Source organism: Kitasatospora sp. NPDC003701, from assembly GCF_053587085.1.
This window is the reverse complement of the sequence record NZ_JBSFNM010000001.1, coordinates 254,857-370,199: the sequence shown is the minus strand read 5'-3', so window position 1 is coordinate 370,199 and position 115,343 is coordinate 254,857. Positions and strand designations below refer to the sequence as shown.

The 115,343-nt window shown below is 73.6% G+C and carries 78 protein-coding genes (1 of these 78 running past the window's edge); 42 read left to right on the top strand and 36 right to left on the bottom strand.

From position 1 onward, the window contains the following. Window positions 1-541, bottom strand: part of the annotated coding region (locus tag ACWDRR_RS01425) for a putative T7SS-secreted protein (RefSeq protein ID WP_449770116.1) (this coding region is incomplete at its 3' end). The annotated region extends 3,312 nt beyond the left edge of the window; 541 of its 3,853 annotated nt are in view. Window positions 542-804: 263 nt separating this feature from the next. On the opposite strand from ACWDRR_RS01425, the gene ACWDRR_RS01420 reads away from it, so the two are divergent. Together ACWDRR_RS01420 and ACWDRR_RS01415 are read left to right on the top strand one after the other, a co-directional pair. Continuing rightward, window positions 805-1,614, top strand: a complete 810-nt coding sequence (locus ACWDRR_RS01420; RefSeq protein ID WP_449770115.1) for a hypothetical protein — start codon at window positions 805-807, stop codon at window positions 1,612-1,614. Window positions 1,615-1,660: 46 nt separating this feature from the next. Then, window positions 1,661-1,963: a WXG100 family type VII secretion target gene (locus ACWDRR_RS01415; RefSeq protein ID WP_360634883.1), complete on the top strand. Its 303-nt coding sequence runs from the start codon at window positions 1,661-1,663 to the stop codon at window positions 1,961-1,963. 51 nt (window positions 1,964-2,014) lie between these two features. On the opposite strand, the gene ACWDRR_RS01410 is transcribed toward ACWDRR_RS01415, so the two are convergent. From ACWDRR_RS01410 to ACWDRR_RS01400, 3 genes are all read right to left on the bottom strand, one after another. After that, window positions 2,015-6,577: an FtsK/SpoIIIE domain-containing protein gene (locus ACWDRR_RS01410; protein ID WP_449770114.1), complete on the bottom strand. Its 4,563-nt coding sequence runs from the start codon at window positions 6,575-6,577 to the stop codon at window positions 2,015-2,017. A 191-nt stretch (window positions 6,578-6,768) separates the two neighbouring features. Further along, entirely contained in the window at window positions 6,769-8,361 is a 1,593-nt protein-coding gene (locus ACWDRR_RS01405; protein ID WP_449770113.1) for a hypothetical protein, read from the bottom strand. Then, complete coding sequence (locus tag ACWDRR_RS01400) at window positions 8,358-8,966, bottom strand: sigma-70 family RNA polymerase sigma factor (RefSeq protein WP_449770112.1); 609 nt, start codon at window positions 8,964-8,966, stop codon at window positions 8,358-8,360. Before ACWDRR_RS01400 ends, ACWDRR_RS01405 begins: the two co-directional genes overlap by 4 nt. A 278-nt stretch (window positions 8,967-9,244) precedes the next feature. Between ACWDRR_RS01400 and ACWDRR_RS01395 the strand changes: the two genes are divergently transcribed. The 3 genes from ACWDRR_RS01395 to ACWDRR_RS01385 all read left to right on the top strand — a co-directional run bounded on the left by ACWDRR_RS01395 (window position 9,245) and on the right by ACWDRR_RS01385 (window position 11,730). Continuing rightward, window positions 9,245-10,243: a ricin-type beta-trefoil lectin domain protein gene (locus ACWDRR_RS01395; RefSeq protein ID WP_449770111.1), complete on the top strand. Its 999-nt coding sequence runs from the start codon at window positions 9,245-9,247 to the stop codon at window positions 10,241-10,243. A 200-nt stretch (window positions 10,244-10,443) separates the two neighbouring features. Beyond that, window positions 10,444-10,878 carry a VOC family protein gene (locus ACWDRR_RS01390; RefSeq protein ID WP_449770110.1) on the top strand — a complete coding sequence of 145 codons (435 nt, stop codon included), beginning with the start codon at window positions 10,444-10,446 and terminating at the stop codon, window positions 10,876-10,878. A gap of 210 nt (window positions 10,879-11,088) precedes the next feature. Beyond that, window positions 11,089-11,730: a hypothetical protein gene (locus tag ACWDRR_RS01385; RefSeq protein ID WP_449770109.1), complete on the top strand. Its 642-nt coding sequence runs from the start codon at window positions 11,089-11,091 to the stop codon at window positions 11,728-11,730. Window positions 11,731-11,883: 153 nt separating this feature from the next. Here the strand turns inward: ACWDRR_RS01385 and ACWDRR_RS01380 are convergent, their stop codons facing one another. Beyond that, window positions 11,884-12,846, bottom strand: a complete 963-nt coding sequence (locus tag ACWDRR_RS01380) for an SDR family NAD(P)-dependent oxidoreductase (RefSeq protein ID WP_449770108.1) — start codon at window positions 12,844-12,846, stop codon at window positions 11,884-11,886. A 132-nt stretch (window positions 12,847-12,978) separates the two neighbouring features. On the opposite strand from ACWDRR_RS01380, the gene ACWDRR_RS01375 reads away from it, so the two are divergent. Then, window positions 12,979-14,172, top strand: coding sequence for a sensor histidine kinase (locus ACWDRR_RS01375; protein WP_449770107.1), 1,194 nt, complete (start codon window positions 12,979-12,981; stop codon window positions 14,170-14,172). After that, complete coding sequence (locus ACWDRR_RS01370; RefSeq protein ID WP_449770106.1) at window positions 14,169-14,822, top strand: response regulator; 654 nt, start codon at window positions 14,169-14,171, stop codon at window positions 14,820-14,822. The genes ACWDRR_RS01375 and ACWDRR_RS01370 overlap by 4 nt, the downstream gene beginning before the upstream one ends. A gap of 31 nt (window positions 14,823-14,853) precedes the next feature. Here the strand turns inward: ACWDRR_RS01370 and ACWDRR_RS01365 are convergent, their stop codons facing one another. Further along, window positions 14,854-15,801 (bottom strand): helix-turn-helix domain-containing protein, encoded by a 948-nt coding sequence (locus tag ACWDRR_RS01365; protein ID WP_449770105.1) that lies wholly within the window; start codon window positions 15,799-15,801, stop codon window positions 14,854-14,856. Between the two features lie 101 nt (window positions 15,802-15,902). Between ACWDRR_RS01365 and ACWDRR_RS01360 the strand changes: the two genes are divergently transcribed. Beyond that, window positions 15,903-16,934 carry a saccharopine dehydrogenase NADP-binding domain-containing protein gene (locus tag ACWDRR_RS01360; protein ID WP_449770104.1) on the top strand — a complete coding sequence of 344 codons (1,032 nt, stop codon included), beginning with the start codon at window positions 15,903-15,905 and terminating at the stop codon, window positions 16,932-16,934. Between the two features lie 109 nt (window positions 16,935-17,043). Here ACWDRR_RS01360 and ACWDRR_RS01355 read toward each other — a convergent pair whose 3' ends face one another. Next, a complete protein-coding gene (locus tag ACWDRR_RS01355; protein WP_449770103.1) occupies window positions 17,044-17,808 on the bottom strand; it encodes a hypothetical protein in 765 nt (254 codons plus the stop codon). A 373-nt stretch (window positions 17,809-18,181) separates the two neighbouring features. Between ACWDRR_RS01355 and ACWDRR_RS01350 the strand changes: the two genes are divergently transcribed. Beyond that, window positions 18,182-18,604 (top strand): hypothetical protein, encoded by a 423-nt coding sequence (locus tag ACWDRR_RS01350; protein ID WP_449770102.1) that lies wholly within the window; start codon window positions 18,182-18,184, stop codon window positions 18,602-18,604. Window positions 18,605-18,684: 80 nt separating this feature from the next. On the opposite strand, the gene ACWDRR_RS01345 is transcribed toward ACWDRR_RS01350, so the two are convergent. After that, a complete protein-coding gene (locus ACWDRR_RS01345; RefSeq protein ID WP_449770101.1) occupies window positions 18,685-19,392 on the bottom strand; it encodes a hypothetical protein in 708 nt (235 codons plus the stop codon). Window positions 19,393-20,062: 670 nt separating this feature from the next. On the opposite strand from ACWDRR_RS01345, the gene ACWDRR_RS01340 reads away from it, so the two are divergent. Beyond that, window positions 20,063-20,257 carry a hypothetical protein gene (locus ACWDRR_RS01340; RefSeq protein WP_449770100.1) on the top strand — a complete coding sequence of 65 codons (195 nt, stop codon included), beginning with the start codon at window positions 20,063-20,065 and terminating at the stop codon, window positions 20,255-20,257. Between the two features lie 123 nt (window positions 20,258-20,380). Here the strand turns inward: ACWDRR_RS01340 and ACWDRR_RS01335 are convergent, their stop codons facing one another. The 3 genes from ACWDRR_RS01335 to ACWDRR_RS01325 all read right to left on the bottom strand — a co-directional run bounded on the left by ACWDRR_RS01335 (window position 20,381) and on the right by ACWDRR_RS01325 (window position 23,431). Next, window positions 20,381-20,788 carry a nuclear transport factor 2 family protein gene (locus ACWDRR_RS01335; RefSeq protein WP_449770099.1) on the bottom strand — a complete coding sequence of 136 codons (408 nt, stop codon included), beginning with the start codon at window positions 20,786-20,788 and terminating at the stop codon, window positions 20,381-20,383. A gap of 655 nt (window positions 20,789-21,443) precedes the next feature. After that, the gene (locus tag ACWDRR_RS01330) at window positions 21,444-21,908 is read right to left on the bottom strand and encodes a rhodanese-like domain-containing protein (RefSeq protein WP_449770098.1); all 465 of its coding nucleotides are present in this window, start codon (window positions 21,906-21,908) and stop codon (window positions 21,444-21,446) included. Window positions 21,909-22,012: 104 nt separating this feature from the next. After that, window positions 22,013-23,431, bottom strand: coding sequence for a helix-turn-helix domain-containing protein (locus tag ACWDRR_RS01325; RefSeq protein WP_449770097.1), 1,419 nt, complete (start codon window positions 23,429-23,431; stop codon window positions 22,013-22,015). A gap of 419 nt (window positions 23,432-23,850) precedes the next feature. Between ACWDRR_RS01325 and ACWDRR_RS01320 the strand changes: the two genes are divergently transcribed. Then, window positions 23,851-27,063 carry a M28 family peptidase gene (locus ACWDRR_RS01320; protein WP_449770096.1) on the top strand — a complete coding sequence of 1,071 codons (3,213 nt, stop codon included), beginning with the start codon at window positions 23,851-23,853 and terminating at the stop codon, window positions 27,061-27,063. A gap of 360 nt (window positions 27,064-27,423) precedes the next feature. After that, the gene (locus tag ACWDRR_RS01315; protein WP_449770095.1) at window positions 27,424-28,743 is read left to right on the top strand and encodes a cytochrome P450; all 1,320 of its coding nucleotides are present in this window, start codon (window positions 27,424-27,426) and stop codon (window positions 28,741-28,743) included. 56 nt (window positions 28,744-28,799) lie between these two features. Here ACWDRR_RS01315 and ACWDRR_RS01310 read toward each other — a convergent pair whose 3' ends face one another. Together ACWDRR_RS01310 and ACWDRR_RS01305 are read right to left on the bottom strand one after the other, a co-directional pair. Next, window positions 28,800-31,367: a discoidin domain-containing protein gene (locus tag ACWDRR_RS01310; RefSeq protein ID WP_449770094.1), complete on the bottom strand. Its 2,568-nt coding sequence runs from the start codon at window positions 31,365-31,367 to the stop codon at window positions 28,800-28,802. A gap of 296 nt (window positions 31,368-31,663) precedes the next feature. Beyond that, window positions 31,664-32,920, bottom strand: a complete 1,257-nt coding sequence (locus ACWDRR_RS01305) for an ROK family protein (protein ID WP_449770093.1) — start codon at window positions 32,918-32,920, stop codon at window positions 31,664-31,666. A gap of 147 nt (window positions 32,921-33,067) precedes the next feature. On the opposite strand from ACWDRR_RS01305, the gene ACWDRR_RS01300 reads away from it, so the two are divergent. Genes ACWDRR_RS01300 through ACWDRR_RS01285 form a run of 4 tightly spaced genes read left to right on the top strand, consistent with a single transcriptional unit; the run spans window position 33,068 to window position 37,527 of the window. Continuing rightward, entirely contained in the window at window positions 33,068-34,381 is a 1,314-nt protein-coding gene (locus ACWDRR_RS01300) for an extracellular solute-binding protein (RefSeq protein ID WP_449770092.1), read from the top strand. Between the two features lies 1 nt (window position 34,382). After that, complete coding sequence (locus ACWDRR_RS01295; RefSeq protein WP_449770091.1) at window positions 34,383-35,303, top strand: carbohydrate ABC transporter permease; 921 nt, start codon at window positions 34,383-34,385, stop codon at window positions 35,301-35,303. Next, on the top strand, window positions 35,300-36,142 hold the full coding sequence (locus ACWDRR_RS01290) for a carbohydrate ABC transporter permease (protein ID WP_449770090.1): 843 nt from the start codon (window positions 35,300-35,302) through the stop codon (window positions 36,140-36,142). The genes ACWDRR_RS01295 and ACWDRR_RS01290 overlap by 4 nt, the downstream gene beginning before the upstream one ends. Before the next feature lie 44 nt (window positions 36,143-36,186). Then, a complete protein-coding gene (locus ACWDRR_RS01285) occupies window positions 36,187-37,527 on the top strand; it encodes a GH1 family beta-glucosidase (RefSeq protein WP_449770089.1) in 1,341 nt (446 codons plus the stop codon). 118 nt (window positions 37,528-37,645) lie between these two features. Here ACWDRR_RS01285 and ACWDRR_RS01280 read toward each other — a convergent pair whose 3' ends face one another. Both ACWDRR_RS01280 and ACWDRR_RS01275 read right to left on the bottom strand, forming a co-directional pair. Next, window positions 37,646-37,906 carry a GlsB/YeaQ/YmgE family stress response membrane protein gene (locus ACWDRR_RS01280; RefSeq protein WP_449770088.1) on the bottom strand — a complete coding sequence of 87 codons (261 nt, stop codon included), beginning with the start codon at window positions 37,904-37,906 and terminating at the stop codon, window positions 37,646-37,648. 160 nt (window positions 37,907-38,066) lie between these two features. Beyond that, window positions 38,067-38,570 (bottom strand): MarR family winged helix-turn-helix transcriptional regulator, encoded by a 504-nt coding sequence (locus ACWDRR_RS01275; RefSeq protein ID WP_449770087.1) that lies wholly within the window; start codon window positions 38,568-38,570, stop codon window positions 38,067-38,069. A 90-nt stretch (window positions 38,571-38,660) separates the two neighbouring features. Between ACWDRR_RS01275 and ACWDRR_RS01270 the strand changes: the two genes are divergently transcribed. After that, on the top strand, window positions 38,661-39,509 hold the full coding sequence (locus tag ACWDRR_RS01270; protein ID WP_449770086.1) for an NAD(P)H-binding protein: 849 nt from the start codon (window positions 38,661-38,663) through the stop codon (window positions 39,507-39,509). Window positions 39,510-39,580: 71 nt separating this feature from the next. Here the strand turns inward: ACWDRR_RS01270 and ACWDRR_RS01265 are convergent, their stop codons facing one another. Beyond that, on the bottom strand, window positions 39,581-41,149 hold the full coding sequence (locus ACWDRR_RS01265; RefSeq protein ID WP_449770085.1) for an APC family permease: 1,569 nt from the start codon (window positions 41,147-41,149) through the stop codon (window positions 39,581-39,583). A 377-nt stretch (window positions 41,150-41,526) separates the two neighbouring features. Beyond that, window positions 41,527-45,090 (bottom strand): ricin-type beta-trefoil lectin domain protein, encoded by a 3,564-nt coding sequence (locus ACWDRR_RS01260; RefSeq protein ID WP_449770084.1) that lies wholly within the window; start codon window positions 45,088-45,090, stop codon window positions 41,527-41,529. Window positions 45,091-45,677: 587 nt separating this feature from the next. Here ACWDRR_RS01260 and ACWDRR_RS01255 point away from each other — a divergent pair. Both ACWDRR_RS01255 and ACWDRR_RS01250 read left to right on the top strand, forming a co-directional pair. Further along, window positions 45,678-52,838, top strand: coding sequence for a polymorphic toxin-type HINT domain-containing protein (locus ACWDRR_RS01255; RefSeq protein ID WP_449770083.1), 7,161 nt, complete (start codon window positions 45,678-45,680; stop codon window positions 52,836-52,838). A gap of 48 nt (window positions 52,839-52,886) precedes the next feature. Next, window positions 52,887-53,174: a hypothetical protein gene (locus tag ACWDRR_RS01250; protein ID WP_449770082.1), complete on the top strand. Its 288-nt coding sequence runs from the start codon at window positions 52,887-52,889 to the stop codon at window positions 53,172-53,174. Between the two features lie 1,747 nt (window positions 53,175-54,921). On the opposite strand, the gene ACWDRR_RS01245 is transcribed toward ACWDRR_RS01250, so the two are convergent. The 4 genes from ACWDRR_RS01245 to ACWDRR_RS01230 all read right to left on the bottom strand — a co-directional run bounded on the left by ACWDRR_RS01245 (window position 54,922) and on the right by ACWDRR_RS01230 (window position 63,845). Then, complete coding sequence (locus ACWDRR_RS01245) at window positions 54,922-55,635, bottom strand: DUF7158 domain-containing protein (protein ID WP_449770081.1); 714 nt, start codon at window positions 55,633-55,635, stop codon at window positions 54,922-54,924. Beyond that, window positions 55,632-59,870, bottom strand: a complete 4,239-nt coding sequence (locus ACWDRR_RS01240; RefSeq protein ID WP_449770080.1) for a glycoside hydrolase family 38 N-terminal domain-containing protein — start codon at window positions 59,868-59,870, stop codon at window positions 55,632-55,634. Before ACWDRR_RS01240 ends, ACWDRR_RS01245 begins: the two co-directional genes overlap by 4 nt. Window positions 59,871-59,902: 32 nt before the next feature. Continuing rightward, on the bottom strand, window positions 59,903-62,344 hold the full coding sequence (locus ACWDRR_RS01235; RefSeq protein WP_449770079.1) for an endo-beta-N-acetylglucosaminidase: 2,442 nt from the start codon (window positions 62,342-62,344) through the stop codon (window positions 59,903-59,905). 424 nt (window positions 62,345-62,768) lie between these two features. Then, window positions 62,769-63,845 (bottom strand): LacI family DNA-binding transcriptional regulator, encoded by a 1,077-nt coding sequence (locus ACWDRR_RS01230; protein WP_449770078.1) that lies wholly within the window; start codon window positions 63,843-63,845, stop codon window positions 62,769-62,771. A gap of 132 nt (window positions 63,846-63,977) precedes the next feature. Here ACWDRR_RS01230 and ACWDRR_RS01225 point away from each other — a divergent pair, with 132 nt between their 5' ends. The 7 genes from ACWDRR_RS01225 to manA all read left to right on the top strand — a co-directional run bounded on the left by ACWDRR_RS01225 (window position 63,978) and on the right by manA (window position 74,193). Then, window positions 63,978-65,264: an ABC transporter substrate-binding protein gene (locus ACWDRR_RS01225; protein ID WP_449770077.1), complete on the top strand. Its 1,287-nt coding sequence runs from the start codon at window positions 63,978-63,980 to the stop codon at window positions 65,262-65,264. Window positions 65,265-65,515: 251 nt separating this feature from the next. Further along, window positions 65,516-66,388: a carbohydrate ABC transporter permease gene (locus ACWDRR_RS01220; protein ID WP_449770076.1), complete on the top strand. Its 873-nt coding sequence runs from the start codon at window positions 65,516-65,518 to the stop codon at window positions 66,386-66,388. Between the two features lie 4 nt (window positions 66,389-66,392). Beyond that, on the top strand, window positions 66,393-67,295 hold the full coding sequence (locus tag ACWDRR_RS01215) for a carbohydrate ABC transporter permease (protein WP_449770075.1): 903 nt from the start codon (window positions 66,393-66,395) through the stop codon (window positions 67,293-67,295). Between the two features lie 67 nt (window positions 67,296-67,362). Next, complete coding sequence (locus tag ACWDRR_RS01210; RefSeq protein WP_449770074.1) at window positions 67,363-68,676, top strand: glycoside hydrolase 5 family protein; 1,314 nt, start codon at window positions 67,363-67,365, stop codon at window positions 68,674-68,676. Window positions 68,677-68,755: 79 nt separating this feature from the next. Continuing rightward, window positions 68,756-71,806, top strand: a complete 3,051-nt coding sequence (locus ACWDRR_RS01205) for an alpha-mannosidase (RefSeq protein ID WP_449770073.1) — start codon at window positions 68,756-68,758, stop codon at window positions 71,804-71,806. A gap of 70 nt (window positions 71,807-71,876) precedes the next feature. Continuing rightward, a complete protein-coding gene (locus ACWDRR_RS01200; RefSeq protein ID WP_449770072.1) occupies window positions 71,877-72,845 on the top strand; it encodes an ROK family protein in 969 nt (322 codons plus the stop codon). Window positions 72,846-72,924: 79 nt separating this feature from the next. Next, window positions 72,925-74,193: a mannose-6-phosphate isomerase, class I gene (gene manA / locus ACWDRR_RS01195; RefSeq protein WP_449770071.1), complete on the top strand. Its 1,269-nt coding sequence runs from the start codon at window positions 72,925-72,927 to the stop codon at window positions 74,191-74,193. Window positions 74,194-74,663: 470 nt separating this feature from the next. Here manA and ACWDRR_RS01190 read toward each other — a convergent pair whose 3' ends face one another. The 4 genes from ACWDRR_RS01190 to ACWDRR_RS01175 form a co-directional block, all read right to left on the bottom strand. Continuing rightward, window positions 74,664-75,206, bottom strand: coding sequence for an acyl-CoA thioesterase (locus tag ACWDRR_RS01190; protein ID WP_449770070.1), 543 nt, complete (start codon window positions 75,204-75,206; stop codon window positions 74,664-74,666). After that, on the bottom strand, window positions 75,203-75,526 hold the full coding sequence (locus tag ACWDRR_RS01185) for a hypothetical protein (protein WP_449770069.1): 324 nt from the start codon (window positions 75,524-75,526) through the stop codon (window positions 75,203-75,205). Before ACWDRR_RS01185 ends, ACWDRR_RS01190 begins: the two co-directional genes overlap by 4 nt. Before the next feature lie 229 nt (window positions 75,527-75,755). Next, the gene (locus ACWDRR_RS01180; protein ID WP_449770068.1) at window positions 75,756-76,727 is read right to left on the bottom strand and encodes a DUF6528 family protein; all 972 of its coding nucleotides are present in this window, start codon (window positions 76,725-76,727) and stop codon (window positions 75,756-75,758) included. A 117-nt stretch (window positions 76,728-76,844) separates the two neighbouring features. Next, window positions 76,845-78,257, bottom strand: coding sequence for an NAD(P)/FAD-dependent oxidoreductase (locus ACWDRR_RS01175; RefSeq protein ID WP_449770067.1), 1,413 nt, complete (start codon window positions 78,255-78,257; stop codon window positions 76,845-76,847). 212 nt (window positions 78,258-78,469) lie between these two features. Here ACWDRR_RS01175 and ACWDRR_RS01170 point away from each other — a divergent pair, with 212 nt between their 5' ends. Next, window positions 78,470-79,063, top strand: a complete 594-nt coding sequence (locus ACWDRR_RS01170) for a hypothetical protein (protein WP_449770066.1) — start codon at window positions 78,470-78,472, stop codon at window positions 79,061-79,063. Between the two features lie 60 nt (window positions 79,064-79,123). Here ACWDRR_RS01170 and ACWDRR_RS01165 read toward each other — a convergent pair whose 3' ends face one another. After that, on the bottom strand, window positions 79,124-79,621 hold the full coding sequence (locus tag ACWDRR_RS01165; protein ID WP_449770065.1) for a cysteine/serine endopeptidase inhibitor: 498 nt from the start codon (window positions 79,619-79,621) through the stop codon (window positions 79,124-79,126). A 293-nt stretch (window positions 79,622-79,914) separates the two neighbouring features. On the opposite strand from ACWDRR_RS01165, the gene ACWDRR_RS01160 reads away from it, so the two are divergent. Beyond that, a complete protein-coding gene (locus ACWDRR_RS01160) occupies window positions 79,915-80,172 on the top strand; it encodes a hypothetical protein (RefSeq protein WP_449770064.1) in 258 nt (85 codons plus the stop codon). Between the two features lie 59 nt (window positions 80,173-80,231). Here ACWDRR_RS01160 and ACWDRR_RS01155 read toward each other — a convergent pair whose 3' ends face one another. Beyond that, a complete protein-coding gene (locus ACWDRR_RS01155) occupies window positions 80,232-81,062 on the bottom strand; it encodes an SMP-30/gluconolactonase/LRE family protein (RefSeq protein WP_449770063.1) in 831 nt (276 codons plus the stop codon). Window positions 81,063-81,423: 361 nt separating this feature from the next. Beyond that, on the bottom strand, window positions 81,424-82,566 hold the full coding sequence (locus ACWDRR_RS01150) for a winged helix DNA-binding domain-containing protein (protein WP_449770062.1): 1,143 nt from the start codon (window positions 82,564-82,566) through the stop codon (window positions 81,424-81,426). 574 nt (window positions 82,567-83,140) lie between these two features. Between ACWDRR_RS01150 and ACWDRR_RS01145 the strand changes: the two genes are divergently transcribed. From ACWDRR_RS01145 to ACWDRR_RS01110, 8 genes are all read left to right on the top strand, one after another. Next, window positions 83,141-84,100: a TauD/TfdA dioxygenase family protein gene (locus tag ACWDRR_RS01145; protein ID WP_449770061.1), complete on the top strand. Its 960-nt coding sequence runs from the start codon at window positions 83,141-83,143 to the stop codon at window positions 84,098-84,100. 75 nt (window positions 84,101-84,175) lie between these two features. Beyond that, window positions 84,176-85,414 (top strand): ROK family protein, encoded by a 1,239-nt coding sequence (locus ACWDRR_RS01140; RefSeq protein WP_449770060.1) that lies wholly within the window; start codon window positions 84,176-84,178, stop codon window positions 85,412-85,414. Between the two features lie 76 nt (window positions 85,415-85,490). Then, window positions 85,491-87,077, top strand: a complete 1,587-nt coding sequence (locus ACWDRR_RS01135; RefSeq protein WP_449770059.1) for an ABC transporter substrate-binding protein — start codon at window positions 85,491-85,493, stop codon at window positions 87,075-87,077. 3 nt (window positions 87,078-87,080) lie between these two features. After that, window positions 87,081-88,025 (top strand): ABC transporter permease, encoded by a 945-nt coding sequence (locus ACWDRR_RS01130; protein ID WP_449770058.1) that lies wholly within the window; start codon window positions 87,081-87,083, stop codon window positions 88,023-88,025. A gap of 3 nt (window positions 88,026-88,028) precedes the next feature. Next, window positions 88,029-88,895 carry an ABC transporter permease gene (locus ACWDRR_RS01125; RefSeq protein WP_449770057.1) on the top strand — a complete coding sequence of 289 codons (867 nt, stop codon included), beginning with the start codon at window positions 88,029-88,031 and terminating at the stop codon, window positions 88,893-88,895. Beyond that, window positions 88,892-90,493 (top strand): dipeptide ABC transporter ATP-binding protein, encoded by a 1,602-nt coding sequence (locus tag ACWDRR_RS01120; protein WP_449770056.1) that lies wholly within the window; start codon window positions 88,892-88,894, stop codon window positions 90,491-90,493. Before ACWDRR_RS01125 ends, ACWDRR_RS01120 begins: the two co-directional genes overlap by 4 nt. Continuing rightward, window positions 90,490-92,859: an arylsulfatase gene (locus ACWDRR_RS01115; RefSeq protein WP_449770055.1), complete on the top strand. Its 2,370-nt coding sequence runs from the start codon at window positions 90,490-90,492 to the stop codon at window positions 92,857-92,859. Before ACWDRR_RS01120 ends, ACWDRR_RS01115 begins: the two co-directional genes overlap by 4 nt. 143 nt (window positions 92,860-93,002) lie before the next feature. Next, entirely contained in the window at window positions 93,003-93,668 is a 666-nt protein-coding gene (locus ACWDRR_RS01110) for a 4'-phosphopantetheinyl transferase family protein (RefSeq protein WP_449770254.1), read from the top strand. A 193-nt stretch (window positions 93,669-93,861) separates the two neighbouring features. Here the strand turns inward: ACWDRR_RS01110 and ACWDRR_RS01105 are convergent, their stop codons facing one another. After that, window positions 93,862-94,089, bottom strand: coding sequence for a hypothetical protein (locus ACWDRR_RS01105; protein WP_387879548.1), 228 nt, complete (start codon window positions 94,087-94,089; stop codon window positions 93,862-93,864). 356 nt (window positions 94,090-94,445) lie between these two features. Then, on the bottom strand, window positions 94,446-95,417 hold the full coding sequence (locus ACWDRR_RS01100; RefSeq protein WP_449770054.1) for a polysaccharide deacetylase family protein: 972 nt from the start codon (window positions 95,415-95,417) through the stop codon (window positions 94,446-94,448). 223 nt (window positions 95,418-95,640) lie between these two features. On the opposite strand from ACWDRR_RS01100, the gene ACWDRR_RS01095 reads away from it, so the two are divergent. From ACWDRR_RS01095 to ACWDRR_RS01085, 3 genes are all read left to right on the top strand, one after another. After that, window positions 95,641-96,543, top strand: a complete 903-nt coding sequence (locus ACWDRR_RS01095; protein WP_449770053.1) for an SMP-30/gluconolactonase/LRE family protein — start codon at window positions 95,641-95,643, stop codon at window positions 96,541-96,543. Between the two features lie 237 nt (window positions 96,544-96,780). Further along, a complete protein-coding gene (locus ACWDRR_RS01090; RefSeq protein WP_449770253.1) occupies window positions 96,781-98,373 on the top strand; it encodes a CehA/McbA family metallohydrolase in 1,593 nt (530 codons plus the stop codon). Window positions 98,374-98,628: 255 nt separating this feature from the next. Continuing rightward, window positions 98,629-99,132, top strand: a complete 504-nt coding sequence (locus ACWDRR_RS01085; RefSeq protein WP_449770052.1) for an ATP-binding protein — start codon at window positions 98,629-98,631, stop codon at window positions 99,130-99,132. Window positions 99,133-99,226: 94 nt separating this feature from the next. On the opposite strand, the gene ACWDRR_RS01080 is transcribed toward ACWDRR_RS01085, so the two are convergent. After that, on the bottom strand, window positions 99,227-100,801 hold the full coding sequence (locus tag ACWDRR_RS01080) for a chitinase (RefSeq protein WP_449770051.1): 1,575 nt from the start codon (window positions 100,799-100,801) through the stop codon (window positions 99,227-99,229). Window positions 100,802-101,291: 490 nt separating this feature from the next. On the opposite strand from ACWDRR_RS01080, the gene ACWDRR_RS01075 reads away from it, so the two are divergent. Together ACWDRR_RS01075 and ACWDRR_RS01070 are read left to right on the top strand one after the other, a co-directional pair. After that, window positions 101,292-101,678, top strand: a complete 387-nt coding sequence (locus tag ACWDRR_RS01075; protein WP_449770050.1) for a barstar family protein — start codon at window positions 101,292-101,294, stop codon at window positions 101,676-101,678. Window positions 101,679-101,774: 96 nt separating this feature from the next. Continuing rightward, a complete protein-coding gene (locus ACWDRR_RS01070) occupies window positions 101,775-102,044 on the top strand; it encodes a hypothetical protein (protein ID WP_449770049.1) in 270 nt (89 codons plus the stop codon). A gap of 68 nt (window positions 102,045-102,112) precedes the next feature. Here ACWDRR_RS01070 and ACWDRR_RS01065 read toward each other — a convergent pair whose 3' ends face one another. The 5 genes from ACWDRR_RS01065 to ACWDRR_RS01045 all read right to left on the bottom strand — a co-directional run bounded on the left by ACWDRR_RS01065 (window position 102,113) and on the right by ACWDRR_RS01045 (window position 115,042). Next, window positions 102,113-102,745 (bottom strand): sigma-70 family RNA polymerase sigma factor, encoded by a 633-nt coding sequence (locus ACWDRR_RS01065; RefSeq protein ID WP_449770048.1) that lies wholly within the window; start codon window positions 102,743-102,745, stop codon window positions 102,113-102,115. A gap of 159 nt (window positions 102,746-102,904) precedes the next feature. Next, window positions 102,905-104,227, bottom strand: a complete 1,323-nt coding sequence (locus ACWDRR_RS01060; protein WP_449770047.1) for a S8 family serine peptidase — start codon at window positions 104,225-104,227, stop codon at window positions 102,905-102,907. After that, a complete protein-coding gene (locus tag ACWDRR_RS01055; protein WP_449770046.1) occupies window positions 104,224-107,598 on the bottom strand; it encodes a right-handed parallel beta-helix repeat-containing protein in 3,375 nt (1,124 codons plus the stop codon). Before ACWDRR_RS01055 ends, ACWDRR_RS01060 begins: the two co-directional genes overlap by 4 nt. Window positions 107,599-107,770: 172 nt before the next feature. Continuing rightward, window positions 107,771-109,297, bottom strand: a complete 1,527-nt coding sequence (locus ACWDRR_RS01050; RefSeq protein ID WP_449770045.1) for a hypothetical protein — start codon at window positions 109,295-109,297, stop codon at window positions 107,771-107,773. 105 nt (window positions 109,298-109,402) lie between these two features. Beyond that, window positions 109,403-115,042 (bottom strand): hypothetical protein, encoded by a 5,640-nt coding sequence (locus ACWDRR_RS01045; protein ID WP_449770044.1) that lies wholly within the window; start codon window positions 115,040-115,042, stop codon window positions 109,403-109,405. Between ACWDRR_RS01045 and ACWDRR_RS01040 the strand changes: the two genes are divergently transcribed. Next, window positions 115,043-115,343: hypothetical protein (locus tag ACWDRR_RS01040; RefSeq protein ID WP_449770043.1), on the top strand; the 301-nt coding region annotated here is incomplete at its 3' end. It abuts the gene before it with no gap.

The following is a 115,343-nucleotide window of genomic DNA, read 5'->3' as shown; positions in this document are numbered from 1 at the left end:
GTGCGGGCAGGATCAGCGCGATGGCCAGCCACTGGAAGGCCTCCCAGAACAGATCGCAGTCCGAGACCGGCTGCTTGATCCCCCGGGCGGCGCTGCTGAGCGCGCTGCCGGCCGTGCGGCCGGCCTCGTCCTGGGCGGTGCCGGCCTGCCGGGCCGTGCTCGTCAGCTCGGCCATCCGGGAGTCGTCCTTGGCCAGGCCGCGGCCCTGGGAGAGCGCGTTGTCCGCGCGCCACTGCTGGTCGCGCACCACGCCCGCGTAGGTGGTCAGCGCCCGGGCGGAGTTCTCGAAGGCGTCGGCCACCGACTGGACGAAGCCGCGCAGCGGTCCGCTGATCTTGTCGCGGAGCGCCTCGGCGGTCTGCCCGACGAACGCGCCGTCACCGGTCTTGTTGAGCACCGCGTCCAGCGCGTCGTCGATCTCCCGGGCGACCCGGCCGAGGTCGGCCAGCGAGCGCTGCACCTCGTCCATCCGGTCCGGGTCCCCCGGCGTGGGGTCGCCGCTCAGGCCGATCGCGGTCCAGTCGGTCGGACGCTGAGCCATCTCGGGTCCTCTCCGTACGCGGCCTCGCGGGCGGGACGCCCCCCGCCGTGTGCGGAGCACTCCCGCCTGACCACGGGCGGACGGCCCCGGCGGTTCACCGCGGTCGACGACGGCTCACGGCGGCCCACGGCGGCTCGGCGACGGCCCGGCGACGGCTCGGCGGAGGCGCGTGCCGGGCCGGCGGGGCGCGGTGAACCGGGACCGGGGTTCGGACGTGGTCCGGGCGCAGCAGCATGGTGCGCCGACCCGACCGGAGGGATCTCTTGCCCGACTTCTCGATGGACTACGGAATCCTCCACGAGGCCCGCAAGGACCTGCACAACCTCGCCGACCGGATCTCGCCGACGCTGCACGACAGCCTCTTCTCCCAGTACGGCTCGGGCAAGCTCGGCGACGCCCAGGCCGTGTTCGGGGACCCGAACGTCACCAACGGCTTCCGCAGCCTCTACCGGCTCTCCAAGGACCCGATGAACCGGGCCGTGGACCACCTCAAGCAGCTGGGCGACGTCTTCGGCGCGGTCGCCGACGGCTACTTCGACGTGGACGCGCAGGTCGCCGACGGCCTGGGGGTGATGGGTGCCAACATGGGCCTGGACGCCTGGCGCAACGACAAGGCGGCCTGGGACTACCGCAACGCCCACGCCGACCAGTGCACCCCCGGCCCGGACGGGACGGTCCCGGAGTTCTGCAAGGCCACCGACCCCGGCGCGCCGCCCCTGGACCAGACCATCGACACCGCCAACGGCTCGGTGCACACCCACCTGACGCTGGACGGCGACAACAACGTGATCAAGGAGGAGACGACCGTCACCCACGACGGCCAGTCCTACACCTCGACCACCAGCTACACCGACCACGGCCGCTCCTTCACCACCGACACGGTGTACGCGGACGGCACCAAGAACCACGCCGAGACGCACCTCCAGGAGGACGGCAGCGGCGACATGACCGTCACCGACAACGACGGTGTGAAGACCGAGTACCACCGCGGCGGACCGGGCCAGGAGTGGCAGAAGACCGGCGGCGGCCCGCCCGAGCCGGACCCGGACTACGACCCCCCGACGATGTACTGACCCGGCCTCCGGCCACGGTCACCCACCACCCTTCGAGAGGACGACCATGCCCAACATCTCCCTTGACTTCGAGAAGATCGAGGCCACCTCGGGCCGGCTGGACTCGGCCAGCGACAACATCGTGCCGATGCTGAACGACCTGAAGAACGACGTGAACGGCCTGCTCGGCGACGGCATGGTGTTCCAGCAGTCCAGCCCCGCGATGCAGGAGGCGTACGACAAGTTCAACACCAGCCTGCTGGCCGCCATGGACGGCATCAAGGGCTTCGCCAAGCAGTTCCGGCAGATCAAGGACCAGATGCACCAGATGGACCAGGACATGGCCGCGAGCCTGCGCGAGAGCAAGTGACACCAGCACCCCGCAGGGGCCGGGACACCCGTCCCGGCCCCTGCCGCGTGCTCACTGCTCGGCGCGCAGCACCGTGAGCGGTACCTGGACCGCCATCGCCTCCCCGGCCCGGCCGGTGGTCCAGCCGCGGCCGAGCGACGGGGTGGTGCGGATGAGGTGCACCGGCAGCCGGACGCCGATCATGTCGCCCTCCTGCAGGCTCTTGGGCGCCAGCAGCAGCCCCCGGCGGGCCCGCTTGGCGGCCGTCACCCAGCTGCCCATCGCCACCTGGAGGGCGTCGGCCGGTCCGGCGTAGAGCAGACCGAGGCCGCGGTCGCGGCCGAACGCGGCGATCTCCTTGAGGATCCGGTCGCAGGCCGGCATCGCCAGCAGGTCGGCGTCGTCGACCACCACCACCCGGGGGCCGTCGAACCCGTCGAGGGCGGCCTGGACGTCCTGCGGCGAAGGGTCCGGCTCGGTGAGCACCCGTGCCCGGGCGTGCCGGGCCAGCGCCCGCAGCGGCGAGTGCCGCGGGGTCAGCACCACCAGCGAGGTGCCGCCGGCCAGCAGGGAGACCGCCAGTGAGGCGAGGACGGTGCTGCGGCCCGATCCGGGCGGGCCGAGCACCCCGAACGCCGCCGAGGCGCCGGCGAAGTCCACCCCGACCGGGCCCGCGTCGTCGCCGCCCAGCCCGAGCAGGCCCCACATCGGGCGGCGCAGCTCGGCCCCGACCGTCTCGTAGGCCTCGGCGAAGTCGACCGCCCGGGGCAGCGCGGCGACCGGGAACGGCCGCCGGGCGGCGGGCACCTTGGCGTCCCGACGGGCGGTCTCGACGCCGATCTCGGCCAGTGCGCGGGCCTGCTCCTGGCCGCCGGCGCCGGGGGCGAGCAGCGCGACCTGGGTCTCGGTGCCGCTGAGCACGTGCCAGCCGCGCCCGGCCGGCACCGCGCCGGGCACCTTGCTCGGCGAGAGGCCGACCAGCTGGTAGTCGTTGCGGTCGCCCTGGCGCAGCAGCAGCTTGTGGTCGTTGTGCGCGGCCAGCCGGCCGCCGAGCAGGGAGCGCTCCGAGCTGGCGACCACGTGGATCCCCACCGCCGCGCCCTCGCGCAGCAGCCGGGTGACGACGTCCGCGAGCCGTCCGTTGTCGTGGTCGTCGAGCAGACCGGCCAGCGCGTCCCAGCCATCGATGAGCAGCAGGATGTGCGCGGGACGCTCGGCCTTGGGCAGCACCGCCCGCAGCTCGTTCAGACCGGCCGCGTTCCGTTCGCTGCACAGTTCCTGACGCTTGGTCAGCTCGACGGTGAGCCGGTGCAGCAGGCGCTCCAGCCGCTCCAGGTCGTGCCGCGAGACGACCGCCCCGCAGTGCGGCAGCGCGGTGAGCGCGGCCAGGCCCCCGCCGGCGGCGTCGATGCCGTAGAGGTGCACGTCGGCCGAGGAGGCGGTGCGGGCGGCCGAACCGGCCAGGGTGCGCAGCACCTGCGTCCGGCCGGAGCGGGGGGCGCCGATCACGTAGAGGTGCCCGAAGGTGGCCAGGTCGGCGGTGGCGACCCGGCGCTCCTGGAGCTGCGGCACGTCCTCCAGGGCGTAGGGGATCGGCGGGATGCCGCCGCCCTCGTACGCGGGCAGCAGCGCCGCCACCTCGTCGAGCCGGACCTCCTCCGCCAGCGCGGGCAGCCACGGGCTGGGCTGCGGCACGAAGTCGTCCAGCCCGGCCGCGGCCTCGCGCAGGGCGGCCACCAGGGCCTGCAGGTCGGTGGGGGCCGGTGCGGCGGGCGCGCCCGGGTCGACGTCCACCGCCGGCAGCGAGACCGGGCGGCCGAGTCCGGACCAGGAGAGCTCGACGGCGCGCACCGCCCCGCCCGCGCGGCGCGGCGGGGCGGCGGGCCCCCGGGCGTCCGCCCCGGGCCGGGCGGCGCCGGCCCAGGCGGCCTGGAACGGCACGGTGGAGCGGTGTCCGAGGCGCACCAGCGCCCGCCCGGGGGCGGAGGCGGGGATGTGCACGGCCTCGGAGGTGTCGATGATGTCCTGGCTCTCGGTCGAGTCGGTGACCCGCAGGGCGATCCGCAGATTGGTGTTGGCGCGGATGTCGCTGGTGACGGCGCCGGAGGGGCGCTGGGTGGCGAGCACCAGGTGGATGCCGAGCGAGCGGCCGCGCTGGGCGATCCCGATCAGCCCGGGCACGAAGTCCGGCACCTCCCGGACGAGGGTGGCGAACTCGTCGATGACCAGCAGCAGTCGGGGCAGCGGCGGCAGCGCCGGATCGGCGAGCCGCTTGGAGCGGTACTCGGGGTGGTCCTTGGCCGCGACATCGGCCAGCAGCCGCTCCCGGCGGCGCAGTTCGGCCCCGAGCGAGGCCAGCGCGCGCTCCACCAGGTGCGCGTCGAGGTCGGTCACCATGCCCAGGGTGTGCGGGAGTTCGGCGCACTCGCGGAACGCCGAGCCGCCCTTGTAGTCGACCAGGACGAAGGTCAGTTCGTCCGGCCGGTTGGCGGCGGCCAGCGAGGCGACGAAGGACTGGAGCAGCTCGGACTTGCCGGAGCCGGTGGTGCCGGCGACCAGCGCGTGCGGGCCGTCGCGGACCAGGTCCAGGGTGAGCGGCCCGTCGTAGCCGGTGCCGAGCAGGAAGGCGGTGGACGCGGGCCGGCGGCGCCAGCGGGCCAGCAGCTGGTCCGGGTCCGGCGGTTCGAGCCGCAGCAGGTCCAGCAGCTTGACCTGCTGCGGCAGCCCGGCGTCGTGCTCCGGGCTGACGTCGCGCACCGGCGCCAGGGCCCGGGCGACCTGCTCGCACCAGTCGGCGTCGACCAGGTCGGCGCGGACGTCGGTGAGGTCGGGCGCGCCGGTGCGGCGGACGGTGAGCCGGTGGCCGGCGGCCAGGACGACGGTGCTGCACTCCTCCGGCAGCAGCCGCTCCTGGGTGTCCAGGCAGATGCTGAACACCCGCACCCGGGGGCCGTCGGTGAGCACCTGCACCATCCCGGGCACCTCGCGCAGCTGCCGGGCACCGTCCGCGATCACCAGCACGTCCGGCTCGTTGAACATCGCCTTGCCCATGGACGAGCCGAGCACCCGCTGCCGGGCCTGGATCTGGGCGACCAGCTCGGAGATCCGGTTCGCGGTCGACTCGGGGTCGTTGCCGACGGACACCAGCGGGCCGCCCGGGGCCGCCGGGCGCAGGTGCGGCAGCCAGCGAACCCAGGCCCAGCCGTCCGCGCGGGCCCGGTCGGAGAGGACCACCACGCGCAGGTCGCGCGGGCTGTGCAGGACGGCGGCCTGGGCGACCAGCCAGCGCGCGAGCGCCTGGACGGGCTCCTCCGTGCCCGCCACGCCGACCACGCCGTGCTCGGCGACCTCGACGCCGATCGGCACGTCGGGGATGTTCCAGCGCACCGCCCGGTGGTTCTCGTCGCGGGCGGGGTCGTCCAGCTCCTTCACGGACGGCTGGTCCACCGTGCCGAGCCGCAGCACCAGGTGGTCGGGGTCGCGGCGGCGCCGCTCCCAGAGCCGGCTGCCGGGGCCGACGGCGGTGAGCCCGACCGTCGCCGGGTCGGGCCCGGCCAGGCCGCGCACCTCGCGCTCGCGGTCGGCCGCGGCGCGGATCTCCTGCTCCAGCGTCCGGCGGCGGGCCCGGTAGCGGGCCTCGTCCTGCTCGTGCTGCTTGCGGTTGCTGCGCCTGCCGCCGATCCAGTTGGCGAGCGCCATCACCGGGCTGAACAGGATGAACACCAGGTAGAAGTACGAGTGGAAGACCGCGACCATCACCATGCCCAGCACCACCGGCGCCAGCATCAGCAGCAGCGGGAACGGGCGCCGCGCGGGCGCCGTGGGGGGCAGCGGCAGCCGGAGCCGCTCGGCGTCCAGGTGCGGGGCGATCCGCGGCGGGCGGTTGTAGTCCACGCCGACGCCGTCCGCGGAGGGCACCACGGCGGCGTCCGGCTCGACGGGTTCGACGAGGCGCAGCAGCGCCGCGCCGACGGTGATGTCACCGCCGAGCGGCCAGGCGGTGACGGCCCCGGGCCGCGGGGCGGGTGCGGCGGCGGGTTCGGCGCCGTGCGCCGGGGGCGGGCCGGGGGTGCAGGTGCGGACCTCGCCCGGGGCGCCGGCCGTCCGGTGCCAGGTGGCGGAGCCGTCCTGGCCGACGGTCAGCCAGAGGCCGCCGGCCGGGACGTCGGCGCCGCGCAGCCGGACGGCGCAGGCCGGGTCCGAGCCGATCTCGTGGCTGCCGGGCCCCAGCCGCCAGGTCCGCCCGGCCCCGGGGCCGGACACCAGGTGCAGCTCCAGGTGCGCCGGACCGTCGGACGGCCCGTCCGGCGGGGGGACCCTGATCCGGTCCGGGGCCTCCACGGGCGCGCCGAGCCCGAGGACGCTGCCCTCGACCACCCCGGACTCCGCGACCAGGGCCTCCGGGTCCAGCGGTGCGGCCCCGAGGTGGAGTCCGCGCGGCGGGGCCGAGCCCTCCTCCGCCAGGAACGCCTCCACCCCACCGGCCCGGCCGGCCTCCTCACGGGGGAGCAGCCCCCCGGGCGGGTCGCGGTCCACCGCGGCGGCCAGCTCGCCGACGGTCGCGTACGGTGCCAGGTCCAGTACGTGGTCGCGGCGGCGCTCGGCGGCGTCGACGAGGGTGACGGTGAGCTTCACCGGGTGTTCTCCAGGGGGTCGGGCTCGACGGGGTCGGGGCGGCGGCGGGCGCTGCGACGAGGACTCGGCGACGGGGTCGGGGCTCGGGCGGGGTGCGGGCGGGCTCGGGCGGGGTGCGGGCGGGCTCGGGCGGGGTGCGGGCGGGGTGCGGGTCGGTGGACACCGGGGCGGCCGGGAGACGCCCCGGTCGGTCAGTCCGCGACGGCGGCGGAGACCCCGGGGCCGCGCGGGGCGCGGTCGGGCTCGGCCAGGTCGTCGTCCTGCTCCTCCGGCAGCTCGCCCGGGGGCGGGGCGGCCGGGGCCCGGACCGGGCCGAAGGCCCCTTCGTCCGGGCCGCTCACCGGGCTCAGCCGGCCCAGCCGGCTCCGGACGCCCGAGGCCACCGGGTCGACGGCGCCCGGCCGGTCCGGGTCCGAAGTGGCGGGTGCGGCGGCCGCGGCCTCGTCCGCGCCGGGTGTGCGCGGGGCGAACCGCTGCCAGGCGGCCGGCGGCGGGCTGCTCCAGTCCGGGTCGGGGGCCACCGGACCGACCCGGAACGGGACCGGGTCCTCGGCCGGCGGGGGCGCCGACGGTACCGGGGGCGCCGGGGGTACCCGTAGTGCCGGTGGCACCGGATCGACGGACGCCGGGACGACGGGGGCGGGCGCGGCGGGTGCGGGCGCCGGGGCGGGCGGCAGGGGCGCCGGCCCGAGCGCCGGAGGCGCGGCCGCGGCCGGGTCGGGCTCCTCCACCAGGTCCGGCTCGTCCGGGGCGGGCTCGGCCGCCTCCGGCCCGGCCAGGTCCGGCTCGACCAGGTCGGCGTCGTCCGCCGGGGCGGCGTCGAACGCGGGGTGGGGCGGCAGGCTCGGCAGGATCCGTGCGGTCGCCCTGGCCAGCGCCACGGCGTCGACCCGCAGCCCGCTGCCCCGCAGCCGCAGCCCGTCCCGGTCGGCGGTCAGCAGCCTGGCGGTGCCGCGGGCCCCGCCGAGCGTCAGGACGCGGACCCCGGCCGCCGGACGGTCCTCGTCCACGACCGTGGCCGTGGCGCAGACCGCGAAGGCCGGGTGACCGCCGGCGGCCGCCCGCTCGGCCGCCACCAGGGCCGCGGCCGGTTCGGGGCCCTGGTGCTGGGGGTGGACGCCGGCCGCGACGGTGACCGCGCCGACCGGCAGCCGGGTGTCCAGCTGGGCCGCCACCGACTGGAGCACCGCCCGGGCCAGGCCCCGCTCGCCGCCGAACTCCACGACGACGGGCCCGTCGGCCAGGTCGAGCAGGACGGCGTGCCGCCCGTCGGTGCCCAGGACGGCCAGCAGCGGCGCGGGCCGCCCCGCCCCGGTCGGGGCCGCGGTCACCTCCTCCCGGGCGATCCACCAGAGCCGCGGGTCGGCGTCGTCCACCACCCAGGGCTCCGGCGGCCGCGGCGGCGTGCCGGGCCCGCAGGCCACCAGCACCCCCACCAGGGCCGGGCCGAGCAGCGCCGCGTACGGTCGGACGCCCGGGACCAGCCCGGCGTGCAGCACCGCCCGCTCCGCGTCGGCCCAGCCCGGCCGGCCGCCCAGCAGCCGGAGGATCAGCCGCACGTCACGGCGGAAGCGCAGGTGCGCCCGGACGGGCGCGGCGAACGCGGCCGCCGTGGCGGCGGCCTCGCGGCGCGCCCGGCGCCGCGCCGCCCGCCACCCGCCACCGCGCCGCACGGCGAGGTGGGCGAGGACGGCGAGCAGGAGCAGCAGCCCGCCCAGGCCGATCAGCCCGGGCACGCCCCGGGGCACCGCGAAGGCGAGGGTCGCGGCGGGTGCGGCGGTCACGAGGCGACTCCCCGGGCGAGGACGCCCCGGTCGGCGAGGTGCCGGCGCAGCGCCTGCACCCCGTAGTGCGTACGGGACTTCAGCGTCCCGCCCGGTATGCCCAGGGCGCGGGCCGCGTCGGCCCCGGCCTGGCCGAAGAGATGGACGTGCACGACGGCCTCCTGATGGATCCGGTCGAGGGAGCGGAGCGACTCGACCAGCACCTGACGGTCCAGCACCTGCGCCGTCTGGTCGGCGGCCGCGTCGACGGCGGGGAAGCCCTCGGCCGCGATGCCGACCGGGACGGTGCGGTCCTTGCGCCAGTCGTCGATGACCAGGCGGCGGGCGACCCGGAACAACCAGAGCCGGATCGGCCGGTCGTCCCAGTCGAGACCGTCGGCCGCCTGCCAGGCGCGCAGCAGCGTCTCCTGGACGATGTCCTCCACGTGGTACGGGTCCTGACGGATCAGGCCCGCGATGAACCGCTGGAGGCTCTCGCGTTCGGCCAGCAGAAGTTCGGCCCGGCGGTCGGGGCCGGGCGGGTCGGGCACCGACCGTCCTTCGGCGGACAGGCGTTCGGGCCCACCCTCGGGCCGCCGGTGGGCCGTCGGGTCGCTGTACTCCATGACACTGCTCTTCTCTTCCCTGATCGCGCGACGAGCGGCAGCGGCGGAGCCCCCTGTCATGCGCGTGACGCGCAGCCCCGACCGGTGGTCACGGTAGTGGTGCCACTCGGCCACCAACCCATCACAGAGTGAACAGAAGTTCACGCAATTGTGCCCAACCGAATAAGTTGGTCGCCGAGTTGACCAATCGTCACCTCTCGCGCAGGGGGAGTTCACATCACCGTGGTGTTGCCGGGGGACCCTTCCGTCCGCCGTCGCACACTCCCTGGAGGCCCCCGGTGTCCCCGTCCGACCCGATATCGACGCGACCGCAGTCCGCCGACCGCCTCGAATCCGCCGACCGCTTCGCCGACACCTTCACCCGGCGCACCCCCTCACCACCCCGGGGGCTGGTACCGGGTGCCCGGGTCTGGGGCGCGACCGCCGTGGCCGCCGCACTGGTGGGGGCCGTCGCGCTCGGCACGGCGCAACTGCCGGGCCACGACCCGCACCGGGCACCCGCGGCCGCCGGTCCCGCGCTGGTCGCCGACACCGCCTCGGGCACCCCCTCCGGGCCGGCCACGACCGCCCCGGAGACCACCGCCCCGGCCCCGGCGGACCCGGCGGCCACCGCTCCCCCGCCGGCGGAGCCCGCGCCCGAACCGGCCGCGACCGTCACCGTCCAGGCCGAAGCGCCGCAGCCGGCCGCGCCACCGGCCCCGGGCGCACCCGCGCCGACCGTGTACCGCACCGTTCCGGCCGCTGCCGCGCCACCGCCCGCCGCCGCCAAGTCCACTCCCCCGGCCCAGCCGGCCCCGGCCGCTCCGGCTCCGGCTGCACCCGCGCCGGCAGCCCCCGCACCGGCGGCGCCGGCCCCCGCCGCACCGCCCGCACCCGTGGTCGCACCGCCGCCGCCCGGGCGGCCGATCGCCGGCCGGGCCTCCGACCGGTGCATCGGCGCGACCGCCCGCAACGTCACGGACGGCGCCCGGCTGGAGCTCCAGGACTGCGCCGGTGGCGCGTGGCAGACCTGGGACTTCCGCTCCGACAGCACGGTCCGCGCCGGGGGCCTGTGCATGGACGTCGCCTGGGGGTCCGTGGCCAACGGCGCGGCGATCCAGGTGGCCAACTGCAACAACGGCCCGGCCCAGCGGTTCGTCCTCTCCGGCGCCGGCGACCTCGTCAACCCGCAGGCCAACAAGTGCGTGGACGCCAAGGACCTGGGCACCGGGGCCGGCACCCCGCTGCAGCTGTGGGACTGCGCCGGCACCACCAACCAGAAGTGGTACGTGCGCTGATCCGCCGCCCCGGCCCCGGCCCCGGCCGCCCCGACCCCGGCCGCCCCGCCGTCGTCGGGGCCGCCGCCGTCGGGGCGGACTCGGCGCGTCCCCGGCCCGAGGTCCCGTTCATCGCCGGGAGTCGGCCGCAGGCGCAACAACCGGCCGGCGGCAGGCCCGGGGAGGGGACGGGACGAAGGGCCCGCCCCTACGATGGACCGATGGCGTCGATCAGGCAGGTCCAAATCACCTTCGACTGCGCGAACCCCGAGCGCGTCGCCCGTTTCTGGTGCGAGGTGTTGGGGTACGTCGTACCGCCGCCACCGAAGGGGTTCGCCAGCTGGGACGACTTCCACCGCACGCTGCCGCCCGAGCGGCAGGGCTCGTCGTTCGCCTGCAACGACCCCTCGGGTGCGGGCCCGCGGCTGTACTTCCAGCGCGTTCCCGAAGGCAAGGTCGTCAAGAACCGGGTCCACCTCGACGTGCGGGTCGGCACCGGGCTGGTGGGCGAGGAGCGCCTGGCCGCGCTCGAAGCCGAGTGCGCACGACTCGTCGCGCTCGGCGCGGTACGCGGCCAACTCCTGCGTGCCGATGGCGAGAACGAGTCGTGCCTCCTGATGCAGGACGTCGAGGGCAACGAGTTCTGCCTCGACTGAGGGCTTCCCCGCCGTCGATCGGCAGCACCCGCCGAAGGGTCCGCCGCCCCGGGACGCCCGGTCGAACCCTCTCTGAGCACCACCCGGGCTCGGCACCGGCCTTCGGTCCGCCGGTCCCCTCACCCTCCTCCGGGCGCTCGGCGAATGGCCCGGCGGTACCGGCCCGGGGCAGCATGGTCGGTGAACTCGGCGGCACCGGAGGGGGATCCGATGGAAGAGGACCGTTCGCCGCACTGGCGCGCGCTCACCGTGGCGGGAGCCCTGACCGGCGCGGTGTGCGGGGCGCTGTTCTTCTGGTCCTGGGGGTCGCCGCTCGCCCCGCTGCCCGTCCTGCCGCTCTGGATCACCGGCGCGGCCGGCCTGCTGGTGGCCGTGGGGGCCTCGTTCGGCCTGCCGAGCGGCGACCGGATCTCGCTCGGCACGGTGGCCACCTTCCTGCTCATCCTCGCCCTCTGGCTCGGCGCGTCGGCGGCGGACATCGCCGCGACCGGCATCCGGGACTGGGTCCGCACCCCGCAGGCGATCACCGCCGAGGTCACCGACTGCCGGCTGGAGGGCTCGTTCGACTCCCCCGACACCATCGGCTTCGACCACCACACCTGCGTCTACCGCTGGACCTTCGACGGCGGCGGGCGCACCGAGCGGCGCGACTCCGACGCCCACCCGGACGGCCACCGCCTGTCGATGTGGATGAGCCCGCGCACCGGCGAGATCGCCGACCACCCGCTGTTCGCCCTCATCGGCCACACCGTGGCCGCCCTGGTCGCCGGCGCCGTCGCGGGGGCCGGCGGCTGGTTCCGTCTGCGCACGGAGGTCCGCAAGCTGCTCGGCCGGTGGACGCCGCCGGAGTAGCCGCCGGGCCGGGCCCGAAAGCCCCCGGCCGCTCGGCGGGGTACGGGCCCCCGGCGCGGCACGGCCGGTGCGGGCGGAGGCCGCCCCGCACCGGCCGGCCCCGTACGGCCGCCGGCGGCGGTCAGCAGGGCACGACGGGGTCAGGGACCGACCTCAGCCACCGCTCGGCTGGATCATCTTCCGGCCCGCGGTGCTTCCACCGTCCACGGTGACCGAGGCGCCCGTCATGTAGGGGAAGTCGTCGGACGCGAGCCCGAGCACCGCGCGCGCGATCTCCTCGGCGTCCGCCATCCGTTCGAGACCGTCGACGTTGAGCGGCCCCCACGCCTGCTTGTACCCGGCCCAGTCCGCGTCCGGGATCCCCGGCGGGCGGACGAAGGGGGTGTCGGTGGTACCGGGCAGCAGGGCGTTGAGCCGGATTCCCTTCGGCCCGTACGCGAGCGCCGCGGACTTCACCAACCCCTGCACCGCCCGCTTGCTCGCGGTGTAGGCGGCGCTGTTCGGCCGCGCCTGTTCGGCCGCCGACGACGACGTGCAGATGATGACGCCGCGCTGCGCCCTGAGCATGTGCGGGATCTCGTACTTGATCGCGAGGAACACGCCTCGGGCGTTGGTGGCCTGGACGTCGTCCCACTCCTCGACGCTCATCTCATGGGGTAGCTTGCCGGCACCGATGCCGGCGTTGTTGAAGGCCACGTCGATGCCGCCGTAGCGGCTCGCGACCCGGTCCACGAAACTCTGCACCTGGGCCGCTGTTCGGACATCGGCCTGGATGTACGTGGCTTCGCCGCCCGCCTCCCGGATCTCCGCTTCCACCTGGCGCCCCAAGTCAGCCCGCCTGCCGCAGAATCCGACATGGGCACCCTCCCCGGCGAACGCCTTCGCCGCCGCCCGGCCGATACCCGATGTGGCACCCGTGATGAGCACCGACTTCCCCTGGAAGCGGCCGGCCTTGGTGCGGGGCCTGGACTGGACGCCGACCGCACGGGCGGTGGTGTCGAAGGCCGCGCCCGCCAGGCCCAGGGCGGCAGCACCGGCGAGGAGGGACCGCCGCCCCGTGACCGCGGCATTCGCCCGCGAGTCGGTACCCGTCTCCGTGTTCGCATTCGTCTCCATGCCGAGCACACTGGCAGCCCGCCCCGGGCCCGCGGCTCCCCCCTCGGGCCGGACCTCGCGGCCGGTGGGAGGAGGTCCCCTCCTCCCACGGCAGGACCCCGGGAGCCCCAGCGCCCGCCTATCGTGGGCCGGGTGAACCGATCTTGGATCGAGCTTGTCTTCGACGGGAGATTCGCCGCGGTACGGGTCCTGGCGCTCGCCGGCCTGCTGATGGGCGACTTGCTGCTGCTGCAGCGGCCGTCCGGAGCGCAGGACCGGGGCCTTGCCGCAGCCGGGTTCGTGCTGTGCCTGGCCGCGGGCAGGTGGGCGTTCGGCGCGCTCCTGGCGCAGTCGGTCCTGCTCGTCGTCGCCCACGCGCTGGACGCGGGCACCGTTGCGTCGTTGAAGGTGCTGGCCGCCGTGACCCTCTTCGAGCTGGCGGTCCGCCGGCCCGGGCGCCACCCGGCCCTCGGGGCGGCGGCCCTGGCGCTCGCCGTCGCCGTGAACCGCCTCGCGGACCTGCCCGGCGACCTTCTCCCGGTGCTCTACAAGACGGGCGTCGTCGCAGGCCTGCCACTGCTCCTGGGCGCGTACGTACGCGTGACCCGCGACGCCGCGGTGCACGCCCGTCAGCGCGCGGAACAGCAGGAACTCCGCGCCGAACAACAGCTGCTGACCGCCCGCGCGGCGGAGCGCACCACCATCGCGCGCGAGTTGCACGACCTCGTGGCCCACCACGTCTCCTCCATGGTGCTGCGCGTCGGTGTCGCCCGGCACGTCGTCGCCGCCACCAGCACCACGGACCCGCGGATCACCGAAGTCCTCGACGACCTGCACTCCAGCGCGGGCGCCGCACTGACCGACCTGCGGCGCCTGGTGGCCGTCCTGCGCGCCCCGGACCGCACCGGCCCCGACACCGGCTCCCTGGTCTCGCCCGGCGCACTGGCGGCGGCACTGGAGTCGGTGGTGGAACACGGCCGCCGGACCGGCCTGGCGGTAACCGCTTCCGTGGATCCCCGGGTCGCGGGGCTCGACGCGGTGCGTGGCCTCGCGGTCCTCCGCCTGGCCCAGGAGGGCCTGGCCAACGCCGCCAAGCACGGCGGGCCCGGCGCACGCGCCGAGCTGGCCGTGCGGGTGGCCGGGGACACCGTCCACGTGACGATCCACGACGACGGGGCCGGCCGAACCCGGCCACCGGCCCCGGGCCCGTCCGGACACGGCCTGATCGGCATGCGCGAACGCGTGGACCTGCTCGGCGGCCGACTGGATGCCGGCCCCACCGCCCGGGGCTGGCGCCTCACGGCCGAACTGCCCTCCCTCGCACCCGACATGGAGCCCCAGCTGTGATCCGCATCCTCGTCGTCGACGACCAGCAGCTCGTCCGCATGGGGCTGCGCATGCTCTTCGAGCAGGCTCCGGGGATCGAGATCCAGGGCGAGGCGGACAACGGTGCGGAAGCGGTACGACTGGCCGAACGCCTCGCCCCCGATGTCGTCCTCATGGACCTGAGAATGCCCGGCATGGACGGCATCACGGCCACCCGTCGCATCCTGGCGGCGCGCCCCGCCACCCGGGTCGTCGCCCTCACCACGTTCGACGACGACGACCACCTGTATCCGGTGCTCGCGGCCGGCGCCTGCGGTTTCCTCGTCAAGGACACCCCGCCGGCCGAACTCCTGGACGCCGTGCACCGGGCCGCCAACGGGGAGGCCCCCTTCAGCCGGGACATCCTCGACCGCCTCGTCGCCCAGGCCCTGCGCGCCCGTTCCTCCTCCGACGCCCCCACCGACCTCCCGGTGCCGGCCGTCACCCCGCGCGAGCGCGAGGTGCTCGGCCTGCTCGGCGTGGGCCTGTCCAACAAGGAGATCGCCGACCGGCTGCATCTCGGGGTCACCACGGTGAAGACGCACGTCGCGAGCCTGATGGCGAAGACGGGCCGGGACAACCGCATCCGTCTCGCCGTACTCGCCGTCCTCACCGGCGTCACTCCGGACTGACCCGCGGCCCGCTCCGGGAGAGCCGGACCGGTCAGCCGGGGTTCGCGCTGCGGAACGCGTGCCGGTAGCTGTTGGGCGGGACGCCGACGATCCGCTTGAACTGGCGGCGCAGCGTGGTGGCCGTCCCCATCCCGGTGGCGAGCGCCACCGCCTCGATGCTCTCGTCGGTGGCCTCCAGCAACTCCTGGGCGCGGCGCACGCGCTGGTTCAGCAGCCACTGGAGCGGCGTCTGCCCGAGCACCGCGCGGAACTGCCGGCCGAGGTGGCGCGGGCTGGTGTTCGCCTTCCGCGCCATGTCGGTCACCGTCAGCGGCCGGTCCAGCCGCTGCTGGGCCCAGGCGAGCACGTTGGACAGCACGTGGTCGCCCGTCGCCTGCACCGGCGTCGCCACGAACTGGGCCTGGCCGCCCGGCCGGTGGGGCGACATGACGAGGCGGCGGGCGACGGAGTTGGCGATGCCCGCGCCGTGGTCGAGGTGGATCAGATGCAGACAGAGGTCCACGGCGGCGGCCTTGCCCGCGGAGGTGAGCACGCTGCCGTTGTCCGTGTAGAGCACGTCCGGGTCGACCACGGCCAGCGGGTGACGTGCGCTCAACTCCCCGGTGTGGGCCCAGTGGGTGGTGGCCCGCCGGCCGTCCAGCAGGCCCGCCGCGCCGAGCACGAACGCCCCGGTGCAGAGCGAGGCGATCCGGGCGCCCGCCCGGTGGGCCGCGCGCACGGCCTCGACCAGCTCCGCCGGCAGCGGTTCGTCGATGTCGGCGCACGCGGGCACGATCACCGTGTCGGCCTCCACCAGGCGGTCCAGCCCGTGGTCCGGCTCGACCGTGAACGGGCCGACCCGCACCGGCCCCGGCCCGCAGAGCAGCACGTCGTACCAGCCGTCCGTGGCCTCGCGCGGGGGATTGCCGAAGATCTCGTAGGCCACCGCCAGTTCGAAGTGGAGCAGGTGACCGGCGGTCGGCAGCGCGACAGTGGGCATGTCCGAAAGTGTACGGGTGTTGTCGTTCCGGACCATCACGCCCCGGCACCGGCTTCGAGAAGACTTGTCCTCAACAGGACGACGAGAACGGGGAAGCAACGATGAGCACGACGGCTGCAGTGGTGGTTTACGGAGCAACGGGGCACACCGGGCGCTTCGTCGTCGCGGAGCTGCGCAGGCGCGGCTACACCACGATCGTCTCCGGCCGCAACGCGGCCCAGCTGGAGGCGCTGGCGGCCGAGTGGCCCGGCGTGGAGCCCCGGCCAGCCACCGTGGACGACCCGGCCTCGCTGGACCGCGCCCTCGCCGGCGCGGCGGCCGTCGTCAACGCCGCCGGACCGTTCGCGGTGACGGGCGGCCCGGTCGTCGAGGCCGCCCTGCGCGCGGGGATCCCGTACATCGACGTCGCGGCGGAGATCGAGGCGAACGTCACGATGTTCGCCGACTACGCGGACGCGGCCCGCGAGGCCGGCGTCCCGGTGGTCCCGGCGATGGCCTTCTACGGGGGCCTGGGCGACCTGCTGGCGACCGCGGTGATGGGCGAGTGGACGTCCGCGGACGCCGTGCACGTCGCCTACGGGCTGGACAGCTGGCACCCCACGCCCGGCACCCGGGAGGCCGGGCAGGTGTCGCACGATCGCCGCGCGGGCCGTCGGGTGAGGTTCGCGGACGGCGCGCTGCAGTACCACGACGACAAGCCGTGGCAGCAGGAGTGGCCCTTCCCCGCACCGCTGGGCCGGCGCACGGTGATCGGGGAGTTCACGATGGCCGACGTCGTGACCCTGCCCAGCCACCTGGCCGTGCCCGAGGTCCGCACCTACATGACCGTCGAGGCCGCGGGGGACCTGGCCGGGGCGGACACGCCGGCGCCCGAGCCGGTCGACGACCTGGGGCGATCGGACCAGACCTTCCTGGTCGACGTCCTGGTCGCCGCCGGTGGCGTCGAGCGCCGCGCCACGGCCACGGGCCAGGACATCTACGCCATCACCGCCCCGCTGGCGGTGGAGGCCGTCGACCGCGTCCTGACCGGACGGACGCGCACCACGGGCGTCGCCTCGGCCGGCGCGATGTTCGACGCGGCGGACTTCCTGCGGGCGCTGGGCCCGTACCTGTCGGTCGAGCTCTCGCACTGACGCCGCCGGACGGACGCCGCCGGACGGACCCGGCCGTACTGACGCTGCCGGACTGATCCCGGCGGGGCGGCCCCGGCCGCACTGACCCCGGCGGTCGGCCCGCGGGGCCTCAGCCCGGGGTGGTGTCCGAGGCCGCGGCCCGGGGAGCCGGCTCCGGGCGGCGCGGGTCCTGCGGGTCGTAGCGCAGGGCGAGGAGCTCTCCCCGGCGCGGTACGTCGTAGACGGGGAACGTCTCGGTGAACGACTCGGTGTACTCCGGGCCGCCGGCCGTGGTGTAGCGAACGGTGACGACCAGTTCGGGGCAGTCGTTGAGGACGACGCCGGTGCCCCGGAGGTCCAGGACGGTGCCGACCACCGTCACCCCGTACCGCTCCAGACGGTGGGCGCGCTCGGCCCGCTCCCGCTCCCCGGCGAGGATCCTCCGGCGCCGGCGGGCCTCCGCCGGCGCCGACCAGGCGGCGATCACCGCGACCAGGGCGGCCGGTCCGAGCAGCCATCCACTCGTGCTGTCGGCGCCCAGGGCGATGCCGACCAGCAGGCAGACCACGCCGAGCAGGGTGCCCGCACCGATCGGGAGGTCGGAGGACGCCGAGGAGGAGCCGTCGGCGGCCAGCACGAAGGCGGTGCCCACCAGGAGGACCATGCCCAGGATCGTGCCGAGGGGGACGGAAAGGCCCGCCCAGAGGTCGGCCGATTCGCAGGCCCGCTGCTCGCCGTCGCCGCAACCGCCGACCGCGCTCAGCCGCGCCGCACCCCGGCCGACCAGCCAGCCGTCCGCCGTCAGCAGCACCGAGCAGAGCAGCAGCCCCAACAGCCGCGCCACTCCGGGCCGTCGCGGCTCGGGCCGGGCATCCTGCGTGGTCTCCCTGGTCACGCGCGGATGCTATCGACGATCCCGCCCTCCTGGTCTGGACCACTGCGTGGACAACGGATGAACAACGCGAGCACCCCTTGCCCAGGACCTCGCGGCCGGCCACGCCTCCCGAGCGCGTCGACACCGTCGGCGACGAGGGCGAACACCCGCCGGGGCGCACGCCTACCCTCTCGCCCCACTGGTGTGGATCAACCCCGCGGGGAGGAGGACGGTCGGCCCCCGCAGCGAGCGCCCGGCGCTTCACGTCGATCACCACCGTACGGTTACCGTAGCGTCGGGCAAAGGTGACTGACCTTTCGTCATCACGCTGTCGGTGGCCCCCGTTAACCTGCGGCGGAGAGTCGAACGGGCGAGATACGGGGAGGTCCTGGGCATGGGTGGCAGTGAGTGGGCGGGGACGGGGCCGTACCGGTCCGATCCGGCGGCGGCGCTGAGACAGGCCCAGGAGGAGGAGCTGGCGAAGGACGACCACGGGTTCCCCGGCCGGGACATCGCCGAGCTGTGGGGGGACGCCGACTGGCGGGAGTTCATCCTCACCGGCGGCACGTGCACGGTGCTCGACTTCTACGCCGCCCTCGACGCCGGGGCCGACGACGACCTCGCCATGGTGCGTCCGCTGACCGACCACGAGGTGCGCCGCTGGGCGCCCGACGGGCGGCCGACACGCGCCCGCTGGGAAGAGGCGCTCGGCACCGCGGCCCTGCCCTTCCCCGGCCGGGGCATCGGCCACTGCACCACCCTGTACCGCGACGGCGAACCGGTCGAGATCGGCTACTGGGGCTGCACGGCCGACTAGCCGGCCGCCTGCCGAGGGTGCGCGCTCCGCCCCGGGGTTCGGCGGCGGGGAGCGGAAACCGGGCTTGCGTCGGGCTCCGCTCATGGGCCGGCCGGGGTGCTCGGGGCGGCGGGGAGCGGGGGCAGGTCGGCGGGCCGCACGGTGAGGTCACCCGTGACGACCGGGGCGAACGGGGCGGGTGCCATGCAGGTGCCGACCCGGCCCTCGACCGCCTGACCGGTGGCGTCGGTGTCCAGGTTCGCCACGCCCCAGGAGAACCCCACGCGGTCGGGGTGCTCGGGCGAGCCGCCGTCGAGGACGCTGAAGCCCAACCGTTTGCCGACGGTGTCGGCGGCCTCCGGATCGGCCCGGGTGACGACGGCGCTGAACGAGGCCGCCCGGTCACCGGTCAGCAGGCAGTCCACCGCGGCCTCGGACGTCACCGTACGGTCCAACGCCGTGACGTGGTGCGAGATCCGGACCGTGCCACGCGCGTCCGAGGGCAGCCCCTGCGGCGCCCCCGTCGCAGGACGGCTGAACGGCACCGAGTCCACCTCGAAGGTGAAGCGTATGTCGTCGTCGGGAGCGTAGGCGTAACCGATCCGCACCGACCCGCCCACCGCCGCCGGCGCCACGGCCCCCGATGAGGGGGAGGCCGACGGGCCGGCCGTGACCGCTGCCGGTGACACGCCCCCGGCAGCGGTGACCGGCGAGGAGGACGCGCAACCGCCCACGGCGGCAAGAAGCGTGCCGAGGGCGATCGCCCCGGTCGTCGCCCGCACCCGGGCGGTGTTGATGATGACGGACATGCCGAACTCCCTCGTCTGGCGCGCCTACCGGCCCGTGGCCGGGGCGTCTTCCTGCTGACGGGTCAAGCTTCCCGCCCGACCACAGGGCGGCACATGTGCCGTTCGACAGGTTCTGAACACCTGTCAGCGGTCTGGTACCCCTGCCGTTCGGCAGGGGTACCAGACCGCTGACAGGGCAGGCCGAGGAGCAGCGGCCCCCGGCCTGCCCACCGGGCCGCAGGTCCGGCCCACCTGCCCAAAAGGGGCGCAGGAGGCCCCCTGAGCCGACGTGACCGCGTCCACCAGGGCGTTCCGCCCGACATCGGGGCACTGCTCCGCGAACGGGGGCCCGCCGGGCCCCGGGTCCGAAGCCCGGAGCCCGGAGCCCGGAGCAACCGCCCGCCGGCCCGACAGCCCGACAGCCCGACTGCCCGCTGTACGGGGCCCGGTCGAGGCCAGCATCCTGCTGGAGCGCGCCGAGGACCTCGACCGGGTCGACCTCGCGCCGGTTGCCGAGGTGCTCGGCGGGGTCGACGACCACCTGACGGCGGGGCTTCACCCGTCCGCCGGGCACTGGAGCCCGACCCGGTATTCCTCGGCCCCACCCCGAGACCGCGCTCGGTCACTGCTGCGGCCCCGGCCCCACCGACGTCCCGCCGGAGGAGCCGCCGGTGAACTTCTCCGTCGGCACGTGGCAGTTGGGGGTCGCGGAGGGCGGCTGCCGATCTGCGACCCGCACGTCCTCGCGATCGTCTTCGACGGCCGACGACCCGTCCGGGTCCAGGACCTGGGCGAGGCCGCACCCCTCGGCGCAGCGGCCGGAGCCGCCCCCGGACACGACACCGACGGCGAACGCGGCACCACCGGGGCCCGGGGGCGGCGGTGAACCCGCTCGGGCCGCCGGCGCCCCGACGCTCACTCGGAGAGCGCGCTGATCCCGGCCTTCCCGGGGCCCGGCGGCCGGGAGGCTCCGGCGGTCCGGGGCCCGCGCCCGGCCGCCCTCCGGCCCCTACGCCTCGCCGGCGCGCAGCGGGTAGCGCGGGACGGAGCGGCGGCGGGCGATCCGCCAGCCGTCCTCGGTGCGGACGTAGACGTCGAAGTAGTCCCCGTTGTGGACGCTCCCGTCGGACTGGATCGCCAGGTAGCGGCTGCGGCCCCGGACGGTGCCGTCCGGCTCGGCGGTGAGCACGCTGTCCAGGGTGTGCTGGTCGGGAGACCGGTTGCCGAGGTCGCGGCTGAACACCCGGATCTTGTCCAGGCCGCTGAACACCGCGCCGGTGCGGGCGAGTTCCAGCACCCCGTCGGCGGCGAAGACCTCCCCCAGCGCCTTGGCGTCGGCGTTGTCGAAGGCGTGCGAGAAACGGGCGAGCAACTGGCGGATCTGCTCGGCGTCGGACGGGGACAGCTCGGTGGCCATACGGTCTCCTCGGCGGGGAAGGCGGGACGGGGGAGGTCCGGGTCGTTCGGGGGCACATGACCCGGCCGGTCGGCAACGCCGGCAACAGCGTCACCGTCAGCGACACGGCGACACCGTCAGCAACAGAGCGAGCTGGCGCACCGCCGCAGGTCGACGGCGCGCCGCGCCACCAACCTGAGGTCCGCGGCGATCCGCCCGGCCGTCCGCTGCGCCACGACGTCCTCCGCACCCCGCCCACCCGGGCCTCGACCATGGCTGCCTACGACATGACGCCGTGTCACCCGGCTCGCCCCCCGGCCGCCTCACCGCACCACCGGGCTGCCGGTGGGCCGGGCCGGCCCTGTGACCGGCGCGCTTTCGCCGTCCCCGAGTCTAGGAACGCGAAGACGATCAATCAACGGCCGGACGAGCGATTCAACGGCTGTGCAGCCTCCCGCAACCGCGCGCCACAGGGTCGCAACACCCCGGCCACAATGGCCCGGTGAGGCCACACCCCGGCCACACCCCGACCGCGGCCCCTCACGCCCTCCGCACCCACCGACCGGCCCCGACGGCCCAACCACCCTGGCCCGACCGACCCGACCGTCGCCTCCAACGGCCGACCAGCCCGGGCCAACGACCCGACCCGGTCGGCCGTCGTCACCGCCGATCGGGCTCAGCAGGCGCAGGAGATCCCGGACCGCGGGGCGGTCAGGTCGTCCACCGGCCGCTGCTCGGTGCCGTGGTCGGTGTCGTAGGCGAAGCCCTCACGGACCCAGTACTCGAAGCCGCCGAGCATCTCCTTGACCGGGTGGCCGAGCCGGGCGAACGCGAGGGCGGCGCGGGTGGCGCCGTTGCAGCCGGGGCCCCAGCAGTAGGTGACGACCGTGGCCGAGGGGTCGATCAACAGCGGTGCCAGCTCGGCGATCCGCGCGGTGGGGATGTGCACCGCGCCCGGGATCCGGCCCTGTGCCCAGGCCACCTCGCTGCGGGAGTCGACCACCACCACGCCGGGGACGCCGGCGGCCAGGTCGGCGCGCACGTCCGAGACGTCGGCCTCGAAGGAGAGGCGGGTGAGGAAGTGCGCGGCGGCGACGGCCGGGTCGGCGGCGGGGATGCTGAGAACGGCGCTGGCGGTCATCGGGGTGCTCCTCGAACTCGTACCGGGGCCCGCCCTGTTCGGCGGTGGTTCGATCCTCGCCCGCCGGGGCCCGGGCCCGGAAGCGGCGTGATCGCCCACCTTCGTCAAGATACCGCCAGGCCGTGGGCGCCCAGCCGGGCGCGCAGCCCGCGCAGTTCGTGGCGGGCGAGGGCGGGCAGCGCGGTCGCGGCGTCGTCCAGCACCGGGGCGAGCAGGGCCACGGCGGTCTGCGGGTCGTGGGCGCACAGGTGGCAGTCGGCCATCCGGATGGTGAACAGCAGCCGGGTGGTGGGCAGTTGGTCCGGGGCCAGCAGGCGCAGCGCGGTGTCGGCGGCGTCCACGGCGCGCAGCGCGAGCCGGTGGTCCCCGACGGCGGCGGCCGCGTCGCGCAGCGCGGCGGCCGCCCCCGACTCGACCCGCAGCCGCATCGAGGCGATGGAGAGCCAGGGGGCGTCCGTCTCGTCGTGCTCGCCGATGTGGTCGAGGTGGAGCCGGGCGCGGGCGATGTGCCGGACCGTGGCGCGGACGTCGCCCGCCAGGGCGTGCGCCCGGGCCTGGCCGACCTGGGACATCGCGCCGGCCCAGTGCCGGCCGGGCGCGGCGCGGGCGATCTCGCGCGCGTAGCCGAGCGCGGCGGCCGGGTCGCCGTCGAGCCGGGCCAGGGTGCTCATGTCGCTCAGCGCGGCGACCTGGGTGGCCGGGTCGTCGGCCAGTTCGGCCCAGGTGAGCGCGCGGTCGAAGCAGGCCATCGCGGTGGCGTTGCGACCGTGCTGCATCCGCAGCCCGCCGGCGGCGTGCGCGTACTCGGCGGCGAGCCGGGCGAGCGGGCGGCGGGCCCGGGCGTCGGTGGTGCCGGCGAGCCGGCGCAGGATCACCCGCAGGGTCTCCTCGACGGCGGCGGTGCCCGGCCCGGCGGGTGCCTCGCCGGCCCGCAGGTGGGCGGCGAGCAGGCCGGTGAGGGCGTGCGCGGTGTCGGGGTCCAGGGGCCGCGCGGTGTCCGGGTCGGCGGCGCAGAACGCGGCGTGCAGGACGGCCAGTTCGCCGGCCTCGGGGACGGCGCAGCCGGCCGCGCCGTGCAGCGGGCAGAGCAGCCCGTAGTCGGGGAGCCGGCGGGGCGGTCCCCCGGCGGCGAGCGGCGGCAGGGCCGGTTCGGGGGTGACGGGGCCGCCGGGCAGCGGGGGGCGGGCCCAGCCGGCCGGGGCGGGCGGGGCCGGTGGGGCGGCCGGGGCGGGACGGTCCCACTCCCCCGCGTCCCCCTCCTCGGCCCGCAGGCAGGCGGTGCGCAGCTCGCCGCCGGCCTCCAGCAGGCCGTCCAGCCGCTCGGCGATCCGCAGGGTGGTCCGGCGGGCGCCGTGTTCGAGCTTGCTGACGGCGGTGTGGTCGTAGCCGATCTCGGCGCCGAGCTGGGCCTGGGTGAGGCCGGCCCGCCGGCGCCAGTGCCGCAGGCGGGCGCCGAAGGCCCGCCAGAGCGTGTCGGCCGGCGGCGGACCGTCCGGCGGTGCGTCGGCGTGGTTCCGGTACACGGGGCTGCCCTCCCGAGTCGGTTCCGGCGAGGCGGATCCGGCACATCGGCTCCGACGAATCGGCTCCGACGATCGGTTCCGGCACATCGGCTCCGTCGAATCGGTTCCGTCGGATCGGCTCCGGCGAGCCGGTTCCGGTTGCTCCGACGAACAGGACGGTACTGGACCGCGCGCGGTCCGTACATGAGGTGGTCTCAACCTCTTGGTCTCAACCTCTCCACAAAACCCGCAGCTTGACAGAACTTGCCAACCGCACGAATGCCGTGCCGGACCCGTTGACCGGGCCATGACGGCGTGTGAGGGTTCCGGCACCCGAGCGCGGACGCCCGCAGCGGCCGTCCCCCGATGCGGCCCCGCGGTGAGCGCCAGACAGGCACGTCGTCCGCGGTCGAGCACCCCCACGTTCGAGGAGCCTCGGAATGAAACGCAGATTACTGACGGCGGGAACCACCCTGACCGTCCTGGCCGGCATGCTCACCGCCACCGCGGTGGGGCAGGCCGCCGCCGAGCCCGGCCCGGCCGTCAGCGCGCCGCCGAGCGCGCTGGCCGCCGCCGTGTCCGCCGCCGACCAGGCGGCCGCAGCGGGCCTGGACGCCCTGGCCAAGGGCCCGGGCGAGACCTACGAGCGCCAGTCCGTCACCCCGTGGCTCGGCGGCCTCTACTCGGTCGCCTACGAGCGCAGTTACCGGGGCCTTCCGGTGGTCGGCGGCGACGCCGTCGTCCTGGCCGACGGCCAGGGCAAGGTCCGCGGCCTCCAGTCCGCGGCCACCGGGCCGGTCGGCGGGACGGCCGTCGCCCCGCTGGCGACCGCACCGCTGGTCAGCGCCGCCAACGCGGAGAAGACCGCGCGCACCAAGTTGGCCGCCGTGGACGGCGTCGACACCCGCCGGCTGGTGGTCAAGGTCCAGGACGGCACCGGGCGGCTCGCCTGGGAGACCGTGCTCAACGGCCGGACGTCCGAGGCCCCGAGCCGGCTGCACGTCTTCGTCGACGCCCGCAGCGGCGAGGTGATCGACAGCTACGACGACGTCAAGGCCGGTACCGCCAACAGCAAGTGGAACGGCCCGGCCCCGGTCACCATCAGCACCACCGCCTCGGGCAGCACGTACTCGCTGCGCGACCCGAACCGGTCCGGGCTGAGCTGTGCGGACTACAGCTCCGGCCAGGTGTTCTCCAAGTCGAGCGACTCCTGGGGCACCGGCAACCCGACCAGCAAGGAGACCGGCTGCGCCGACGTGATGTTCGCGGCGCAGAAGGAATGGGACATGCTCCGCGACTGGCTGGGTCGCAACGGCCACAACGGCAACGGCGGCAGCTGGCCGGTCAAGGTCGGCCTGAACGACGTCAACGCCTACTGGGACGGCTCCTCCGTCTCGATCGGCCACAACAACGCCAACGAGTGGATCGCCGCGATCGACGTGGTCGGCCACGAGTTCGGCCACGGCATCGACCAGTACACGCCCGGCGGCGCCAACAACGAGAACGGCCTCGGCGAGGGCACCGGCGACATCTTCGGCGCGCTGACCGAGGCGTACGCCAACGAGCCGTCCCCGTACGACAACCCCGACTACACCGTCGGCGAGATGATCAACCTGGTCGGCAACGGGCCGATCCGCAACATGTACAACCCCTCGCTGGTGGGCAACAACCCCAACTGCTACTCCTCATCGATCCCGAGCACCGAGGTGCACGCCGCGGCGGGTCCGCTGAACCACTGGTTCTACCTTCTCGCCGAGGGCTCCAACCCGGGCGGCGGCAAGCCCACCAGCCCGACCTGCAACAGCTCCTCGGTGACCGGCGTCGGCATCAAGGACGCCGGGCGGATCTTCTACGGCGGCATGTTGCTCAAGACCAGCGGCATGACCTACAAGAAGTACCGGGTCTCCACCCTGACCGCGGCCAAGAACCTGGACCCGACCTGCGGCCTGTACACCCGCACCAAGGCGGCCTGGGACGCGATCAGCGTCACCACCCAGAGCGGTGAGCCCACCTGCACGCCGAGCGGGAACAACGACTACTCGCTGGCCCTCAACCCGGCGTCCGGCTCCGTCCAGCCCGGCGCCTCGACCACCGCCGTGGTGAGCACCGCCGTCACCTCGGGCACCGCGCAGACCGTCAACCTGGCCGTCTCCGGCGCCCCGGCCGGCGTGTCCGTCTCGGTCAGCCCGACCTCGGTGCAGGCCGGTTCGTCCGCGACGCTGACCGCCTCGGCCTCCTCCTCCGCCACCCCCGGCACCTACGTCATCACGGTGACCGGCACCGGCTCCGCCACGCACACCGCGCAGTACACGCTGACCGTCGGCGGCGGCAACCCCAACCCCGGGGTGCCCGACGTCAGCGTCGCCAACGTGCAGGCGCACCTGGCCCAGCTGAACACCATAGCCTCGCAGAGCGGCGGCAACCGGCGGGCCGGCTCGGCCGGCCACAGCCAGTCGCTCGCCTACATCAAGGGCAAGCTGCAGGCCGCCGGCTTCACCGTCAGCGAGCAGACCTGCTCCTCCTGCACCTACAGCTCCAACAACCTGATCGCGGACTGGCCGGGCGGCCCGACCGACCAGGTCACCATGTTCGGCGCGCACCTGGACAGCGTCGCCGCCGGTCCGGGCATCAACGACAACGGCTCGGGCTCCGCCGTCCTGCTGGAGAACGCGCTGACGCTCGCCCAGCAGAACCCCACCCTGACCCGGCACGTCCGGTTCGCCTGGTGGACGGGTGAGGAGCAGGGCCTGCAGGGCTCGCAGTACTACGTCAACCAGCTGAGCTCCACCCAGCGCAGCGCCATCAAGGGCTACTACAACTTCGACATGGTCGGCTCGCCCAACGCCGGCTACTTCATCAACAACATCAACTCCGCCGCCTCCGCCCCGATGAAGGCCTACTGGGACTCCCTGGGCGTCCAGCCCGAGGAGAACGTCGAGGGCCAGGGCCGCTCCGACGACTACTCCTTCCAGCAGGGCGGCATCCCCACCTCCGGCTACGCGGCCGGCGCCAGCGCCGTCAAGACCCCGGCCCAGGCCACCAAGTGGGGCGGCACCGCCAACCGGGCGTACGACTCCTGCTACCACCAGGCGTGCGACACCACGAGCAACATCAACGCCACCGCCCTGGACCGCAGCGCCGACGGCGTCGCGTACACCCTGTGGAAGACCTCGGTCGGCAGCGGTCCCATCCCGACCAACGACTTCTCGGTCGCGGTGAACCCGGCCACCGCCACCACCACGCCGGGCGGCTCGGCCAGTGCCACCGTCTCCACGGCCACCACGTCCGGCTCGGCCCAGACGGTGAACCTCTCCGTCTCGGGCGCCCCGGCCGGCGTCACGGCCACCGTCAGCCCGTCCTCGGTGCAGTCCGGCTCCTCCGCGACGCTCTCCCTCGCGGTCGGCTCCGGCACCGCGGCCGGCACCTACACCATCACCGTGACCGGCACCGGCTCGGTCAGCCACAGCACGACCTTCTCGCTGGTGGTCGGCACCGACCCGGGCAACCCGGGCGGCACCTGGACGCCGGGCACCACCTACCAGGCCGGTGACGTGGTCACCTGGAACGGCGTCAGCTACCGCTGCATCCAGGGCCACACCGCTCAGGTCGGCTGGGAGCCCAACATCGTCCCGGCCCTCTGGCAGCAGATCTGACCTGATCCGGAGGTCCACCGGGCCGGGCCGGGCCGCGGTTCGTCGAGGGGGACGAGCCGCGGCCCGGCCTTCTGTGCGGCGGGGGTCGCCGGGGGCACGACGGGGTGCGACCCCGGTCGGCCGCCGGTCCGGACGGCGGCATCGGCCGCGCGGACCGGCACCCCGCCGTCGTTGCGGGCCCCGGCGGTGCGGCCGGGGCCCGCAGCACGTCCCGGCCGGCCGACGGCCGAGGAGCGGGACGGAGCGGGACGGAGCGGGGCGGAGCGGCCCGCGGTAGTAGTGCGCTGACGTACAGTCAGCCGGGCGAGGAGCCGAGCGCCCCCGCCCAGCAGTCGACCGCGCCGGCAGAGGAGAAACGCCGTGGCCACCGAAGCCCACCCCGCCCCCGTCCCGCCGCCCGCCGACGGGGCCGCCCGGCCCGTCCCCGAGCTGCCGGCCGGGGCCGTCGCGCAGTGGCGGGCCGAGCGGACCGACCTGATCGAGCTGCTCACCGTGGCGCGGCAACGGCTGGGCGGCGTCGCGGCGTTCCGGCTCGGGCCGGAACCGACCGTCCTGGTCACCGACCCGGACGCGGTGCAGCACGTGCTGGGGCGGCACCCGGACCGCTACGTCAAGCGCTCCCACCGGGCCCGGATGCTGGCGGGCGAGGGTGTCCTGTCCGCCACCGGCGAGGCCTGGAAGCGCCAACGGCGTCTGCTGCAGTCCCAGTTCACCGGCACCGGGATGCGCCGCTACGAGCAGCGGATCGCCGAGGCGGCCCGCCGCGCCGCCGACCGCTGGGCCGGCTACGCCCGCACCGGCGAGCAGCTGGACGTCGGCGAGGAGATGCGGCACTTCGCCCTCGACACCGTCTGGCGCGCCCTCACCGGCCGCCCGCTGGACGACCGGACCGACCGCGAACTCGCCTCGGTGGCCCGGGTGGTCGCCGCGCTGCCGACCCTGCCCGCCGACGGCGCGGACGCCCGGGAGGCGGTCGCCGACGACCTGGCCCGGATCGACGCCGTCGCGCACGCCGCGATCGACGCCGCCCGCCGCGACCCGGCGGGGGACGGCCTGCTGCGGGTGCTGATCGATGCCGCCGACGAGCACCCCGAGTACACCGACCGGCTGATCCGGGACGAGCTGGTGACCCTGCTGGTCGCCGGGCACGAGACCACCGCGACCACGCTGACCTGGCTCTTCCTCCTGCTGGACGGCCATCCCGAGGCCCGCGCATGGGCCCTGGCGGCCGGCCCCGAGGGCTCGGCCGAGCGGCGCGGGGCGGTGCAGGCGCTGGTGAGCGAGACGCTGCGGCTGTACCCGTCCGCCTGGATCCTGCCCCGGCACGCGCTGGAGGCGGACACCCTCGCGGGCCACCGCGTCGAGGCCGGCACCGATCTGCTGGTCTGCCCCTATCTGACGCACCGCGACCCGCAGTGGTGGCCCGATCCCGAGCGCTTCGACCCGGCCCGGTTCACCTCTCCCGGCCGCAAGCCCGCCCACCTGGGCGCCTACTACCCGTTCGGGCTCGGCGCCCGCGCCTGCCTCGGCACCCAGTTCGCCCTGCGGGAGACCACCGCCCTGCTCGAACTCCTCCTCCCGGCGTACTCGCCCCGCTTCCTGAGCACCCCCGCCGGCTCCGCCTACAGCATCACCGTCCGGCCCGACGGCCCCACCCCGGCCACGCTCGCGGGAGCGTGACCGGGGCGGGGCCTGCCGGACCTCCGGGGGCCGCCGTGGCGCCCCGGGGGGCCGGCTCAGGGGAAGGCGACCACGGTGGACGGGGTGGTGGCGGTGCCCGAGGTCGCGCCGCCGGTGCCGTTGATCACGTGCTCGTACTGGCCGTTGCCGCCCAGCGAGACCACCAGCAGGTCGTGGAACCGCACCCCCGGCCGCACCGGGGCCTCGAAACCGTGGTCCATCCGGATGGTCGGGTCCACGTTGAAGTAGCAGTAGCTGCCGAGGCCCCACCCTTCGTGGGCGGTCACGCCGTCGTCGACCTTGTAGGCGGCGTAGCCCTTGGTCGCGCCGTTCTGCACGGCGGCCTGGTTCGGCGCGTCGTACGCCTTCTCGTTCTGGAAGAAGATCGTCCGGCCGCGCTCGCCGGACCACTCGACGTCGTACTTCTTGAAGTGCTCGACGAACAGGCCGGTGGCGAGCACGTCGTCGCCGCGCACCAGCAGGCCGTAGTCGGCGGGGTTGGTGGTCCAGCCGACGCCGGCGCCGTGGTCCGCGCGCCAGATCCAGCTGTGGTCGACGATCACGTCGTCGCTGTTGACCACGATGCCGGCGGTGGCGGAGCCGGGGCCGGCGCCGCCGACGCGGATGAACACGTCCTGCAGGGTGGTCGGGTCCGCGGCGTGGTCGGCGGCGGCGTTGTCCGGGCCGATCTGCACCAGGACGGGCGAGTTGACCGGTCCGGCGTCGACCAGCAGGCCGGCCAGCCGTACACCGTCGACGTCGGCCACCTTGATCGCCGTCACCCCGTTGTCCGGGACGACGGTCGCCAGGCCGAGGCCGAGCACCACGGTGTCGGGCCGGTTGACCTCGATCGGCCGGTCGACGTGGTAGACGCCGGGGGTGAACAGCAGATCGAGCCCCTGGGCCAGCGCCGCGTTGATGGTCGCCGCGGTGGCACCCGGCTTGACCACGTAGAACTGGCTGAGCGGCCGCGAACTCCCCTGCGGGGTGCCGTCCCAGGAGACGCCGCGGGCGTCGGTCCGCTTGGCCGGGACGAACACCTTGTAGTCGTTGCCGTCCAGGTAGAGGAACGGCTTCTCGCGCGAGACCGGCGTGCTGTCCAGGGTGGTGTAGGGCGGGTTGGGGAAGCCCTGCGCCGGTGCGCCCTGGACGCCGGAGAAGACCTGGTTCCAGACGCCGTTGGAGAAGCCGCCGATCGCGCTGTCCCGGGTGTACCACTGCTGCTGGGAGTAGTTGCCGACGGCGCCGTCGATCCGGCTGTCCGCGATGTAGCCGCCGCTGGCCCAGCCGTAGCCGTCGGGCGCCAGGTTGAGACCGCCCTTGACGTGCATCCGGCGGAACGGCGCGGCCTGGGCGACGGCCCAGCGGTCGGTGCCGTTGACCGGGTTGAGCGCGAGGTTCTCGGCGGAGCGCCAGAAGTTCTGCGTCGCATTGCCGTTGAACCAGCCGGCGTCCACGGTGACGTCGCCGTTGATCGTGGTGTCGTCCGGCTTCAGGCCGAGCCCGGCGATCGAGGTGTAGAAACCGAGTTGGGCGTTGAGGTTCTGGTAGGTGCCCGGCTTGAAGAGCAGCGCGTAGCGCTCGCTGCCGAACTGGTTGGACTCCTGCTGGGCGAAGACCGCGTCGACCTTGGCCTGGATGCCGGGGGTGGCGGGGTCGAAGACCAGGACGTTGGGGCCCAGGTCACCGCCGCCCTGCACCGGCGGCACGGTGGGCCCGTCGGTGGTGTTCACCTGGAACTCCCAGAGCGAGTAGCCCCAGGCGGTGCCCCGGGCCTGCCCGTTCATCCGGACGTAGCGGCCGCTGCCGGCGACGGCGAGCGTCTCGGTACCACCGGCACCGTTGGCGGTGGCGTACAGCGTGCGCCAGCTCGACCCGTCGTCCGAGGTCTGGATCTGGTACGAACGCCCGTACGCGGCCTCCCAGTTCAGCACCACCCGGCAGAGCTGCCGGACGGCGCCGAGGTCGACCTGGAGCCACTGCGGGTCGCTCGCCGCCGAGGACCAGCGGGTGCCGGTGGAGCCGTCCACGGCGTTGCCGGCCGCCGTGCCGGCGTTCTCCGTGGAGGAGGCGGTGGCGGGCCGGCCCTGTGCGGCGTCGGCGGTGCCGCAGTCGGCGCCGCCGGGCGTGAAGCTCCCGTAGACCTGGAACTCCCAGAGCGAGTAGCCGTATCCCGTGCCCCGGGCCAGCCCGTTCATCCGGACGTAGCGGCCGCTGCCGGCGACGGCGAGCGTCTCGGTGCCACCGGCACCGTTGGCGGTGCTGTAGAGCGTGCGCCAGCTCGACCCGTCGTCCGAGGTCTGGATCTGGTACGAACGCCCGTACGCGGCCTCCCAGTTCAGCACCACCTTGGTGAGGGAGGCGGTGGCGCCGAGGTCGACCTGGAGCCACTGCTGGTCGCTCGCCGCGGACGACCAGCGGGTGCCGGTGGAGCCGTCGACGGCGTAGCCGGCCGGGGTGGCGCCGTTCTCGGTGGACGAGGCGGTGACCGCCCGGCCCTGGGAGATCAGGGTGTCGGCGGCACGGGCGGCCGGCGCGGGCAGCGCCAGGACGGCGCCCGAGAGCAGCGCCAGGCCGACCAGTGCGGCCGGGGCCCTGCGGGGGCGTGCTGAAGCGAGCCTCATGGGCTTCTCCTGCGGGTGGGGGTGGGTGGGGTGTGCGGGGGCGCACGCCGCTGCCCGCACCCGGTGCGGCGCAGGCACCGGGCGGTGGGGAACGACAGGGCGGCTCGGCGGTCGGCGGCGGGCCGACCGCGCTGGGGCGGGGTGCGACAGAGCGCCCCCGGCCCGCCGTCCGGGCTCGGGGAGTGCCCCCGACCGGGAGTCTCGGGGCTGCCGATCGGGGGTGTCAACCCTTCGCGCCGACTTTCCTCACACCGTGAACTAGCTTGTGCGGTAACGACTCAGCGCGATGCAGCAGGTCAGGCGGGGGTGGCCCGCACCTCCCGCGCCGAGGGTTCGGCACGGCGCGGGAACGCTCCCCCGGAGTCCAGGAAGTCGGTCAGCGGCAGCGTCGCCGCGCCGACGGTGACCGCCTCCGGCCCGAGCGTGCCGAGCACGATCGACGTCTGCTCCCGGGGGAAGCGCAACGCGTACTCGGTGGCCGCGGCGCGGATCGCGGGCAGCAGCCGGGGGCCCAGCAGCAGACCCGCCCAGCCACCGATCACGATCCGCTCGGGGTTGAACAGGTTGACCAGGTCCGCGATGGCCGCGCCGAGGTACTCCGCCGCCTCCGCCAGCAGGCCGGTGGCCGCCGGCTCGCCCACCTCGGCGGCGGCCAGCAGCGCGGCCAGTCCCGCCTTCTCGCCGTCGCCGGGCGGCGCCGCCCCCCAGCGCTCCACCAGCGCCTCGGCGCCGACGTACGCCTCCAGGCAGCCGCGCGCGCCGCACCGGCAGCGCCGGCCGCCGACGTGGACCTTGGTGTGCCCCCACTCCCCCGCGCTGCTGGTGGCCCCGCGGAAGCGGACGCCGTCGGCGATCACGCAGGCGCCGACCCCGGAGCCGAACAGGGCGATCACCGCGTGCCGGCTGCCTCGCCCCGCGCCGAACCACATCTCGGCCTGGCCGAGCGTCTTGGCGCCGTTGTCGACGAACAGCGGCAGGTCGGTACCGGCCCGCAGCAGCCGGCCGAGCGGGACGGCGTCCCAGCCGACGGTCTGGCTGTGCACGACGATCCCGAGGCCGTCCGGGGCCGGGTCGCCCTGGTCGACGATGCCCGGGACGCCGATCCCGACGCCGAGCACCGTGGCCGGGTCGGTGCCGGTGCGCTCCAGCACCTCGGCCAGCCCGGCCAGGATCAGCTCCACCACGTGGTCCACGTCGTGGCCGCAGTCGGAGAGCGGCCGGTCGCTGGCGGCCAGTTCGGTCCGGGCCAGGTCGAACAGGGCGACCCGCACCTGCGTCTCCCCGACGTCCACGCCGACCAGCCGGGCCCGCCCGGCGGCGACCTGGAGCAGGATCCTCGGGCGGCCGCCGTCCGACTCCACCGAGCCGCACTCCTCGATCAGGCCGTCGGCGAGCAGCTCGCCGGTCACGTTGCTGATCGAACCGGCACTGAGCCCGGTGATCGCACCGAGCTCCTGCCGGCTGAGCGGCCCGTCGAAATACAGCCGGCGCAGCAGCGCCGACCGGCTGCCCCTGCGCAGGTCACGCACCGTCGTCTTGCCTCGCACGGTCATGGCATCGTCCTCCTGATCCGAATCTATCGCTGTCCGAACCCTTGACGGAAGCTTTTCTCACACGTTAAATCACGGCCTGAAGTAAGCCGCGCATCACGGCACTTCACGTCGGAGCCCGCCCACCCCACCCGAGAGGGGCAATCGATCGTGCCCATCAGCCGAGCCGCTGCGGCCACCGCCCTGGTCGCCACCCTGGTCCTCACCGCCACCGCCTGCGGCGGCGGTTCCGCGTCCGGCGGCGGAGACAACAGCAGCCCCGGCACGCTCACCTACTGGGCCTCCAACCAGGGCACCAGTCTGGAGAACGACCGCCAGGTCCTGGAGCCGGAACTGAGAAAGTTCGAGCAGCAGACCGGTATCAAGGTCAAGCTGGAGGTCATCCCCTGGGCCGACCTGCTCAACCGGATCCTCGCCGCCACCAGCTCCGGCCAGGGCCCCGACGTGCTGAACATCGGCAACACCTGGTCCGCCTCGCTCCAGGCCACCGGCGCGCTGCTCCCGTTCGACGCGGCCGCCTTCACGAAGATCGGCGGCAAGGACCGCTTCCTGCCCGCCGCCCTCGCCTCGGCGGGCGCCGCCGGCCAGGACCCGGCCGCCGTCCCGCTCTACTCGATGGCCTACGGCCTGTACTACAACAAGAAGCTCTTCGCCGAGGCCGGCCTCGACAAGCCCCCGGCCACCTGGGAGGAGCTGGTCGCCGACGGGAAGAAGCTCACCACCGGCGGCCGCTACGGGCTCGCCCTGGAGGGCGGCAACGTCTCCGAGAACGTCCACCACGCCTTCGTGCTCGCCAAGCAGCAGGGCGCCGACTTCTTCGACGCCGCCGGCAAGCCGACCTTCGACGGCCCGGGCGCGGTCGCCGCCGTCAAGAGCTACGTCGGCCTGCTGGGCACCGAGAAGATCGCCGCCCCCGGCAACGCCGAGTACGCCAACAACCAGTCCGTCACCGACTTCGCCACCGGCAAGGCCGCCATGCTGATGTGGCAGGCGGCCGGCGCCAACCTGAAGTCGCACGGCATGAACCCCGAGGACTACGGCGTCGCCCCCGTCCCCGTCCCGGCCGGCGCCACCGGCGACCGCGCCACCACCTCGATGGTCGCCGGCATCAACCTGGCCGTCTTCAAGAACACCAGGAACACCGACGGCGCGCTCTCCTTCGTCAAGTTCATGACCGGTACCGAGGAGCAGACCCAGCTCAACCGGACGTACGGCTCGATCCCGCCGGTCAAGGACGCCCAGGCCGACCCGGCCTTCGCCACCCCCGAGCTCAAGGCCCTCACCGACGTCCTCGCCACGAGCGCGAAGCCGCTCCCGCAGGTCGCCGACGAGAGCCAGTTCGAGACCCTGATCGGCACCGCCGTGAAGAACCTGCTCGCGGCGGCCGCCGCCGGCAAGACCGTCACCGACGACGCCGTCAAGGCCGAACTCACCAAGGCCCAGCAGCAGATGCCGGCCAAGTGAGGTGATCCGCAAGCGCCTCCTCCCCCGTCGCAGCGCACTCCCCTACCTGCTGCTGCTCCCCGCCCTCGTCCTCGAACTGCTCATCCACCTGGTGCCGATGGTGGTCGGCATCGTGATGAGCTTCAAACAGCTCACCCAGTTCTTCCTCCGGGACTGGACCGCCGCCCCCTGGACCGGGTTCGCCAACTACCGCCTGGCGGTGGACTTCCACGCGCCGGTCGGCCGGGCCCTGCTGCACTCCTTCTGGGTCACCTGCGCGTTCACCGCCCTCGCCGTCGGCCTCTCCTGGCTGCTCGGCACCACCGCCGCGATCATGATGCAGGACACCTTCCGCGGCCGCGGCCTGCTGCGCGCCCTGTTCCTGCTCCCCTACGCACTGCCGGTCTACGCGGCCGTCATCACCTGGTCGTTCATGTTCCAGCGGGACACCGGCCTGATCAACCACCTGCTCCACGACCAGCTCCACCTCGTCGACGAGAAGCCGTTCTGGCTGCTCGGCGACAACAGCTTCGCCGCCCTGGTCACCGTCTCGGTCTGGCGCAGCTGGCCGTTCGCCTTCCTCACCCTCACCGCGGGCCTGCAGAACATCCCGCGCGAGCTCTACGAGGCGGCCGCCCTGGACGGCGCCGGCGTCCGGCAGCAGATCCGCCGGATCACCCTGCCCTCGCTGCGCCCGGTCAACCTGGTGCTCGTCCTGGTGCTGTTCCTCTGGACGTTCAACGACTTCAACACGCCGTACATCCTGTTCGGCCGGTCGGCGCCGGAGGCCGCGGACCTCGTCTCCGTCCACATCTACCAGTCCTCCTTCGTCACCTGGAACTTCGGCGCCGGCTCCGCGATGTCGGTGCTCCTGCTGCTCTTCCTGCTCCTGGTGACCTCCGGCTACCTGCTGCTCACCTCGCGCCGAAGGGATGCGCCATGATCCACCCGCCCGCGTCCTTCCGCCTGCTCCGCCGGATCTTCCTGACCGTGCTCGCGGTCTTCGCCGCCGCCCCCGTGCTGGTGATGCTGAGCAGCTCGCTGAAGCCGCTGCAGGACGTCCAGGGGCCGTTCCGGTGGATCCCCAGCACCGTCACCCTCCGGCCCTACCTGGACATCTGGCGCACCATCCCGCTCGGTCGCTACCTGGTCAACTCGCTGATCGTGGCCGGCGGCGCCACCCTGCTCTCGGTGCTGGTCGCGATCCTCGCCGCCTACGCGGTGAGCCGCTACCGCTTCCGCGGCCGCCGGCTGTTCACCGTCACCGTGCTCTCCACCCAGATGTTCCCCGGCATCCTGTTCCTGCTGCCGCTCTTCCTGATCTTCGTCAACGTCGGCAACGCGACCGGGGTGGCGCTGTACGGCAGCCGGGGCGGCCTGATCCTCACCTACCTCACCTTCTCGCTGCCGTTCTCGATCTGGATGCTGGTCGGCTACTTCGACTCCATCCCCCGCGACCTCGACGAGGCCGCCCTGGTGGACGGCTGCGGGCCGCTCCAGGCGCTGCTGCGGATCATCGTCCCGGCGGCGGTGCCCGGGATCGTGGCGGTCGCCGTCTACGCCTTCATGACCGCCTGGGGCGAGGTCCTCTTCGCCTCCGTCCTCACCAACGACGAGACCCGCACCCTGGCCGTGGGGCTGCGGGGCTACGCCACCCTCAACGACGTGTACTGGAACCAGGTGATGGCCGCCTCCCTGGTGGTGAGCGTGCCCGTCGTCGCCGGCTTCCTGCTGCTCCAGCGGTACCTGGTCGCCGGGCTCACCGCCGGAGCCGTCAAGTGACCCTCCCCGCGGCCGCTCCGGCCCAACCGATCGAAAGGCCCGCCGTGAACGACCTCAGCGCCCTCCCCGACGACTTCCTCTGGGGCGCGGCCACCGCCGCCTACCAGATCGAGGGGGCCGTGGACGCCGACGGCCGCGCACCCTCCATCTGGGACACCTTCTCGCACACCCCCGGCAAGGTGGCCGGCGGCGACACCGGCGACACCGCCTGCGACCACTACCGGCGCTGGCCCGAGGACGTCGCGCTGATGAAGCGCCTCGGCCTCGGCGCCTACCGGTTCTCGATCGCCTGGCCCCGGGTCGTCCCGCTCGCCGACGACCGGGTCAACCCCGCCGGCCTCGACTTCTACGACCGCCTCGTGGACGCCCTGCTGGCCGCCGGCATCACGCCCTTCCCCACCCTCTACCACTGGGACCTCCCGCAGGCCCAGCAGGACCGCGGCGGCTGGCCGGCCCGGGAGACCGCCGAGCGCTTCGCCGAGTACACCGCCGTCGTCGCCGCCCGGCTCGGCGACCGGGTCACCGACTGGGCCACCCTCAACGAACCGCTCTGCTCCGCCTGGATCGGCCACCTGGACGGCGCCATGGCCCCCGGCCTGACCGACCTCACCGCCGCCGTCCGCGCCTCCTACCACCTGCACCTCGCCCACGGCCTGGCCGTCCAGGTGCTGCGCGAGAGCGTCGCGGGGGCGCGGATCGGCATCGTCAACAACCTCAGCCCGGTGACCCCCGCCTCCGGCTCCGAGGCCGACCGGGCCGCCGCCGTCCGGGCCGACGGCCACATCAACCGCTGGTGGCTCGACCCCGTCCTCGGCCGCGGCTACCCCGAGGACATGCTGGACGCCTACGGCGTCGACCTGCCCGTGCACGACGGCGACCTCGACCTCATCGGGGCCCCGCTCGACTGGCTCGGCCTGAACTACTACTTCCGCCAGATCGTCGCCGACGACCCGACCGGCCCCGCCCCGCACTTCCGCCAGCTGCCCGGCCCGGGCCCCGAGCACACGGCCATGCCGTGGGAGGTGCACGCCCCCGGGCTGGAGGAGCTGCTGGTGCGCCTCACCCAGGAGTACGGCGTGCGGCGGATCTACGTCACCGAGAACGGCTCCGCCTACCGCGACACCGTCGCCCCCGACGGCACCGTCCACGACCCGGAGCGCACCGCCTACCTGGAGCAGCACCTGGCCGCCTGCGCCCGCGCCGCCGCCCGGGGCGCCGCGCCGGCCGGGTACTTCGCCTGGTCGCTGCTGGACAACTTCGAGTGGGCGTACGGCTACGACAAGCGCTTCGGCCTCGTCCACGTCGACTACGCCAGCCAGCGCCGGACGGTCAAGAGCAGCGGCCTGCGCTACGCCGAGCTGATCGCCGCCCACCGGGGCCGGTGAACCCGACACCCGAGGGGGCGCGGACCGGGTCGGTCCGCGCCCCCTCGGGTGCACCTGTCCGCGCAACGCCCCCGCCGTCGCCCCCGCCGTCGCCCCCTCCGTCGCCCCCTCCGTCGCCTCAGTGGCGCCGGCCGAGGTAGGCCGGGGTGACGGCCGAGATCAGGGCGGCGGCCACGGCCACCTGGAGCAGGTGCCGTATCCAGTCGACACCGTCCGTGTGCCGCACCCCGAGCGCGGAGGCGAGCACATTGCCGAGGAGTGCGCCCACCAGCCCCAGCAGCACCGTCAGCCAGAGCGGGACGGGCTGACGGCCCGGCAGCACCAGCTTGGCGAGCAGACCGACGACGAGTCCGACGACGAGCGCCCAGATCAGCGTCATGGGAACAACCTCCCGGTTGGCAGCGCTCCCGGCCGGTCGACCGGGACGCCCCCTCGCCTGCCCCGCCGCACCGGCTTCATGCCTGACCGCCGTTCGGGCTCCCGGGCGACCGGTGCGCCCGACCGCCCGTACGACCGCCCGCCCGCAGGTACCGGGGGGCTCAGCGAGCGGCGTCGCGCTCCACGGCCTGCCGGCGGAGCCGGTCCTGCGCGGCGACGTACCGCAGCATGAGGCGGGCGAACTCCAGGCGCTCGCCCTCGGTCCAGTCCCCGGTGACCTGCTCGAAGGCCGCGCGCTGGTGCCGGCGGAAGCGGCTCATCAGCTCGCGGCCCTCGGGGCTGAGGTGCAGGACGGTGCGGCGGCCGTCCTGCTGGGAGGCGGCGCGGACCAGGTAGCCGGCGGAGATGGAGTCGGACACCATCCGGCTGGCCACCGAGGGGTCCACCCCCAGGTGGTCCGCCACCGCGCCGACGGTGACCTCACGCGCGTCGCCCTGCTCGGCCTCCAGCACGATGTTGAGCACCAGGGTGCGGCTCAGGTCCTTCTGCGAGACCGGGTTCTCGACGTCCAGGAGCGAGGAGCGGCGCAGCTTCCCGAAGGCCGGGCCGACGGCGTTCAGCAGCTCATCGGCCGTTTGCGGCTCGTGCTTCGTCATGCCCGTCATCGTATCCGGATGACCTTTCGAAGACATGTGTTGACATGAAATTACATGCATGTGAGCATGCATATGTCTACAGCAATGAATGGAGCCCTCATGAAGATCCTCGTCACCGGCGCCCGCGGCAAGGTCGGCCGGGCCGTCATCGACCGCCTGCACGCCGCCGGCCACACCGTCCGCGCCGCCAGCGCCGCCCCCGCCGGGCTGACCGTCCCGGCCGGCGTCGAGGTCGCCGAACTCGCCCTCGACCGGCCGGAGACCTTCGCCGCCGCGCTCGACGGTGTCCGCCAGGTCTTCCTCTACCCGGAGCCCGCCGGCATCCACGAGCTGGTCGCGGCCGCCGAGGCCGCCGGCGTCGAGCACGTCGTCCTGCTCTCCTCCTCCTCGGTCCTCGGCGAGGACGCCGCGAACGACCCGCTCGCACGCCATAGCCTCCTGGTCGAGCAGGCCCTCGCCGCATCGGCGCTCACCTGCACCCTCCTGCGCCCGGACGCCTTCGCCAGCAACGCCCTCGGCTGGGCCCGGTTCATCGGCGGGTCGATGCCGGTCCGGCTCGCCTACCCGGACGCGCAGACCGCCCCGATCCACCCCGAGGACATCGCCGACATCGCCGTCGCCGCGCTGACGGGCCGGGGCCTCACCGGCAAGTCCCTCACGCTGACCGGCGCCGAGTCGCTCAGCTTCCGCGAGCAGCTCGCCGTCCTCGCCGACACCCTCGGCCGCGAGATCCCGGTCGAGCACATCACCCGCGCCGAGGCCGAGCAGGAGATGCGCCGCCACCTGCCCGCGCCGATGGTCACCTCGCTGCTCGACCTGTGGGAGGCGGCCGACCGCCACGGCCCCGCCGCCGTCGCCGACACCACCGAGACCCTGCTCGGCCGGCCCGCCCGCCCGTTCCGGCAGTGGGCCCGCGAGAACGCCGCCGCCTTCACCGCCGGGCACTGATCCGCCGGGCACCGACTCGCCGGGCACCGACCCGCCGGGCACCGGGACCTCGGCGCGGTTCGGCCCTGCGGCTACGGCGCGTCGGCCGGGTCGGCGGCGCTCACCGGTACGTCGGGGTGGCGGAACCAGGAGCCCTGGACGGCCCACTGGACCAGCATCAGCACTCCGCCCAGCACCAGCGCGCCGATGCCGATCACGGTCACGCCGCCGGTCTCCCCGATGAGCGGCAGATCGATCGAGGTCGAGCCGTAGTCGGGATCGGCGTAGACGTCGAAGGCGGCGTAGCAGAAGAAGTAGAGCAGCACCAGGCCGCCGAGCAACGGCACGAGCCCCTTGAAGACGAAGTCCTTGACGCTCCTGGTCAGCACCCGCCGGTAGTACCAGACGCAGGCGAACCCGGTCAGGCCGTAGTAGAAGGCGATGCCGAGCCCCACCGAGGCGATGGAGTCCGCCAGCACATTGCCGCTGATCGCGGTCAGCAGCACGTAGAAGGCGATGGAGGCCAGGCCCATGCCGACGGTGGACCAGGTCGGGGTGAGGTGGCGGGGGTGCACCCGGCCGAACGGGGCGGGGACGGCCTTGTGCGTGGCCATCGAGAAGGACGTCCGGGCGGTGGGCAGGATGGTGGTCTGGGTGGAGGCGGCGGCGGACGTCAGCACCATGAAGATCAGCAGCTTGCTGAGGAACCCGCCGAAGCCCGCGGTGCCGAAGACCGCGTCGCCGAGGCCGGACAGCACGTCCCCGGAGTTCTCCTCGTTGCCCAGGCCGATGCCCTCCGTGCCGATCCCCGCGAACGCCAGCGCCGAGGTGGACACCAGGGTGTAGATCAACAGCAGCAGCACGGTGGAGATGACGGCCGCGCGCCCCGGGGTGCGCTTCGCGTCGGCGGTCTCCTCGTTGACCGAGACGGCCGTGTCCCAGCCCCAGTAGATGAAGACCGCGGCGAGCATGCCGGCCGTGAAGGCCCCGGCCGAGGGGATGTCGAAGGGGTTGAACCAGGAGGCGCCGACGTGCGCCGCCGTGTCGGGCGCACCGCTGCCGTAGGCCTTGACCAGGGCGGTGATCGACAGCACGATCAGCATCACCACCTCGATCGACAGCAGCCAGCGCTGCAGGGCGGCGGAGATCTCGATGCCGACGTAGCAGATCGCCGTCATCACGATGATCCAGACCACCCCGGCGAACGACGTCCACAGCGTGCTCTCGGCGAACGAGTCCAGACCGATGAGCCGGAACCCGTACACGCCGGCGATCTGGGCCAGGTTCGCCATCACGATGATGTCGGCGACGATGATCCCCCAGCCGCCCATCCACCCCGTCCTCGGCCCGAACGCCCGGGCGGCCCAGGTGAAGGTCGTGCCGCAGTCGGGATCGGAGGCGTTGAGCTCCTTGTAGGCGTAGGCGATCATCAGCATCGGGATGAACGCCAGGATGGTGACGATCGGCGCCTGGAACCCCACGCCCACCACGATGATGCCGAGCGTGGCGGCGAGGCTGTAGGCGGGGGCCGTGGAGGCCAGCCCGATCGCGATCGAGGAGACCAGACCGAGCGCACCGGTCTTCAACCCCTTCTCGCCCGCACCCGAGCCGGTCGCCTGGGGCGCCACGCTCGGGGCCGGGCCGTCGGAGGAGTGCGGCATCGATCCCACCTCCTCCCCAGGACCGGCCCGAGATCGTCGGGCACAGTCACGGGGCCAAGACAAACCACCTTGAATCGACCATACTGCCGCCGCCCCTCCGCGGCTCGCTGCGCCGACGGCCAGCCCAACCGGCGGAGCCCACGCAGTCGCGGACCTCCCTGTCGCAGGGCCGCCCGGCGGACACGCCGCGTTGTCACCCGTGCACAGTCGAGCCGCTCCGCGGTCGCCGGCACTGCGATCGTCCCGGCGCCGACGTGGTCCGATCACGGTCGTACCGACGGCCCCGCCGGCCTGCGTTCGCGGGGGCGGGGCTCCTCGAAGCCCCGCCCCCGCGAACACGCCCTACGTCAGCTGGCCCTGGGATCCAGCTCGCGCACTCAGGGGGCGTGCTTCTCGTACCTCAGAGTCCACTGCTGGTTGCTCTGCAATGCGGGGCAGTCCCAGATACCGAGGCGGGTCCCCTGGGTGGTGGCCCATCCGGGCAGTTCGAGGCACCGTCCGGCGGGATTGTTGACCGGGTCGACGGTGGCCGGGAGGTAGATGCGGCCGTCGGGACGGACGGCCCACTTCTGTCCGGTGTTGCCCACGCACCGGGAGAGGACCACCCTGGCGCCGTTGCCGAGGGAATTGTCCTTGGTGGACACGCACCAGCTGCCAGCACGGACGGTGCCGTCGACGGCGAAGTTGAAGCGCTGGTTGATGGTCTCCCAGCAGCCGTAGACGGAGAGCTCGGCTCCCTCGAAGGGCCCGCCCTCATTGTCCGCGCAGAGCCAGTCCACGTGGTTGGAGCGGATGGTGACGCTGGAGTCGGAGTAGCCGGCGAACGTCGGGGTGACGAAAGTGGTGACCTTGCCCTTGACTCCGGAGTCGTCGGCACCGGCGAAGACCGCGACCGCGTTGCTGTTGTCGATGACCCACAGGTCGGCGGTTCCGTCGTTGTTGAGGTCGCCCGCGCCGATACGGGGGAAGTCGGCGGCGGTCAGCTGCTGGCCGGTGACCAGCTTGGTGCCCTGGTCGGGCTTGGTGAGGGCGGAGTAGTCGACGGTCCCGTCGCTCTTCCAGCCGAGCGGGTAGGCGTAGACGTCCCCGGTGGTGCGGTTCCGGGCCCAGAGAGTGGCCTGATGGGTCTCGTCGCTGGTGTCAGGGATGGTGGTGGCGCCGTTGGCCGCACCGGGGTTGATGAGTTCGAGGTCGGCCCAGCTTCCGGAGGCGGTGGGGATGAGGGTGGCGGCGTCGAGGCTGTCCGCCTGGCCGTTTGCCTGGAAGAAGTAGAGGTTGTTGTTCTCCAGAGTGAGGACGGAGGTCTGGGTCATGATGACCTTGTGGGTCTCGTTGTTCGGCTCACCTGCCACGGCTTCCCCTTCGGGTGTACCGAGCGCGATCACCTGCGAGACGTCACTCCAGTTGTTCGGGTTGTAGCCAGGACAGGGCGTACCGGATTCGTAGGTGGCACAGGCGGGTCGGTTGAGCGCAACGGGCGTGAGGGTGTCAAAGCGCCCAGTGCCATTGTTGGGGATCAGGTAGAGCGCTTCGCGAAGCTTGGACGTGGAGTCCTTGGTGTAGTGGGCAAGGATCTCGTCCACGGCCTGCCCGACGGCGAAGGTTCCGTGATGGCTCACCTGGAAGTCGGCCCAGGTGACGCCGTACTCGCGGTTGCCGGGGGCAGCCGCAGCGGGGGCGGCGAGAGAGGTGGTGGGGTCGATGGTGCCGCCGATGACCCGCAGGTCACCGCTCTTGTCGGTGGTGACGACATCGGGCTTCTGATCGTTGTCAACGTCGCCGAAGAGCGGCTGGGTGTCCGGCCTCCAGGGGACGTAGAAGTTGTAGACCGCCGGTTGGCTGTAGTTGCCGGCGTTGTCCATCGCCCACGCGTAGAGGGTGTTGGTGCCCCAGTCCTTGGGCTTGTAGCTATAGGACGCACCAGGGGCCAGGACGCCGCTCTGGTCGCAACGCCAGCCGACCACCGGCGTCGGGTCGGTGCTCACCCGGATGCAGGCGACACCCGAGGCCTGGAGTCCTGTGCCGGGGGCCGGGTCCTCGGCGTTGATGGTGAACGCGCCCTCATCGTTCATGTACCTGGTCGGCGTGGGGTTGGGCGTACCGGAGGGCGGGAAGTCGGTGGAGCTGATGCTGAGGCGAGGATTGGTACGGTCGACGCGGAAGTAGCACCAGGCGCTCGCGGGCGAGGTGAGCAGGCCGTCAGAGGAGCGAGCGAGCCAGCCGTACTGGTGGCCGTCACTCAACGGGCCCGTCGGCACCCCCTCGGCGGGGTCGTTGTAACTGCGCCCCCAACGTCCGTCAGCCCAGGAGAAGTTGGGATCATTGTCGTCCCACATCTGGAATCCGGTATAGAGGCTCTGTCCCGTGGGGGACCAGCTGTTGGCGAGCAGGTAGACGTTCTGGTTGTTGCCGACCCAGCCCGGGTTGTCCCAGGCATTGCTACCGGCACCACCACTCTTGCACTCCGCCGTGCTGTTGTTGCTCGCGAAGCCGGGAGCGGGGCTGGTGCGCGGGTACCAGACGGTCGGGGTGATGTCGTAGGTGGTGGTGACGCTGGGGTTGCTGGCGATGGCGTGGCGGAAGAGCTTCTCCCACTCACTGGTCTCGGGAGCGATGCCGATCGTCCAGGTGGCCCATTTGCCGGCGGCCGCGCGCTTCATCATGTCGGTGACGTCAAGGGCGAGCGGGCCGGTGCCGGTGATCCACTGGCCGTTGACCGGCGCGCAGCCCTCCATCACCATGTTGCCGTCGGTCCCGCAGGGTTGGCGGTTCCAGCTGGTGTGCTCGTCGATGCCGGTGGGAGCCCAGTACACGGCGAGCGGGGTCCTGGTGCCGGGACTGGAGGCTCCGGTGACCTGGGCGTTGAGGGTGGAGGTGAACAGCGTCGGTGCGGATTCGGCACCGTCGACGACGGTGTAGATGGCGGGGTTGACGTTGAACTGGAAGTAGGCACGCTGGCGGCCGAGTTTGCCGCAGTCCAGGTTCGGGTCGCTGCTCTTGTAACCGCAGTAGCCTGTGGCCAGGTTGGACTTCTTGTTGAAGTTCTCCGCGGTCTCGTGGTTCTCCTGCACCTCCACCGAGCTCTGGGTATAGCTGGTGACGGCCGTGAGCGACGGGTCCAGGTACCAGGGTCCGGTACCGGAGTTGAGCGCCTCCTGATTAGGAGTCAGCTCGATCGCATTGCCCGCAACCTTGCTACCGATGAGTGAGACGTTGGCGCCGTCGCCCGGCGCCTCCGTGGTCGACATCGCCCCCTCGACGGGCGGCTGCGGCGCGGAAGCCGGTGCTGCCGCAAGGGCTGCGAGCTTGGCCGACTTGGGCGCCGGAGCGGGAGCGTCCGCCGCAGGACGGGAGGAGTCCCACTGCAGCGGTGCGGGCGCCCGGAAACGCAGTGCGCCGGTGTCGTCCTTGACGTCGATCCGCCCCTCGGCATCGGAGGAGGCGGTCAGCCCCTGGGCGGTGATCGGGAAGCGCAGGGTCTTGAGCGCCGGGTTCGCGGCGGCCTCGGGCGTGTGAACGACGATCACGTCGCGCCACCCGCCGACCGGCAGTGCGGTCAACTGAAGGTCGACGCCCGGGAGCACGTTCGCGTACGTCGCGGTGGCCCCGTTCAGCGCCGGCTTGGGCAGGGCGAACGGCGCGGCGACGGACAGCTTCTTGCCGTCCGACGTGGAGACCGTGGCCATCGCTCCGGTACCTCCGCCGGAGAGTGTCAGGCCGGTGCTTGCGACGGCGGGGCTGAGGGTGCCGTCCGCATTCGGCCGCAGTGTGACATCGATGTCCGCCCAGATGTTGTTGCGCTTGGTCCGCACGGGCAGGGCGTTGTCGGTGGTCGTCAGGGTGCCGTCAGGGTTGACGATCGTCTTCGACGCTTCGTCGGTCATCGCCTCCACGACGACCGGCTTGCCGGTCGACTTGGCCTTGGCGATGGCGTCGACCATCGCCTGCTGCAGCGGGGTGCGGGGCGGCGCAGGTGTCGGGGGGACGAGTGGTAGTACGCCGCCCGCCGGCCCGTGGGAGGGCGGCGTGGCAGTGCCTACGGCGACCGCAGCAGGTGCCGTGAGCAGACCGAGGCTGAGGATGCAACTCGCACCGAAAGCGGCCATACGGATCGCGCGTGTGCGTATCGAAGGTGGCGGTGGCGTGTTCACGAATGTGCCTGGAGTGGTGGACATGTTGGTTCGGTGATCCCTCCCTGTCTTCGGCCCCGATTCAGGGGCAGCATTCGGGTCGGAACGATGCGGCCTGACCTGCGGTTAGGTCAACCCGACCGCCGTCTTGGACGGACTTGTCCGGATCACGCCGGATCGTCAGATCAAGAATCTGTAAACATCACATGCATGGTGGCCAAACGACCTGGCGGTGCAATCACGACCTCACCTATCGTCACCTCGATCATGAGACAGCTGTGTCTGTATGCCGCTGTATCGACAATGGACGAGGAGATGACACAGTGGGCCTTTGGCCTGCCCGTAAACGGGCTGTGAGACCAGCTGGGGGCCGATGGCGTTCCCCTGCTGTGGCAACGATGGTCGCCCTGGCGATGACGGGAGTCGCCGTACCGCCCGCAGCCGCGTGGACGTTCCCCGAGCCGGAGGGGGAGGTCTGGACTCCCCCGAACACGCCTCTGGGCAACGGAACCGTCTCGGTCAAGGGTCATGACGCTCGGCCCCCGAGTGCCGAGCCAACCAGCAAGCCGACCGAGTGGAAGCCGGAACCGGCGGTGCCACTGGTCACCGGTACCGAGACCGTCACCCTCGGAGCGGACAGTCCCGAAGCGCAGGCGGCCCGCTCCGCCACCGGCGGTGCCTCGCCGGCGTCTGGCGGCGCGACCGGTTCCAAGGCCGGCACCCTGGCGGTCAAGGTCGCGCCCGGAACGGGTGAGGGCGGGAGCGCACACGCCGTCACCGTCCAGGTGGTCGGCCAGGACAAGGGCAAGGCGGCGGGTGTCAGCACGCCGCTCGTAGCGGTCTCCGACGCCGACGCGACGGTCAAGGGCGATGGGCACTCCGCGAGCGTCACGCTCGACCTCAAGGCATTGCAGGCAATCGGCTGGTCCGACCGCGCAGTGCTCGTCTCACTTCCGGCCTGCGCGCTGACCACACCGGACCGGGCCGAATGCCGCACCCAGACGCCCGTGCCCTCCAAGCCGGACGGCAGCGGCAAGGTGACCACCGACGTCACGCTGCCCCCCGCCTCGGCCCCGCAGCCTGTGCCTGGTAAAGGCCAGAACGGCACGGTGAAGGCCTCGTTCACAACCTCCGGTGCGCCTGCCCTGACGCCTGCGGCGCCCAGCGGTTCGGGTGAGCCGGTCGTGCTCGGGGCAGTCTCGGCGCCGTCCGGCCGTGGGGGGTCCTACACGGCGACGCCACTCTCACCGTCGACAGCGTGGAGTTCGGGGACGAACGTAGGCAACTTCACCTACGCCTACCCGATCCAGGTGCCGCCCTCCCTGGGCGGTGCGGCCCCGACTGTGGCACTCAGCTACAACTCGGCTGCGGTCGACGGCAAGACCTCGGCCACGAACTCCCAGTCCTCGTGGATCGGTGATGGCTGGAGCTACGAGCCCGGCTTCATCGAGCGGTCCTACAAGAACTGTGACAAAGCCGGGATCACCGGTTCGGCCGACCAGTGCTGGGGCGGACAGAACGCCACCCTGGCCCTCGGTGGCCGCTCCGGGACGATCGTGCGCGATGACGTCACCGGATCCTGGCACCTGCAGAACGACGACGGCTCCAAGGTCGAGCAGCTCACCGGCGCACCCAAGGCAGCCGGCGATGTCGACTACCAGGGCATGGAGTACTGGCGGATCACCACCCCCGACGGGATCCAGTACTACTTCGGCCGCAACCACCTGCCGGAAGGCGACGGTACCGACCCCGCCACCTCCTCGGTCCTCACCACGCCGGTGTATTCCCCGAACAACGGCGACCCCTGCTTCAGCGCTGCCTCCGACAAGGGCTCCTGGTGCCAGATGGCCTGGCGCTGGCAACTCGACTACGTCGTCGACCCGCACGGCAACCTGACCACGTACAAGTACGCCACCGAGAGCAACAAGTACAACCGCGGCGGCGCTCCCACCAGCGCCAATGGCACTCTCACCGACTACCAGCGCTCCGGCTACCTGCGAGAGATCGGCTACGGCCAGCGCCTGGAGGAGCAGAAGACAGCCAAGGGCGGCCTCGCCCCGGCCGCCAAGGTCCTGTTCAAGGTCGAGGAACGGTGCAAGCCCGGCGCAGCCACCTGCGCCGAGGACCAGCGCACTTCGACCGACTGGCCCGACGTGCCGATCGACCAGATCTGCACCGGCAGCCCGTGCGCGAACAGCGCGCCGACGTTCTTCTCCACCAAGCGCCTCAGCGAGATCAGCACCCAGGTCCGGGTGGACGGCGCCGACCGCACGGTCGACACCTGGAAGCTGCAGCAGAGCTTCCCCCCGCCCGGCGACGCGACTGCACCCACACTGTGGCTCGACTCCGTCCAGCGTGTCCCGAGCAACGGTCAGGCACCGCTCAACACGCTGCCCGCCGTGACGTTCGGCTTCACGATGATGCCGAACCGCGTCGACGGCACCGACGTGCCCGAGCACATGTTCATGCGCCCGCGCATCAAGGAGATCGACACCGAGACCGGCGGCGCGATCAACGTCCTCTACTCCGACCCCGAGTGCTCCCGCGTCAACCACCACATGCCCGCCTCCGAGGTCGACAACTCGATGGCCTGCATGCCGGTCAAGTGGTACCTGCCCGGCCAGTCCTCCCCGGATCCGGTCAACGACTGGTTCAACAAGCCCCTCGTCAGGGCCGTCACCGAGCAGGACCTCGTCAGCAGTCCGGCCATCGGCAGGACGACCGAGTACACGTACAGCGGCGGCGCCGCCTGGCACCGCAATGATGCCGAGTTCACCAGCCCCAAGACACGGACCTGGGACAGCTTCCGCGGCTACCAGTCAGTGACCGTCACCACCGGTAGTGGCTCCGTCAGCGAGGCACCCAAGACCCAGCAGACGGTCACCTACCTGCGAGGCATGGACGGCGACTACCTCGCCAACGGCAGCGACCGGCGCAGCGTCCAGGTCGCAAGTCCTCTCGGCGGCACAGTCACCGACAGCGACTGGCTGAACGGCCACGTCGTCGCGACCGAGGTCTATGACAGGGCCGGTGGCACCGTCCAGACGATCTCCGGCACCACAGCTCAGACGATCTCCATCGATGGCTACGCAGGGAAGCCTGTCACCGCGACCCATGCCCAGAACGCCGGCGCGCCTCAGGTCTACGCCCGTTACCCGGACAACCAGGTCGCGTCGGTCTCCAAGTCTCGCCTTTCCGACGGGACCTGGCGGACCTCTACCGCGACCACCACGACCGACCCATCCCGCGGCAACCGCGTTGTCCAGGTCAATGACAAGGGTGACGGCACCGCTGCCACTCCTGAGATCTGTACCGCCACCAAGTACGCGATCAGCGACAACCCTCAGCAACTCAACCTGGTGTCGGAGCAGGTCTCTGTCCAGAGCTCATGTGGCTCCGATCCCACGACCGCAAACACCATCAGTGGCAGCCGCAGCCTCTACGACGGAAAGCCATTCGGGCAGGCCGGCTCCACCGGTGACCTGACCAGCAGCCAGGTCCTCGACCACTTCGACCAGGCTGCAAACCCCGTATACGTGAACGGCGGCGGCACCACCTTCGACGCCTTCGGGCGGCCGCTGACGACCGCGACGACCGACGGGTCAGCCTACGACCGCGATGGCACGCAGGTGAACGGCCCGTCAACCACTCCGGCTGTCACGGCCACGACCTACACCCCGTCCTCGGGTGTTCTCCCGACCGAGGTACGGTCCACCGGCCCCATGGCCGGCTGGGCCACCACCGTCACGCTGGACCCGGCCCGCGGCTCACCCCTGACCGACAGGGACGTCAACGACCGCGTCACCACGGCCCAGTACGATGCCATGGGCCGCCTCACCGCGGTATGGGCGCCGGACCGGCCCACAGCCGAGCTTCCGAGTCGGAAGTTCACCTACTCCCTCAAGGGCTCCAAAGGGCCGTCCGCCGTCACCACCGAGTCGATCAACGACGACGCCGTCACGTACTCGGCAGTCATCGACATCCTCGACGGCCTCGGCAGGCCGCGTCAGAGCCAAAGCACCAGCGCTGCCAAACCCACCGGCCGCCTGATCACCGACACCGTCTACGACACTCACGGCTGGGCCATCAAGACCTCCAGCCCGTACTACGAGCAGGGATCCTTCCCCAGCGAGTCGATATTCGTCCCTGCTGCCGACGGTCAGGTGCCCGGTCAGACGTGGAACACCTACGACGGCAACGGCCGCGTCGTTCGGTCGGAGTTCCGATCCTACGGCAACCTCCAGTGGGCCACTACCACGGCTTACCCCGGTGCCGACCGGACCGATATCACCCCGCCCACCGGGGCTTCACCGACCTCCGTGGTGACCGACGCCCGCGGGCGCACCATTGCCGGCTGGCAGTACCACACTCCCACTGCTACAGGCAACCCCGCTGACGCTGACATCGCCACCTACGCCTACACGGCAGCAGGTCTGACGTCCCAACGGACCGACAGCAGCGGAAACCGCTGGTCCTACAGCTATGACCTTCGCGGGCGCCAGGCCTCTGCATCTGACCCGGACACGGGTGTGACCCAGACGGTCTACGACGTCAACTCGCGCATCGACCACACCATCGACGCCAAGAGCAACACGCTCGCGTACAGCTACGACGTGCTCGGCCGCAAGACCGGCATGTTCAGCGGCAGCGTCGCCCCGGCGAACCAGCTCGCGTCATGGGCCTACGACACGCTGCTCAAGGGGCTACCGACCTCCTCGACCCGCTACGTCGGCGGCGTCTCAGGTGCGGCCTACACGAAGGCGGTCACCGCCTACGACACCGCCTACCGGCCGCTCGGCACCTCCATCAGCATCCCTACGGCCGAAGGGTCGCTCGCCGGGACCTACACGACCACGAACACCTACAGCCCGGTAATCGGCTCCCTGAAGAAGGTCAGCATCCCCGCCGCCGGCGGGCTCCCGGCCGAGACTGTCAGCTACGGCCGCACCATCACTGGCCTGATGACTGCCGCCACCAGCCTCAGCAAGGCAGTCATCGCGAAGGTCGAGTACGACGCACTCGCCCGCCCCGTCCGCACGACGGCCGGCGAGTACGGGAAGCAGGTCATCTCCACCCAGCAATACGATTGGGCCACCGGCCGGGTCATCAACTCATTCCTCGACAAGCAACTCGGCACCGTCTCCGTCGACCAGAACACCTACACCTACACCCCTTCCGGTCGAATCACCTCGGTCTCCGACATTCAGGACGCCACCAGTACCGACACGCAGTGCTTCACCTATGACCACCTCGGCCGGCTGGCCAACGCCTGGACCGACACGGGGGGCACCTCCACCACCGCAGACTGGACCGATTCCTCCGGAGTCGTTCACGGCACCGGCAGCTCCACGACCGTCCCCGGCATCGGCGGCTGCAACAACGCGGGTGGCCCCGCCATCACCGGTCCCGGCGGACGCACGGTCGGCGGTCCCGCCCCCTACTGGAACACATACACCTACGACGCCACCGGCAACCGCACCGGCCTCGTTCAGCACGACATCACCGGTAACAGCCTCAACGACACCACCACCACCCAGACCTTCGGAGCCGTCAACAGCACCAACACCCCCACCCCCGCACCCAACACCGGCGGCGGAACCGGCGGGCCCCACGCCCTCCTCACCTCCACCACCACCAGCCCCGGCGGCACCAAGGCCGTCAGCTACCAGTACGACGCCAAGGGCAACACCACCGCCATCACCGACACCGGCGGTACCACCACCCTGAGCTGGAACGGCGAGGACAAGCTCGACTCCCTCGCCAAGACCGGCCAGGCCGGCGCCACCACCTACCTGTACGACGCAGACGGCAACCAGCTCATCCGCCGTAACCCCGGCAAGACGACGCTCAACCTGCCCACCGACGAACTCACCCTTGACACGGCTACCGGTTCGATGAGCAACGTCCGCTCCCTCGGTGGCTCAGGGGGCCTCACTTACACCCGGGTCACCGCGGCCGTCGGCGGCGGCAAGGTCCTCATCCAGGCCTCCGACCCCCACGGCACCAACAACATCCAGATCAACACAACGGCCGGCCAGCCCGTCTCCCGCCGTCCTGCCGATCCCTTCGGCAACCCGCGAGGCACTCAGCCCAGCGCCTCCGCTTGGGCCGGAACCAAGGGATTCGTAGGCGGCAGCAAGGACGACACCACCGGCCTCACTAACCTCGGAGCACGCCAGTACGACCCCACGACCGGCCGATTCATCAACCCTGACCCACTCCTCGCCCCCAGTGACCCCCAGCAATGGAATGGGTATTCCTACGCGGACAACAATCCCGTAGACAACACCGATGCCAATGGGTTGCAATGCCTGCACGGCGCACCCGGCGGCGGAGCCGATGGCATCTGTGCAGGAGTCCCCAAAGATAACGACGGTGTTGTCGGCGACTACTCCAACAACTGCGTATTCGACTACTGCAAGAAGCGCGCAGCCGAGATGGAGGTGGCTGCTTTCGTTGCGGGAAGATGGAATACCGACAACAGGGGTCGAACCTATGGTCCAAAACAGCCCACGAAGAAGAAGACTGGAGGCATTAAGGACTATATCGCCGGAATGATTCGTTCGGCGCCATCGACCATTGACTCTGCACCCAATTTGAGCCCAGCATGCTGGATTGAGAACTGCAGCCCAGATATCGCGGGCAAGTACGACAGTCTCATGAGGAAGCTCGGAGTCGACACAGCCTCAGACTCCTACCGGGGCGGCGAGCTGTTCGCCGATGTTGTCTCTGCAGTCTCAGCGGCCCGGGGAGCAGAGGAGGCGGCCTCTCTTCTCAAGAGAATAGCCAAGGGATGCGATAGCTTCCCACCTGAAACCCTCGTACTGATGGCCGATGGCAGCGCCAAGCCAATCGGTGACATTCAAGAGGGCGACACCGTTACGGCAACCGACCCACAGACGGGTCAAACTGCAGGCAAGGCTGTCACGGCGAAGATTGTCACTCCCGATGACTTCAATTTCACCGAGTTGACTCTCGCTCCATTCGGAGGCGAACAAGGCTCAACCGAAGTCAAGGCGTTGGTCTCTACCGCCCACCACCCGTACTGGGACGAGACCACTCATCGCTGGACCAAGGCCGCTTCGCTCAAGGTGGGTGACCGTCTAAACGCCTCGAACGGTGACAGTCTAGTCGTCATCAACACCCGGACCTACACCACCCTGCCCCAGCGAGCAGACAACCTGACCGTCGCAGGCTTCCACACATACTATGTGCTGGCAGGAAGCGCGCCGGTACTGGTCCACAATGATTCAACGGCCTGCAAGATTGGCTCGAATGGCTGGCCGATGCCCAATATGAAAAACTGCAAGGAGTGCGCCAAGATAATCCAGGATAAGATCGGCGGAGTTATCCATCACGTGAAGGATTCCTTGGGAGCTCCCGCACTCGGCCCGTCGGTGCACGACCCCACAGGTCGCTGGACTGAACACTTCGTCGTCATCAAGGACGACACCGTCTTCGATGGATTCACTGGCCCAGGAGGAATGCCGCTCGACCAATATCGACAGCAGTGGCAATACGGGGAATATCTCAATTTCACTCCTTGGAATGGCGGGTAAGTCATGGATATGCAGGAGCTCTGCTTTCATCTCAGAAACCGTCGGCGAATGTACGTACTCGATGATCGATTTTCCACGGTGGTGGCGTTCATCGAGGGCTTCAATTCCGCGCTCGACGGCGAGCCGCTGACCGGCTTCCAAGATTGGGCGTCACATCGAATCCTAGGTGGCCCCTCTCCCATTCACTGGAGCTATCTCGTCGCCTCGTCCCGGGTGCCAGGAATCATCGATGCCAAGACGCGTATCGATCAGATCCAAGCCGACATTGAGATCTATCTCATCGATGACCTTCTCAATCTTATCGAGACTTTTTTGGATCGGTCCGCCGATGACTGATCCTGAACTGGTCTGACTGCATGACGGAAGTCCCGTCGGCTACGCCCGACGGGACTTCTGCGGCATCTGCTGGCGAAGTTGGCGACCGATTTCGGCAGCCGGACGGCAGCACCGCCGTCATCATTAGGCGTGAAAACCAGGGAACCGCCTGTACCGCGCGCGACCTTACGGCGACCGGGATCCACACGTACTATGCGCTCGCCGAGGGCACTCCTGTACTTGTCCATAACTGCGACGGCAATGGCGCCCCCCTTCAAGAACAACGCGGAGGGACGATACAACCTTGCCGATGGCAGAAGCGCGAGGTGTGCGTTCGGTCAGTCCGGGACAGGCCGGCTGAGAAGATGCACTCAACTCGGGTGCTGTGAAATCGGTTGCCGACACGAACGGAGTGCTCGACGTGGTGCCCGCAACCGATGATGCGATCAAACACAGCGTCATGACCAGAGGGGCTCCGGTGCTTGCGGCAGGTGAGGCCAACGGGGCTGGCGCAGGTGGAATTTTCTTCGGGCTCCGAATTTCTAACCAAGCGGCCACTACCTCCCTTACAAATGCAGCATTAATCTTGGAATCGAGAAATTCAGGCAGGCTGGGATCGACTTCTCTCCCGGGAGCGTGGAACTTATTGGGCCCTAGCGATGAGGACATCCTCCACCTGGCGGCCATGGGGGAGGAAGCACGAAGGGACTGGCTCTTGACCCATCAGCCAGCCAATCCGGGTGATCGTTTCTACTGGTGGGAGACGCTCCTGGAGGCTTTCCTGACTCGGTTGCGCAGTAGTGCACCACTGACGTCAACGCGGCGCGAATATTCGTTGCTGGCTGCGCAAGCAACGAAGGAAGCGATCGAGCTGCAGGTAATGCCTCCCTGAAAGGGTTACATGCGACTTGCGTCCCTGGTATCTGCGTATGGTCGTCACCCGACAGTGACGTTCAGGCAGTCTTTCACCCGGACCGGATGGCTACGGATACCCTTCGACTGATCGAGAAACCGTTTACGAGGAGATCATGGAGTCAGCGAAGAATTGGCCGTCTCGGACCATCGATGAAATAACCGAGTTGCGCAGGGTGAAGAACATCGTTCGCGGATTGGGCGCGATATCACCGCATGTTCTCGATCCCAGACTTCGTAAGACCATTTCCCGTTGGCTCGATGCCTGCGAGAAGCTGCCGTTGGTGAGGCGGCTCATACGCTGATGTGCTGACACTCAGCGAACATACGCACCAATCAACGCATTTGCGACTCCGAAAAGCACTGAACCCCCTCCCTGGGGCCTGGGTGAGGGGGTTCAGGACTTCATGGCGGAAACGTCAGTGGACGGCGGGCATGGTGGGCAAGCCGTTCTGACTTCATCAGTTGAGGTGAGGGCGTCGTTAAGGGCGTCGATGACTTGACGATGGGGCTCAGAAGTGGGCATAGGCGATAGTGGCGACGCCGACGTGGGCGTGGCCGAGGCGCTCATTTCAACCGGGTGAAGAATTGACCGCAAATCTTCCAGATCTCGCCGGCCTTAGCCCGCTCTCGAACCTACTATTCGCAGTCGATGCAAAGCGGGCGCAGGCAAGAAGCAGGCGGAGCCCTACGGCGTTCGAAGTCAATTGTCTTGGCGGGGAGAGTGATCGGACCCCTGTAGTTAGTTCGCCATATGTGGGCGGCGGATGCTGGCGATACGGTCGGCCAGCTTGAGTTCCTCCCAGGGCAGATCGATGAAGCCAAGCCGAGAAGCTTCCACAGGCCGCCGCCGCCGTCAGTGCCGGTGGTGGTTGTCCGGTTGGGTCGGGTCGCCGGGGTGTTCGAGGCCGGGGAGGAGGGTGAGGCGGGTGGCGCGGGCGTGGTCGAGCCAGCGGACGAAGGCGGCGCGGCGGGCGGCCTCGTGGACGGCGGGGGTCGGGTCGGGGTCGGTGAGCGGTGGGGGGAGGTCGGCGTGGCGGGCGGCGGTGCAGCCGGCGGCGGTGACCCACGTGCCGGGGGCGGCGGCGCGCAGGGCGGTGGCGAGGGCGAGCGGGAGGGTGTCCGGGTCGGCCTCGCAGCTGCCGCCGTCGGGGAAGGCGAGCCGCCAGACGGCGGGGGCGGGGCGGCCGGCGGTCATCGCGCGGTAGTGCGCGACCTCGTCCGGCCGGGGCCGGACGTCGGCCGTGACCGCCCGGTACACCGCCCGGACCGCCGCGTTGCCCTCGTAGGCGGCGGCGGTGATCGAGCCGAGTTCGACGGCGGCCTGCTGGTCGAGCCGGGCGGGGGTGTCCGCGGCCACCGTCAGCCCGCGTTCGGCGCAGACGGCGGCGCACAGCTCCTCCGTGAGCACCACCTGGGCCACCCAGCGGGCGAGTTGGCGGTCCTCGGAGCTGCCGGGCCGCGGCAGGGCGGCGGAGCGCGGGCCGGACCGCAGGGCGGTGAGGCGGCGGTCGAGTTCGGTGCGCGGCAGCGGGCGGCCGTCGAGCAGGCCCAGCGCCTCGGCCGTCACGGCTCCACCACCAGGGCGACCGCCGGCGCGTACTGGCAGCGGCCGAACCACATCACCTTGGCCAGCGCCCAGTACGCGCCCGGGTCGGCGTCCTCGGGGGCGGTGAGCTCGAAGGCGGCGGTCCGCACGGCGCCGGCCGCCAGGCTGAAGCCGCGGACCGGGGCGCCGACCGCCTCCCAGGTGCCCCAGGGCGAGACCAGCTGGAGCTCGCCCCGGATCTCGCCGCGGGTCCGGTTGGCGAGGCGGACGGCGAGGGTGGCCCGGCCGCCGGGGGTGAGGTGCAGCGACCGCTCGTCCACCGTCACGGTGAGGCCGGTGTCGCGGCCCTCCTCGGACTTGGTGCCCTGGGCGGCGGTCCAGTCCTCGGGGGCCTCGCCGGGGGCGGGGAGGAGGTCGGGGAGGTCCCCGACGGCGAGGGTGACGACGTCCTCGATCTGCTGCCCGTCGTGCGTGATCCGGACGGCGGCGAAGTACAGCCCGGGTTCGACCTCCGCCGGCGGGGTGAGCGTGACCGGGAAGCGGAGGTGTCCGCCCGGCTCCAGGCGGTAGGGGCGGGCGCCGAGGCTCGCCGTCCAGCCCTCGGGGGGCAGCACCAGCGCCGTCCCCTCCACGGCGGCGTCCCGCAGCTGGGAGGAGAGGGCGACGGACAGCTCGACCGGCTCGCCCGACCCGGCCGTCCGCAGCAGGCCGGGCGAGGCGCCGACCGACACGGGGAGGTAGCCGAGCGGCGCCGGGCCCCGGTTGTGCAGCCAGTAGCGGGCGTGGACGGGCTGGGCCGGCTCGGCGACCGCACCGAGCACCGGGCCGGCCGGGTCGGCCGGGGCGGTGGAGAGGGCGGCGGAGACGACGCTCGGCCGGGCCAGCACGGTGGCGATCTGCGCGCCGGCGAGGTCGAGGCCCGGGTCCGCGTCGATGGGCTCCAGCGGGCGCTCCAGCAGGTCGGCGCGGTGCAGATCGGTGAGCCCGAGCGCGCCGCCGAGGACGGCGGTGCGGCCGAGGCCGGTGGACTCGACCAGCCGGACGGTGAGCCGCCCGTCGCTCGGCGCGGCCGAACCGTGCGCGATCGGGTTGCCGGCCGGCTTGAGGGCGCCGAGCAGCACCTCGCGGGCGGGTTCGACGCGCAGCCAGGACAGGGTGGCGGGCAGCGGCCCCTTCCGGGCGGGTGCGACCCGGGCGTACAGCGGGTGGTTGAACTCCTGCCCCTGGGCGGGGAGCGCCTGCGCCCGCCAGTCCCCCGCGCCGCCCACCAGCGCGTAGCTGAACTCGTGTGTCCAGTGCTGGAGTTGGAAGGAGGCCCCGTCGGGCAGGGTGCGCCGCGGCGGGTCGATCCAGACGCCGGAGGGCCAGCCGGTGCAGGAGCGCATCAGGGAGAGGTGCAGCGCTCCGGTGGCGTCGACCGCGAAGCCGGGCAGGCCGAAGCTGAGCAACCCGACGGTGTGGTCGGTGAGTTGCTCCGAGGCGTGGAGTGCCCCGGGGCAGACGGCGGTGATCCGGGCGTCGGCGAGGTCCCGGGCGAGCCGCGCCCGGTCCGTCACGACCAGGGCGGGCAGTGCCCGCAGGTCCCGCAGGTCGGCGCCGGGCTGCCAGACCTCGGCGAGCGGGGTGAGCGCCGGCACCCAGACGGCGCCGTGCGCCTTGAGCACGGTGGCGTACTCCTCGCCCGCGCGCTCGATCAACTCCCGGGCGGCCGCGTTGGTTTCGGGGCCGCCGAGGACGATCCGAAAATCCGGCAGGTTGGAGTCGACGTCCAGCCAGCCGTAGCGGGCCCAGTCGGCGCCGGAGGTGGTGGCGGTGACCCCGACCCGGGCGAGTGCCACCACCAGGTCGCGGGCGTCGGCGGCGGCGTCGAGATCGGGGGCGACCACCTCGGCGACGCCGAGGGCGCGTTCGCCGAGCGGCGCGCCGGCCGGGTCGGTGAGCGTGATCCGGGCGGTGGAGCCCAGGCCGAACCAGGTGTTGGCCGGGTTGTCGAGCGTCCAGGGCGCCTCGGCGGAGTCGACGTCGGGCAGTGCGAAGCCGCGCCCGACCACCGCGTCGGCCACTTCACTGACCGGCAGCGCGCCGGGCAGGTCGACCGGGAAGCGCAGCCGCAGCAGGCGGTCGGCGGCGGAGAAGTCGAGCACCCTGGTCCGGCAGTCGACCCGGTCGACGCCCTGCCAGAGCGTGACGGTCTGCTCGTAGCGGATGCCGTCGACGGTGCCCGCGATCACCAGCCGCTCGCCCAGCGGGCCGGTCTCGCGGCGCACGCCGGCCGGCTGCTCGCCGGAGCCGAGCACCGGCCCCTTGGGCACGAGGTGCCACGGGCCCTCCCCGAAGTCGGGGTGCTGCGGGTACTCCTCGTAGACCCGCAGCTCGTTGCCGATCCGGCCGTCCTGGATCAACTCGCGCTCGTGCAGGAGGTCCCGGACGGACGTCAGCCCACCGCCGCGGGCCGGGTCGGCGGTGACGCGGTAGCGGGCGTTGGCGACGGTGTGACCGTCGGCGAGCGACCAGGCGGTGTCCTCGATCCCGTCGGCGGAGGGGAGCAGCCGCCAGCTGCGCCAGCCCAGCGCGGGCACGTCGGCGGCCAGGAACCGCAGGGTGCCCCGGTCGACGGTGCTCGGCACGACGGCGCCGGTGTCGTCCAGGACGAGGACGGCCCGCGACTGCCCCTGCGGCAGCCGGACGGCGACCAGGTCGGTGCGGTCGAAGGAGAGGGTGTTGGTGACCACGACCGCCGAGCCGATGCCGGCGGTGTCGATCCGGCCGGTGAGCGCGTCCAGCGCCCGGTCCCGGACGTCGGCGGCCAGGTCGTACGCCTCGCGCCAGCCGCCGAGCAGGTCGAGGTAGACCTGGTCGGACTCCGAACCGGTGATCGCGTCGTGGTGGGCGCCGTAGGCGAGTTGGCGCCAGACCTTGTCCAGCGCCGCCCCGGGGTAGCGGCCCAGCCCCTGCACGGTGGCCAGGGTGGCGAGCTTCTCGGCGTCGACGGCGGCGACCTCGGCGGCGCGCTGGGCCTGCTTGGTGTCGATGTAGGAGACGTCCTTGCCGGTGTAGACCGGGTTCATGTCCCGGCTCTGCGGGCTGGGCCGGCGGCCGGTGGCGGCCAGCTCGGCGCGCACCGCGTCCAGGAAGTCGCGCGGGGTGGCGCAGACGAACCTCGGCCACAGGTACTTCCGCGCCCAGGAGCGGTGGATCTCGGTGACCCACTTGTTCGGCGGGGTGTAGTCGGTGCCGACGGGCAGCAGCAGGTTCTTGGTCGCGCCGACCGGCTTGAGCTTGCGGTAGAGCGCGAGGACGGCCTGCTCGGCGGTGGCGAGGTCGGCGGAGGAGTCCATCCACCAGCCGGCCGAGTAGTGGTGCGGCATGTAGTGGGTGAGCACGCCGTCGCCGGAGGGCGCGATCCACTCGAACTCGCTCGGGAACTGCATCACCCGGGCGTCGTCCTTGGCCTCGCGGAAGTTCTTCTGGATCGGGCCCCACTGGTGGAACGGCCCGCGCGCCCACGCGCTGCCGGTGAGACCGGCGGCCGCGAGGTGGCCGGGGAACTGCGGGTCGTGGCCGAACACGTCGAGCTGCCAGGCGGTCCGCGGGTCGCCGCCGAGGATGTCGCGCTGGTAGCCGATGCCGTAGACGATGTTGCGGATGGTGGTCTCGGCGCCGGTGAGGTTGGTGTTGGGCTCGTTGTAGGTGCCGCCGACCAGCTCGACCTGGCCGCGCTCCAGCAGCAGCCGCAGCGTCTCCCGGCGCTCCGGGTGCTGGTCGAAGTAGGGCTTCAGGTAGTCCACTTCGGCGAGCACGAACGTGTACACCGGGTCGCGCAGCGCGAGGTCCAGGTGCGCGTCGACGAGCGCGAAGCCGTTGCGCTCCCAGAGCGGGCGGGTGGTCGCGTCGGCGGAGAGCAGCTCCCACGGCGAGGTGTAGGCGGCCTGGGTGTTCCACCAGACCGGGTCGTAGTGGAAGTGCGAGACGAGGTACATCGTCCAGCCGGGTTCGGCGACCTCGACGACGCCCTCGACGGCCGCGGCGCCCTCCGCCCGCACGAGGACCGGCAGCCGGGCCCCGGGGTCGGCGCCGGTGATCTCCAGGGGGACTTCGACCAGCCCCGTGCCGGCCGCCTCGCCGCGCACGCCCGGGCCGGTGACGGTGATCCGGGCGGACGGGCCGTCGAGGGTCACGTGCAGCAGCTGGCGCGGCGCCTCCTCGGGGCCGGTGAAGAGGTCCGTGCTTTCGACGGCGGTGATGGTGACCGGCACGGGGTGGGTCCTTTCGGGAGGGTGCGGGAGGGCTACGCGCCCCAGGCCTCGAACTCGTAGATGCGGGCGGCGGGGTCGGTGCCCTGGGTCGGCTTGGTCACGGACAGCCGGACGTAGCGGGCCGTGGTGCTCACCGGGTGGGTGGTGGTCCCGGCGGTGTTGCCGGTGACGGTGGCGACGGTGGTCCACGCGTCGGTCGTGGAGTTGCGCACCTGGATGGTGAAGTCCCGGGTGTTGTACGCCGCGCTCTCACCGCCCGCCGAGGCGTGCTTCACCACGAACCTGCCCAGCGGCTGCGCCGAACCGAGGTCCACCTCCAGCCACTTGCCGGACGTGGTGGTGCACCACTTGTCGCCGTTGCCGCCGTTCACGGTGCCGTTGACGGCCTTGGCCGGGGTCTCGTTGCCGTTGCACTGGCCGGACGCGGTGGCCGGGCGGTTCAGCGCCAGGTTGCCGCCGACGGGCGGGGTGCCCGTCCAGGAGACCGTGGTGGTGGCGGCGGTGGAGCGGCCGTACTCGGTGGAGACCGCCTCCACCTCGACGGTGGTGCTGCTCTCCGTGCCGGCCCGCTCCAGCTTGTTGACGAAGTAGGCGTCGGACGGGGTCGCACCGAGGTAGCTGCGGCTGCCGTCGGCATTGCGCCGGTACAGCTCGTAGTGGTGCACCGAGCCGCTGGTCGAGGCCGTCCAGGAGAGCCGCAGCGACTGGCTGGAGCCGGCCACCACGTCGCTGGCGCCGAGCACGGTGAGGCCGCTCGGTGCGGCGGGCGCGTCCACCGAGCCGTCGTAGACGGCTATCTGACCGACCCTCACGTCGTAGGCGGGGTTGGACCCGTCGACCTGCAGGCCGATCTGGGCGATGGTGCGGCCGGCGTAGGCGGACAGGTCGAGGGTGTGGCGCTCCCACCCGGTGCCGGAGTCGGCGCCGAGGTCGAGGGTGGTGAAGGTGCTCGGCGCGTCGGTGAAGGAGATCGCGGCCTTCAGGCCGGTCGCGCCGGCGGCGGGCGTCTTGAGCACCAGCGAGAGCTTGCTGTCCGCCGCGACCGGCAGCTTCGTCTGGTAGAGCCGGACGGTGTTGGCCGCGTCGAGCCGGCCGCTGAGGCGCAGCGAGGAGCCGCCCTCGTAGGCGTCGGTGAAGTCGATGGACGGGGTCAGCTTCGTGCCGGTGGAGGAGACCAGCCAGCGGTAGGTGGGCGGGACGTCCTGGAGCGAGAGGTTGTTCCAGCCGCCGGTCGCGACCCGGCCGCCGTTCGCGTTGTAGAAGTCGCCCTGGCCGGCGGAGAAGTTGGTGACGAAGGGCTTCGCGGTGATCGGCGAGGACTCGGCGACGTAGGTCGACAGGCCCTTCCAGCTCGACGAGGTCGTGGTGTTCGACGGGTCGTTGTTGGCGCCGACCCAGTAGCGGGAGTCCTTGGCGTAGAAGTCGGCGCGGTCGGTGGCGGACTTCCACGTCCACTCGGGGCGGTAGAGGCCGAGCGAGGTGGTGTGCGGCTTGCCGGCCGGGAAGAGCGCGTTCCAGTCGACGCCGGTGTTGTAGCCGTTGGCCTCGGTGTCGATGCCGGAGTAGAGGTCGTACTCGTCGCGGCCGAGGCCCCGGGCCAGCGAACGGGACGAATCCAGGCCGCCGGCGCTCCAGTTGAAGTTGAGGAACATCGAGTCGGAGGTGCGCTTGGCGCCGTCCTGGAGGAAGGCGTCGTTGGCGGAGGTCAGCGCGTTCTGCCAGGAGACCGAACCGGATTCGGTCATCGCGTCGTACCACATGTACTCGGTGCCGCTCTGCGCCTTGGTGTACTGCATGAGGTTGCGGACCTCGCCGGCCAGGGCCGAATCCCCGCCGCCGGTCTCCTGGTTGATGAACCAGCCGTCGAAGCCGTAGTACTGGGCGGCCTGGGTGAGCTTGTCGGCGACGGGGTAGCGGCTGCCGGACTTCTGGACGAAGTCGCGGACCCACTGGAGCTGGCCGCCGTACGCGGCGGGCGGGAAGAAGACGGTGCCGTAGACCTTGACGCCGTTGCGGTGCGCGGCGTCGATGACGGTCGGGTTGGGGGCGAGGATCAGGCCCTCGCCGGCCGAGCCGCCCCAGAAGACCAGCTTGTCGACGTACTGCCAGTAGCCGAAGGCGTAGTAGTTCGGGTCGGCCGAGCCCTGCGAGGGGTTGTTGGAGGTCGGTCCGAAGGAGACCAGGGAGGCGATCTTGCCCTCGCCGGCCCGGGCGTTGGGGTTGGCCTTGAGCGCCGGGTCGCCGGTGCGCGGCCGGAGCGGGACGCGGGAGCGGTTGAAGCGGGCGTCCGGGTCGGTGGCCGGGTCCCAGTTCAGGATGGTGTTCGGGTACCAGTAGGAGGCGTAGGGCTGGTTGCCGGGTGCGGCCGTGGCGGCCGCGGGGGCGGCCGGCGGGCCGGCGTGGGCGGTGGGGGCGGCGCCGAGGACGGCGGCCCCGAGGGCGGCGCTCAGCAGCAGGGGGAGGCGTCGTGACATGCGGTGGCTCCGATCGAGCGGAGGAGGGTGGGGGCGGGGCCGCCCGGGAGGGGCGGTCCGGATGCATGTGCGCGTGGTGGTGCGGGTGCGGGTGCGGGTGCGCGTGGCGCTGATCGCGGCGGTGGTTCGCTTCTCGTCCGGCGCGGTGCCGGGTGAGGGCGCCGCCGGTGGTGCGAGGTGCAGCGGGTGGTGCGGGTCGCCGTGCCCTTCGGGCCGGCGTGCCGTGCGGGGCGCCGGAACCGAACCCGGGCGAACCGAACCCGGCCGGCCCGAACCCGGGCGGGCCGGCCCGGAGCGCACGGCGGCACGGCGCCGCACCCCGGGCACCGCCCCGGCGGTACCGCCGGCACGGCGCGGGGCCGGGAGCGGCCCGACTCCCCGCCCATGGTGGCGCGCCGAGCGGGCCCGGCTCGGCGCTGCGAGGCTAAACCGGTTCAGATCCCATGTCAACGGTGCGCGCAAGAGCCACCCCGGCGGGTGATCCGGGGGCCGGCGGGGAGGTGGACTCGCGCACCGTCAGGCGCGGCGTGGGCATCTGCAGGTCCCGGCCGGGGCCGGTCCCGTCGATCACCGCGAGCAGGCTCCGCGCGACCTGCTCGCCCAGCGCGAAGGTGTCCCGGCTGAGCGCGGTCAGCGGCGGGTGGACGATCCGGGCGAGCACCGAGTCGTCGAAGGAGACGATGGACAGCTCCCCGGGCACCGCGACGCCCATCTCGCCGGCCACCCCCAGCCCGGCCACCGCCATGACGTCGCTGTCGTAGACGATCGCGGTGGGCCGCCGGGGCCGGGAGAGCAGGGCGCGGGTGGCGGCGGCGCCCTCGGCGTCGCTGAAGTCGGTCGGCACCGAGACCGCCTCCTCCAGGTCGAGCCGCCGGGAGGCGTCGCGCAGCGCGCGGATCCGGCGCTGGGTGTGCTGGAAGTGCGGCAGGCCGGCCAGGTGGGCGATCCGGCGGTGCCCGATCGCGGCCAGGTAGTCGACGATCGAGAGCATCGCCTCCCGGTCGTCGGCCCAGATCCGCAGCGGGCCGCCGCCCTTGCCGGGCCCGCCGAGCACGACGGCGGGCAGGGCGAGCTCCTCCAGCGTCTCCAGCCGCGGGTCGCGGACCTGCAGGTCGACCACGATGAAGCCGTCGACCCGGTGCTCGGAGGCCCAGCGCCGGTAGACCTCGATCTCGGCGGCGGTGTCCTCGACCACCATCAGGTGCAGCGCGACCGCGTGGGCGGAGAGCACCGCCTGGAGGCCGGAGAGCAGTTGGCTGAAGAACGGCTCGACGCCGATGGTGCGGGCGGGGCGGGCGATCACCAGCCCGACCGCGTCGGCCCGGGCGCCGCCCAGGGCGCGGGCGGCGCTGTGCGGCCGCCAGTTCATCTCCTCGGCGACCCGGAGGATCCGGGCCCTGGTCGCCTCGCTCACCCCGGGGCGCCCGTTGAGCGCGAAGGACACCGCGCCCTTCGAGACCCCGGCCTGGCGCGCGATGTCGGCGATGGTCGGTCTGCCCACAGAATCCGACTCCTCTCTTGACATCCAAGTTTAGGCGGGAGCATAGTCCCTGCAACAGCTAGACCGGTTTAGTAAGTCAGGTTCTGTACGTCAGCACAATCCCCCACCCACCCTCTGGACCGGGAGACCCTCATGCGAAGAATCTGGGCGGCACTGACGATGGCGGCGGTCACCACCGCCGCGCTCACCGGTTGCGGACTGAGCTCCGACCCCAAGAGCGACGACACCGCGGCGAGTGCGGCCGCCACCGGTGACGTCAAGGGCAAGGTCTCGCTCCAGACCTGGGCGCTCAAGCCGAAGTTCACCGACTACGTGCAGGGCGTGATCGACGGCTTCCGGAAGAAGTACCCGGGTGTCGAGGTCGACTGGCTCGACCAGCCCGGCGACGGCTACTCGGACAAGGTCCTCAGCCAGGCCGCCGCCGGCACCCTCCCCGACGTGGTCAACCTCCCACCGGACTTCGCCCTCCCGCTGGCCAAGCAGGGCCTGCTGCTGGACGTCGCCAAGGCCGACCCGAAGCTCGCCGAGGAGTACGTCGCCGGCGGCATCGACGCCTACCGCTTCACCGGCCAGGACGGCACCTACGGCTACCCGTGGTACCTCAACACCGATGTGAACTACTGGAATGCGGAGCTGCTGGCCAAGAACGGCCTGGACCCGAAGGCCCTTCCCGCCGATCTGGACGGACTGATCGCCCAGGCCAGGGTGTTCAAGGAGAAGTCCGGCGGCTCGACCTACCTGATGAGCCGCAAGCCCGGCCTCGGCGACCTCGTCAACGCCGGCGTCAAGGTGATGGCCGACGACGGCAAGTCCTTCACCTTCAACACCCCCGAGGCCGCCGCACTGCTCGACAAGTACCGCGCCGCGTTCAAGGAGGGCCTGCTGCCGAAGGACGTCCTGACCGACACCTACGCCGGCAACTCCAAGCTCTTCAACTCCGGCACGGCGGCCTGGACCACCGGTGGCGCCAACTTCATCACCAGCGTCGCCACCGACAACCCGACCCTCGCCCCGAAGATCGTCTCCTCCCCCGCGACGGGCACGCCGCCGCTCTACGTCCAGGGCCTGTCCATCCCGAGGAACAGCAAGAACCCGGCCGCCGCGGTGGCCCTGGCCCGCTGGGTCACCAGCCCGGAGAACCAGGCCGCCTTCGCCCACCTGACCAGCATCTTCCCGTCCACCAAGGCCTCCACCGGGGACCCGTTCTTCAGCAAGAGCGACGGCACCAACGCCGGTGACGCCAAGGTGGTCGCGTTCACCTCGCTGGCCAAGGCGAAGATCCTCCAGCCGGTCCAGGTCGACGACGCGATGAGCACCGTGATCAAGCAGCAGATAGCCCTCGCGATCAGCGGCGACGTGAGCTCCAAGCAGGCGCTGGACACCGCCGTCGAGCGCTGCAACCAGCTGCTCAAGGGCTGACCCCGGCCCGAACGGCGGTCCGGCCCCCGGACGCACCCGTACCGGTGGCGCGGCGGCACCCCCCCAGGAGCCGCCGCCCACCGGGGCCGGGCCGTCCACCCGCGACGACCCGCCGCACCGGGGCCACCCACCCGCGCCGGGGCCACCCACCCGGCCCGGAACCACCCACCCGGACCGCCCCCCGCGCGCCCCGCCACGACGCGACCCCACCAGACCCGCCCCGCCCCGCCCCGCCCCAGGAAGGCCTCGGCATGACCCACCGGCGTTGGTTCACCCCCTGGCTGCTCGCCGGACCCGCGATCATCTGGCTGGTCGTCTTCAACCTCTGGCCGACGATCAACACGGTGATCCTCTCGTTCACCAACGCCAAGCCCCTGGGCGGCGGCCGGTTCACCGGCCTCGCCAACTACGAACGCATCTTCAGCGACGAGCAGTTGGCCGACGCCCTGCTCAACAGCATCGTCTACCTGCTGATCTGCCTCCCGCTGCTGACCTTCCTGCCGCTGCTGCTCGCCCTGCTCGTCCAGCGCAAACTGCCCGGCATCACCTTCTTCCGCACCGCCTTCTACACCCCCGTGATCGCCTCTGCCGTCGTGGTGGCGCTGATCTGGGGCTGGGTGCTGGACGACCGCGGCCTGGTCAACGGCCTGCTCCAGCAGAGCGGGCTGGCCGACTCCCCGGTGTCCTTCCTGACCGACCGCTGGCTGCTGCTGTTCAGCGCGATCGCCCTGACCACCTGGAAGGGCCTCGGCTACTACATGGTGATCTACCTGTCCGCCCTGGCCAACGTCGGCCGCGAGCTGCACGAGGCCGCCGCCGTCGACGGCGCGAGCGCCTTCCGCCGGTTCTGGCACGTCACCCTGCCCGGGGTGCGGCCCACCATGATGCTGATCTCGGTGCTGATCTCGGTCTCCGCACTGCGCGTCTTCTCCGAGCTGTACGTGCTCTCCAACGGCACCGGCGGGCCCGGCGGCCGGGACATGTCGGTGGTGATGCTGATCCAGATGTACAGCCGCGGCTTCACCGGCCACCTGGGCTACGCCTCCGCGCTCAGCCTGCTGCTGTTCGTCATCACCCTCGGCCCGATGCTGCTCCTGATGCGCCTGAACCGGAAGGCGGACTGACCCCGTGACCGACACCGTCGCCCCCGCGAGGCCCACCACGCCCGCCACGCCGGCCCCGACCCGCCGCGCCCGGAGCTTCAACACCCCCTCCCCCGCCCGGACCGCGCTGCACTACCTGCTCCTGCTGGTCGTGCTGCTGCTGGTGATCGGCCCGTTCCTCTGGCAGCTCTCCACCTCGCTCAAGGGACCGGGCGAGGACGTCTTCACCCGCAGCCCGAGCTTCCTCCCCGAGGACCTCACCTTCGCCAACTACGGCAAGGTCGCCGACACCATCCCGGTCTGGACGTACGCGGCGAACTCGCTGATCGTCGCCTCCATCGCGATCTTCGGCAACGTGGTCGGCACCACCCTGGCCGGCTACGCCCTGGCCAAGCTGCGCTTCCGCGGCGCCCGGCTGGTCTTCGGCCTCTTCCTGGCCACGCTGATCCTGCCCGGCGAGGTCACCATCGTCTCCCAGTACGTGACGGTCCGCAGCCTCGGCCTGGCCGACTCGCTGACGGGCGTCGCGCTGCCCGGCGCGATCGCGATGCTCAACGTGCTGCTGATGCGGACCGCGTTCGCGGCCGTCCCGCCCGAACTCGACCAGGCCGCCCTGGTGGACGGCGCCACCGTCTGGCAACGCCTGTGGCACGTCGGCCTGCCGAACGTGCGCGGCATGCTCAGCGTGATCGTCATCTTCACCTTCATCGGCGCCTGGGACGACTTCCTCTGGCCGCTGATCGTGCTCAACGACCCGCAGAAGTACACGCTCACCGTCGGACTCCAGTACCTCAACGGCACGTTCAGCGCCAACCCCCGGCTGATCGCGGCCGGCACGATGATCGCCTTCCTGCCGATCGTCGTGGTGTTCGGCGTCTGCCAGCGCTTCTTCTTCAAGGGCGTCGAGGAGGGAGCCGTCAAGGGGTAGCCACGCCATCCGCCCGACCCGTCGCCGGACCAGCGACGGCCGCACCCACCGAGGAAGCCCACCGCGCATGACCGCCGCCCAGGACAGCACGACGGACCGCACGACGGACCGCACACCGGGCCGTACGCAGGCCCCCGCCGCCCCGCGCTTCGGCGTCAACTACACGCCCAGCGCCGGCTGGTTCCACCACTGGCTCGACTTCGACCTCGACGCCGTCCGCGCCGACCTCGACTCGATCGCCGCGCTCGGCCTGGACCACGTCCGGGTCTTCCCGCTCTGGCCCGTCTTCCAGCCGAACCGCACGCTGATCCGCCCGCGCGCCGTCGAGCAGCTGACCGAACTGGTGGACGCGGCCGGCGAGCGCGGTCTGGACGTCGCGGTGGACGGCCTCCAGGGCCACCTGTCGAGCTTCGACTTCCAGCCCTCGTGGACCCAGACCTGGCACCGCCGCAACCTCTTCACCGACCCGGACGTGGTCGACGGCCAGGCCGTCTACCTGCACACCCTGGCCGCCGCCCTGCACGGCCGGTCCAACTTCCTCGGCATGACGGTCGGCAACGAGGTCAACCAGTTCTCCGGCGACCCGCACCCCGACCCGGACCGGGCCACCCCCGAGCAGGTCGACGCCTGGCTGCGCCGGATGCTCGCCGCCTGCGAGGAGGGCGCGCCCGGCCGGCTCAACCTGCACGCCTCCTACGACGCCGCCTGGTACCTGGACGAGCACCCGTTCACCCCCTGGCACTCGGCCCGGATCGGCGCCGCCACCGCCGTGCACTCCTGGGTGTTCAACGGCACCGCCCAGCGCTACGGCGCGCACTCCACCGCCACCGCGCAGCACGCCGCCTACCTGGTCGAGCTCTCCAAGGCCTGGGCGGGCGACCCGCACCGCCCGGTCTGGCTGCAGGAGGTCGGCGCGCCGGCCCCGCACATCACCGCCGAGGACGCCGCCCGGTTCACCGGCGACACCGTGGCGGCCGTGCTGGACTGCCCCGACCTCTGGGGCGTCACCTGGTGGTGCTCGCACGACGTCGACCGCTCGCTGGCCGACTTCCCCGAGCTGGAGTACAGCCTCGGCCTGCTCACCACCGACCGCCGGGTCAAGCCGGCCGGCGCCCGGCTCGCCGCCGCCGTCGGGGAGCTGCGCACCGGCTGGCGGCCGCCCCGGCCGCGCACCACCGCCGTGGTGGTCGCCACCGGTGACGACGTCACCTCGCCCAAGCGCTCGGTCTGCGGCCCCGGCGGCGCCGTCTTCGAGGCGTTCATGCGCCTCGCCGAGGCCGGCGCCCGGCCGACCGCGGTGCTCGCCGAGCGCGCCGAGGACCGGGCCCACCTGGCCGCCCGGGGCATCACCGAGGTCGTCCGCCCCGACGACGTACGCTGACGCCCCGACTCCCGACCTGCCGAAAGCCGCACCCGACTCCCCGACACCACCCCTCAGTCACGCAACGGAGCCTGCTGACATGCACGATGACCGCAGCCTGGTCGAGTCCCGCCTCAAGCGCGTCCTGGAGGAGCGCATCCGCCCGGCGCTCTACCCGGAGTCCGTCCCGCTGGAGGTCTCGATCTGGACCGCGCCCGGCGAGCCCGTCCCGGTCGCCGAGGGCCTGGCCGCGCCGCGCAGCCCGGTCGCCGTCGGCGACGCCTGGGGCGCGCCGTGGAGCACCAGCTGGATCACCGTCGCGGGCACGGTGCCCGAGGCGTGGGCCGGGCGGACCGTCGAGGCCCTGATCGACCTCGGCTTCGACGCCAACATGCCCGGCTTCCAGTGCGAGGGCCTGGTCTACCGCCCGGACGGCAGCCCGGTGAAGGGCCTCAACCCGCAGAACCAGTGGGTGCGGATCGCCGCCCCCGCGGCCGGCGGCGAGCAGGTGCTGCTGCACGTCGAGGCCGCCGCCAACCCGGTCATCCTCGACTACCACCCCTTCCTGCCGACCGAGTTGGGTGACCGGGAGACCGCCGGCGACCGGCCGCAGTACAAGCTGACCCGGATGGACCTCGCGGTCTTCGACGAGACGGTCTGGCAGCTCGTCATGGACCTGGAGGTGCTGGGCGAGCTGATGGCGGAGCTGCCGGTCGACGGCGCCCGCCGCTGGGACGTGCTGCGCGCCGTCGAGCGGGCGCTGGACACCGTCGACCTCCAGGACGTCAACGGCACCGCCGCCGCGGCCCGGGAGCAGCTGGCCGGTGTGCTGGCCGCGCCCGCCGTGCCGTCCGCGCACCGGATCAGCGCGGTCGGCCACGCGCACATCGACTCGGCCTGGCTCTGGCCGCTGCGCGAGACCGTCCGCAAGGTCGCCCGCACCACCGCCAACATGACGGCGCTGCTGGAGGACGAGCCGGACTTCGTCTACACCATGTCGCAGGCGCAGCAGTACGCCTGGATCAAGGAGCACCGGCCCGAGGTGTACGCGCGGGTCAAGAAGGCCGTCGCCGACGGCCGGTTCGTGCCGGCCGGCGGCATGTGGGTGGAGTCCGACACCAACATGCCGGGCTCGGAGGCGATGGCCCGGCAGTTCGTGCACGGCAAGCGGTTCTTCCTGGAGGAGTTCGGGGTCGAGAACCAGGAGGCCTGGCTGCCGGACACCTTCGGCTTCACCGGCGGACTGCCGCAGATCATCCGCAACGCGGGCTCCAAGTGGCTGCTGACCCAGAAGATCTCGTGGAGCCAGGTCAACACGTTCCCGCACCACACCTTCCTCTGGGAGGGCATCGACGGGACGCGGATCTTCACCCACTTCCCGCCCGTGGACACCTACAACTGCTCGATGAAGGGCAAGGAGATCGCGCACGCCGCGCGGAACTTCAAGGACAAGGGCGTGGCCCGGCACTCGATCGCCCCGACCGGCTGGGGCGACGGCGGCGGCGGCACCACCCGCGAGATGATCGCCAAGGCGGCCCGCCTACGGGACCTGGAGGGGTCGGCGACGGTCCGCTGGGAGCGGCCGGCCGAGTTCTTCGAGAAGGCGCAGGCCGAGTACCCGAACCCGCCGGTCTGGGTCGGCGAGCTGTACCTGGAGCTGCACCGCGCCACCCTGACCAGCCAGGCCAGGACCAAGCAGGGCAACCGCCGCAGCGAGAACCTGCTGCGCGAGGCCGAGCTGTGGTGCGCCACCGCCGCGCAGCGCACCGGCCTGGCGTACCCGTACCAGGAGCTGGACCGGATCTGGAAGACGGTGCTGCTGCACCAGTTCCACGACATCCTGCCCGGCTCGTCGATCGCCTGGGTGCACCGCGAGGCCGAGGCGACGTACGCGGCGCTCGGCGAGGAGCTGGAGGCGCTGATCGGCCGGGCGCAGCAGGCCCTGGCCGGGGACGCGGCGGGCGGGCGCGAGCTGGTGTTCAACGGCGCCCCGCACGCCCGCTCGGCGGCGCCCGCCGGCGGCGCGGCGCCCGCCTCGGCGGCGCGGGCGGACGGCTGCGCGGTCGCCGCCCGCGACGGGGGCGGCTTCGTGCTCGGCAACGGGCTGCTGTCCGTCACGGTGGACGGCGACGGCCTGGTGGTCTCGGTGGTGGACCTCGCCTCCGGCCGCGAGACGGTGGCCCCCGGTGCCCGGGCCAACCTGCTCCAGCTGCACCCGGACTTCCCGAACATGTGGGACGCCTGGGACGTCGACCAGTTCTACCGCAACACCGTCACCGACCTGACCGCGGCGGACGCGGTGACGGTCGCGCTCGACGCGCCGGACGCGGTGGCCGTCCGGGTGGCGCGCTCCTTCGGCTCGTCCACGGTGGTCCAGACGCTGACCCTGCGCGCGGGCGCCGGGCGGCTGGACATCGACACCGAGGTGGACTGGCACGAGACGGAGAAGTTCCTCAAGGCGGCCTTCCCGCTGGACGTGCACACCGAGCGGTACGCCGCCGAGACGCAGTTCGGCCACCTGTACCGGCCCACCCACACCAACACCAGCTGGGAGGCGGCCAAGTTCGAGGCCTGCAACCACCGCTTCGTCCACCTGGACGAGCCGGGCTGGGGCGTCGCGCTGGTCACCGCCTCCACCTACGGCCACGACGTCACCCGCACGGTGCGCCCGGCGGACGGCGGCACCACCACCACGGTGCGGTTCTCGCTGCTGCGCGCGCCGCGCTTCCCCGACCCGGAGACCGACCAGGGCCTGCACCGGTTCCGGCACGCGCTGGTGCCGGGCGCCGGGATCGCCGACGCCGTCCGCGAGGGCTACCTGATCAGCCTGCCCGAGCGGCGGGTGACCGGCACCGCCGAGGCGGTCCGGCCGCTGGTGGAGCTGGACCAGGACGCCCTGGTGGTCAGCGCCGTCAAGCTGGCCGACGACGGCAGCGGGGACGTCGTGGTCCGCGTCTACGAGGCCAACGGCGGCCGCGCCCGGGGCCGGCTCACCACCTCGTTCCCGCTGGCCGGGGCGGTGCCCTGCGACCTGCTGGAGCGGCCGTGGGACGGCACCCGCGGATCGGTGGAGGTGAGCGGTGACGGCGTCGAGCTGGCGCTGCGCCCGTTCGAGCTGGTCACGCTGCGCCTGACGGCCGCGGCCGGCTGACGGCCTACCCTGTCCGTTGCCCCCGCCCGCCCGGGCGGGGGCCCGTCCCCCGGTTCTGGAGCCACCCGCGATGACCGCCGCCCCGCCCGCCCGCCCGCTGTTCGCCGCCCTCGACATCGGCGGGACGAAGATCGCCGGGGCGCTCGTCGACGAGCGCGGGGAGCTCTCCCACCGGCTCCAACTGCCCACCCCGGCGAAGGAGTCCGGCGCCTCCGTGCTGGCCGTCGTGCACCGGGTGCTCGACCACCTGGCCGCCGCCCCCGGCTGGGCCGCGGTGACCGCCGTCGGCATCGGCAGCGCCGGGCCGGTGGACCTGCAGCACGGCACCGTCAGCCCGGTCAACATCCCCGGCTGGCGGGCGTTCCCGCTGGTCGCCGAGGTCGCCGCGCACCCGGCCGTGGCCGGGCTCGGCGCCCCGGTGGCGCTGGCCGGGGACGGCGTCGCGATGGCGGCGGCGGAGCACTGGCGGGGCGCGGCGCGCGACGCCGCCAACGCGCTCTGCCTGGTGGTCTCCACCGGCGTCGGCGCCGGGCTGGTCCTGGACGGCGCGGTACGGCCCGGCCCCAGCGGCAACGCCGGGCACCTCGGCCACATCAGCGTGGACCTGGACGGCGACCCGTGCCCGTGCGGCTCGCGCGGCTGCCTGGAGGGCATCGCCGCCGGTCCGGCGATCGCCCGGCGGGCGCTGGCCGGGGGCTGGCGGCCCTCGGACCCGGACGGGGACCGCTCGGCCCGCGCCGTCGCCGCGGCCGCGCTGGCCGGCGACCGGGTCGCGCTCGCCTCCTTCGACCGGGCCGCCCAGGCGCTGGCGGCCGGCATCGCCGCCACCGCCGCCCTGGTCGACCTCGACCGGGTGGTGATCGGCGGCGGGGTCGCCGCCGCCGGCGCCCCGCTGTTCGACCCGCTCGCCCGCCACCTCGACCGGTACGCCGCGCTGCCCTACATCCGCGGCCTCGACGTCCGCCGGGCCGAACTCGGCACCGACGCGGGCCTGATCGGAGCGGCGGCGCTCTGCCGTCCGGCCCGGTCCGGGTCGTAGGGCCCCGCTCCGGCCGGCCCGGTCCGGGACGGGAGGCCCGGCCGGGCCTCCCCCCGGCCCCCTCACGAGAGACGCCCGCATGCCCACACCCACCCGTCCCCCGTTCGCCCCGCTCGCCAACCCCGTCCGCGCCTACGCCTGGGGCTCCGGCACCGCCATCCCCGCGCTCACCCGCACCCCGCCCACCGGTGAGCCGCAGGCCGAGCTCTGGATGGGCGCCCACCCGTCCGCGCCCTCGCTGCGGGACGACGGCGCGGGCCCGCGCCCGCTGGACCGGTTGATCGCCGAGGACCCGGAGGGCGAACTCGGGCCGGACGCCGTGAAGCGGTTCGGCCCGCAGCTCCCGTTCCTGTTCAAGGTGCTGGCCGCCGAGCGGGCGCTCTCGCTCCAGGTGCACCCCTCGCGGGCCCAGGCCGAGGCCGGCTTCGCCGCCGAGGAGGCCCGCGGCATCCCCCTCGACGCCCCGCAGCGCACCTTCCGGGACCGCGGGCACAAGCCCGAACTGATCTGCGCCCTCGGCGACTTCGAGGCACTCTGCGGCTTCCGGCCGGTGTCCGACACGGCCGGCCTGCTGGACGCGCTGGCCGTCCCGCTGCTCACCCCCTGGGCCACCGCACTGCGCCACCGGCCCGCCGAGGAGGTCCTGCCGGCGATGCTGCGGCACGTCCTGGAGGACGTCCGCCCCGGCCCGGCCGAGCTCGCCGCCGTCGCCGGGGCGCTGCGACGGGTCGCCGCCGACGGCGGGCCGTACGCCGCCGCCTGCGCCGCCTACGCGCGGGCCGCCCGGGACTACCCCGGGGACCCGGGCCTGGTCGCCGCGCTGCTGCTGAACCACGTCCGGCTCCGGGCCGGCCAGGCGCTCGCCCTCGGCGCCGGGGTGCCGCACGCCTATCTGCACGGCCTGGGCGTCGAGTTGATGGCCAACTCGGACAACGTGCTGCGCTGCGGTCTCACCGCCAAGCACATCGACGTGGACGGGCTGCTGGCGGTGACCTCCTTCCGGACCGGCGAGCCCCGCGTGCTCACCGCGTCGCCGGCCGGCCCCTGCGTCGCCCCGCCGGACGGCCCGGGGGCCGTCGACGCGGCCGGTGAGGGGATCGAGGAGGTGTTCCCCTCACCGGCCGAGGAGTTCCGGCTCTCCCGGCTGCGGCCCGCCGCCGCCCCCGCCCGGGTCGACCTGGCCGCGCCGCAGATCCTGCTCTGCACCGCCGGGCGGGCCCGGCTGCGGAGCGCGACCGGGCACACCCTCGACCTGCTGCCGGGCGGATCGGCGTACCTGCGTCCGTCCGGCGAGCCCGTCACCCTGGACGGCGCCGGCGCGGAGCTGTTCCGCGCGACCACCGGCTGAGGACTCGGGGCCGTCGCGGGTACCTCGGGCGGCTGTCCCGGGGGCGCCCCTGCGGGACGGCTCCGCCGGGCCGGTGACCACCGGACGCCCCGCACACCCGCGCCGCCGCCTGCGCGGTGCGTCCGGGTCGCGGGCGCCGGGCCCGGGCACCGGGCGGGTGCGTCGCAGTCGGCGGCGCCGTTGCCGCCGCTGCCACCCCTGCCGCCGCCGCGACGGCCACAGCCGTCCCGGGCCGTGCGGGCCTTCGGTGCCTGCGGGCCTTTCGGTCCCTGCTGTTCCTGCGGGCCTTTCGGTTCCTTCTCTTCCTGCAGGCCTTTCGGTACCCGCGGAACCCGCCGCCCTTCGGTGCCTGCGGTCCCTGCGGGCCTCTCGGTTCCCGCGGTACCCGCCGCCCATCGGTGCCTGCGGTCCCTGCGGGCCTCGCCCTGCTCAGGATGCCGGCAGCGCCATCGGTGCCGGCATCGCCGCCGTCAGCGCGCCGAGGCGCGACAGCGTCGGCGGGCGCGGTGCGCCGAGCCCGGCAGCGGGCCGCGCGATGCCAGCACCTGCACCCGCTGCGACGGCGCCGAGGACCGCGACTCGATCGGGGCCTCGCCCGGTACGAACGCCGAGAGAAAACGCCGCTCGGACTGGCTGAGTTTACGGGAACGGCCCGATTCCCGATCCCGCGCGACCACCACGGTGCGTGCCCGCATATAGGTGAGCGGATCGCGGCAGACATTCACCACCACATGGGCGGAACTTCGGCCCAGCTGCGCCACCGTCAGCCGTACCAGCAATGGCTCCGGCTGGTGGTGCAACTGCTCCAGGTAATCGATCTCGTGCCGTGCGATCAGGAATCCGGACGGAAAAAGGGATTCCCGGACGGCGACCTTGTGGTGGCAGAAGAGGTCGTAAATCCCCTCCTGGACGTAGGAGACCAGCCGGGCGTTGTTGATGTGCCCGTTCTCGTCCACGTCGCTCCACCGGGTGGGGCAGGTCAGGACATGTGCGTTGGAGTGCGGCGCGCTCACGGCTTCTTCAGCCCGGCATCGCCCTGGCCGCCCGCTCCGACGGGCAGCAGCGCCCGCCGCAACCGGGCGTAGTAGACGGCGTGTTCGGAGGCCATCCGGGCGGCCGTCCAGCCCTCCTCGGCCGCTTCGGCGGCGGCCTGGACGACCAGGCTGTCCAGCACGCCGTCGACGGCGCGGCAGAGCTCGGCCACCGCCGCCAGCCGCTCGGGGACGTCGGCGCCCCCGGTCCCGCCCCGGGCGGGGAAGGCCGCGAGCGAGTCCACGGCGAGCCGCAGCTCGTCCACCGCGACCGGCCGGATTTCCGAAAGGCTATTACCCACGAGTTTCTCCCGAATTAGTCAGAGCATTTGTCGGATGCGTTCGAACGGACCGGAGCGGCACTGACGCAGTCACGCACCCCCCGGTGGACTTGACGCTATCCCAGGGCGGGCACCGCATACGAGGTTTGCGCTGACCTACGGGAAACTGCCCACCATTGGAGTAGTTTGTCGGGGCATAAAATCTGCCGCATCAGCCGAATGCCACCCCGACGGTCACCCTGAGCGACGGTCAGCCGCCCCAACTGGCCCACCAGCGCGCCTTGTACACCTGTGTACCGCGCAACGTCCGGATGCCGTCCGGACGGTGGAGCCGGAGGACCGAGGTGCACCAGGAACAGGCCCCGGCGTGATCGGGGGCGGCGGTGAGCAGCCGCCCGGTGCCGGGTTCGTCGCCGACGCTCTTGATGTCGCGCTCCGCGGCCTCGTCGCCGAGCCGCACCCGGGTGAAGCGCCCGTCGGCCGGGTCGTACTGCCACAGGTGCGCGGCGGTGCTCAGCCAGAACCGGCCCGGCGCGGCGAGCACCGGCGCGAGGTCGTGGCCGCCCCGCTCCGGCAGCGCGACCCTGCGGACGGCGGTGAGCACGGGTGCGGCCGGTGTGCCGCCCACCCGGAGCGCGGTGAGCGTGTCGTCCCCCACCGCCCAGAGCAGCCCGGTCCGCCCGTCCCGGTGCACCGCGTGCGCGCCCGGCAGCGGGTACGCCGCGTGGGCGGTGCTGCGCGGGCCCTGCGAGGCGGCGTAGAGCCGGACCCACCCGCCCTCGCTGGCCGCGACGGCGACGTTGCCGTCCGGCAGCAGCTCCAGGCTGTGCGGGTTGGCCGCGCCGGTGTCGGCGGCCCAGTACGTGCCGCCGGTCGCGGTGTCGACGGCCGCCACCAGCCCGCCGGAGGCGGCGGTCAGCAGGAAGCGCCTCCCGCCCCGCACCCGGCTCTTCGCCTCGTCCGGCATCGACCAGCTGTGCTCCGGGGCGAGGTCGGCGAGGTCCGGCGCGCGGTCCGCGCTCCACGACCACACCACCGGCAGCCGGTCCGGCCGCCGATAGGCCATCAGCTCCTCGGCGCTCTGCAGGAGAAGCACGCTGCGCGTCTCCTGGTCCACCACCACGACCGCCCACCCGGGCCGCCCGGGCGCGGCCGAGGCCGTCGGCGCACCGAGCCCCAGTGCCACCGCCAGCCCGACCGCTCCCACTCGCCATCTGCGCACCCGCACCGTCCCTCCGCCGTCAGCGACTCCGGGACCACCGTGCGTCGTTGCCGCCGCCGCTGCCACCGCGGCACGCCCGAACGGCGCCGGGCCGTCCGGGTGCGACCGCGGCGCCGCTCAGTGCCGCCCGGAGATGGCGTCCGCCAGCCGGGCGAGCGGCGAGCTGGTGGGTCGGCCGGTGGACTCCTGGCGGTCGGCGGCGTGGTACGCGGCGTAGAGGGCGTGGACGCCGAGCCAGCGCAGCGGCTCGGGCTCCCAGCGGCGCACCGTGTGACCGACCCAGGGCAGCCGGGTGAGCTCGGTGTCGTGGCCGAGGACGAGGTCGCGCAGGGTGCGGCCGGCCAGGTTGGCGGTGGTGACGCCGCTTCCCACGTAGCCGCCGGCCCAGCCGAGCCCACTGGCGCGGTCGAGGTCCACCGTGGCGCACCAGTCGCGCGGGACGCCGAGCACGCCGGCCCAGGCGTGGTCGATCCGGGCGCCGGCGGCGGCCGGGAAGAAGCTGTCGAGGATCTCGCGCAGCTGCCGGACGGTGGCCGGCTGGGTGGTCCCGTCCGCGTCGGTCCGCGAGCCGTACCGGTAGGGGACGCCGCGCCCGCCGAGGGCGATCCGGTCGTCCGCGGTGCGCTGCGCGTACATGTAGGCGTGGGCGAAGTCGCCGAGGACCTCGCGGCCCGCCCAGCCGGCCCCGGCCCAGAAGGACGGCGGCAGCGGTTCGGTGGCGATCATCGCGGAGTTCATCGGCAGCCAGGTGCGCCGCTCGCCGCGGAGCGCCGCGGTGAAGCCCTCGGTGGCGCGCAGCACGTGGTCGGCGGTGACGGTGCCGTGCGGGGTGACGGCGCGGGCGCGGGAGCCGGCGGTGGCCGGCTCGACGGCGGTGACCGGGGTCTGCTCGTGGATGCGGACACCGAGACCGGCCACCACCCCGGCGAGTCCGCGCGCCAGCTTCGCGGGCTGGACCCGCGCGCCGTGGGGCGTCCAGGTGCCGCCGAGGGTGCCCGCGATCCGGATCCGCTCGCCGGTCTCGGCGGCGGTCAGCAGGTGGATGCGGTCCGCGCCGTAGGAGCGCTCGGCCTCCGCGAAGGCCCGCAGCCGGGCCAGCTGGGCCGGGGTGCGGGCGACCTCCAGGACGCCACCCCGGACGAGGTCCGCCTCGATGCCCTCGGCCTCGACGGTGTCGGCGACCTCGCCGACCGCCGCGTCCATCACCCGCTGCATCGCGGCGGCCGGGCCGGGCCCGTACCGGCGGGCGAAGGCCGCTCGCCCGGCGAACCCGTTGTAGAGCCACCCGCCGTTGCGCCCCGAGGCGCCGTAGCCGCAGAACCGGCGCTCCAGCAGGGTGATCCGCAGCCCGGGGTCGGCCTTCTTGAGGTAGTACGCCGCCCAGAGCCCGGTGTACCCACCGCCGACGATGCACACGTCGGCGTCGGCGTCGCCCGGCAGCGCGGGCCGGGGCTCGGGCAGCCCGGTCTGCGCGTACCAGAAGGAGACGCCGCCGTTGACGGCCGGGGATTCGTCGCCGGTGCGGCCCACGGGAACCTGCCTTCGCTCGGTGATCTCCCCGGACGCTATGCCGCCGCACACCGCCGGGGCCACCGACACGGTGGCAGGATCCGCCTGCCCGGCCCTGCACAGTGTCAGAGCCGCCGGGCGGGCGGCGGCGATCGGCTGCCGTGCGGATGTGGCACATGCCAATCGACAACCAGAGTTACCCTGGAGGAGCTTCGACAACTAGAGTTACCACCATGTCGACACCTGAGATCACCGCCACCGAGCGGACGGCGCTCGACCGGATCCTCCTCGACGCCCTCGACCCGCTCGCCCCGGCCATGCGCGCCCGGGCGACCGGCTACGCCGCGGACCGCCGGTGGGCGGCGGACCCGGCCGAGGTGGCGCCGGCCGTCCTCGGCACCTGGAACGTGGTGGACCAGGAGGTCGAGCGACCGACCGCGACGGCCGCCCGGACCGCCGCCTCCTACGGCGCCGGCCACGAACGGCTCGGCGCGGCCCGGGGCCTCACCCGGCCGGGTGCCCGCAGGAAGTGGCCCGACGCCGTCGACGGGCCGGCAGCCGCGCCCCCGACCGGCAGCAGCCTCGAACTGTTCGGCGGTACGGCCGAGTTGTTCGCCGACGCGGCTTCGGGCGGCTGGCGGTGGAGCGCCCGGGGCGCCGACGGGACGCGCAGCAGGGAGGCCGGCTCCCCCACCGCCACCAAGGAGGAGGCCGCCGCCCACGCGGGAGCCTTCCTGAAGCAGCACTCCGTCACCGACGCCCCCACCGACGCCCCTACCGACGCCCCACCGGCCGCCGACCGGTCCGACCGGCCCGCCGCCGGGTGACGGCCGGAGCACCACGGGCCGGACCGGCGGCAGCACCTGCCGACCCGGCCCCGCGGCACGTCAGCGGGACGCGCCCGCGCCGATCGTCGAGCCCTCGACGGGTGCGGACAGCGGGATGCTCTCCCCCGCGAAGCCGGTCTTGACGAACTGCCAGGTCAGACCGTTGATCACACCCTGACCCAGCGGAGCCAGTTTGCCGAAGGCCGGCTGGCTGAGGTCGATGTGGGTGGAGTCGCAGGACGGACACTTGTCCTTGACCGGGACGGTGACCGTCTTGCCCTGGTAGGTCACCTTGACCGATATGCCCTTGCAGAGCGGGTCGTTGTTGGGGTTGGCGCTGGTCCACCAGGTGTGCGAGACCGCCACCAGCATCTGGTTCCCGGCGTTGATCTGGGTGCCGCAGGCGCCGTAGCCGGCGTCGTTGTAGTACGTCGCCTTGCCGGTCATCGGCTTGTTGATCGGGATCGCGGCACTGGCCGAGCCCGCGGTCAGGGCGATCAGGGCGGCGGCGGCGAGCGGAGCGCCGGCCAGGATCCTGAGGTTCTTGACGACTCGCATGGTTCCCTCCGATTGTCGGTGCGGACGGCATGACCGAGTACGGGCGGGGCCGACGGCCCTGCGGGAGCTCCCGAGCAGGCCGAATCGCCTGCGGTGCAGTGGAGTTCGGACACGTCCGGCCCGCCCAGGGAAGGACCGTATGCCCGGCCCGTCGATGAGGTCCATACCTTTGATGTGTTGTCATGAACACAAGGCAGGAAGCTTTACGAAAGCGGCCGAAGGCAGGACGATACGTGACCGCAGCACGGGGTGACGCGTTGTCAGGTCACGCGTTCCACTCCCCGGAGGCCCCCTTGCGCACCCCGCCCCGCACCTCGCCCCGCACCTCGCCCCTCGTCCCGCTCCGCACCGCCCTCGGCGCCGCCCTGCTCGGCGCCGCCGTCCTGACCGGCGCCATCGCGGCCACCGCGACCACGGCGGCCGCCGCGCCCGCCGGGGCGCGGGAGGTGAACCAGGGCTACAGCATTCCGGTCGGCGGGGTCACGGACCTCGGCGCCCTGCCCGTGCTCAGCAGCCTCGGACTGGACTTCGCCCGCCTGCTCGGGCAGTGAGCCGGCGCCCCTGACCCCGCCACCGCCGCAGCGGCCGACCACCGCTGCGGCGGCCGCGCTCAGGCCCGGCCCCGCACCCCCGGCACCGCGACCGCGAACAGCGCACCGGAGAGCGGGTGTTCCTCGCTGCGAGCCGTGGTGATGTACAGCGTCTCCAGCTCCGGACCGCCGAAGGCGCAGCTGGTCGAGCGCGGCACCGGGACCTCCACGGTGTCCAGCAGACGGCCCTCCGGCGAGAGGCAGTGCACGGCCCCGCCGTCCCAGAACGCCACCCAGAGGTTCCCGGCCCCGTCCAGCGTCATGCCGTCGGGCATCCCCGGCAGGTGGGAGACGTCCAGCGAGCGGATCCGGCGGCCGACCGGGCCGTGTTCGGGGTACTCGTAGAGCTCGATCCGCCGGGTCGGGGTGTCGATGTGCCAGAGGCGGTCCGGCTCGGGCCAGGCCAGGCCGTTGGGGATGGCCAGGCCGTCCAGGATCGGCAGCACCGACCCGTCCGACTCCAGCCGGTACAGCGACCCCGGCAGCCGGGGCTCCGAGCGCTGCATCGTGCCGGCGACCGGCCGGCCGTACGGGTCCCGCTTGCCGTCGTTCATCCGGCGCTCCGGCCGGTCGGCCTCGACGGCGGCGAGCAGCTCCGTCCGGCCGGTGGCGGTGTCCAGCGCCTCGAAGCCCCTCTCGGTCGCGAGGACCGGCCGGCCTTCCGCGGCGAGCATCAACGTGCCCGGGGTGACCTCCAGTTCGAGCGACGTGACCCGGCCGCTCGGCCGGTGCAGGGTGAGCACCCGGCGGTCCGGAATGCCGATCCAGTGCAGGCTCCGGGCGGTCGCGTCCCAGATCGGCCCTTCACCGAGGGCGAGGCAGGGGGTTTCGGCAACGGGCTCGGCACGCATGGGCTTCTCCTCGGAACTGGGCGACGGGGTCGACGGGACGGGGTCGGCACGGCAGGACTCCGGGAAGCATCGCACCCGCCCGCCACCCACGACCCCCGAGCCTCACGGCCGGGTCGGCGGTCCACCACACCGGACCACCGACACACCGCCCGCGGCAGCACCGCCACCGACCACGCCGGCACCACCCGGAGGCTCAAGCGCCCGACGGGGAAGCGGCAATGCGGACGCGCACTGGGGCGTCAATCACGACTGGATCCCAGCGTGACTGACTGCCAGGAAGGGATTGCCTATCGTGCCGGCCCCGCCGCTCCCGACGTCGCCAACACCCCGTGCGGACCCGGCGTTCGCCGGGCCGGGCCGCTCAGGGAAGCAGGCGTGTCTCGGCGGCCGGCAGGTGCTTGGCCCACCAGTGGTCGTAGCGGCGGTAGACCCCGGGGTCGCGGTCGGCGAGGAACGCCGTGAGCGACCCGGCCTCCGTGGCCAGGCCCTTCCAGACGTGGCCGGGCAGCGGGTGGAAGGCGGTGGCCTCGATGCCCCCGTCGACGGCACGCCAGACGCCCGCGACGTAGCCGTCGACCAGGAGTGTGGGCAGCACGTCGCCGTTCACCCGCGTCACGAGCTTGCGGTAGGGGGGTGGGACGACCCGGCTGCGGTCGTCGTGGGCGAGCAGGGTGCTGTCCCACATCGCCATCAGCCGGGGCGGAGCGGGCGTGGACTCGGCCGGCCGTGGCGCGCCGGGGGTGTCGTACAGCACCGTGCCGTCGGGCCCTGCCAGCTGTTCCAGCTCGTCGGTGAGCGCCTGCACCGCCGCCCTGACCCGGGCCCGGCCGACCAGCGCGAACCGGGCCATGTCCGCCACCGACGCCGGGCCGAAGCCCTCCAGGTACCGGCGGACCAAGGTCTTTAGGCCCTCGGACGCGACCTCCGGGCCGGCCGGCGCCGGCCGGGTGCCCGCCGCCACGTACGGCGGCCGGGTGTCGAACGCCCAGGGGCCCCCGGTGGGCACGTGCCACAGCGGGGCGTACTGCCGCAGCATCCGCCAGGCCGCCGGATCCAGCGGTCCGCCCAGCCGGTTCTCCAGCCAGCCCCCGAACTCGGCGTTGGTCCGCGGCCGGTCGGCGAAGTCCAGCAGGTCCGGGAGCACGGCCCGGGCGTCGTCGGCGTCGAGCCCGGATGCCGTGAAACGGGAGTCGCCGAGCCTGGACGCGCGCAGGGTCGGCTCCATGGCCTCGCGGAAGGCCCGGTAGTCCTCGCGGTGGACGGTGTGCAGCGTGATCCGCATCAGCGTCGTGCGCACCGTCCGGAAGTCGGCCTGGGCCGCATCGAGGTCGGCCGGGTCGAAGTCGCTCAGCCGGTTCCACAGCGCGAGGTACGGCGAGGCGGGCTGCTGCGCCTGGAGGGCGACCACACGTCGTACCGCCTCGACGGCGTCGAGCCGCTCGCGGCCGAGCAGCAGCTGCCGGGCGAGCGTGGCACGGTTGAGCGCACGCGCAGTGATCGTCATGCGGGGATTCTCCCGCTCCCCCGGACCGCGGGAAAGCCGGCGGGCCCGGGGCCCGCCGCCCGGTCCGGGTTTCTTGCGCTCCGAGAGTTAATAACTGCGACACGCCCGCGACAAGGTCGAATACGGTCGGGACGTACGCCGGACATCGCCCGGACATCGGCCGCAACAGGGCTTCATCGTGCCGCAACACCCGTTCCCAGCAGGCAGAACGGTGATTGACAGCAGGCCTCGGACTTCAGCACCATGAGCGCCGAGCCCACTCGCAGCACGCCGGAAGGAGGGCCGATGACCACCGTTCGCCGCGTCCAGAGCCCTTCCTGTCCCCGCCTCTGCGTTGCCCTCCGCCGTTGTTGTCGCGGAGCGCTCGCCCGCTGATCCGGTAGCCCGGACCGGCCCCCTCGCACGGCCCGCCCGTGCCCTCGTGTCCAGCGCCACCCGCCCGCCGTGCGCGCCCCGCGCCGTGCTGCGGCGTGCCCCCGACCGGCCGCGGACCCGTGGGCCCGGCGGCCGCTCCGCCCTGCACCCCGCCCGCTCCAGCTCCCTTCCCGTGCCCCGAGAAAGCCGAGGATCCGCCATGACCGCTGCCCTCACCGACCTCCGCATCACCCCGGCCGCCGGCCGGATCGGTGCGATCGTCCACGACGTCCGCCTCGGTGGCGACCTGTCCGCCGGGACCGTCGCCGCCGTCGAGGCCGCGCTGTACCGCCACAAGGTGCTCTTCTTCCGCGGCCAGGAGCACCTGGACGACGCCGAACACGAGGCGTTCGCCCGCCTGTTGGGCCAGCCCGTCGGCCACCCGACCGTCCCCAGCGCCGACGGCCGGTACATCTTCGAGCTCGACGCCACCAAGGGCGTGCGCGCCAACAACTGGCACACCGACGTCACCTTCGTACCGTCCTACCCGAAGGCGTCCATCCTCCGCTCGCTGGAGCTGCCGCCCGCCGGTGGCAGCACGGTGTGGGCGAACACCGTCGCCGCCTACCAGGACCTCCCGGCGCCGCTGAAGGTGCTGGCCGAGAGCCTGCGCGCGGTCCACACCAACGACTACGACTACGCGGCGAGCCTGGCCCTGCGGCCCGAGCTGGCCGACAACGCCGAGATCGCCGCGCTCTTCCGCCAGGTGTTCGTCTCCACCGCCTTCAAGACCGAGCACCCGGTGGTCCGGGTCCACCCGGTGACCGGCGAGAAGACCCTGTTGCTGGGCGCCTTCGCGCAGCGCATCCAGGGTGTCTCGGGGGCGGACAGCCGGGCCCTGATCGAGCTGTTCCAGCGGTACGTGGAGCGGCTGGAGAACACCGTGCGCTGGGACTGGCAGGTCGGCGACGTGGCGATCTGGGACAACCGGGCGACCCAGCACTACGCCGTCAACGACTACGGCGACGAGCCGCGGCTGGTCCGCCGGATCACCCTGGACGGCGACCTGCCGGTGGGCGTGGACGGCACCCCGAGCCGGCTGCTGGAGCCGACCGAGCCGCCGAAGGTGGCCGGCCTGGTGCCGGCGGCGGAGCTGGAGGCCGCCGCCCTCCAGGGCTGACCCGCGCCGGCCCTCCCACCGGTCCACCCCTGACGACACCACCCCCTGACGACACCACCCGTGAAAGGCCCATCGATGTCGGACACGCTCCCGCGCCCCGCCCTGCGGATCGGGGACGAGCGGCGGGACGTCAACGCCGCCGCCGTGCTGCGGACCGTGCTCGACCACGGGCCGGTCGCGCGCAGCCGGGTCGCCGCGCTCACCGGCCTCAGCGCCTCCGCGGTGTCCCGGCAGGTGGTGGACCTCATCCGGCTCGGACTGCTCGGCGAGCGGCCCGAGTTGACCGGCGGGGTGGGCTCGGTCGGCCGGCCGCAGCAGCCGGTCGACATCGACACCGACCGGCTCGCCGTCGCCGGGCTGCACATCGGGGTCCCGTACACCACCTTCGCGCTGCTGGATCTGCGCGGAAACGTGCTGTACCGGCAGGAGTTGAGCAACCGCGGCCGTACCGGGTACGCGGTGCTCAAACCGCTGCTGGAGCGGCTGCCCCGGCTGCTCGCCACCGTGCCCGGCGGCCGACGGGTGGTCGCGCTCGGCGCCGTCACCGGCGGCGCGGTGGACCCGGAGCGCGGCATGACGGTGCGTCATGACCCCTTGGACTGGCAGGACATGCCGCTCGGCGAGCTGCTGGCGCAGGCCAGCGGGCTGCCCGTCCAGGTGGACAACCACGCCCGGGCGCTCACCCAGGCGGAGATCCTGTTCGGCCACCCGGCGGCGCGCCGCAGCATGGTCCAGCTCTTCGTCGGCCACGTGGTCGACGCCGCGCTCGCGGTGGCCGGGGTGGTCCACCTCGGACCCGCCTCGGCCACCGGGGACGTCGCGCACCTGCCCGTCCCCGACAGCGACGCGCTCTGCCACTGCGGCCGGCTGGGCTGTCTGGCGGCAGCGGCCTCGGACACCACGCTGTTCGAGGCGGCCGCCGCGGCCGGGGTCACCGAACGGCCGGACCGGGCCGGGCTGGTGGCCGCGGTGCGGGCCGGCGATCCGCGCGCCGACCGGCTGGTCCGCCGGCGGTCCGAGGTGATCGGCCGCGCGCTGGCCCTGCTGGCGGACGTGGTCAACCCGGACCTCGTGGTGCTGACCGAGACCTTCGCCGTGCTCGACCCCGCCTACCTGGACGTGGTGCGCGCCGAGTTCGCCCGCCGCTCGCACCTGCGTCGGGACGCCGACCTGGTGATCGCCCAGCGGCGCGGCCCGGACGCGCTGGCCGTGGCCGCCGGGGCCGCGGTGCTGGGCGTGCTGTACGCCCGGCCGCTGCAGGCGACGGCCGCGGCCGCCCGGACGCCGCCGACCTGGCACGGGCTGCTCCGGTAGCCGCCCACCGCCGACCGACCGCTCCCGCCCGCGCCACCCCTCCTCCCGCTCGCCCGCCCCTCCCGAAGGACCCGCCATGACCGCGTTCACCTCCCCCTCCCCCTCCGGCCTCTCCCGGCGCGCCCTGCTGCGCGGGGGCCTCGCCGGGGCCGGCCTGCTGACGCTGGCGGCCTGCCGCTCGGCCGCGGACACCGCCTCCTCCGCCGCGAGCGGCTCGGCGACCCCGCGGCGCGGCGGCGTCCTCACCGTGGGCGCCGGAATCGACTTCACCCCGAGCCTGCTCTTCGCCCAGAGCGCCAACACCCTCGTCCAGCGCCTGGTCTTCAACACCCTGACCCGCTACGACGACCAGCTCCGGCCGCAGCCCGAACTGGCCACCTCCTGGCAGGTCGGCGCGGACGGCACCAGCGTCACCCTCAAGCTCCGCGACGACGTGCTCTTCCACAGCGGCCGCAGGTTCACCGCCGACGACGTGGTGTTCGCCGTCAAGAACCTGCAGAACCCGGCCCGTTCGGCCCAGCTGCGCTCGACCGCCGCCGCCGTCACCGACTTCCGCAAGAACGGCGACTTCGAGCTGACCCTCGTCCTCGCCCACCCGGTCAGCAACCTCTTCGACCTCTTCGAGTTCATGATCATCCCGGACTCGGCCAGCGTCGAGGACGCCGTCGCCGGCACCAGGCTGATCGGCACCGGCCCGTTCACCTTCACCGAGCGCAAGCCCGGCAGCTCGATCACCTTCGCCCGCAACGACAAGTACTGGAACCCGGGCCGCCCCTACCTCGACGGGGTCGAGATCCGGATCGTCCCGCAGGCGGAGTCGCTGCTCTCCTCGCTCAAGACCGGCCAGACCCACCTCTCCTACGGCATCCGCGGCAAGGACGTGGCCACCCTCAAGGACGACCCGCAGTTCCGGATCAAGCAGTACGACACCGGCTCCGGCGCCTACTACATCGGCGCCAACCTCACCGCCGAGCACGTCGGCGACAAGCGGGTCCGCCAGGCCATCGCCTGGGCGGTGGACCGCGACCGGCTGGTGCAGCAGGCGCTCGGCGGCTACGGCACCGTCTCGGCCGCGCCGTGGCCCAAGTCCTCGCCCGCCTACACCGAGGCCAACGCCACCCGCTACAGCCACAACCCTGACAGGGCGCGGCAGTTGCTCAAGGAGGCCGGGGTCGGCCCGATCACCCTGCCGTTCGCGCACTCCAACGACCCGGGCAACACCGCGATCGCCCAGATCCTGCAGTACGACCTCCAGCAGGTCGGCATCGAGACGGTGCTCCAGCCCACCGACTCCCCCACCATGCAGAAGCAGCTCATCGCGCAGTCCATGCCGGCCCTGTGGACGCTCAGCCACGGGTTCGCCCAGCTCCAGCCCGCCACCCTCGCGGTCAGCGCCTACCCGTTCAACGAGGCCAAGAACAGCTCGCACTTCGGCTCGCCCGCCTACACCGACATCGTCCAGAAGGCGTGGAACCGCTCGGACAGCGACAGCCCCGAGGCCAAGGCGCTCTACCAGCAGATCACCGACGTGCTGCTGGACGAGGAGTTCGTGATCGACCTCGCCATCGGCGGCCTGGTCGAGGTGGCCGGCCAGAAGGCCCGGGGCACCGACCTCAACAAGTTCGGCTACCTCAACCTCGACGACGCCTACCTGACGGCCTGACCGATGCGCACCTTCCTGCTCAGGCGGCTCCCCTCCGGGCTGCTCGTCCTCGCCCTCGCCTCCTTCCTGGTCTTCCTCATCCTGCGGCTGATCCCCGGCGACCCGGCGACCTCGCTGGCCGGGCCCGACGCCGGGCCGGAGGCCGTCGCCGCGATCCGCGGCCGGCTCGGCCTCGACCAGCCGCTGCTCACGCAGTACCTCGGCTGGCTCGGCGACCTGCTCACCGGAAACCTCGGGCCCAGCTACGCGATCGGCGGCCAGATCTCCGACCTGATCGGCAACGGGCTCGGCGCCACCGCCCAACTCACCCTCGGCGCCCTGCTGCTGGTGATCGTGATCGCAGTGCCGCTCGGCGTGCTCGGCGCGACCACCCGCCGCCGGCCGGTCGCCGCGGCCGTACGCGCCTTCACCACCGCCGTCCTGGCGGTGCCGCCGTTCGTCACCGGCGTGCTGCTGGTGCTGCTCTTCGCGGTCACCCTCGGGCTGCTGCCGGCCGGCGGCCACGAGTCCCTGCTCGACCAGCCGGACCTCGCCGTGCAGTACCTGCTGATGCCCGCCGTCTGCCTGGCGCTGCCGAGCGCCGCCGTCCTCGCCCGCTACCTCAAGGACGGCCTGGAACGCGCCCTCGCCGAGGACTACGTCCGCACCGCCACCGCCCTCGGCGTCTCCCGCCGACGGATCGTCTGGCAGCACGCGCTGCCCAACGCGCTGCCGTCCACGATCACCGTGCTCGGCCTGCAGATCGGCCAACTCATCGCCGGGGCCGTATTGGTGGAGCGGATCTTCGCCTGGCCGGGCCTCGGCCAGCTGATCGAACAGGGGGTGATCCGCCGCGACTACCCGGTCGTGCAGGACCTCCTGCTGCTGATCGTCGCCGTCCATGTCGCCGTCCAGCTGCTCACCGACCTGGTGTACGCGTGGCTGGACCCCCGGATCCGGTGGGAGTGACCGATGACCGCCCTGACCACCCCGAGCGTCGGCGCGCCGCCGCGCACCGCCCGCGCCCGCCGCAACCGCTACCTGGCCGGTCTGCTCACCGGGCGCGGCCTCACCGGCCTCGCCCTGGTCGGCGTGATCGCGCTGGCCGGCCTGTTCGCGCCGCTGCTCACCGACCTCGACCCCAACGCCCAGAGCGCCCTCGCGCTCGCCGGCCCCAGTGCCGACCACCCCTTCGGCACCGACGACCTGGGCCGCGACCTCTTCAGCCGGGTGCTGCACGGCATCGGCACCGACCTCGCGATCACCTTCAGCGCCGTACCGGTCGGCGCCTTGCTCGGCTGCTCCTTCGCCCTGCTCGCGGCCTCCTCCCGGTGGGCGGACGTCACCGTCCAGCGCGCCTTCGACCTGCTGCTCGCCTTCCCCGGCATCATCCTGGCGCTCGCGGTGACGGCCGTGCTGGGCCCCGGCCGCTGGCCGGTGCTGATCGTCATCGCCCTCGCCGAGATACCCGGCTTCGGGCGGCAGTTGCGGGCCGGCATCCTGGTCCAGCGGGAGCGCGAGTACGCGCTGGCCGCCCGGGTCGGCGGGGCCTCCCGGCTCCGGGTGCTGCTGCGCCACGTCGTCCCCAACGCCGCCGACCCGCTGATCGTGCAGACCGCCGTCGCCCTCTCCATCGGCGTCTTCATCGAGGGCGCGATGAGCTTCCTGGGCCTGGGCGTCCGCCCGCCGGAGCCCACCCTCGGCTCCATCCTCAGCCAGTCCGTCGCCTACCTCTCCACCCACCCCGCCTTCGCGGCCGCCCCGCTGGCCGCGACCACCGCGCTGGTGCTCGGCTTCACGCTGATCGCCGAGGCCCTGAACAGGGGGATCCGCCGTTGAGCCGCCCAGTCCTTCGGGTACGCGATCTGACCGTCGAGTTCGACGCCACCAGGGCCGTCGACGGCGTCGGCTTCGAGCTGTCCGCCGGCGAGACGCTCGGCCTGGTCGGCGAGTCCGGCTCCGGGAAGTCGACCACCGCGCTGGCACTGCTGCGCATGCTGCCGGCCGGCGGCCGGATCACCGCCGGCTCGGTCGAGCTGGACGGACAGGACCTCGCCGCGCTGCCCGAGTCCGCGCTGCGCGGCCTGCGCGGGCGGCGGATCGCGATGATCTTCCAGGATCCGATGTCCTCGCTCAATCCGGTGCTCACCGTCGGCAAGCAGCTCGACGAGGCCCTGCGGGCCCACGGCGGCGCCGGCCGGGCCCAACGTGCCGCCAGGGCCACCGAGTTGCTCGACCTGGTCGGCATCCCCGGCGCCGCCGACCGGTTGGGCGACCACCCGCACCAGTTCTCCGGCGGCCAGCGCCAGCGCATCATGATCGCGCTCGCCCTCGCCAACGACGCCGAGGTGCTGGTCGCCGACGAGCCGACCACGGCGCTCGACCCGACCGTCCAGCAGCAGATCCTCCAGTTGCTCTCCCGGATCAACCGGGAGACCGGCACCGCCCTGGTGGTGATCAGCCACGACCTCGGCGTGATCGCGCAGACCTGCCGCCGGATCCTGGTGATGCGCGAGGGCCGGGTGGTCGAGCGCGGCCTCACCGGCGAGGTGCTCGCCGCGCCCCGGCACCCGTACACCAAGCAGCTGCTGGCCGCCGTCCCCCGGCTGGAGGCGCCCTCCGAGGCCGCCGCCAACAGCCTGCCGGGCCCCGAACCGCTGCTGACCGTCCACGGGTTGCGCAAGACGTACGGCCCGCGCCGGCGGCCGGTCGCCGCGCTGGACGGCGTCGACCTGGAACTGCACCCCGGCGAGACGCTCGGGCTGGTCGGCGAGTCCGGCTCCGGCAAGTCCACGCTGGCGCGCGCACTCGTCCAGGTGCACGCGCCCTCGGCGGGCACCATCCGGTTCCGGGGCGCGGAACTCGGCCGCGACGGCGGCCGGGCCGCCCGGCGGGAGCTGCAGATGGTCTTCCAGGACCCGTACTCCTCGCTCAATCCGCGGATGACGGCGGGCCGGATCATCGAGGAGCCGCTGATCGCGCACGGGCTCGGCGGCGCGGCCGAACGCGCCGCACGGGTCGCCGAGCTGCTCCGACAGGTCGGCCTGGACCCGGAGTCGGCGGACCGCCACCCGCGCGCCTTCTCCGGCGGGCAGCGCCAGCGGATCGGCATCGCCCGCGCGTTGGCGCCCCGGCCGAGCGTGCTGATCTGCGACGAGCCGGTCTCCGCCCTGGACGTCTCGGTCCAGGCCCAGGTGATCGAGCTGCTCGCCCGGCTGCAGCGCGAACTCGGCCTGGCCGTCCTGTTCATCGCCCACGACCTCGCCGTCGTCCGCCAGGTCAGCCACCGGATCGCCGTGATGCACCGCGGCCGGATCGTCGAGACCGGCCCGGCCGACCGCGTGGTCACCGCGCCCGAGCACCCGTACACCGCCGAACTCCTCGCCGCGGTACCGCGCCTGGACGCCGTCGGCCCCACCCTCAGGAGCACCGTATGAGCACCACCCCCGAGCCCGGCCGCGAGGCCGCCCCCGGGCCCGCGCACGACGCCGGCCGCCGCGACCCGTACGCCGGCTTCGCCGGCACCGTCGGCCGCACCTTCGGTACCTCCACACCCGCCTGGCCGCAGCCGGTCCGCCCGCGCGAGGGGGCGCCCAACATCGTCGTCGTGCTGATCGACGACATGGGCTACAGCGACATCGGGCCGTTCGGCGCCGAGATCCCCACGCCGACCCTGGACCGGCTCGCGGCGGGCGGCGTCAAGCTGGCCAACTACCACACCATGCCGCTCTGCTCGCCCGCCCGGGCGGCACTGCTCACCGGCCTCAACCCGCACCGGGTGGGCTACTCCTTCGTCGCCAACGCCGACCCCGGCTTCCCCGGCTACGGCATGGAGGTGGCGGCGGACATCCCGACCCTGGCCGAGACGCTGCACGACAACGGCTACGCCACCTACGCCGTCGGCAAGTGGCACCTGACCCGCGACTCCGCCTCCAACGCCGCCGACAACCGCGCCAACTGGCCGCTGCAGAAGGGCTTCGACCAGTACTACGGCGTCCTCGAAGGCCTGACCAGCCTCTTCCACCCCCACCAACTCGTCAGCGACAACAGCCCGTTGGACATCGACGAGTTCCCGGACGACTACTACTACACCGACGACATCACCGACCGGGCCATCGCCATGGTGAAGTCGCTGCGCGCGCACGACGCCGACAAGCCGTTCTTCCTCTACCTCGCGCACAACGCGGTGCACGGCCCGCTCCAGGCCAAACCCGAGGACCTCGCCCGGCACCGCGGCCGCTACGACGGCGGCTGGGACGAGCTGCGCGCCGCCCGCTTCGCCCGCCAGCTCGCCGCCGGCCACTTCCCGGCCGGCACCGAGCTGCCCGACCGCAACGCCGAGGCCGGGTACGACGTCGGGCCCTGGTCCGAACTCACCGACGTCCAGCAGAAGGTGTACGCCCGGTACATGGAGGTGTACGCGGCGATGGTCGACAACGTCGACCAGAACCTCGGCCGGCTCACCGACACCCTCGCCGCGCTCGGCGAACTCGACAACACCATCATCGTGTTCACCTCCGACAACGGCGGCACCGGCGAGGGCGGCGCCGAGGGCACCCGCAGCTACTTCAGCCGCTTCGTCCACCACCCGAACCTGCCGGCCGACTGGAACCCGGACGTCGAACGGGAGATCGAACTCATCGGCGGCCCGCAGAGCCTGGTGCACTACCCGCGCGGCTGGGGCATGGCCTCCAACACGCCCTTCCGCCTCTACAAGGGCCAGACCTACGCGGGCGGCGTACGGGTGCCGTTCGTGCTCTCCTGGCCGGCCGGCCTGCCGCGCGCCGGGAGCGACACCGGGGTGCGGCCGCAGTACCAGTACGTCACCGACGTCCTGCCCACGCTGCTCGAACTCGCCGGTGTGGAGCGGCCGTCGGAGCGCTCCGGGCAGCCGGTGCAGTCGCTCGACGGGATCAGCTTCGCGCCGGTCCTGCGCGACCCGGCGGCCGCGTCCACCCACTCCGAGCAGTACTGCGAGATGACCGGCAACCGCAGCTACTACCGGGACGGCTGGAAGCTGGTCACCCTGCACCGCTTCGGCGCGCCCTACGACGACGGCGAGTGGGCGCTCTACGACCTGCGCACCGATCCGACCGAGATCCACGACGTGGCCGCCGAACACCCGGACCTGGTCAAGGAGTTGTCCGCCGCCTGGGAGGCGGCCGCCTGGCGCGACGGCGTCTTCCCGCTGGCCGACGGCAGCGGTGCGCTCGCCCTGCGCGGCCCGGAGGCCGAGCGGCTGCGGCGGCCGGTCACCCTGCTCGCGGGCACCCCCGAGCTGGAGCGGTACCGCTCGTCCCGGCTGATCTCCTTCCGCTCCTTCCGGATCGAGGCCGAGCTGACCGCGCACGGCGCCGGTGACCAGGGCGTGCTGGTCTCGCACGGCGACCAGGGCGGCGGCTACAGCCTGTACGTCGAGGACGGCCGGCTGCGGTTCGCCTACAACCAGTACGGCGAGCTGTTCGAGGCCGACGGCGGCCCGCTCGCGCCGGGCGCGCACCTGATCACCGTCGAGGCCTCGGCGGTGGCGGACCTCAGGTGGGAGTTCCGCCTGCTGGTCGACGGCGCCGAGGGCGGGCGGCTCGGGCCGGTCCACCAGCTGATCGGCATGGCACCGTTCCAGGGGATCAGTGTCGGCGTGGACCGCAAGTCCCCGGTCTCCTGGCCGGTGTACGAGCGGCACCGCTCGTTCCGCTACACCGGCGCCCTGCACGCGGTCACCTACCGGCCGGGCGAGCCGGCGCCGTACGACCCCGAGACGGTCGCCCAGGCCCTGCGCGAGGCCGCGGCGGCCTTCGAGTAGCCGCGGCGGTACCTGCGGCGGCCGCGGCGACCCACTGAGCAGCGGCGGCGACCTTCGGCCAACGGCCGGCCGCCCCTCCTCCGGGGCGGGCCGGCCGGGTTAAGCTCGCCGTCGTACGCATGCCACACATTCAGGGGGGACCTGTGATCGGCGAACTGCTTCCCGCATCGGTCGTGGTGGAGACCGCCTACGACGATCCGCCGCAGGCGCGGCTGGAGCCCGCCGAGGAGGCGGTCGTCGCCCGCGCCGTCGAGACCCGGCGGCGGGAGTTCACCACCGTCCGGCACTGCGCCCGCCTCGCGCTCGGCCGGCTCGGCGTCCCGTACCGGCCGCTGGTGCCCGGCCTGCGCGGCGCGCCGAGCTGGCCCGACGGCGTGGTCGGCAGCCTGACGCACTGCGCCGGCTTCCGGGGCGCGGCCGTGGCCCGCGCGGGCGAGGTCGTCTCGATCGGCATCGACGCCGAACCGGCCGAGGCCCTGCCGGAGGGCGTGCTCGACGCCATCGCGCTCCCCACCGAGCTGGAGCGGAACGGCAAGCTGCTCGCGGACCACCCGGGGCTGCCGTGGGACCGGCTGCTGTTCAGCGCCAAGGAGGCCGTCTACAAGGCGTGGTTCCCGCTCACCGGCATCTTCCTGGACTTCTCGGAGGCGGACATCACGCTGCGTCCGGACGGCACCTTCCACGCCGTCCTGCTGGTCCCGGGCCCGGTGGTGGACGGACACCGCCTCCCCGGGTTCGACGGGCGGTGGGCCGTCCGCGACGGCCTGCTCGCCACCGCGATCACCGTCCTGCCGGGCGCACGGGGGTAGCGCACGGGGTGGCGCACGACGGCCCGGGCCCTGCGCGGAGGCGCTGCGAACGCGAACGGGCAGCGCGGACCGGGACGGGCCGGATCGGACAGTGCCGAACCGGACAGTGCCGAACCGGGCAGCGCCGGCTCGGGACGGGCCCGGTGCGGGAAGGGCCGGATCGGCCGCCTGGGGTTCCGGCGGCCGGCCCGGCTCAGAGTTTGAACAGCTTGTCGTAGGGCTGCACGACTCGCACCTGGTGCGAGCCGAAGTCGACCAGGACCGCGCCCTGGCCGGCCGTCTCGGTGCTGATGATGCGGCCCAGACCGTACTGGTCGTGGGTCACGCGGTCACCGGCGGCGAACTCCTTGAGCGGCGGTGGAACCTCGGTTCGGAAGGGACTGGTGGGCAGGTGGCGTCTCGGCGCAGGTGATTTCGTCATCCCTGGAAGTATGCGCCCAGTTCGCGGTCCCGGGCCGCACCAGGTCACCGAATTCCAGGATCCGAGCGGGCCGCCCGGCCGCACGGCGCCGGCCGGCACGAGGGCGCGGAGCGGGCGGCGGCGCCCGCCGGGGCTCCCCGTTCCCACGCCGTTCCTGCCGCGTTCCTGCCGCGTTCCGGCCCTGTTCCGGTGCCGTTCCCGCCCTCACGCCGCCGCCGGGCGGCCCGGCCGGGAGCCGGCCGCCACCGCCCGCGGCTCCCCGGAGCGCTTCCCGTACGGGGTGGGAGAGTTCGGACGGTCCCTTGACAAACCGGGCTCCGGCCGGTGGGGCGTTCGGGCGAGCCGCGCCCGGTGGCTCAGGCCAGGACGTCGGAGAGGCGGACGAAGCGGCGGCCCGCCGCCAGCAGCTCCGGCAGAGCCGCCGCGAAGCCGGGGGCCGTCCCGCCGCCCGGGTGGTTCATGTGGGCGATCACGATCGCACCGGGCGGCGCGGCCGCCACCTCGCGCCGGACCTGCCCGGCGGCGAAGGTGGCACCGCCGTCGCCGTTGACGGTGAAACCGGCCACGCGTTCGCCCAGCCCGGTGACGATCCGGGTCGCGACGTCGTCGTAGTGGGCGGTGCCGGAGCGGAAGAAGCGCGGCGGCCGGCCGAGCAGGGCGGTCAGCTTCGCCGCGTTGCCCGCGATCTCGTCGTACACCTCGCCCGCGTCCCGGGTGCCCCTGATCCCGTACGCGGAGCGGCCGGCGACGGAGAGCGGGCGGTGCGCCGTCCCGTGGTTGGCGATCTCGAACAGCGGATCACCGGCGAGGCCCTCGAACTCGGCGGGGTTGGCGTCGACCCAGCGGGCGTTGAGGAAGAGGGTCGCGGGGACGCCGTTCGTCCGGAGCAGGTCGATCAGGTCCGCGTCGTAGCCCGAGCCGCCGGGGCCGCCGCAGGCGTCGAAGGTGAGCGCCGTGGCCAGCTCCCCGTCCGGCAGGCCGGTGATCACCCCGGGCACCTCCAGGCCCCACTCCTCGGGCGCGGCGTCCCCGTAGCGGGCCACCACCTCGGCCCGGCCGCCGGCGGGGGCGGGCATCGGCGGCTCCGGCGCGGCGGGCGGCTGGGCGACGGCGGGGCCGGGGGCGGGCGGTGCGGAGGTGGGCGGGGCCGTGGTGGGCGGGGTCGTGGTGGACGCTGCGGAGGTGGGTTCTGCGGCGACCGCCGGGGCGGTGGAGGCGCCCGCCGTGGCCACGGCCTGCGGCCCGCGCCCGGCCCTGGCGACCGGCTGACACCCCGCCAGCGCACCGCCCGCCGCCAGCACCAGGACCGTCCGACGACTCAGCCCCATGCCCGTTCCTCCAAATCGTCATAAGGTCTGACAAATAGCCCGTCTGCTTCTATGAATACCGATCGGCGGACACCCGCAACTCCACGCCCCGGACGCCCCGCCGCTCCCCCGGCCACGAGCGCCGCCCGGGCCGCGGGCGGAACAGGAAGTCGGCCGGTCCGACCTCCTACTCCGGACAGCCCAGCAACGCCCGGCCACCGGGCCCGCCGACCGAGGAGCCCCGATGCCCGAACGGCACCCCGCCGACCCGAACCCGCGCGACCCACACCCGGCCGCTCCGCGCTCCGCCGACCCCGTCCGCACCGTCGTGACCGGGCTCGCCCTCGGCGAGTCGCCCCGCTGGCACGACGGCCGGCTCTGGTTCTGCGACTGGGGCGCACAGGAGCTGATCACGGTCGGCGGCGACGACCGGGCCACCGTGGTCGCCGCCGTCCCCTCGTTCCCGTTCTGCATCGACTGGCTGCCCGAGCCGGACGGCCGCCTGCTGATCGTCGCCGGCGGCGACCGGCGCCTGCTGCGCCGCGAGCCGGACGGCACCCTGACCCCGTACGCGGACCTGCGGCCGCTCTCCGACCGGCCGTGGAACGAGGTGGCCGTCGACGGTCGCGGCAACGCCTACGTCAACGGCATCGGGTTCGACCTGATGGGCGGCGAGGCCCCCGCCCCGGGACTGCTCGCCCTGGTCACCCCGGACGGCACGGTCCGCCGGGTGGCCGACGACCTGGCCTTCCCCAACGGCATGGCCGTCACCCCCGACGGCTCGACGCTCCTCGTCGCCGAGTCCTACGCGAGCCGGCTCACCGCCTTCACCATCGGGCCCGGCGGCGAACTGACCGACCGCCGGGTCTGGGCCGAGGTGGCCGGCTCGGCACCGGACGGCATCTGCCTGGACGCCGAGGGCGCGGTCTGGTTCGCCGACGTCCCGGGCCGCTGCTGCGTCCGGGTCCGCGAGGGCGGCGAGGTGCTCCGGCGGATCGAGCTCGACCTCGGCTGCTTCTCCTGCGCCCTCGGCGGCCCGGACGGCCGGACCCTCTTCGTGACCGCCGCCGAGTGGCCGCCGCCGCAGGGCGTCCGCACCGGCCGGCTGCTGGCCGTCCGGGTCGACGTCCCGGGGCAGCTTCACTGACCCGCCCCACCCCGGTGGGGCCCGGCTCACCGGCGGTTCACCGGCGGGGGTAGGGAGGCGGGCGTACCGGCCGGGTGCCCGCCCGCCGCCGGTGTCCGCCCGAGACCGGAGGCTCCGATGACCGACCGCGACACCGACCGCCCCGCCGACCACGACGCCGACACCCCCGCCGGGGCCGCCCGGCCCGACTCACCGCAGCCCGGCAGGGCACCGACCGACGGGGCACCGGCCGACCGGATGGCCGCCGCCCCGCCCGGGCTCGACCGGCGTGGTCTGCTCCGGACCGGTCTGGCCACCGGCGCCGTCACCGCCCTCGGCCTGGCGGCCGCCGTGCCCGCCGGAGCCACCGGAGCCGCCGGGCCCGCCGGAGCCGCCGACGCGGCACCCGAGCGGACGATCACCCTCGCCGGCCACCTCCCCACCGGCGCCCCGGACTTCGTCCTCCTGCCGTTCGACGTCCCGGAAGGCGTCCGGGAGATAGCCGTCTCCTACAGCTACGACAAGCCCGCCGTCCCCGCCGGGACGCCCGGCAACTCCTGCGACATCGGCCTCTTCGACGAGCGCGGCACCGAACTCGGCGGGCGCGGCTTCCGCGGCTGGTCGGGCGGGTTCCGCACCGAGTTCACCGTCGCCCGCGACCAGGCAACGCCCGGCTACCTGCCGGGCCCGGTCCGCCCCGGCCGGTGGCACATCGTGCTCGGCCCCTACCAGGTCGCGCCGCAGGGGCTCGACTACCGCGTCCAGGTCACGCTCCGGTCCGGCGCGCCGGGGCCGGAGTTCACCCCGTCCTACCCGCCGGAGCGGGCCCGCGGGCGGGGGCGCGCCTGGTACCGGGGCGACTCCCACCTGCACACCGTGCACTCCGACGGGCGCCGGCTCCCGGCCGAGGTGGCGGCGGGCGCCCGGGCCGCCGGGCTGGACTTCATCGTCTCGACCGACCACAACACCACCTCCTCGCACGGCGTCTGGGGGCCGCTGGCCGGCCCCGACCTGCTGATCGTGCTCGGCGAGGAGGTCACCACCCGCAACGGCCACTGGCTGGCGCTGGGCCTGGAGCCGGGGCAGCTCGTCGACTGGCGCTACCGGGCGCGCGACGAGGCGTTCCCGCGCTTCGCCCGGCAGGTCCGCCGCCAGGGCGGCCTGGTGGTGCCCGCGCACCCGTACTGCCCGTACGTGGCCTGCCAGTGGAAGTTCGGCTACCAGGACGCGGACGCGGTGGAGGTCTGGAACGGGCCGTGGACGTACGACGACGAGTCGGCGGTGGACACCTGGGACGCGCAGCTCGCCGTCGCGCTGCGCGAGGGGCGGCCCTGGCTGCCGGCCGTCGGCAACAGCGACGCGCACAGCGCCCCGCAGGTCATCGGCTCCCCGCACACCGTCGTCCGGGCCGAGGACCTCACCCGGGACGCGATCCTCGAAGGCCTGCGGGCCGGCCGCAGCTGGCTGGCCGAATCGGCCTCCGTCCAGCTGGACTTCACCGCCACCGGGCAGGGCCGCCAGGCGGGCATCGGCGAGCAGCTGACCGTCCCGGCGGACGCGCCGGTGGACGTGCGGCTCGCGGTGTCCGGTGTGCCGGGCGGCACCGTCCGCCTCCTGACCGACGAGGGCCAGCTGCACCAGGAGTCGCTGCCGGCGGACGGCACCGGCACGGTGGTCTGGCGGACCACCGCCTCGCTCGCCGCGTACGTCCGGGCCGAGGTCCGCCACCCCAGGGCGGACGGGACGCCCGGCCGGGGCAACGCGATGGGGCCGGACCTCCCGTGGGGTCCGATGGCGGCGCTGACCAACCCGATCGTGCTGCGGTCGCCGAAGCGGTCCGAGGACCGGTAGGCGGGCCGGCCGGAGGACCGGCGGGGGGAGCGGTCCGAGGATCGGCAGGGGGAGGACTCGGGGCACCGGCGTGGACTAGGTTGATCTCCGACAGCAGTCAGTCGTAGGGACGAGGCGGTCGGCTGTCCGTACCCTGGTCCGGCTGCCGAACCCGGGTCCGGCCGCCCGTACGTTTCCGGCCGGCCCGAGCGTTGCGGCCGCCGCCCCTCCCCCGGCACCTCGTCCCGCCCCCGGCCCGCGAAGGGATCAGCAGCTGTGAACCGTACGACCGTAGGTGGGCCGGAGCTCGGGGGCGGTCGGGGCGCCGGCGGCGTCGTCGTCCTCGCCGACCCGGCCGGGGCCGGGAGCGGCACGGTCGCACCCCTGCTGGCGAACGCGCTGCACCCGAGCGTGCACCTGCGGGCGGACGACTTCCGCAAGGCCATCCGGCAGGGGTTCGTCGCGGCGCACCTGCCGCAGGCCCGCCGGCAGAACGAGACGGCCCTGGCGGCCGCCACCCAGGCGGCCTTCGCCTTCGCCACCGGCGGCTACCAGGTGGTGCTGGAGGCCACGCTCGCACCGCAGGCGCTGGACGTCCTGCGCCGCGAGAGCCGCATCACCGGGGCGACCCTGCACTACGTGGTGCTGCGGCCGGGCGACGGCCCCGGGGAGCCGGGCCCGCCGGACCGGCACACGGTGGACACTGCGGCGCAGCCCGCGGTGACGGCCAGGACGGTCCTCGCCGGCCTGACCCGGGGAGCCTTCCTGCTCGGCTGGTGAACCCGACGGACGCGGCCCTCGGCACCCCGATCCACCGGGGTGCCGAGGGCCGCGCGTCGTCCGCCTTCAGCCTTCAGCGTTCCGTCATCACCCTTCAGCCGGCGAGCTGCTCCGGGTCGCGGCGGCGGGTGCCGACCAGGCCGAGCGCGCCGCCGAGGAAGAGCAGGGCGCCGGTGGTGGTGAGCAGGATGTCGGTGGCGCCCGCACCGGTGGAGGCGAGCGAGCCGCCGCCCGGCGCGGCGGGCGCGGGGGCCCCGCCGGCGGCCTGGGTGGGCGACTCCACCGCGGCCGGGGCGGGCGGGGTGGTCGTCGTGGTGGCCGGACCGGCCGGGGTCACCGGCGGCTTGGACGTCGTGGTCGCCCCCGGGCTCACCGGAGCGGTCGTCGTCGCCGTCGTGGGCGCGCCGGTGGGCACCGGCGTCGGCGGGGCGGTGGCCGGCGGTGAGCTCGGCGGGACGCAGGCCGTCCGGGCGGGCGTCGGAGTGCCGGTCGCGATGCCGGGCAGCGAGGGCTTGGGCTCGCCGGCCGACGGCGCCGCGTCGGCGGGCCGGGCGGTGGTCGGCGTCGGCAGGGGCCACATGGTCCGGCCGGGGCCGGGGGGCAGGGTGGTGATGGCGGACGGGCTCGGGCAGCCGGCGTCGCCGCCGGGCAGCGAGTCCGCGTGGTAGCCGGCCACGATCCGGGTGAAGTCGTACGCGGCCTGCTGGACGCCGCTGCACGTCGCGGTGGTGAAGGTGTCGCCCGCGCAGGGCCGGTCGCGGTTGACCGCCCAGAAGCCGAACCGGGCCAGGTGACGGCCGGCGGCGAAGTCCCGCACCGAGCGGAAGTCGGCCGGTGTGAGCTGCTCGCCCTGCTGGTCGGTGCGGCCGTTCATGGACGAGAGGCCGGAGTGCCGCCAGGCCTTGTCGTCGTCCCAGCCGTAGGCGGCGGCGACGGCCTGCTGGAGGCCGGTGACGGCGGTGACGGTCGCGGCCGCCATGGTGCCGTCGTGACCGGTGAAGTCGAACGGCATCGCCGTCCAACCGTCCACCACCAGACCGGCCTTGGCGGCGAGCGTGATCAGGTCGGCGCCGTCGGCGTCGGGGCCCGTCCGGTCGACCTGGAAGGTGACGTAGACGAGCAGGCCGGGGTTCTTGGCCTTCAGCGTCTTCAGCGCGTCGACCACCCGCTTGCGCACCTCGGGGGTGCTCAGCTCGGTCGACTCGATGTCGATGTCCACGGCCTTCAGGCCGTAGGCGTCGACCACCTTCTGGTAGGCGGCGGCCAGTTCGGCGGCGGTGGCGCAGCGCTCGCCGAGCTTGGCGCCGTCCCAGCCACCGAAGGAGGCGAGGACCTCGCCGCCGGCGGCGCGGATCCGCTTGATCGTCTTCTCGTCGCCGCCCCCGGTGAGGGCGCGGCTGCCGTCCCACTTCGGGTCGCAGCCGCCGCCGGAGAGGACGAAGGAGAGGGCGAACTGCCGCAGCCCGGTGGCCTTCATGACGGCGACCGGGTCGGGGGCGTCGCCCCAGCCGAGGTACTCGGAGACGGCGTTGAGGCCGATCGGGTCCGCGGTGTCGGCGGTGACGGCGGCGGGCGCCTCGTACTGCGTGAGGATGAGCGCGGCGCCGGCGACGAGGGCGGTGGAGGCCGCCGCCATGCGTCGGCGGCGGGTGAGCCGGTGTTTGGGCATCGGGACTCTCCTGGGCTGGGAGCGGACGGGCGGACCGGCCCGGCGTCCGACACGCGGAGCGCCCCGGCGGTGCCCTCCCACAAGGGCACCGCCGGGGCGCCAGGGGGCCCGGATCCCGCCGGGGCGCGGGAGCCGGGAGTTCCGTGGCCGGAGCCGGACGCGAGGCCTGGGCCGGTGGGCCCGGGACACGCCGCGCGCCGTACGCCGGGCGCGGCTCTCAGCTGTAGCTACGGACGGGCCGCGCCTCCCGGTTCACGCTCTCCGCACCGGACTGATCGTCAGCAGTGCCGGACCGAACCGGAGTTGACCACCATCCGAAGGCGGTTGAACCGGCGCCCGCACGGGGGGACGAGCGCCGGTGGCGGTACCGCCACCCTGGAGAACGGACGCGGCCCGCGCCGCGGTTCAGCGGTGCGGAGGATTTCCTGAGGTCAGCGCAGCGGCGGTCGGCGCGATCTGGTTCGCCCCCCGGACCTCTAGGCTCGGTTCCGTGACCACGACCTACGTACTGGACGGCACCCGCATCACCACCCTGGAAGACTTCTGGCGCGAGATCGGCCGGGCCGTCAACGGCCCGGGGGGCTACTTCGGGCGGAACCTCGACGCCTTCGCCGACTGTCTGTCCGGAGGCTTCGGCACCCCCGACGACGGCGACTACCACATCGAGTGGCGCGACCACGAGGCGTCCCGGCACGCCCTCGGCCACCCGGAGACGGCACGTCAGCTCGAACTGCGCCTCGCCCGCTGCCACCCCTCGAACCGCCCGGCCGTGGCCGAGCAGCTCCGGGCCGCCCGGGCCGGGGAGGGCCCGACGGTCTTCGACTGGCTCGTCGAGATCTTCGAGGAGCGCGCCCCCGGGGCCCTGCGGCTGCGCTGAGTCATCCGGGTGACGCAGTGCGACGACGGCCCCACCCGGGGCCGGTCCGCCCGGCACCGAGGTGCGCCCACCAGCCCGTACGGCCAGAGTGGGGTGGTGAGCATCCTCGTCCTCCTCGAACCCGAACTCGTCCGCACCTCGGCGATCGGTGACACCACCGACTACGTCGAGAGCGTGCGCGCCGTTCACGCGACACGGGCCGACCCGGAGGCGACCGGGAGTCCGGGCGACGTGACCTTGTGCGGGATGGGAACCAGCCGGATGCGGAGGGACCCGTACCGGGCACCCGACCCCGGCGCGCCGTGGTACCCGCCGCAGTGGAGCGACCGGGTGTGCCCGTACTGCGACCGCGTGGCCCGCTCCTGAGGCCGACGGGCCCGGAGGCGGCGTGCGCCTCCGGGCCCCGTACGGATGTCGGGCTGCGGGGTGGGGTGCTACCTCGCCGATGCCATGCCGCGGGCTTCGAGGATCGGGCGGAGGGCCCGGACGGCGTAGAAGCTGCGGGACTTGACGGTGCCGACCGGGACGCCGAGGACGGCGGCGGCCTCGGCCATCGAGCGGCCGTGCATGTGGAGCTCGACCAGGACGTCGCGGTGGTGCGGCTGCAGTTCGGCGAGCGCGACCGCCATGTCCTGGGCGGCGAGCACCTCGTCGTAGGGGTCGTGGGTGCCGGCGTGCTCCTCGGGGGCGTCGTCGGCGACCTCCTGGGCGCGGGCGGCCTGCATCCGGAAGTGGTCGATGGCGATCCGGCGGGCCACGGTGAAGAGCCACGGGCGGCTGTACTCGGGGCCCCGGCGGATGGCGGCCGGGTTCTGCCAGGCGCGCAGCAGGGTCTCCTGGACGATGTCCTCGGCCTTGCCCCGGTCGCCGCTGGTGACGCGCAGCATCGCGCGCAGCAGGTAGCCGCCGTGCAGGCGGTACAGCTCGGCCAGGGTGTGCTGGTCGAGGGTGGGCCGGTCCGCGCGGTCGGCGGGGGTGTCCGGGGCTCCCCCGGCCTCCCCCGCCTCCGCGGTCTCCCCGGCTGCCCGGTGGGTGTCCTCGGCGTGAACGGTAGCGTCGATGGCCACGGCGGTTGAGCCCCTCGCAACGGTTGGTCGATACGACGGACAGCCGCTGCGGCTGCCCCTCCCCCCTTGGCCGGATACGTTTCCAGCCACCGCCAACACCGGACCAACGCTCCGCCAACGGACCTCGTGACGGGGCGTTGGCGGTGGCCCGGGCGCCCGCTACCGGGCGGTCCGGGACCGCCGGCGGCCGGCCCGGAGGGCCGCCGCGGCGAGGGCGACCACCGCGACCAGTCCGGCGCTCGCCCCGGCCAGGGCCGAGGCCCGGGTGACGGCGGTGCGGTCCGGGGGCGGCGGGACGGTCACCGGGTCGGTGGCGGCCCGCGGCGCGCCGGTGACCGGGGGCTGGGCGGTCGCGGCGGCCACCACGTCCACCGTGCCCCAGCCGAGGGCCGGGTCGGGCAGGGCCGAACCCGGCCGGTAAGCGGTCGATTTCAGCCGCTCGACCACCTGGGCCGGCGTCCAGCCGGGCTCCCGGGAGAGCAGCAGGGCCGCCGCTCCGGCGACCAGGGCGGCGGCGCCGCTGGGCCCCGAGGCGGTGAAGTGGCCCCCGCCCGGCCCGGCCGCCTGGAGGCCCTCGCCGGGTGCCGCGAGGTCCACCCGGCCGCCCGGGGCCGCCGCGGCACCGGCCCCCGTGTCGCTGACGCCGGACGCGCCGGAGGGCGCTCCGCCCGGGCCGATCGAGGCCACCGCGAGCACGCCGGGGTAGCCGGCCGGGTACACCGGGCCCTTGGCCGACTGGCCGTCCGGCCCGGCCGGGGCGACCAGCAGCACGCCCTTCGCCGCGGCGTACTCGACGGCGTCGGCGAGGGCCTGGGCCGGCGCCGCCGCCGGGCTCCCGACCACGGCCACCCGGGCGCCGCCGTCGGCCGCCGCCCGGATGCCCTGGGCCAGCAGGTCCGCCGTGGTCGTCCCGGCGTCGTCGGTCACCCTGACGGCCAGCACCGTCGCCTCCGGGGCGATGCCGGCCGGCCCCGCGTCGGAGGGACGCCGGCCGGCCAGCAGGGTGGCGAGGAAGGTGCCGTGGCCCACGCAGTCCTGGCCGGAGTCGCCCTGGCCCTGCACCCGGGGGCCGAGCTTGAGCCGCCCGGCCAGCGCACCGGACCCGGTGCCCGCCGACGCGTCCACGCCGGAGCCGAGCACGGCGACGGTCACCCCGGCGCCCCGGCCGAACGGCCAGGCCGCCTCGGGCCGCAGGTACACCTGGGCCCAGGGGGCCCGGTCGGCGGTCCGGGTGGACGGCTTGCGGCAGCCGGTCTCCCGGACGTCGGGGAGGGTCTGGCCCATCGGCGGCAGCTCCGCCGTCGCGGACGGCGCGGCGGAGGCCGCGGGCGCGGGCGCCGGGGTGTCGGACGAAGCGCCGGCGGCCGGCACGGCGGGGGCCAGCAGCGCGACGACGCACACCGCGGACGCCGCCCCGGCCCGGCGCCGGCGCTGGAGAGCGGTCGGCCCCGCCGGGCCGGCCGCTCCCCGACGCCGCCTCATACCGCGCTGCCCAACCGCTCCACCGCGATGTCCTGCGGCAGGAGCAGGCTGAGCTCGGAGAGGTCTGCGAAGTCGAGCCGGCCGAGCCGGCCCGCCTGGCGGGTGATCATGCCCTCCAGGGCCTGCCGGGCGAAGCGCCCGTTGCCGAAGGTGCGGTCCCTCGGGACGGCCGCGAACAGCTGCTCCAGCGCCGCCAGGGTCTCCGGCGCGCAGGTGTAGCCGGCCTTCTCGGCGTGCCGGCCGACGATGGTGACGAGTTCGGCGTCGGTGTAGTGGCCGAAGTCGACCTGCCGGGAGAAGCGGGACGCCAGGCCCGGGTTGGAGGCCAGGAAGTGCTGCATCTCGTCGTCGTAGCCGGCGACGATCACCACCACCTCGTCCCGGTGGTCCTCCATCAGCTTCATCAGGGTGTCCACCGCCTCCTGGCCGAAGTCGCCGCCGCCACCATGGCGCGGCGTCAGCGTGTACGCCTCGTCGATGAAGAGCACCCCGCCGCGGGCGCGGTCGAAGGCCTCCTTGGTGAGCTGCGCGGTGTGGCCGACGTAGCGGCCGACCAGGTCGGAGCGGGCGGTCTCGATCAGCTGGCCGCCCGGCAGCACGCCGAGCTCGGCGAGGAGCTGTCCGTAGAGCCGGGCGACGGTGGTCTTGCCGGTACCGGGCGGGCCGGCGAAGACCAGGTGGTGGCTGATGGTCGCGGTCGGCAGCCCGGCCTCCTCCCGCCGGCGGACCTGGCGGATCAGGTTGACGAGGTCCTCGACCTGCTCCTTGGCGGCCGGCAGGCCGACCATCGCCCTCAACTCGGCGAGCAGCTCGGTGCCGTCCTTCCTGGCCTCCTGCGCGGGCTCCGCCGGGGCGACGTCCTCGGGGACCAGCAGCGCCAGGTCCTCGTCGGAGATCTCGGCCTCGGTCGAGAGCCTGGTCGCCTGGCGGTCGACCATCTCCTCGAACACCTTGCGGGCCGCCCGGCCGTTGCCGAAGTCCTCGCCCTTGGGCATCCGTTCGAACAGTCCGGTGAGGGCCTCGCGGGCGCCGTCGGCCAGTTCGTAGCCGTGCCCGGCGGCGGCCCGCTCGACGATGGTGACCAGCTCGTCCACCGCGTAGTTGGCGAACTCCACGGTCCGGCTGAAGCGGGAGGCCAGGCCCGGGTTGGAGGCGAGGAAGTCGGTCATCTCGGCGGAGTAGCCGGCCACGATGACCACGATGTCCTCCCGGTGGTCCTCCATCAGCTTGACCAGGGTGTCGATCGCCTCCCGCCCGAAGTCCGGCCCGCTGCCGCCGGAGCCCGCCGAGAGCGTGTAGGCCTCGTCGAGGAAGAGCACCCCGCCGAGCGCCGACTGGAACACCTCGGTGGTCTTGAGCGCGGTGCCGCCGATGATCGAGGCGACCAGGTCGGCGCGGGCCACCTCGGTCAGGTGCCCGCTGCGCAGCACGCCCAGCTCGGCGAGGATGCTGCCGTAGAGCCGGGCGACGGTGGTCTTGCCGGTACCGGGCGGGCCCGCGAAGACCAGGTGCCGGCTCATCGGCAGGGCGGGCATGCCGGCCAGCTCCCGGCGCCGGGCCAGCTTGTTGAGGTTGACCAGGGTGGCGACCTGCTCCTTGACGCCGGCCAGGCCGACCAGTGACTCCAGCACCTCCAGCGGGCCGGGGGCGGCGGCCGGTTGCGCGGGCGCGCTCTCCGCGGCGGGCTCGCCGGGCGCCGCCTGGCCGGCGCCGGGGGCGGCCCCGGCCTGCTGCGCCGCCCGGGGGGCGGGCGTCGAGCCGGCGGTGGCGGTGCCGTGCGCGTCCGGCAGACCGTTCTCCTCGCTGACCAGCTCCTCCAGGGCGAGCCGCTCGCTCGGCGCGCTCTGGCGCAGGCCGGAGCCCCGGTTGCGGGAGAGCGTGCAGCCGGTCAGCCGGACCGCCTCGCCGGAGTCGGTACGCACGCCGTCGCCGGTGTTCTCGGTCGCCGTGAGCTGGGCCAGCACGGCCCGCGCCCCGGCCCCGATCCGCACGCCGTGGCGGCGGTTGCCGGTCACCCGGACCCTGGTGCAGGTCAGTTCGGCGCCGTCCTCGGCCGTGATGCCGTCCTCGGCCGATTCGGACACCTCGCAGTCGCGCAGCGTCGCCGTGCCGACCCGGCCCAGCAGCACGCCGGACCCGGCGGACCCGCGCACCACGGTGGCGCCGACCCGGGTGTCCGCGCCCTCGGCGAACCGCAGGCCGGCCCGGCCCGCGTCCAGCACCTCGCAGTTCTCCAACTGCCCGCGCCCGTCCCGGATCACGGTCATGCCGTCGCCCTTCGCGCGGTGGACGGCGACCCGGCGCAGTCGCGGGTTGGCGCCGTCGGTGATCAGCACGCCGCTGCCGGCGACGTCCCGCACCTCCAGCCGGTCGAAGTCAGCGGAGCTGTCACCGGTCAGCTCCACGCCGTCGGCGCCGCAGTCCCGGACGACGGTGCGGGCCAGTGTCGGGCCGGACGACTCGCCCACCCAGATGCCGGTGCCCTGCGCGCTGTCGACCTCGCAGTCCTCGAAGGTGCCGCGCGAGCGGGCCGTGACGTGGATGCCGTGGCCCGCCGTGCGGGAGGCGCGGCAGCGGCGCAGCTGCGGGTCGGTGCCGGCGGCGAGCGCGATGCCGTGGCCGGAGGTGGCGGTGACGGTGCAGTCCTCCAGGACGACCTGGGCGGAGGAGCTGATGTAGATGCCGATCGTGGTGTCGCGGACGGCGGTGCGCACCAGCCGTGTGGTGCTGCGCTCCTCCAGGGCGATGCCGGGCTTGTCGGTGACGGAGATCTCGCAGCCCTCGAAGGTGCCCCGGGCGTCGCCGTTGGCGCAGATGCCGTTGCCGCGCGCGTCGCGCAGCACGCAGTTGCGCAGCAGCGGGTTGGCGCGCTCGCCGATCACCACGGCGGAGCTGCCGAGGTGTTCGATCACGCAGTCCTCGATGATGCTGGTACCGCTGGAGGTCTCCACGATGCCGGCGCCCGCCGGGTTGGTGACCCGGCATCCGCGCATCGCCAGGGTGCCGTCCCCGCGGGTGAGCAGGGCCGTCCAGGAACTCCCGACCACTTCGCAGTCCTGGACGGCGGCCTGGCCGCGCGGCACGTCGATGGCGGGCATCTCCTCGTCCTGCCCCTGCAGGATCAGGCCGGTCAGCTGCACCGCCTCGGCCGTGACCTGGACGACGCAGCCCCGCCGGGCGGTGATCCGGACGCTGCCCCGGGCCTCCGCGGCGGTGATGGTGACCAGCTTGCTGATCACCAGGTTCTCCTCGTACCGGCCGGGGCGCACCGAGATCACCGCCCCGCTGCGGGCCGCCGCCAGCGCCTCGCCGATGGTGCGGTACCGGCCGTCCCGCTGCTCCGGGCACACCGTCAGCACGTGGCGCGACATGGCGTGGCCTTCCTTTCGCTTGATCCGTCGATGACGTGGACCGATTCGCCGGTGGGCCGGACCGGCCCGGTGACGCCCCGGACCGGTCGGGCGCTCGGCCCGACCGGTCCGCTACCGGGGTGGAGTGACCCGCTGCCGGCCCGGGGGGATCCGGTGATGATCCGAACGCCCGTCAGCCGCTGCACTCGGCACGGACGGCGGAGCCCGCGTGGTGGGCCTTGTCGGCGTCGCCGCCCCAGTCGATGCCCCGGTCGTGCATCATCACCGCGATCCGGCCGCCGCTCACCGCGAAGGTGCCGGCACTGACCCAGGTGCCCCGGTACGCGCTCTGGTCGATCTTGAAGTCGGCGATGGTGCCGCTGCCGGGCGAGGAGCTGTTCTGCACGGTGTAGTAGGTGGGCTTGCCACCCACCAGCTTGCGGTCGCTGCTGTTGGGGACGTAGACGGAGATCTTGCAGCTGCCGCTGGTGACCGGGGCGGTGGTGAAGGTCCACACCACCGAGTTGCCGTTGTCCTTGCCGTCGCCGCTCATCGGCACCGAGTCGTACTTGCCGTTGCAGCCCGAACCGGAGTAGCCCCCGGCCGAGTTGACCGTCCAGCCGGTGGAGCCGTTGGTCCACTGGCCGTACTGGGCGTAGCTCGCGCCGGAGTTGCTGCAGCCGGTGCCGGCGACGGCGTTGAAGGTGGGTGCGGCGGCCTTCGGCGGGACGGGCTGCTGGGGCGCCGGCTGCTGCGGGGCGGGCTGCTGGGGCGCGGGCTGCTGCGGGGCGGGCTGCTGCGGCGCGGTGCCACCGGTACCGCCCGTACCGCCCGTGCCACCGGTGCTGCCGGTACCGCCCGTGCCTCCCGTACCGCCCGTGCCACCGGTGCCACTGGTACCACCGGTGCCGCTGCCGCCACCGGTACCGCCCGTGCCGCCGGTCGTCGGCGGCTTGGCGCCCGTGGCGGGCGTGTTGCCGGGCTTGGAGAGCAGGTTGGTGCTGGGGGCCGGCGCACCGCCGGTGTTCGGGGCGGCACCGTTGCCCGGGGTGGTGCCGGGCACGCCCTCGGGGGTGCCCTCCGTCCCGGGCGCGGTCGGGGCTCCCGTGGTCGGGTCCGGGACGAGCGTCGGATCGGCGGGAGCGCCGGAGGCGTTCGGATCGGTGGGCGGCGTGGTCGGCACGGGGTCACCGAGCTCGGGCCCGTCGGCGAGGGGCTGGTCCGCCTGGCTCAGGCCGACGTTGTCGCCCGTCCCGTCCTTGCCCGTCCGGTTGCCGTCGGTGATCAGGAACGGCAGGCCCATCAGCACCACGCCGGCGGTGGCGGCGGCGACGAGCACGGGTCGCTTCAGCCGGGCCCGGCTGAAGCGGTCCGGGCGCGCGGCCGGCGCGGGGCCGGCCGGGTCGGCCCCCTGGCCGGGGCCGGGGGTGAAGCCGGGGTCGGGCGCCGGTGCGAGCACCGGGCCGGGGACGACGGGGGTCGGCGGAACCGGAGGTGCCGCGGCCGCGACCGGGCCGGTCTGCACGGCGGCGACCTGCCCGTACTGCGGCACGACCGGCGGCGGAGCCGCGGGCAGCACGGCGGCCGGCGGCACGGCTGCCGCCGGAGCGGGCGCCGCACCGGCCGTGCCCGCCTCCTCCTCCATCTCCCAGGCCACCGACGGCAGCTGAATGCTCGCCGTCCCGCCCTGAGCCCCGTTTCCACTCGTGCTCGTGCCCACCGCAGCTCCTCGGCTCCGCATGCAGTCCCTGTCGACGGAAGCGCCCGGCCGACAGGGCCACCGACGCTTCCACTCCGTACCTACGGCCGGGCCGGGCCCGGCGGTTCACCCACGACCCATCAGCGCCGAGAAGACGGTGTCCGCCGTGTCCCTCCTGGGCGGCGGCGACACCCGGAAACCCCACTCGGCGCCGGTCGCGGCGGTGCTGACGAGCCTCACCAGCACCTCGACGTCCCTGGGCACCGACCGCAGCTCGTACCGGAGCATCCGCTCCAGGTCGGCCCTGGTCCTGCTCACCCACTCCGCGGTGGGGCGCGAGCCGGGCTCGGCGGTGACCTCCAGCACGAGTCGCGGGTCCGTCTCCCCGAGGGTGCCGACCAGCTGCCTGATCCGCTGGGTCAGCCGGCTCGTGCCGTCCGCCCGCAGGGCGGTCTCGGTGACCGCGATCGTGTTCGGGTGGCCCGCCGGTGCCGGCTCCGGCGCGGGGGTGTGCTCCGCCACCGGGTGGGACAGCAGGGCGTCCAACTGCTCGACGGTCAGGACCGGACCGTCCTCCGCGGCACCGATCGCACGAACCGCCGCCCGCGCGGCGTCGCCGCGCCCGGCGTCGTCCACGGCGTCGCCGCGCATCAGCGACCGGACGGTGTCGAGCACGGCGTGCTGCCCGGTGCCTCCGGCCATCCCGACGAGCCGGGCCATACCCCGGGCCCGGGAGCGGATCTGCTCCTCGGAAGGCCGTTCCCCGGCCCGGACCTCCCGTTCCGAGCCGCTCTCCATGAAGGTGTCACCGTAGAGCGCCCGGCCGACGCGGGCCGTGCGGAGCAGGTTCTCGTGCTGCGCCGGCGCCGTCGTGTCCCATCCCGCCGCCTCGGCGATGCGCTGCAGCAGGCGCGGGTCCGCCTCACTGGGCCGGACCTCGCCGTCCGGCGCGCCGTCGTGGAACACGAGGTAGCCGTCGCCGGGGATCTCGGTCCTGGTGGTCTCCCGCTCGGGGATGTCGACCATGATCGGAACGATGGCCCTCTGCGTGCGGGGCTCCTTGGCCCCGTCGGCGAACGTCACCTCCACCTCGACGTGTCCCGTGTACCGGGCCATGCTGGTCGGCACCTTGGCGTTGGCGAGCACCTGGCCGCCGGACGCGGTCGAGAGGTCGTGCCTGCTCTGGTAGGCCAGATCGGCGTTCCCGGTGAACCGGCCGGCGAAGTCGCTGCCCTTGCCCCAGGTGGGGCCGGCCGTCAAGCGGCCGCCCGCCTGCAACGAGCGCTGCGCGGTGTTGCTCGCACCACCCGCGGTGCCGCCCGACGGGCTCATCTCGGCCCTGCTGTCGGTGCGCTGGTACTCCAGTTCCTTGATCGTCAGCCGCACCTCCACTCCGGCACCGCCGGCCAGTTCGACCGGGCCGATCGCATAGGTGGCGAGCCCGGCGTTCGGCCCCGCCGGGTTCTGCCCGCCCCCCTGGACGGTGTTCACCGCCTCCTCGGTGGTGTTCACCGCCTCCGCGGTGGTGTCCGCCGCCCTCTCGGCCTGTCGGCGGAGCTCCGTGTTGAGGTGCCCGGCGAGACTGACCGGGTCGACGATCCCCTCGACGGCGTCCTTGATCCGGCTCCAGCCGTCCGCACCGAAGTACGACTTCCCGGCGGCGACCACGCCCAGGAGACCGTCCGCCCCGCCCAGCGAGCGGACCACGTCGGAGTCCGCCAGACCGCTCGACCAGAGGCGGGCCGGCGGCTTGAGGACGACGCCGTTGTCCGTGCCGAGGTTCTCGGGCGTCCGGGGGATACGGGTGCGCTCCCCCGGCCCCTTGGCCGCGAAGTCGTTCGGATCGGGCTGGGCCGGCCGCGGCGGCACGACGCCCCCGGGGGTCGTGGGCGCCGTCTCGGCCGGCACCACCGGAACGGCCGGCCGCGTCTCCGCCCGGTCCACGAGGGCCTCGACACCGACCTTCCGCGTGAAGTAGCCGTAACTCGTCCCGCCCGTCAGGGACCGGCGCTCGACGATGAAGTGCAGGGTCGCCTCGCCGGTGAAGACGCTGCCGGGGATCTTGGCCTTCGTCGCGTTCCCCGCACCGGAGCGGCTGGTCCGCTGCTCCTGGTGCTCGGCGCCGGTCGCCCCGCTGAGCGAGCCGCCGAGGTACCAGGTGCCGGCCCTGCCGGCGACCCCGCCCGCGACGGAGTGGCCGGTACCGCCGCCTCCGCCGGTCACCCCGTCCGCGGCGGCGTAGGTGTGCTCCACCTGCGCGCCCGTGTTGAACTCGGTCGTCCGGGTGGCACCGGTGTTCCGCAGGCTGTCCAGGGAAGCCCCGATCCGGATGGTGACGCCCCCGTCGCCGATCACCACCCGGCGGCCCGCCATCATGGCCTTGAGCTGCTCGTGGAGGCCGTTCGGGGTGAGCACGTCCAGCAACTTGCCCCGGATGCCGGAGCGGCCGCGCCCGTCCAGCCACTCGGCGGCCGTCTTGCCGTCGAAGAGCGTCTCGCCCCTCGGGGCCCGCCCGAGGACGGACTCGCCGAAGCCCCTGGTGTTCCCGCCGGGTTCCCTCCGATGCGGGTCGAAGACGTTGGTGAGGTAGTCGGCGGAGCCCAGCACGTAGGAGTTCTCGATGCGCTGCGGCACCCTGACGGGTGTCGCATGCGCCTCACCGGTCGGCGACGGCCGGTCGTGCACCGGGCGGATGACGGTCGCCCCGACCTCGATCGGGGCCAGTCGTACGTGGTTGTCGGGCAGGCCCGGGATGCTGATCCGACGGCTCGTGATCCGCACGTCCAGCGTCGCCGTCGTGGTGAGGACCTCGGCCTGCTCGGTGGTCTTCCCCCTGCTGGTCGTACTGCCGGCGCTGTCGAGGGAGAAGCCCGTCGACGCGTCGTCCCGGCGCACGTACCCGCCGGCGTTGTCCAGCGGGGCGGTCAGGTCCGGCGGGGTCGCCCTGCCGGTCCCGCCGATCCCGAGCAGGGACCGGTCCCGCCGGTCGTGGGAGACGCCGTGGCCGATCTTGTTCTGGGTGCCGACCTCGGACTCGAAGCTGCCGATCGTGTCGGTGCGCCTGGCCTGGTCCGCCAGGCGCGCCGAGACGGTGACCTCGGCCTCCCAGAGCCTGCCGGCGACCTTCACCGTGACGTCCCCGCCCCGGCTGAGCTGCGACAGGTTCGCCTGCAGGGCACCGGGCCCGAGCCGCTCCCCGAGAATCCGCGCGACGTCCGCCGGCAGCCTGCCGAAACTCCGCTCCAGGCTCGCCGCCACGGCGGTCTTGACGGCGGTCGCCCCTTCCAGCCGGTGGGTCACGTCCGAGGCGCTCATCTCGGCGTAGGGCACGTTCTCGCCGGCCGGCGGGTTCACCTGCTCCTGCGCGGCGTTCCCCGGCCGGGCCCGGGTGAAGGCGGCACCCTGCGCGACCTCGTCGGCCGGCACGCGGTACTCGCCGACCTGGCGGCGGTCGAGGCTCACCTCGACCCGGACCGGCGCCTCGGCCACGACCTCCGTCGTCCCCCGGGTCAGGGTCACCCGCAGCTGCACGCCGGCGTCGAAGATGTCCTGCGGGACCGCGAACTTGCCGTTGCCGTAGACCTTGTCCGAGCCGGCCGCGCGGACCCCGGTCCGCAGCCGCTCCTGGCCGCCCGGGCCGACGTAGCCCGTCCCCTGGTTCCCGGGGCCGAGGTTCAGCTGCCCCTGGCCGACTCCGTGCCGGGAGGCCACCCGGCGCTCCGAGCTGAAACTGCTGCTCTCGTTCTGCCGGGTGAGTTCGGCCCGGTCGCTCCCCCGCAGATGGGTCATCTGCTGCAGTTCGGCGGTGACGGTGACGCCGATGCCCCGCTTCACCAGGGCTGCCAGCGCGGCGGACATCTTGGACCGGTTGAAGGAGGCCAGACCGAACTCCTCCCCCCGGGTCATCGCGGTGAGCCGCGAGGCCACCATCGGCTGGCTGACCAGCTGCATCACCTCGGCCCGGATCTCCGGCCACACGCTCCCGAAGAAGTCGGCCCCCTTCTCCTCCAGGTCCCTGCGCAGCGCCTCGACCGACACGACGTCACGGACGACGACGGTCGAGTCGAGCCCCCCGCCGTCGGCCGACCAGACCGTCACCGGAGGGTGGCGCAGCACCTCGCCCGGGGTCACGGGCCGCTCGGCCGGAGCGAGGTCGGGCTGCTGCCCGGCCGCTGCCCGGAAGTGCCCCGGGCCGTTCCCGCCGCCGGTCGCCGCATCCGCCGGCCCCGGGGCTCCGATCTCGCTCTGCGGGATGACGGCCCGGAATCCGACCGACTGTCCGACCGGCTCCAGGAAGGGCTTTCCTCCCTTCCTGACCACCACCCGGAGGTCGCTGACGCCCTCGAAGACGACGCCGGGCTCCTTGGTCTTGGTGGTCAGCCCGGTCTCCAGCGTGTGCCCCGAGATCTGCACGACGTCGGTCCCGCGTCGACCGCCCCCGGCCAGTGACATGCCGGCGATGTCGTTGCCTCCGCCCGCACCCCCCTGGGCGTGCCAGAGCCCGCCCTTGACCTTCTGGCGGACGCTGGTCAGCTGGGCACCGGTGCCCACGTTGAACTCGGTGTCCCCGGTGGTGGAGACGTGCCGCATCTCCTTCACCGTGGCGGTCACCTCGGCCCAGAGATCGGTACCGGGGACCCTGACGACCAGCGCTTCGCCGGACATCATGCTCTTCAGCTCCTGGTGCAGACGGGTGAAGTCCACCTCGGCCACCAGCCGGTCCGACAGCGTCCGGAGGTTGTCCGCGCCCAGCTTCGCCTTGTCCGCGGCCGACAGCCCGTCGAGGACTCCCTCCAGCAACCGGCCCCGCCGCAGCGGCGGGCCACCGTCGTTCGGTGCGATCCCGGTGGTCGCGGTCGCCTCCGATCCGACCGGCGCCGGGTGGACGGCGGTCGACCCGCCGCTCCCCACACCCGTGCCGTCGTCCACCGCCGCCGTCCGTGGCGGAGCGGTCCGGAGCGGCCGCATCTCGATGCCGTCGCCCTGCTCCTCCCCCCTCGACCGCGGCAGCGCGCGCTCCTGCTCGACGGAGTAGACGTCCAGCAGCACGTGGGAGCCCCCGAGACGCAGGCTCCTGCGGACCGCCGCGGGCGGATGCAGTGTCCCCGCCGCCGCGGGCGCGAAGGGCGCGCCGTTCCCGTCCAGCGTCTCCCGCAGCGGGATGGCGACCTCCAGGGGGACCTCCAGCGGCCTGGCGCTCTTCAGCTCCGACGCCCGGGCCGCCGGGCCGTAGGGCCGGCGGTGCTCCACCGTCAGGTGCAGCGTCCCGTTGAAGACGGCACTCGGCTCGGCGGTCTTCGCCCGGGAGAAGGTCCGCCCGCCGAGCGACAGCCCGGCCCCGTTGACCCAGTCCCACTGGCGGCCGGCCGAACCGAAGATCCGGAAGAACTTGGACAAGCCCTGCTGGGCCTGCACTCCGAGGCCGGCCCGCCAGCGGCGACCCGACTCCGTCGTCAGGGTCGACTGGCGGTCGGCACCGTTCTCGTACTCGAACTTCTCGTCCCGGCGCGCGAAGGTGAGCCCGTCGACGCGCGCGTGGACGGCGATCGTGCCGTCGCGGGCGTCCGTACCGATGGGCACGTGGATGACGTGGCCCCGGGAGAGCGCGGTCAGCTCCGCCCGAAGACCGGCCGCGCTGAAGACGGTCTCGGCGAGTGTCTGCGCGAGCCGGGCGACGTGCACCGGATCACCGGGGACGACCTCGGCGATCCTGGTCCTGATCTCCTCGACCAGGTTGGCGTCCCGCAGGCCCAGAGCGGTGACCATGTGCGCGGCGGACAGCACCCCGTCCTCGGCGACCCGGGCCGGCGGCAGCGGTGTCGGTTCCGGGACCGGTGCGGGTGTGATCAACGGCTCGACGACGGGCTGTTCCTGCTGCTGCGCTTCCTCCTGCTCCCGCTGACGCTGGGCCTCCTCTTCCTCCTCGCGCTGACGCTGCGCTTCCTCCTGCTCCCGCTGACGCTGGGCCTCCTCTTCCTCCTCGCGCTGACGCTGAGCCTCCTCCCGCTCCCGCTGGCGCTGGGCCTCTTCCTCCTCGCGCTGACGCTGAGCCTCCTCCCGCTCCCGC

Excerpts from the sequence above, each read along its gene's own strand:
- ACWDRR_RS01415 (WP_360634883.1), top strand. The coding sequence starts at position 1,661 with ATGCCCAACATCTCCCTTGACTTCGAGAAGATCGAGGCCACCTCGGGC.
- ACWDRR_RS01400 (WP_449770112.1), bottom strand. The coding sequence starts at position 8,966 with ATGGAGTACAGCGACCCGACGGCCCACCGGCGGCCCGAGGGTGGGCCC.
- ACWDRR_RS01390 (WP_449770110.1), top strand. The coding sequence starts at position 10,444 with ATGGCGTCGATCAGGCAGGTCCAAATCACCTTCGACTGCGCGAACCCC.
- ACWDRR_RS01385 (WP_449770109.1), top strand. The coding sequence starts at position 11,089 with ATGGAAGAGGACCGTTCGCCGCACTGGCGCGCGCTCACCGTGGCGGGA.
- ACWDRR_RS01380 (WP_449770108.1), bottom strand. The coding sequence starts at position 12,846 with ATGGAGACGAATGCGAACACGGAGACGGGTACCGACTCGCGGGCGAAT.
- ACWDRR_RS01365 (WP_449770105.1), bottom strand. The coding sequence starts at position 15,801 with ATGCCCACTGTCGCGCTGCCGACCGCCGGTCACCTGCTCCACTTCGAA.
- ACWDRR_RS01360 (WP_449770104.1), top strand. The coding sequence starts at position 15,903 with ATGAGCACGACGGCTGCAGTGGTGGTTTACGGAGCAACGGGGCACACC.
- ACWDRR_RS01350 (WP_449770102.1), top strand. The coding sequence starts at position 18,182 with ATGGGTGGCAGTGAGTGGGCGGGGACGGGGCCGTACCGGTCCGATCCG.
- ACWDRR_RS01345 (WP_449770101.1), bottom strand. The coding sequence starts at position 19,392 with ATGTCCGTCATCATCAACACCGCCCGGGTGCGGGCGACGACCGGGGCG.
- ACWDRR_RS01335 (WP_449770099.1), bottom strand. The coding sequence starts at position 20,788 with ATGGCCACCGAGCTGTCCCCGTCCGACGCCGAGCAGATCCGCCAGTTG.
- ACWDRR_RS01330 (WP_449770098.1), bottom strand. The coding sequence starts at position 21,908 with ATGACCGCCAGCGCCGTTCTCAGCATCCCCGCCGCCGACCCGGCCGTC.
- ACWDRR_RS01320 (WP_449770096.1), top strand. The coding sequence starts at position 23,851 with ATGAAACGCAGATTACTGACGGCGGGAACCACCCTGACCGTCCTGGCC.
- ACWDRR_RS01310 (WP_449770094.1), bottom strand. The coding sequence starts at position 31,367 with ATGAGGCTCGCTTCAGCACGCCCCCGCAGGGCCCCGGCCGCACTGGTC.
- ACWDRR_RS01305 (WP_449770093.1), bottom strand. The coding sequence starts at position 32,920 with ATGACCGTGCGAGGCAAGACGACGGTGCGTGACCTGCGCAGGGGCAGC.
- ACWDRR_RS01290 (WP_449770090.1), top strand. The coding sequence starts at position 35,300 with ATGATCCACCCGCCCGCGTCCTTCCGCCTGCTCCGCCGGATCTTCCTG.
- ACWDRR_RS01280 (WP_449770088.1), bottom strand. The coding sequence starts at position 37,906 with ATGACGCTGATCTGGGCGCTCGTCGTCGGACTCGTCGTCGGTCTGCTC.
- ACWDRR_RS01275 (WP_449770087.1), bottom strand. The coding sequence starts at position 38,570 with ATGACGGGCATGACGAAGCACGAGCCGCAAACGGCCGATGAGCTGCTG.
- ACWDRR_RS01270 (WP_449770086.1), top strand. The coding sequence starts at position 38,661 with ATGAAGATCCTCGTCACCGGCGCCCGCGGCAAGGTCGGCCGGGCCGTC.
- ACWDRR_RS01265 (WP_449770085.1), bottom strand. The coding sequence starts at position 41,149 with ATGCCGCACTCCTCCGACGGCCCGGCCCCGAGCGTGGCGCCCCAGGCG.
- ACWDRR_RS01260 (WP_449770084.1), bottom strand. The coding sequence starts at position 45,090 with ATGGTCGACGCCATCGCCAAGGCCAAGTCGACCGGCAAGCCGGTCGTC.
- ACWDRR_RS01255 (WP_449770083.1), top strand. The coding sequence starts at position 45,678 with ATGGTCGCCCTGGCGATGACGGGAGTCGCCGTACCGCCCGCAGCCGCG.
- ACWDRR_RS01250 (WP_449770082.1), top strand. The coding sequence starts at position 52,887 with ATGTACGTACTCGATGATCGATTTTCCACGGTGGTGGCGTTCATCGAG.
- ACWDRR_RS01235 (WP_449770079.1), bottom strand. The coding sequence starts at position 62,344 with ATGTCACGACGCCTCCCCCTGCTGCTGAGCGCCGCCCTCGGGGCCGCC.
- ACWDRR_RS01225 (WP_449770077.1), top strand. The coding sequence starts at position 63,978 with ATGCGAAGAATCTGGGCGGCACTGACGATGGCGGCGGTCACCACCGCC.
- ACWDRR_RS01220 (WP_449770076.1), top strand. The coding sequence starts at position 65,516 with ATGACCCACCGGCGTTGGTTCACCCCCTGGCTGCTCGCCGGACCCGCG.
- ACWDRR_RS01210 (WP_449770074.1), top strand. The coding sequence starts at position 67,363 with ATGACCGCCGCCCAGGACAGCACGACGGACCGCACGACGGACCGCACA.
- ACWDRR_RS01205 (WP_449770073.1), top strand. The coding sequence starts at position 68,756 with ATGCACGATGACCGCAGCCTGGTCGAGTCCCGCCTCAAGCGCGTCCTG.
- ACWDRR_RS01200 (WP_449770072.1), top strand. The coding sequence starts at position 71,877 with ATGACCGCCGCCCCGCCCGCCCGCCCGCTGTTCGCCGCCCTCGACATC.
- manA (WP_449770071.1), top strand. The coding sequence starts at position 72,925 with ATGCCCACACCCACCCGTCCCCCGTTCGCCCCGCTCGCCAACCCCGTC.
- ACWDRR_RS01170 (WP_449770066.1), top strand. The coding sequence starts at position 78,470 with ATGTCGACACCTGAGATCACCGCCACCGAGCGGACGGCGCTCGACCGG.
- ACWDRR_RS01165 (WP_449770065.1), bottom strand. The coding sequence starts at position 79,621 with ATGCGAGTCGTCAAGAACCTCAGGATCCTGGCCGGCGCTCCGCTCGCC.
- ACWDRR_RS01155 (WP_449770063.1), bottom strand. The coding sequence starts at position 81,062 with ATGCGTGCCGAGCCCGTTGCCGAAACCCCCTGCCTCGCCCTCGGTGAA.
- ACWDRR_RS01150 (WP_449770062.1), bottom strand. The coding sequence starts at position 82,566 with ATGACGATCACTGCGCGTGCGCTCAACCGTGCCACGCTCGCCCGGCAG.
- ACWDRR_RS01145 (WP_449770061.1), top strand. The coding sequence starts at position 83,141 with ATGACCGCTGCCCTCACCGACCTCCGCATCACCCCGGCCGCCGGCCGG.
- ACWDRR_RS01140 (WP_449770060.1), top strand. The coding sequence starts at position 84,176 with ATGTCGGACACGCTCCCGCGCCCCGCCCTGCGGATCGGGGACGAGCGG.
- ACWDRR_RS01135 (WP_449770059.1), top strand. The coding sequence starts at position 85,491 with ATGACCGCGTTCACCTCCCCCTCCCCCTCCGGCCTCTCCCGGCGCGCC.
- ACWDRR_RS01130 (WP_449770058.1), top strand. The coding sequence starts at position 87,081 with ATGCGCACCTTCCTGCTCAGGCGGCTCCCCTCCGGGCTGCTCGTCCTC.
- ACWDRR_RS01125 (WP_449770057.1), top strand. The coding sequence starts at position 88,029 with ATGACCGCCCTGACCACCCCGAGCGTCGGCGCGCCGCCGCGCACCGCC.
- ACWDRR_RS01115 (WP_449770055.1), top strand. The coding sequence starts at position 90,490 with ATGAGCACCACCCCCGAGCCCGGCCGCGAGGCCGCCCCCGGGCCCGCG.
- ACWDRR_RS01105 (WP_387879548.1), bottom strand. The coding sequence starts at position 94,089 with ATGACGAAATCACCTGCGCCGAGACGCCACCTGCCCACCAGTCCCTTC.
- ACWDRR_RS01100 (WP_449770054.1), bottom strand. The coding sequence starts at position 95,417 with ATGGGGCTGAGTCGTCGGACGGTCCTGGTGCTGGCGGCGGGCGGTGCG.
- ACWDRR_RS01095 (WP_449770053.1), top strand. The coding sequence starts at position 95,641 with ATGCCCGAACGGCACCCCGCCGACCCGAACCCGCGCGACCCACACCCG.
- ACWDRR_RS01090 (WP_449770253.1), top strand. The coding sequence starts at position 96,781 with ATGGCCGCCGCCCCGCCCGGGCTCGACCGGCGTGGTCTGCTCCGGACC.
- ACWDRR_RS01080 (WP_449770051.1), bottom strand. The coding sequence starts at position 100,801 with ATGCCCAAACACCGGCTCACCCGCCGCCGACGCATGGCGGCGGCCTCC.
- ACWDRR_RS01060 (WP_449770047.1), bottom strand. The coding sequence starts at position 104,227 with ATGAGGCGGCGTCGGGGAGCGGCCGGCCCGGCGGGGCCGACCGCTCTC.
- ACWDRR_RS01055 (WP_449770046.1), bottom strand. The coding sequence starts at position 107,598 with ATGTCGCGCCACGTGCTGACGGTGTGCCCGGAGCAGCGGGACGGCCGG.
- ACWDRR_RS01045 (WP_449770044.1), bottom strand. The coding sequence starts at position 115,042 with ATGGTCACCGCTCTGGGCCTGCGGGACGCCAACCTGGTCGAGGAGATC.